Annotated in this window: 92 protein-coding genes and 8 pseudogenes (2 of these 100 cut by a window edge); 37 read left to right on the top strand and 63 right to left on the bottom strand. The window is 67.8% G+C overall.

Annotated elements, in window-relative coordinates:
• On the bottom strand, positions 1-1,072 hold the 5' portion of the coding sequence (locus R3F55_01335) for a choline dehydrogenase (GenBank protein ID MEZ5666084.1). The gene continues 584 nt to the left of window position 1, outside the view; the window shows 1,072 of its 1,656 coding nt (coding positions 1-1,072); its start codon is at positions 1,070-1,072; the stop codon falls past the left edge of the window.
• Positions 1,073-1,076: 4 nt separating this feature from the next.
• Positions 1,077-1,904 (bottom strand): uracil-DNA glycosylase, encoded by an 828-nt coding sequence (locus R3F55_01340; protein ID MEZ5666085.1) that lies wholly within the window; start codon positions 1,902-1,904, stop codon positions 1,077-1,079.
• A 164-nt stretch (positions 1,905-2,068) separates the two neighbouring features.
• Between R3F55_01340 and R3F55_01345 the strand changes: the two genes are divergently transcribed.
• Positions 2,069-2,752, top strand: coding sequence for a TetR family transcriptional regulator C-terminal domain-containing protein (locus tag R3F55_01345; protein ID MEZ5666086.1), 684 nt, complete (start codon positions 2,069-2,071; stop codon positions 2,750-2,752).
• 541 nt (positions 2,753-3,293) lie between these two features.
• Positions 3,294-4,424 carry a Gfo/Idh/MocA family oxidoreductase gene (locus R3F55_01350; GenBank protein ID MEZ5666087.1) on the top strand — a complete coding sequence of 377 codons (1,131 nt, stop codon included), beginning with the start codon at positions 3,294-3,296 and terminating at the stop codon, positions 4,422-4,424.
• Positions 4,425-4,462: 38 nt separating this feature from the next.
• On the opposite strand, the gene ugpC is transcribed toward R3F55_01350, so the two are convergent.
• From ugpC to R3F55_01415, 13 genes and pseudogenes are all read right to left on the bottom strand, one after another.
• A complete protein-coding gene (gene ugpC, locus R3F55_01355) occupies positions 4,463-5,551 on the bottom strand; it encodes a sn-glycerol-3-phosphate ABC transporter ATP-binding protein UgpC (protein ID MEZ5666088.1) in 1,089 nt (362 codons plus the stop codon).
• Positions 5,552-5,563: 12 nt separating this feature from the next.
• Complete coding sequence (locus R3F55_01360; protein MEZ5666089.1) at positions 5,564-6,415, bottom strand: carbohydrate ABC transporter permease; 852 nt, start codon at positions 6,413-6,415, stop codon at positions 5,564-5,566.
• A 4-nt stretch (positions 6,416-6,419) separates the two neighbouring features.
• A complete protein-coding gene (locus R3F55_01365) occupies positions 6,420-7,322 on the bottom strand; it encodes a sugar ABC transporter permease (GenBank protein ID MEZ5666090.1) in 903 nt (300 codons plus the stop codon).
• Between the two features lie 93 nt (positions 7,323-7,415).
• Complete coding sequence (locus tag R3F55_01370; protein ID MEZ5666091.1) at positions 7,416-8,888, bottom strand: extracellular solute-binding protein; 1,473 nt, start codon at positions 8,886-8,888, stop codon at positions 7,416-7,418.
• A gap of 324 nt (positions 8,889-9,212) precedes the next feature.
• Positions 9,213-10,292, bottom strand: a complete 1,080-nt coding sequence (locus tag R3F55_01375) for a C45 family peptidase (protein MEZ5666092.1) — start codon at positions 10,290-10,292, stop codon at positions 9,213-9,215.
• A gap of 11 nt (positions 10,293-10,303) precedes the next feature.
• Positions 10,304-12,649, bottom strand: a complete 2,346-nt coding sequence (locus R3F55_01380) for a penicillin acylase family protein (protein MEZ5666093.1) — start codon at positions 12,647-12,649, stop codon at positions 10,304-10,306.
• Positions 12,650-12,683: 34 nt separating this feature from the next.
• Positions 12,684-13,772, bottom strand: a complete 1,089-nt coding sequence (locus R3F55_01385) for a GTP-binding protein (GenBank protein MEZ5666094.1) — start codon at positions 13,770-13,772, stop codon at positions 12,684-12,686.
• Positions 13,744-14,028: a hypothetical protein gene (locus tag R3F55_01390; GenBank protein MEZ5666095.1), complete on the bottom strand. Its 285-nt coding sequence runs from the start codon at positions 14,026-14,028 to the stop codon at positions 13,744-13,746. Before R3F55_01390 ends, R3F55_01385 begins: the two co-directional genes overlap by 29 nt.
• Positions 14,029-14,078: 50 nt before the next feature.
• Positions 14,079-14,993, bottom strand: a complete 915-nt coding sequence (locus R3F55_01395; GenBank protein ID MEZ5666096.1) for a polysaccharide deacetylase — start codon at positions 14,991-14,993, stop codon at positions 14,079-14,081.
• Positions 14,994-15,009: 16 nt separating this feature from the next.
• Entirely contained in the window at positions 15,010-17,019 is a 2,010-nt protein-coding gene (locus R3F55_01400; protein MEZ5666097.1) for an ABC transporter permease, read from the bottom strand.
• A 28-nt stretch (positions 17,020-17,047) separates the two neighbouring features.
• Positions 17,048-18,373: a sugar ABC transporter ATP-binding protein gene (locus R3F55_01405; protein MEZ5666098.1), complete on the bottom strand. Its 1,326-nt coding sequence runs from the start codon at positions 18,371-18,373 to the stop codon at positions 17,048-17,050.
• Between the two features lie 73 nt (positions 18,374-18,446).
• Positions 18,447-18,623 (bottom strand): annotated as a pseudogene (locus tag R3F55_01410) (ATP-binding cassette domain-containing protein).
• A gap of 78 nt (positions 18,624-18,701) precedes the next feature.
• Positions 18,702-19,820 (bottom strand): substrate-binding domain-containing protein, encoded by a 1,119-nt coding sequence (locus tag R3F55_01415; protein ID MEZ5666099.1) that lies wholly within the window; start codon positions 19,818-19,820, stop codon positions 18,702-18,704.
• A 279-nt stretch (positions 19,821-20,099) separates the two neighbouring features.
• Here R3F55_01415 and R3F55_01420 point away from each other — a divergent pair, with 279 nt between their 5' ends.
• The gene (locus tag R3F55_01420; GenBank protein ID MEZ5666100.1) at positions 20,100-20,852 is read left to right on the top strand and encodes an FCD domain-containing protein; all 753 of its coding nucleotides are present in this window, start codon (positions 20,100-20,102) and stop codon (positions 20,850-20,852) included.
• Positions 20,853-21,018: 166 nt separating this feature from the next.
• Positions 21,019-22,121: pseudogene (locus tag R3F55_01425) on the top strand (IS3 family transposase).
• A 213-nt stretch (positions 22,122-22,334) separates the two neighbouring features.
• Here the strand turns inward: R3F55_01425 and R3F55_01430 are convergent.
• The 4 genes from R3F55_01430 to R3F55_01445 are packed head-to-tail and all read right to left on the bottom strand — an operon-like array spanning position 22,335 to position 26,588.
• The gene (locus R3F55_01430; GenBank protein MEZ5666101.1) at positions 22,335-23,357 is read right to left on the bottom strand and encodes an alcohol dehydrogenase catalytic domain-containing protein; all 1,023 of its coding nucleotides are present in this window, start codon (positions 23,355-23,357) and stop codon (positions 22,335-22,337) included.
• A 33-nt stretch (positions 23,358-23,390) separates the two neighbouring features.
• Entirely contained in the window at positions 23,391-24,833 is a 1,443-nt protein-coding gene (locus R3F55_01435) for a hypothetical protein (GenBank protein MEZ5666102.1), read from the bottom strand.
• A gap of 52 nt (positions 24,834-24,885) precedes the next feature.
• Positions 24,886-25,707, bottom strand: a complete 822-nt coding sequence (locus R3F55_01440; protein ID MEZ5666103.1) for a carbohydrate ABC transporter permease — start codon at positions 25,705-25,707, stop codon at positions 24,886-24,888.
• Complete coding sequence (locus R3F55_01445) at positions 25,707-26,588, bottom strand: sugar ABC transporter permease (protein ID MEZ5666104.1); 882 nt, start codon at positions 26,586-26,588, stop codon at positions 25,707-25,709. Before R3F55_01445 ends, R3F55_01440 begins: the two co-directional genes overlap by 1 nt.
• Positions 26,589-26,765: 177 nt before the next feature.
• Between R3F55_01445 and R3F55_01450 the strand changes: the two genes are divergently transcribed.
• A complete protein-coding gene (locus tag R3F55_01450; protein ID MEZ5666105.1) occupies positions 26,766-26,918 on the top strand; it encodes a hypothetical protein in 153 nt (50 codons plus the stop codon).
• 419 nt (positions 26,919-27,337) lie between these two features.
• On the opposite strand, the gene R3F55_01455 is transcribed toward R3F55_01450, so the two are convergent.
• From R3F55_01455 to R3F55_01470, 4 genes are all read right to left on the bottom strand, one after another.
• Entirely contained in the window at positions 27,338-27,814 is a 477-nt protein-coding gene (locus R3F55_01455; GenBank protein MEZ5666106.1) for an ABC transporter substrate-binding protein, read from the bottom strand.
• Positions 27,815-28,372: 558 nt separating this feature from the next.
• On the bottom strand, positions 28,373-28,735 hold the full coding sequence (locus R3F55_01460; GenBank protein ID MEZ5666107.1) for a hypothetical protein: 363 nt from the start codon (positions 28,733-28,735) through the stop codon (positions 28,373-28,375).
• A 431-nt stretch (positions 28,736-29,166) separates the two neighbouring features.
• The gene (locus tag R3F55_01465) at positions 29,167-29,502 is read right to left on the bottom strand and encodes a hypothetical protein (GenBank protein ID MEZ5666108.1); all 336 of its coding nucleotides are present in this window, start codon (positions 29,500-29,502) and stop codon (positions 29,167-29,169) included.
• A 140-nt stretch (positions 29,503-29,642) separates the two neighbouring features.
• The gene (locus R3F55_01470; protein MEZ5666109.1) at positions 29,643-29,801 is read right to left on the bottom strand and encodes a hypothetical protein; all 159 of its coding nucleotides are present in this window, start codon (positions 29,799-29,801) and stop codon (positions 29,643-29,645) included.
• Positions 29,802-30,124: 323 nt separating this feature from the next.
• Between R3F55_01470 and R3F55_01475 the strand changes: the two are divergent.
• Positions 30,125-31,696: pseudogene (locus R3F55_01475) on the top strand (ISL3 family transposase).
• A gap of 1,135 nt (positions 31,697-32,831) precedes the next feature.
• Here R3F55_01475 and R3F55_01480 read toward each other — a convergent pair.
• The 11 genes and pseudogenes from R3F55_01480 to R3F55_01530 form a co-directional block, all read right to left on the bottom strand.
• A pseudogene (locus R3F55_01480) lies at positions 32,832-33,804 on the bottom strand (ABC transporter permease).
• Positions 33,797-35,329, bottom strand: a complete 1,533-nt coding sequence (locus tag R3F55_01485; GenBank protein ID MEZ5666110.1) for a sugar ABC transporter ATP-binding protein — start codon at positions 35,327-35,329, stop codon at positions 33,797-33,799. The pseudogene R3F55_01480 and the gene R3F55_01485 overlap by 8 nt, the downstream one beginning before the upstream one ends.
• 74 nt (positions 35,330-35,403) lie before the next feature.
• Positions 35,404-36,570, bottom strand: coding sequence for a Gfo/Idh/MocA family oxidoreductase (locus R3F55_01490; protein MEZ5666111.1), 1,167 nt, complete (start codon positions 36,568-36,570; stop codon positions 35,404-35,406).
• A 95-nt stretch (positions 36,571-36,665) separates the two neighbouring features.
• Positions 36,666-37,802, bottom strand: a complete 1,137-nt coding sequence (locus tag R3F55_01495) for a substrate-binding domain-containing protein (GenBank protein ID MEZ5666112.1) — start codon at positions 37,800-37,802, stop codon at positions 36,666-36,668.
• Positions 37,803-37,871: 69 nt separating this feature from the next.
• The gene (locus R3F55_01500) at positions 37,872-38,720 is read right to left on the bottom strand and encodes a sugar phosphate isomerase/epimerase (GenBank protein MEZ5666113.1); all 849 of its coding nucleotides are present in this window, start codon (positions 38,718-38,720) and stop codon (positions 37,872-37,874) included.
• Positions 38,721-38,749: 29 nt separating this feature from the next.
• Positions 38,750-39,910 carry an agarase gene (locus tag R3F55_01505; GenBank protein MEZ5666114.1) on the bottom strand — a complete coding sequence of 387 codons (1,161 nt, stop codon included), beginning with the start codon at positions 39,908-39,910 and terminating at the stop codon, positions 38,750-38,752.
• Between the two features lie 85 nt (positions 39,911-39,995).
• Positions 39,996-41,144: a substrate-binding domain-containing protein gene (locus R3F55_01510; GenBank protein ID MEZ5666115.1), complete on the bottom strand. Its 1,149-nt coding sequence runs from the start codon at positions 41,142-41,144 to the stop codon at positions 39,996-39,998.
• Between the two features lie 64 nt (positions 41,145-41,208).
• On the bottom strand, positions 41,209-42,141 hold the full coding sequence (locus R3F55_01515) for an ABC transporter permease (protein MEZ5666116.1): 933 nt from the start codon (positions 42,139-42,141) through the stop codon (positions 41,209-41,211).
• 50 nt (positions 42,142-42,191) lie between these two features.
• The gene (locus R3F55_01520; GenBank protein ID MEZ5666117.1) at positions 42,192-43,778 is read right to left on the bottom strand and encodes a sugar ABC transporter ATP-binding protein; all 1,587 of its coding nucleotides are present in this window, start codon (positions 43,776-43,778) and stop codon (positions 42,192-42,194) included.
• Between the two features lie 125 nt (positions 43,779-43,903).
• Positions 43,904-44,787 (bottom strand): annotated as a pseudogene (locus R3F55_01525) (alpha/beta hydrolase).
• Complete coding sequence (locus tag R3F55_01530; GenBank protein ID MEZ5666118.1) at positions 44,780-45,970, bottom strand: substrate-binding domain-containing protein; 1,191 nt, start codon at positions 45,968-45,970, stop codon at positions 44,780-44,782. Before R3F55_01530 ends, R3F55_01525 begins: the two are co-directional and overlap by 8 nt.
• 467 nt (positions 45,971-46,437) lie before the next feature.
• Between R3F55_01530 and R3F55_01535 the strand changes: the two genes are divergently transcribed.
• The 7 genes and pseudogenes from R3F55_01535 (at position 46,438) to R3F55_01565 (ending at position 53,928) form a co-directional block, all read left to right on the top strand.
• Positions 46,438-47,742 carry an ROK family protein gene (locus R3F55_01535; protein MEZ5666119.1) on the top strand — a complete coding sequence of 435 codons (1,305 nt, stop codon included), beginning with the start codon at positions 46,438-46,440 and terminating at the stop codon, positions 47,740-47,742.
• Positions 47,743-47,952: 210 nt separating this feature from the next.
• Positions 47,953-48,951, top strand: coding sequence for a substrate-binding domain-containing protein (locus R3F55_01540; GenBank protein ID MEZ5666120.1), 999 nt, complete (start codon positions 47,953-47,955; stop codon positions 48,949-48,951).
• 516 nt (positions 48,952-49,467) lie between these two features.
• A pseudogene (locus tag R3F55_01545) lies at positions 49,468-50,462 on the top strand (ISL3 family transposase).
• 67 nt (positions 50,463-50,529) lie between these two features.
• A pseudogene (locus R3F55_01550) lies at positions 50,530-51,738 on the top strand (IS256 family transposase).
• Between the two features lie 535 nt (positions 51,739-52,273).
• A pseudogene (locus R3F55_01555) lies at positions 52,274-52,551 on the top strand (transposase).
• A gap of 400 nt (positions 52,552-52,951) precedes the next feature.
• Entirely contained in the window at positions 52,952-53,098 is a 147-nt protein-coding gene (locus R3F55_01560) for a hypothetical protein (protein ID MEZ5666121.1), read from the top strand.
• A complete protein-coding gene (locus R3F55_01565; GenBank protein ID MEZ5666122.1) occupies positions 53,095-53,928 on the top strand; it encodes a zinc-binding dehydrogenase in 834 nt (277 codons plus the stop codon). Before R3F55_01560 ends, R3F55_01565 begins: the two co-directional genes overlap by 4 nt.
• A 108-nt stretch (positions 53,929-54,036) precedes the next feature.
• Here R3F55_01565 and R3F55_01570 read toward each other — a convergent pair whose 3' ends face one another.
• From R3F55_01570 to R3F55_01615, 10 genes are read right to left on the bottom strand one after another with little or no spacing between them, the layout of a single operon-like run.
• Positions 54,037-54,627, bottom strand: a complete 591-nt coding sequence (locus R3F55_01570; protein MEZ5666123.1) for a hypothetical protein — start codon at positions 54,625-54,627, stop codon at positions 54,037-54,039.
• A 29-nt stretch (positions 54,628-54,656) separates the two neighbouring features.
• Positions 54,657-55,847, bottom strand: a complete 1,191-nt coding sequence (locus tag R3F55_01575; GenBank protein ID MEZ5666124.1) for a glycosyltransferase — start codon at positions 55,845-55,847, stop codon at positions 54,657-54,659.
• Positions 55,844-57,640 (bottom strand): ABC transporter ATP-binding protein, encoded by a 1,797-nt coding sequence (locus tag R3F55_01580; GenBank protein ID MEZ5666125.1) that lies wholly within the window; start codon positions 57,638-57,640, stop codon positions 55,844-55,846. The genes R3F55_01575 and R3F55_01580 overlap by 4 nt, the downstream gene beginning before the upstream one ends.
• The gene (locus R3F55_01585; GenBank protein MEZ5666126.1) at positions 57,637-58,308 is read right to left on the bottom strand and encodes a histidine phosphatase family protein; all 672 of its coding nucleotides are present in this window, start codon (positions 58,306-58,308) and stop codon (positions 57,637-57,639) included. Before R3F55_01585 ends, R3F55_01580 begins: the two co-directional genes overlap by 4 nt.
• Positions 58,305-59,717, bottom strand: coding sequence for a phosphotransferase (locus R3F55_01590; protein MEZ5666127.1), 1,413 nt, complete (start codon positions 59,715-59,717; stop codon positions 58,305-58,307). The genes R3F55_01585 and R3F55_01590 overlap by 4 nt, the downstream gene beginning before the upstream one ends.
• On the bottom strand, positions 59,702-61,108 hold the full coding sequence (locus tag R3F55_01595) for an aminoglycoside phosphotransferase family protein (protein MEZ5666128.1): 1,407 nt from the start codon (positions 61,106-61,108) through the stop codon (positions 59,702-59,704). Before R3F55_01595 ends, R3F55_01590 begins: the two co-directional genes overlap by 16 nt.
• A complete protein-coding gene (locus R3F55_01600; GenBank protein MEZ5666129.1) occupies positions 61,105-63,204 on the bottom strand; it encodes an alginate lyase family protein in 2,100 nt (699 codons plus the stop codon). The genes R3F55_01595 and R3F55_01600 overlap by 4 nt, the downstream gene beginning before the upstream one ends.
• Positions 63,201-65,273, bottom strand: coding sequence for an alginate lyase family protein (locus R3F55_01605; GenBank protein MEZ5666130.1), 2,073 nt, complete (start codon positions 65,271-65,273; stop codon positions 63,201-63,203). Before R3F55_01605 ends, R3F55_01600 begins: the two co-directional genes overlap by 4 nt.
• Positions 65,270-67,900: a glycosyltransferase gene (locus tag R3F55_01610; GenBank protein MEZ5666131.1), complete on the bottom strand. Its 2,631-nt coding sequence runs from the start codon at positions 67,898-67,900 to the stop codon at positions 65,270-65,272. The genes R3F55_01605 and R3F55_01610 overlap by 4 nt, the downstream gene beginning before the upstream one ends.
• Positions 67,893-69,494 (bottom strand): response regulator, encoded by a 1,602-nt coding sequence (locus tag R3F55_01615; protein MEZ5666132.1) that lies wholly within the window; start codon positions 69,492-69,494, stop codon positions 67,893-67,895. The genes R3F55_01610 and R3F55_01615 overlap by 8 nt, the downstream gene beginning before the upstream one ends.
• Before the next feature lie 275 nt (positions 69,495-69,769).
• Between R3F55_01615 and R3F55_01620 the strand changes: the two genes are divergently transcribed.
• From R3F55_01620 to R3F55_01630, 3 genes are all read left to right on the top strand, one after another.
• The gene (locus tag R3F55_01620; protein ID MEZ5666133.1) at positions 69,770-71,173 is read left to right on the top strand and encodes an ATP-binding protein; all 1,404 of its coding nucleotides are present in this window, start codon (positions 69,770-69,772) and stop codon (positions 71,171-71,173) included.
• Positions 71,174-71,182: 9 nt separating this feature from the next.
• Entirely contained in the window at positions 71,183-72,538 is a 1,356-nt protein-coding gene (locus R3F55_01625; GenBank protein MEZ5666134.1) for a sigma-54 dependent transcriptional regulator, read from the top strand.
• 169 nt (positions 72,539-72,707) lie between these two features.
• Positions 72,708-73,656 (top strand): IS630 family transposase gene (locus R3F55_01630; GenBank protein MEZ5666135.1). Its coding sequence is split into 2 segments (ribosomal slippage): positions 72,708-73,051 and positions 73,050-73,656, totalling 951 coding nucleotides; the frame shifts between segments, so codons are not numbered across the junction.
• Positions 73,657-73,669: 13 nt separating this feature from the next.
• Here the strand turns inward: R3F55_01630 and R3F55_01635 are convergent.
• Entirely contained in the window at positions 73,670-74,140 is a 471-nt protein-coding gene (locus R3F55_01635) for a hypothetical protein (protein MEZ5666136.1), read from the bottom strand.
• A gap of 243 nt (positions 74,141-74,383) precedes the next feature.
• Between R3F55_01635 and R3F55_01640 the strand changes: the two genes are divergently transcribed.
• A complete protein-coding gene (locus R3F55_01640; protein MEZ5666137.1) occupies positions 74,384-74,755 on the top strand; it encodes a nuclear transport factor 2 family protein in 372 nt (123 codons plus the stop codon).
• An 18-nt stretch (positions 74,756-74,773) separates the two neighbouring features.
• Here the strand turns inward: R3F55_01640 and R3F55_01645 are convergent, their stop codons facing one another.
• The 3 genes from R3F55_01645 to R3F55_01655 form a co-directional block, all read right to left on the bottom strand.
• Positions 74,774-75,628, bottom strand: coding sequence for a carbohydrate ABC transporter permease (locus R3F55_01645; GenBank protein ID MEZ5666138.1), 855 nt, complete (start codon positions 75,626-75,628; stop codon positions 74,774-74,776).
• Entirely contained in the window at positions 75,625-76,614 is a 990-nt protein-coding gene (locus tag R3F55_01650) for a sugar ABC transporter permease (GenBank protein MEZ5666139.1), read from the bottom strand. Before R3F55_01650 ends, R3F55_01645 begins: the two co-directional genes overlap by 4 nt.
• Before the next feature lie 111 nt (positions 76,615-76,725).
• Positions 76,726-78,063, bottom strand: coding sequence for an extracellular solute-binding protein (locus tag R3F55_01655; GenBank protein MEZ5666140.1), 1,338 nt, complete (start codon positions 78,061-78,063; stop codon positions 76,726-76,728).
• Positions 78,064-78,374: 311 nt separating this feature from the next.
• On the opposite strand from R3F55_01655, the gene R3F55_01660 reads away from it, so the two are divergent.
• The 5 genes from R3F55_01660 to R3F55_01680 all read left to right on the top strand — a co-directional run bounded on the left by R3F55_01660 (position 78,375) and on the right by R3F55_01680 (position 83,872).
• Positions 78,375-79,157, top strand: coding sequence for a FadR/GntR family transcriptional regulator (locus R3F55_01660; GenBank protein MEZ5666141.1), 783 nt, complete (start codon positions 78,375-78,377; stop codon positions 79,155-79,157).
• An 81-nt stretch (positions 79,158-79,238) separates the two neighbouring features.
• On the top strand, positions 79,239-80,057 hold the full coding sequence (locus R3F55_01665; GenBank protein MEZ5666142.1) for an ATP-binding cassette domain-containing protein: 819 nt from the start codon (positions 79,239-79,241) through the stop codon (positions 80,055-80,057).
• A gap of 23 nt (positions 80,058-80,080) precedes the next feature.
• Positions 80,081-81,199 (top strand): ABC transporter permease, encoded by a 1,119-nt coding sequence (locus R3F55_01670; protein MEZ5666143.1) that lies wholly within the window; start codon positions 80,081-80,083, stop codon positions 81,197-81,199.
• A gap of 146 nt (positions 81,200-81,345) precedes the next feature.
• Positions 81,346-82,329, top strand: coding sequence for a substrate-binding domain-containing protein (locus tag R3F55_01675; protein MEZ5666144.1), 984 nt, complete (start codon positions 81,346-81,348; stop codon positions 82,327-82,329).
• A gap of 310 nt (positions 82,330-82,639) precedes the next feature.
• Positions 82,640-83,872 (top strand): SGNH/GDSL hydrolase family protein, encoded by a 1,233-nt coding sequence (locus R3F55_01680; GenBank protein ID MEZ5666145.1) that lies wholly within the window; start codon positions 82,640-82,642, stop codon positions 83,870-83,872.
• Positions 83,873-84,029: 157 nt separating this feature from the next.
• Here R3F55_01680 and R3F55_01685 read toward each other — a convergent pair whose 3' ends face one another.
• Together R3F55_01685 and R3F55_01690 are read right to left on the bottom strand one after the other, a co-directional pair.
• The gene (locus tag R3F55_01685) at positions 84,030-85,205 is read right to left on the bottom strand and encodes an acetyl-CoA C-acetyltransferase (protein ID MEZ5666146.1); all 1,176 of its coding nucleotides are present in this window, start codon (positions 85,203-85,205) and stop codon (positions 84,030-84,032) included.
• Positions 85,206-85,324: 119 nt separating this feature from the next.
• On the bottom strand, positions 85,325-86,578 hold the full coding sequence (locus R3F55_01690; GenBank protein ID MEZ5666147.1) for an alpha/beta fold hydrolase: 1,254 nt from the start codon (positions 86,576-86,578) through the stop codon (positions 85,325-85,327).
• A 317-nt stretch (positions 86,579-86,895) separates the two neighbouring features.
• On the opposite strand from R3F55_01690, the gene phaR reads away from it, so the two are divergent.
• The 4 genes from phaR to R3F55_01710 all read left to right on the top strand — a co-directional run bounded on the left by phaR (position 86,896) and on the right by R3F55_01710 (position 90,705).
• Complete coding sequence (gene phaR / locus R3F55_01695) at positions 86,896-87,549, top strand: polyhydroxyalkanoate synthesis repressor PhaR (GenBank protein ID MEZ5666148.1); 654 nt, start codon at positions 86,896-86,898, stop codon at positions 87,547-87,549.
• 195 nt (positions 87,550-87,744) lie between these two features.
• Entirely contained in the window at positions 87,745-88,092 is a 348-nt protein-coding gene (locus tag R3F55_01700) for a hypothetical protein (GenBank protein ID MEZ5666149.1), read from the top strand.
• A gap of 112 nt (positions 88,093-88,204) precedes the next feature.
• The gene (locus tag R3F55_01705) at positions 88,205-89,734 is read left to right on the top strand and encodes an acyl--CoA ligase (GenBank protein ID MEZ5666150.1); all 1,530 of its coding nucleotides are present in this window, start codon (positions 88,205-88,207) and stop codon (positions 89,732-89,734) included.
• Positions 89,731-90,705 (top strand): 2-dehydropantoate 2-reductase, encoded by a 975-nt coding sequence (locus R3F55_01710; GenBank protein MEZ5666151.1) that lies wholly within the window; start codon positions 89,731-89,733, stop codon positions 90,703-90,705. The genes R3F55_01705 and R3F55_01710 overlap by 4 nt, the downstream gene beginning before the upstream one ends.
• Before the next feature lies 1 nt (position 90,706).
• On the opposite strand, the gene R3F55_01715 is transcribed toward R3F55_01710, so the two are convergent.
• The 3 genes from R3F55_01715 to R3F55_01725 all read right to left on the bottom strand — a co-directional run bounded on the left by R3F55_01715 (position 90,707) and on the right by R3F55_01725 (position 95,171).
• Positions 90,707-91,843, bottom strand: coding sequence for an AAA family ATPase (locus R3F55_01715; GenBank protein MEZ5666152.1), 1,137 nt, complete (start codon positions 91,841-91,843; stop codon positions 90,707-90,709).
• Positions 91,844-91,866: 23 nt separating this feature from the next.
• A complete protein-coding gene (locus tag R3F55_01720) occupies positions 91,867-92,736 on the bottom strand; it encodes a lysozyme inhibitor LprI family protein (GenBank protein ID MEZ5666153.1) in 870 nt (289 codons plus the stop codon).
• A gap of 134 nt (positions 92,737-92,870) precedes the next feature.
• Positions 92,871-95,171, bottom strand: coding sequence for a bifunctional salicylyl-CoA 5-hydroxylase/oxidoreductase (locus R3F55_01725; GenBank protein MEZ5666154.1), 2,301 nt, complete (start codon positions 95,169-95,171; stop codon positions 92,871-92,873).
• 173 nt (positions 95,172-95,344) lie between these two features.
• On the opposite strand from R3F55_01725, the gene R3F55_01730 reads away from it, so the two are divergent.
• The gene (locus tag R3F55_01730; GenBank protein ID MEZ5666155.1) at positions 95,345-95,560 is read left to right on the top strand and encodes a hypothetical protein; all 216 of its coding nucleotides are present in this window, start codon (positions 95,345-95,347) and stop codon (positions 95,558-95,560) included.
• Between the two features lie 15 nt (positions 95,561-95,575).
• On the opposite strand, the gene R3F55_01735 is transcribed toward R3F55_01730, so the two are convergent.
• Positions 95,576-96,718, bottom strand: coding sequence for a hypothetical protein (locus R3F55_01735; protein ID MEZ5666156.1), 1,143 nt, complete (start codon positions 96,716-96,718; stop codon positions 95,576-95,578).
• A gap of 98 nt (positions 96,719-96,816) precedes the next feature.
• Here R3F55_01735 and R3F55_01740 point away from each other — a divergent pair, with 98 nt between their 5' ends.
• A complete protein-coding gene (locus R3F55_01740) occupies positions 96,817-97,377 on the top strand; it encodes a GNAT family N-acetyltransferase (protein ID MEZ5666157.1) in 561 nt (186 codons plus the stop codon).
• Positions 97,378-97,395: 18 nt separating this feature from the next.
• Here the strand turns inward: R3F55_01740 and R3F55_01745 are convergent, their stop codons facing one another.
• Positions 97,396-98,601, bottom strand: coding sequence for a crosslink repair DNA glycosylase YcaQ family protein (locus tag R3F55_01745; protein MEZ5666158.1), 1,206 nt, complete (start codon positions 98,599-98,601; stop codon positions 97,396-97,398).
• Positions 98,602-98,869: 268 nt separating this feature from the next.
• On the opposite strand from R3F55_01745, the gene pnuC reads away from it, so the two are divergent.
• Positions 98,870-99,445: a nicotinamide riboside transporter PnuC gene (gene pnuC, locus R3F55_01750; GenBank protein ID MEZ5666159.1), complete on the top strand. Its 576-nt coding sequence runs from the start codon at positions 98,870-98,872 to the stop codon at positions 99,443-99,445.
• Complete coding sequence (locus R3F55_01755; GenBank protein ID MEZ5666160.1) at positions 99,442-100,413, top strand: AAA family ATPase; 972 nt, start codon at positions 99,442-99,444, stop codon at positions 100,411-100,413. The genes pnuC and R3F55_01755 overlap by 4 nt, the downstream gene beginning before the upstream one ends.
• 8 nt (positions 100,414-100,421) lie before the next feature.
• Here the strand turns inward: R3F55_01755 and R3F55_01760 are convergent, their stop codons facing one another.
• From R3F55_01760 to R3F55_01770, 3 genes are all read right to left on the bottom strand, one after another.
• Entirely contained in the window at positions 100,422-101,600 is a 1,179-nt protein-coding gene (locus tag R3F55_01760) for a cupin domain-containing protein (protein ID MEZ5666161.1), read from the bottom strand.
• Between the two features lie 37 nt (positions 101,601-101,637).
• Positions 101,638-102,339, bottom strand: coding sequence for a hypothetical protein (locus R3F55_01765; GenBank protein MEZ5666162.1), 702 nt, complete (start codon positions 102,337-102,339; stop codon positions 101,638-101,640).
• A 120-nt stretch (positions 102,340-102,459) separates the two neighbouring features.
• Positions 102,460-103,419, bottom strand: coding sequence for a ribonucleotide-diphosphate reductase subunit beta (locus tag R3F55_01770; GenBank protein MEZ5666163.1), 960 nt, complete (start codon positions 103,417-103,419; stop codon positions 102,460-102,462).
• A 235-nt stretch (positions 103,420-103,654) separates the two neighbouring features.
• Here R3F55_01770 and modA point away from each other — a divergent pair, with 235 nt between their 5' ends.
• Entirely contained in the window at positions 103,655-104,425 is a 771-nt protein-coding gene (gene modA, locus R3F55_01775; protein MEZ5666164.1) for a molybdate ABC transporter substrate-binding protein, read from the top strand.
• A gap of 19 nt (positions 104,426-104,444) precedes the next feature.
• Positions 104,445-104,798 (top strand): LysR family transcriptional regulator, encoded by a 354-nt coding sequence (locus tag R3F55_01780; protein ID MEZ5666165.1) that lies wholly within the window; start codon positions 104,445-104,447, stop codon positions 104,796-104,798.
• A 120-nt stretch (positions 104,799-104,918) separates the two neighbouring features.
• Here the strand turns inward: R3F55_01780 and R3F55_01785 are convergent, their stop codons facing one another.
• Together R3F55_01785 and rmuC are read right to left on the bottom strand one after the other, a co-directional pair.
• Entirely contained in the window at positions 104,919-106,772 is a 1,854-nt protein-coding gene (locus R3F55_01785; protein MEZ5666166.1) for a ribonucleoside-diphosphate reductase subunit alpha, read from the bottom strand.
• A 557-nt stretch (positions 106,773-107,329) separates the two neighbouring features.
• A complete protein-coding gene (rmuC, locus tag R3F55_01790) occupies positions 107,330-108,535 on the bottom strand; it encodes a DNA recombination protein RmuC (protein MEZ5666167.1) in 1,206 nt (401 codons plus the stop codon).
• Positions 108,536-108,700: 165 nt separating this feature from the next.
• On the opposite strand from rmuC, the gene R3F55_01795 reads away from it, so the two are divergent.
• The 5 genes from R3F55_01795 (at position 108,701) to R3F55_01815 (ending at position 113,036) form a co-directional block, all read left to right on the top strand.
• On the top strand, positions 108,701-109,321 hold the full coding sequence (locus R3F55_01795; protein ID MEZ5666168.1) for a LysE family translocator: 621 nt from the start codon (positions 108,701-108,703) through the stop codon (positions 109,319-109,321).
• A gap of 52 nt (positions 109,322-109,373) precedes the next feature.
• Positions 109,374-109,931 carry a peptide deformylase gene (gene def / locus R3F55_01800; protein MEZ5666169.1) on the top strand — a complete coding sequence of 186 codons (558 nt, stop codon included), beginning with the start codon at positions 109,374-109,376 and terminating at the stop codon, positions 109,929-109,931.
• A gap of 31 nt (positions 109,932-109,962) precedes the next feature.
• Positions 109,963-110,904 carry a methionyl-tRNA formyltransferase gene (fmt, locus tag R3F55_01805; GenBank protein MEZ5666170.1) on the top strand — a complete coding sequence of 314 codons (942 nt, stop codon included), beginning with the start codon at positions 109,963-109,965 and terminating at the stop codon, positions 110,902-110,904.
• Complete coding sequence (gene truA, locus R3F55_01810) at positions 110,886-111,644, top strand: tRNA pseudouridine(38-40) synthase TruA (GenBank protein MEZ5666171.1); 759 nt, start codon at positions 110,886-110,888, stop codon at positions 111,642-111,644. The genes fmt and truA overlap by 19 nt, the downstream gene beginning before the upstream one ends.
• Positions 111,645-111,803: 159 nt before the next feature.
• The gene (locus tag R3F55_01815) at positions 111,804-113,036 is read left to right on the top strand and encodes a Bcr/CflA family efflux MFS transporter (protein ID MEZ5666172.1); all 1,233 of its coding nucleotides are present in this window, start codon (positions 111,804-111,806) and stop codon (positions 113,034-113,036) included.
• A 6-nt stretch (positions 113,037-113,042) separates the two neighbouring features.
• Here the strand turns inward: R3F55_01815 and R3F55_01820 are convergent, their stop codons facing one another.
• The 3 genes in view from R3F55_01820 to dapD are tightly spaced (at most 7 nt apart) and all read right to left on the bottom strand, a layout consistent with a single transcriptional unit that may run on beyond the window.
• Entirely contained in the window at positions 113,043-113,618 is a 576-nt protein-coding gene (locus R3F55_01820; protein MEZ5666173.1) for a hypothetical protein, read from the bottom strand.
• The gene (dapE, locus tag R3F55_01825) at positions 113,615-114,787 is read right to left on the bottom strand and encodes a succinyl-diaminopimelate desuccinylase (protein ID MEZ5666174.1); all 1,173 of its coding nucleotides are present in this window, start codon (positions 114,785-114,787) and stop codon (positions 113,615-113,617) included. The genes R3F55_01820 and dapE overlap by 4 nt, the downstream gene beginning before the upstream one ends.
• A gap of 7 nt (positions 114,788-114,794) precedes the next feature.
• Positions 114,795-115,343 carry the 3' portion of a 2,3,4,5-tetrahydropyridine-2,6-dicarboxylate N-succinyltransferase gene (gene dapD, locus R3F55_01830; GenBank protein ID MEZ5666175.1) on the bottom strand. It continues 297 nt past the right edge of the window, so 549 of the gene's 846 nt are visible here — the last part of the coding sequence; its start codon lies off the right edge, out of view — the gene reads right to left on this strand; it ends in the stop codon at positions 114,795-114,797.

Raw genomic sequence — 115,343 nt, forward strand, 5'->3', positions numbered from 1 at the left:
GCTCCGGCCGCGTGCGGATGAAGGCGCCCGACTCGTAGGGGAAGGTCGTGGCGACGCCGGTGCCGAACAGCATGCCCTGCACCAGGGACCAGGCCAACCGGTCCGCCCGCAGATCGCGATAGAGCGTCACCGGCGCGGTGCATTCCCACACCATGACGCAGTCGACGTGGTCCTGCAGGTTGCGGCCGACCCCGGGCAGTTCGTGGACCGTGTCGATGCCGTGCGCGCGCAACGCATCGGGCGCGCCGATGCCCGACAGCATCAGCAGTTGCGGCGACTTCACCGTGCCGGCGCACAGCACCACCTCGCCCTCCGCCCGGGCGATGCGGCGGCTGCCGCCATGCCGGTAGGCGACGCCGACCGCGCGCCCGTTCTCGACCAGGATCCGCTCGCTGAGGGCGTCTGTGCGGACGGTCAGGTTGCGCCGGTCGCGGATCGGACGCAGGAAGGCGTGCGACGTCGACCAGCGCTTGCCGTCGCGGATGGTGAAGTCGTAGCGGCCGAAGCCCTCCTGCTCCTCGCCGTTGAAATCGTCGTTGACCGGATGACCGGCCTCGGCGCCGGCCGCGACGAACGCGTCGTGCAGCGGGTTGCGGCTGCGCGCGCGGCACACGGTGAGCTCGCCGTCGCGGCCGTGATAGGCGCCGTCGCGCTGGACGTGCCCCTCCGAGCGGCGGAAGGCAGGCAGCACCGCATCGTAGGACCAGCCCGCCAGACCGAGTTGCGCCCATCGGTCGTAGTCGTGGCGGTTGCCGCGCACGTAGAGCATGCCGTTGATCGTCGAGCAGCCGCCGAGCACCTTGCCGCGCGGCCAGTACAGCGAGCGGCCGTTCAGATGCGGTTCCGGCTCGGTATGGTTGTGCCAGTTGTAGATCCCGCTCTGGAACAGCTTGCCCATCAGCATCGGCAGCCGGAACAGCGGGTTGCGGTCCCGGCCGCCCGCCTCCAGCAGCAACACGCGGGTGCCGGGATCGGCCGACAGCCGGTTGGCGACCACGCAGCCGGCCGAACCGGCGCCGACGACGACATAGTCGTAGCCCTCGGTGGCCGCGCTGTCGGGCTCGGCGGTCACGGCGTCACCATGCGATCGGCGCCGCACCCATCGCCTCCAGGCGACGGTTGCAGATCTCGAACGGATTGTCCCGGCCCAGCACCTGCTCGGCGAAGGCCGGATGCGCGCGCAGGACGCATGCGCATGGCGCGGCGGCATCCTCGCCGAGCCCGGCGGCCCGCAGCGTCGCCGCGGCCGCGTCGCCGAAGCCGAGGAACACCACCGGCGTGCCGCGGTCGCGCAGATAGGCGATGACACGCTGCATCAGGGGGCGCCACAACGGCAGATGCCCGCGGGCCTGGTGCGGATCGACCGCGACAGCGAAGCGCGACAGCGTCAGCGAGGTGTTGAGCAGCAGCACGCCCTGGCCGACCCAGCGCTGCGCCAGCGCATCCGGCGGCTCCAGCTCGACCAGGCCGCTTTCGACCGCCGTCAGCGTCGTGTGCCAAGCCGCGAACGAGTCCGCATACCGGCTGTCGCCGCTGCGTGCGGCCACGACGAGCTGCAGGAACGCGCGGACGCTCTTCGAGAACATCTTGTCGAGCTCGCGCCACGCCGCGACATTGCCGGCCTCGAACGCGCGGCCGGTGGCGAAGCCCGGCTCTGGATAGGGGTCCTGGCCCAGCACGACGCAGCGGACGGCGTCCGGCGCGATGCCGTCGAATGCGCGCAGCATGTGGGCGCCGGCGGGCGCGCCGGGGAAGCGCTTGCCGCGCCGCGCAGGGAACACCGGCTCCCACGGCTCCAGTTCCAGATCCCGGCCGATCGCATCGAAGTCGAGGTCCACGTCGGCTAGGACGGCGGTCCAGGCCGGCTCCAGGTCCGCAGACCATCCGGCCAGGATTTCCCGCATCGCCTGTTCGAGCCGCATCGGCATGCGCCGCCTTCCCCCTCGGCCCCGATGCGGGAATGAGGTCAAATCCTGACCGCAGTGTCAACTATTCCAATCGCTGTTCCTGACCGAAACGTCAGATTTCGCGCAAGCCGACGACGATGCTATAGAGCCCAGGACGTCGCGTGGCGCGCACCGCCGGCCACCGAGCACTGGAGCGCTGGATGACCGTTTCGGCCCGACGCAGGGGCAAACCGCCCGAGGAGAGGATCCGCGCGCGCAACATCGCGCGCATTCTGCGCGCGGCGGTCGATGTCTTCGGCCGCAAGGGCTTCGACGGCGCGCGCATTGCCGAGATCGCGTCGGCCTGCGAACTGCCGAAGGCCAATGTCTATTACTATTTCCCCACCAAGCAGGACATCTACGCTTCGCTGATCGAGAGCGTGCTGGCCGGCTGGGACCGCGCGCTCGAAGAGATCGACGCCGGACGCGAGCCTGAGGCGGCGATCCGCGCCTATGTCCGGGCCAAGCTCGACTACTCGCGCCGGCATGCGGCGGAGTCCCGCTTCTTCGCCAACGAAATGCTGCGCGGCGGCGAGTTCGTCACCCGCCGGCAGCGCCGGCACATGCGCGCCGTCACGGCCGACCGGGCCGCGATCGTCGAGCGCTGGGTCGCCGAGGGCCGACTGGCACCGATCGACCCCCGCCACTTCTTCATTCTCCTTTGGTCGGCGACCCAGTTCTATGGCGACTTCGAGAAACTGGCCGCCGACGCGCTGGACGTCCCGCGTCTGCGCCGCGCGGACTTCGACGCGGCCGCGGAGGCGATCGCCGCGGTCGTGCTGCGCGGCTGCCTGCCCACGCCCTGACCGGTGGGACGGCGCCCACCGGCTCCGCCGCTGCGACGCCGGCCCACCCCGGTCCACCCGCACGGACGCCGAAGCGGCCACGCGGACACCCGAGGCGAAAGGCGAGGTGTCCCAGCCGGTGCCGAGGACCCGCTGCCCCCTCCCGACGACCCCTGGGATGCGGACCGGATCGTCGCGGCGAGCGCGGAGGCGGTCGACGCGGTCGCCGCGGCCGGTTAGGCCCGGGCGTGCGGCGGGGTTGCGGCGGGGTTCCGGAATCAGCGGCTTAGTCTGCGGTTGGGCTAGGCCGTTATGTTTTTGGTTGTGAGGGGCGCAATCGGCACTGTTAGCTCTTCGCACTCCTCGGGCTTCGGGCCGATCGGCGAACCTCAATGTGGGAGCCAGCGACCACCATGAGCTGGTTCTGCCCGTGGTCGCGATTTGACCTTCCGGCAGCAATGCGCGGCAAATGCCAGATTCACCCAGCGCAGCAGCGGCACATTCCTTCCCGTCGCTCCATAGATAATCTGGATGGAGCAAAGGGGAGGACAGTTCATGGCAGTTGGAATCGGGATGCTGGGCGCGGGCTTCATCGGGCAGATGCCATTCGCTCGCGTTCTCCACGGTCCATATCGCGCGCATTTCGCCATCGGTCGATGCAAAGCTCGTCGCGTTGGTCGACAACGACCATGCCCTGGCCGAGGAGGTGCGTCAGCGCTACCGGTGGGAGAGCGTGGCCCCGGACTGGCACACGATCGTCGCAGATCCGAAGGTCGACCTGTTCATCAACTCCGGGCCAAACGACGCGCATGCCGAGCCGACCATCGCGGCCGCGCGCAACGGCAAGGCCGTGTTCTCGGAGAAGCCCCTGGGCCGAACCGCCGGCGAGGCCTACGCCATATGGGAAGGGGTCGAGAAGGCCGGTGTCAGGCACATGTGCGCATACGTCCACCGCTTCGTGCCAGCCTTACGCCTGTTCCGCGACATGGTGGCCGCCGGCGAATTGGGCCGAATCCGCCACTTCCGCTCAAACTTCCTGCTCGACATGCAGCACCCGGACGGGCACCTGTCGTGGCGCTACAGCCTGGGTGCGGCCGGTGGCGGCGCCACCGGCGACCTCGGCTCGCATCACATCGACCAGGCGAGGTTCCTGCTCGACACCGAGGTGCGACGCGTGTTCGCGATGTCCAAGAGCTGGAGCAAGGACAGCAAGGGCGCGGTCACCGACGTCAACGACGACTGGTTCATGGCCGGCGCCGACCTCGACAATGGCGCGACTGCGAATTTCGAGTGCTCGCGGGTCACCGAGGGGCATGCGCTGACCGGGCGGATCGAGGCCGACGGCACCAAGGGCACGCTGCGTTGGGACATGGAACGGGTCAGCGAGCTGACGCTCACCGAGCCGCGCAAGGGATCCCGGCTGATCAAGGCCGTACTGCCGGAGCATCCCTACAGCGACTTCTGGCTTCCGGTCGGCATCCAGGGCGCCTTCGCGGTGGGTTGGCGCGACGCGTTCTGCCACCAGGCGCATCATATGCTTGCGGCCATGGACCAGGACCAGCCGATCGGGCCGATCGGCGCCACATTCGAGGACGGATACAAGGTGGCCGAGATCGTCGACACGATTCTCAGGTCGGCCGAGAGCGGCCGTGCGGAGGACGTGGCATTCCGGCCCGCGCCGGCGCGCGGATAGGCTTTGCCCTCCGGTCCCGGGCTCCCGACAGCCCGGACTCAGCGCAGCGCGCGCTGGGTCTCGGCGTCGAACAGGTGGAGCTGCGACAGGTCGATCGCCATCGTCGCGCGGTCGCCGGTGCGGGCGCCATGCCGATGGTGCAGCTTGGCCAGCACCTCATGACCCGCGAGATCGAGCCCGAGTATCGCCTCGCCCCCCAGAGGCTCGACGAAGCTGATGCCGACCTCAACCTGATGTGGCCGCTCAAACTGGGGATCGTCGATCTGGCCGACATGCTCCGGCCGCACGCCGAGGATGACCGGCAGTCCAGGCTCCAGGCCCGCCGGCGCGCCGGGCAGCGGTAGCGTGGCATCGCCGCTGAGAAAGGCGATGCCACCAGGGGTCGCGGCAATCACGCCCGTCAACATGTTCATCGCCGGGCTGCCGATGAAGCGTGCAACGAACGTGTTGTTCGGCCGGTCATAGAGCTCCTCGGCGCCGCCGACCTGCTCCCAGATGCCGGCCCGCATCACGGCGATGCGCGTCCCCATGTTCAGCGCCTCGACCTGATCGTGAGTAACATAGACAAATGTGGTGCGCAGGCGCTGGTGCAGCTTGACCAGCTCGGAGCGCATGGTGACCCGCAGCTGTGCGTCGAGGTTGGACAGCGGCTCGTCCATCAGGAACACCGCCGGCTCCCGCACGATCGCGCGGCCCAGCGCGACCCGCTGGCGCTGGCCGCCCGACAGATGCCGTGGACGCCGGCCAAGCAACTCCCCGATCTCGAGGATCCGCGACGCGTCCATCACGCGGCGCTCCACCTCGCGCCTGGGCACGCCGCGATTTCGCAGCGCGAATGCCATGTTGTCGTAGACAGTCATGTGCGGGTAGAGCGCGTAGGACTGAAACACCATGGCGATGTCGCGTTCGCGCGGCGGTAGGTCGTTGACCACGCGCTCGCCGATCCTGATCTCGCCGCCGGTCAATTCCTCCAGGCCGGCCAGCATGCGCAACGTGGTCGACTTGCCGCACCCCGACGGGCCGACCAGGACCAGGAACTCGCCGTGGCCGATGTCGAGGTCGATCTCGTTGACGACCGTGGTATCGCCGAAGGCCTTGGATACCCGGGTGAACGTCACGCTGGCCATGGCAGCGGCCTCCTATCCCTTGATGCCGCCGGCCGACAGGCCGCGCACGATCCAGCGCTGAGCGATGATGCCGATGGTGATGATCGGGATCACCGCGATCATCGCCAGCGTCGACATGATCCACCAGTAGGACCCGGCCTCGTTGGCCTGGCTCGCGATCAGCACCGGCAGGGTCTGCGCCTTGCGGAAGGTGAGAATCAGCGCGAACAGAAATTCGTTCCAGGCAAAGATCAGGCAGATGATGAAGCTCGCCACCAGCCCCGGCGCGGCGAGCGGCAGAGCGATGCGGAAGAACGCCGTGATCCTGGTGCAGCCGTCGACCAGGCTGCTCTCCTCGATCTCAAGCGGTACGTTGCGGAAGGCGTCCCGCAGCACCCACACCGCAAGCGGCAGGTTGAACAAGGTGTAGGCCAACGCAAGACCATAGGGATCGTCGAGCAGGCCGACGAAGCGGTACATCAGCAGGAACGGGAAGACGATGACCACCGGCGGCATCATCCGCTGCGAGATGAAGAAGAACGCGATGTCGTCGTTCTTGATGAAGCCCCAGCGGTCGCGGAAGCGGGCGAGGCCGTAGGCCGCCAGCGCCCCGAGGAACGTCGCGGCGGCGGCGCTGACCAACGACGCGATCAGGGAATTGGTCAGCGCGTTGAGCACCTGGGAGCCGTAGTCGTTGATCACCGTCTCGAAGGCGGCGAGGGTCGGCTCGAAGTCGATCCACGGGATGTATCTCGGCACCGGGAAGATCGCCGACTGCGACTTGAATGCCGTGCTGACCATCCAGAGCAGCGGGAAGATGATCACCGCGCTCCAGATTGCGAGCACCACGTAGAACAGGATGTTGCGCCGGGTCTTGGCCTTCATTGCATCACTCCACCGCCCGCAGCACCAGCTTGCGCAACACGCCGAGGAACAGCATCGCTGCGACCACGGTGACGATCAGCAGCGTAAACGCCAGCGTCGAGGCGTAGCCCAGGTCGAAGTTCCGGATGCCGACGCGATAGGCGTAGATGGTGAGGGATTCCGTCGCGATCCCGGGCCCACCGTTGGTAAGCACGACGATGACGTCGACGATCTTCAGCATCTCCACGCTGCGGATGAGCAGCGCAGTCACCGTCCAGGGCAGCAGCAAGGGGAAGGTTACGCGCCAGAAGGCCTGCCAGTCGGATCGGGTGTCGATGCGGCCGGCCTCGACCACCTCCTCGCTCACCGACTGCAGACCGGCGAGCAGGATCAGCATCATGAACGGCGTCCACTGCCAGGTGTCGACGATCAGCACCGTCACGAAGGCGAGGACGCTGTCGCTGAGCCACGCCACGGGCGCGATGCCGGAACGGATCAGCAGGTCGTTCACCGGGCCTGCCGCCTCGTTGAACATGACGCGTCCGACCACGAACGAGATCGCGATCGGGCTCAGCATCATCGGCAGCAGGAACAGTACGCGGAAGAAATTCCGCGCCTTGATCTCGGCGTTCAGGACGACGGCCAGCAGCAGGCCGAGCCCATACTGGATCGGCACGCCGACGATCACGTAGAGCACGGTGTTCAGCGCAACGCCGTGGAAGTGCGTATCCTCGAACAGACGCGCCCAGTGGTCGACGCCCGCGAACGCGATGCCGGCGTCCGGGTTCGATAGGTTCCAGTGGACGAAGGACAGGCCCAGGGACATGACGAGCGGGAAGATCGCCATGACTATGACCAGCGCCAGCGGAGGCGCTATGAACACCCCCGCCGCACGCCGGTCGCCCAGCCGCGCTAACAGACGCCACATGGTTCCGGACTCTCGGTCGCCGCGCGCCCGTGCAACACGGAACGCGCACACCGGCGGCCGGCGCTCGTCACCGCGCCGGCCGCCGGCCAGCGGCTATTCGCCGACCGAGGCGACGTAGAGTTCGCGCTGGCGATCCCGGCCGAGACGGTCGGTCGTCATCTCCCAGCCGTCGGACGCGTTCTTCATCGCCTGCTCGGCGCTGATCTCGCCGGCCATGAAGCGCGACGCCTCGACGTCGAGCAGGTTGTAGTACTCGCCGCCACCGGGAATGCGCAGGTCGAGGACCGAGTTCGGATGGCTGATCGCCTTGCCGATCGAGCCGAGATACTCCTCGGCATCGACCGGATCCATCCCTGCATCGACCAGATAGCTGGCCCCCTCGATATTGCTGGTCCGCGACGGCTGGATGCCGGAATCCGGATAGGCGACCAGGATGGGGCTCGACACCGGGTTGCACAAGAAGGCCGCGAGATCCCAGGCGGCCTCCTTGTTCTCGGCCGTCTTCGGTACGCCGAACAGCCACGCGGTGGCGGCAAGGAAGGGTGCGAAATTCGCCTCGCCCGGTACGTCCTGCCATGCCTGGGCTGCCCGGCTGAACACCTGCCTGCCCCCGGGAACCAGGCTGGTCCCGCACTTGCCGCGGATCTGCGATTCGGTTGAATAGGACAAGGTCCTGATATCGCCCCAGTCGGTGACGATCGCCGCCTGTCCGCTGACAAACGTCGGCCGGGTCTCCGAAAAACCGTACTGCGACAGCCCCGGAGGCCCGTTCTCCGAATCGCGCCGCCAATCCTCGAGAGCCTGAATCCACCCGCCTTCGGTCAGGCGCGGAGACATCGACTCCGGGTTGAAGAAGACGTGCGGATCGCCCTCCTGCTTGGAGTAGCTGATGCCACGCCCTATCAGGAAGTAGACGCCGCCTGTCCCACGGCCCATCGGCTCGAGGATGCCATAGGAGCGGCCGGTGCCCGACCAGTCGAAGCTGTTGAAGAACTTGCCGACGTCGGCGAACTGTTCCCAGTTTTTCGGCACAGCGAGTTCGTATCCATATTCGTCGGCGAAGCGGGCCTGATGGTCAGCATTCCCGAACAGATCGCGGCGATAGAACATGTTGTGGCAGTTGCCGTCATAGACGATGCCCAGCATGTCGTCGCCCCAGTTCATCGCATCGCGATAGGTGGGGTAGTAGTCGTCCATCCCGATCAGGCCCTGGACGTCCTCGGGAACCGTCTCCAGGAAGCCGCCGCCCATGAAGTCGCCGGCCCAGCCGCTGAGGAAGTTGAACAGATCGCTGGTATAGATTCCGGTAGCGAGTTCGGTGCGCAACTTCTCGAACATCTCACCAAAGGAATAGGTGACAAGCTCGATGGTCGCGCCGGTCGCCTCCTCCCAGATCGGGCCGAATTTCTGGATCGGTCCGCTGATCACGGGTCCGGACTGTGAAGCGACGATAACGGTCTGGCCGTCGAAACGCTTGTCCGACACGATCGGCAAGGTCACGTCGTCGCTCTGGGCCGCGACCCGCCGGCCGATGCCGGCAAGGACCGCCGCGCCAGCCGAAGCCATAAGGAACTCGCGCCGATTGGCGCCGCGAGGCACATGCATAACGAATCCTCCCCAATTCGTTCTATTTTCGGCGTCTGGAAATCCTGGCGCCGGCACCTCACCGCGACGCGGTACCCCACCTCTCGGCTTCGGTACAATTCTGATGCTATCCTGGCGCTCCCGTCTTGCATAGGGGCCCCGGCCAGTCTCAATCATGCTTGGTCGACCCAAGCCGCGCCCCGACAAAGACCACCTGGACAGGACCTGCCCCTGCAGGCTCTTCGCCTTTTTCCTGGCGCCGAATGCTTGGCAAACACCGACCAGCCAGGTCGCACCGTTTCGAGCTCAGGAGCGAGGCAGCAGGATGTAGTCCGATCCGTCGGGCGGGCCGTCCGTGATGTGTGCGCTGCCTTCACTGAGGTTCATGATCACCGAGAATACCGTTTGCAGGCGCTTGCCCTCGGCATCCTTCGGATCCTCGCGCCGGCTGATCGCATCCGGCCCGTTGGCGCGGTCGCGCAGGACGTCCATGGCCGCCTCGACGCTGACGCTGCCCCGTCGCTCCTCCAGCAGCCGGCGCACGCGCGCCAGACGCGGATAGCTGTCGGGCAGCACGTGCTTGCCGAGGTCGCGGACCTCGATGAGGCGCGGACTGCAGATGTGATTCGTGTGGCACAGCATGTCGCGATCCGGCAGCAGCACGTCGAAGTCGCTGGGGATGGCCTCGATGTCGAGGGCTTCGGCCCCGGCCTGCGCAACCAGATAATTGGCAGCGGACGCGACCGGCCCGGTCGCAACAGCCTCGATGGCGTCTCCCAGGTTCTTCGATTCCAGGATCCGCCGCAGGACGATGTGCAGAGGCACCCCGTCCTCGCGCAGCTGGTCGGTGACGAGGGCGTTGAGGCAGACACCAAGCCCCGCCGAATTGAAACCGATCTTGCCGACGATACCGCCCTCGGTCAGCATGGTGATCGAGGGGCCATCATCGCGCTCGACCACCACGACCGTGAAGGCGTCGCGCTGCGATGCCCGCCAATCCCAGTTCTGGCACAAGAGCACCTCGCCGGCCGCAGTGGCCGATCCGAAGGCCGCAAAGGCGGTACAGCCGTCGACCAGGCGCGCCGATAGCGCGATCTCCGACCGTGCGTTCAGCGCCAGGATGTCTTCCAGGGCAAAGCCACTGCCCTCGGCCAGTCCTCGCATTTCCTCGAGAAGGTCGGGCGCATAGCGCTCGATCGCGGGCGCGTAACCGGCACCCATCTTTCGCGCTTGATCCCAGTCGAGGCCGACGAAGTCGGTGAAGAGGCGTTGATATGTTCGCACCGAGGCGGCCACCTGGGCCTGGGCGGCGCGCCCGTACTCCAGCCCGCGTGAGCGCGGATCACCGCCGACGCGAACGATCGGGAATGGGAAGTTGCCTCGCATCGCCCGCTCCTTCAGGTGTTCTGCGGAACCAGTCGGATGACCCGTTCGGCCGCCGCATCGACCGCCGCGCGACTGTAGAGCATCGGCACGTAGTCGCCCTGCGACCAAAGCCCGGCAAGGTCCGCATAGTGCGGTGAGCGCGGGTCGCCTGACTGGCCAGGTGAATTGATCCATCGGCTGTTGTCCCAACCGCCGACATCGATGACCATGCGCACGGTGGCGCCAAGCACGGCGCGGAAGTCGGTGGCGCGGTACATCATGTTCATCGGTGTGGACTCGGTACCGCCGACGGGCAACGGACCCACATCCCACACCTCAGCGCCCACCGATCCACGCAGCGGAGTCAAGTCGTGCGGGAAATAGCCGTGGTGCAGCCGGCCCCATGCCCAGCCTCCGGTGTCTTCGCCCATCAGGGCCCGGCAGTCACGCAACGCCTCTCCGAGCGTCTTCAGCAGCAACCCGTCACGGGCTTCCGCGCCCCCCTCGAACAATGCGCCCGGATGTTCCAGCACATACGCGATCCCATCGGGATCGCCCGGTGCCATCAGCGAGCGAACCGCCTCGTCCGGCATCGCCCGCGCAATGACGGCCGGGCGCAGAAACCGGGTCCACCAGACCTCGAACAAAGCCGCCTCCGGACTGTCCGGACCGGTGCTGCAGTCCCAGTTGGTCAGCAGGGCAAGGGCTGTGACGAGTCCTGCGTCGTCGGATTGCAGACCGTGCAGCAACGCCGTAATTCGCCGCGCCGGGATCGACAAATCATCCGTCTGCAAGGCGCACGATGAAGCCACGCTGACCCGCGGTGTTGCCGCAAAAGCCTCGGCAATCCGCGTGGCACGCGAGCGGTCGAACCACTCGAACCCGATCTGCTTCTCGTGGTGCGGCCAGTCGGCCGGCACATTCATCTCGTTTGCGGTGGCAAAATAGCCTGCCTTGGGGTTGAGGACATTGGGTAGGTCGTCGGCATTGAAGAACCCCTCCCATTCGAACCGGCCGTCGCCGGGCACCGGCAGCAGTCCGTCCCAGTTGCGGCGGATCGGCGACCGGCCGACGGCCGACCAGGAGATGTCTCCCTTACGATCGGCGAAGACCATGTTGACCGCAGGCACCGCCCACCGCCGCATCTCGCGACGGAAGGCCGTGTGATCGCGCGCCCGCATCGATGCGATACTGGCCATGTAGGGCGCGGAACCGGGCTCGAACCAGGTTGAGCGGATCGCGAAGGCCCGGTTCGCAGCGGCGTCCGCCTTCACCACCGGGCCGTGGCGCGTGAAGGTGAGCGTGACCTCCTGGTCCGGTGCGCCACGGACAGCGATCGTCTCCCGGATCGTCGTCATCTCCTCCCAGCCGTCGCCGTAGCGATAGCGGCGCGGACGGCCGGGTTCGGTCTCGTAGACGTAGACGTCCTCGGAATCGACGCCGAAGAACAACGTCAGGCCGAATGCGATCTCGCCGTTGTGCCCCATCATGATGCCGGGGATCACCGGTTCGCCGGCACCGATACCGTCGAATTCCGGCGACGACAGATGCACCAGGTAACGCAGGGCGGGAACGGCGTGGGCGCGATGCGGATCGTTGGCGAGGATCGGCCGGCCGGTGTCGGTGCGTTGCGGGGAAACGGTCCAGTTGTTGGAGCCTTCACTGGCTGCAGTCCGCTCCACGGCACCGCCGGCCGCAACCGTCGCCCACTGTTCAATCTCGTCGACGCCCGCGTCCAGCCGTTCGCGGCTGAACGTGACAGGAGCCATCGCCAGCTTGAACACGTTCAGCATGTCGTCCGGCAGGCTCGCCAGGTCGAGGCCCTCCGCGGGCGTCGGGACGCGCGGTGGGTCGAGGTTCTGGCGCAGAAGGTCGACGCCAGCGTCCGCCTTCGCCATCACCCTGGCACGCGCTGCCTCCGAGAGCGCGTTGCGCATCCAAGAATGGACCCGGATGCGGACCACATCCTCGGGTCGCCAACGCGCCGGTCGAGTCCCGAGCTCGACGAATTCGGGCGGCAGCCAGTCCGGATGGTCGTCCAGCAGTTCGATGTAGCTGTTGATCCCGCGCACGAAGGCGGTGCAGATCGCTTCGGCGTCGTCGCCATATGACGCCCACTCGGCGGCCATGTCGCCGCGGTACAGAAACAGGCGTGAGGCACGGTCCTGCGCCGCATAGCCAGGGCCGAAGTCGTGCGCCAGCAAGCCCAGGCCCCGCTTGCGCCAGAGGTCGATCTGCCACAGGCGGTCGCGGGCGGCGTTGAACCCTTGGGCGAAGAACAGGTCGTCGATGTTATGGGCGCGGATGTGCGGCACCCCCCACCGATCGATCACGATCTCGACGGGGTCGGTGAGGCCGGTCGCTTTGATCGTCGTCATCTGCATTGCGAAGGCCGCCCAAGCTCCTATCAGATCAGGCCAGGACCCGCTGCACCGAACGCGGTTCCGAAGCCGCAACGGCCGCATCAGCCAGGAAACGGACCAGCGCACGCTCGATGCGGCGGGTGTCCAGGTCCTGGACGATGAAGACGATGCGGGAGGAATGGTCCCTGTCGGGCCAGCACTCGAGATGCACGGGGTGATGGATCACGTTGCGCACGACATCGAGGACAATCGGGCCTGGCGCCTCCGGCACGTCGAGAAGCCCCTTGATGCGCAGAATCCGGTCGCCGTAGCGATACGCGAAGGCGCTGAGCCAAACGCCGAAGACCGTCCAATCGATGCGCCTGTGCGCACGCAACACGAAGCTGGAGACGCCGGCGTGAGCCGATCCGGCGTCAACCCCGTGCCCGCGGGGCTCCCCGTCGTGGTGCAGGCCGGCAATGCGTCCGAGCCAATCTTGATCCCCGCTGTCGGCTCCGGGTTGCGGGCCGGTTAGCACGCGCAGCGGATCGAAGCACGGCGCGTTGGCATCGCTGACGTCCGCCAGCGGGTTCAGCCGGGCGAGAAAGGACCGCCCGGCGTCGGCGGACATTGCGCCGTCCATGTCCGTCTTGGTCAGAACCAGCTCGTCCGCGATCGCCAGCTGTCGCAGTACCTCCGGCTGGTCGAGAACCTGGCCGCGCACGTGCAGGCAGTCCACGGTGCACACGACGTTGGCCAGTCGCATTTGGTTGCGGAGCATCGGATCGGCGATCAGCGTCTGGACGATGGGGGCCGGATCCGCCAACCCCGTCGTCTCCAGGACGACTCGGTCGAATGGCTCGATTGCCCCGGAAGCCCGACCGTCGATCAGCTCGCGGAAGCTCGCTCGCAGGTCGGAGCGGATGGTGCAGCAGACGCAGCCGTTCTGCAGGACCACCGCATTGTCGGTCACGTTGCGCACGAGCAGATGGTCGAGACCGACCTCGCCGAACTCGTTGATCACGACCGCGATCCGCTCAGCCGCATCGGAGGCGATCAGCTTGCGCAGCAGCGTGGTTTTCCCGCTGCCGAGCGCGCCAGTCAGAACCGTGACAGGCGTTGGTCGGCCGCTATCGGTCCGCATGCGCATCGCCCCCATCGTCCTCTCCATCGGTCACGGCGAGCGGGTCGACGCGCCCCCGGCCGATTTTGTCCGCGGCGGCCCAGACATGCGTCAGGTCCGGCACGAACAGCGAGCGGCCGGTTGCGCTGCGCACGACATACACACGTCCTTGTGCAGACAGCTTGACGCCGCTGTCGGCGAGGAGCCGGTTGACCAGCGCGATCCGCCGTTGGCGCTCAGCCACCGGATTGCGTCCGCCAGCCTGCTCGATCCACTCGGGCCCGCCGCTCAACAATCCGCATGCGCCGCACATGACGACAGCCCCGCTTCAGTACCTGCCACTCACAGGCCGCTCGGGCCGCCGACCTCGGTGCCGCTGCCGAAGGGCGCGCGCTTGCGGAAATCCGCCACCATGTCCGCAAAGGTCATCATGCGCACGCCGGAATGCGCCAGCATGTGGTCGACCAGCCGCTCGAGCAGCATCAGCACATGCGGCTTGCCGGCGCTGTCCGGATGGATCGTGATCGGGAAGATCGCATAGTCGTGGTGGCGATAGACCCAGTCGAACTGGTCCTTCCAGATCTGCTCCAGGTCCTGGCCGGTGATCCAGCCGTGGCTGTTGGGGAAGGCCTTGACGAACATGGTCGGCGGGGCGTCGTCCAGGTGCCAGCTTGCGGGCAGTTCGACAAGGTCGATCTCCTTGCCGGCCTTCCACGGCTTCATCCAGTCGGATGCCGGCTTGGCGTAGTCGATCTTGGTCCAGCTGTCGCCCACGCGCAGATAGTAGGGATGATAGTCGTCCTCCATCATGCTGCTGTCGTAGAGCATGCCGCGGTCGAGCAGCAGCTCAACGGTATTGGGGCTGAGCTCCCACCATGGCGCCATGTAGCCGACGGGCTTCTTACCGCTCATCCGCTCGACGACCTCGATCGTGCGGTCCAGTACGTCGGCCTCCTGCTCGCGGCTCATGGCCAGCGGGTTCTCGTGGGTGTAGCCGTGCACCCCGATCTCGTGGCCGGCATCGATGATCATTTCGGCCGCACGCGGGAAGCTCTCCATCGAGTGGCCGGTGACCCCCCAGGTCGTGGTGATCCCGTAGCGCTTGAAGAAATCGAGCAGCCGCGGCACTCCGCGCTTGGCGCCGAAGACGCCCCGCGAGATGTCGCAGGGCGAGTCCTCGCCACCGAACGAACCGATCCACAGCGCCACCGCATCGAAATGCGGGTTGATGCACACCTGAATGTCCTTGGCGGTCATGCTCGTGCCTCCTGGGTCATGATTGTTCGCGCTCGCGCAGCATGATGACGGCGCCCATCAGAACGAGGCCGTAGATGATGCTGCGCATGGCCTCGGGCAGCGCGGTGCTGGCCAGCATGCTGCTCAGCGCCGTGAACAGCAGCGCGCCGCCCAAGATTCCGAGATAGTGCCCTCGCCCGCCGGTGATGCTGGTGCCACCCAGGACCACGACGGCGATCGACGACAGCAGATAAGGCTTGCCCATGTCGTAGTAGGCCTGGGCCGTGAAGCCCGCCAGAAGCAGCCCGACCAGCGCCGCGCACAGCCCGCTCAGGACATAGGCGGTGATGATGACGGCGCCGGTGCGGACCCCCGACAGCTTCGCCACCCAGGCGTTCATGCCGACCGCGTGCAGCCGGCGGCCGAAGGCGCTGCGGTCGAGCAGAAGCGTCGCCACGACGACGAACACGACCAGGAAGTAAACGACCGGCGGCAAACCGAGGAGCCGCCCGTTGACGAACCAGGCCAGCATCGGCGGCGCCGCCCCGGTGGGGGCGCCGTCGCTGAACACCAGGGCGATGCCCTCCAGTACGCTCGCGGTCGCCAGCGTGGCGATGATCGGTGACAGACGCGCTCCGACCACGAGGATGCCGTTGACCAGACCGATGAGAGCGCCGATCGCCAGTGCCAGCGGCATCGCCCAGACGGCATCCGCATCGGATCCATTCGCGTAGGTCGTCACCACGATCGCGGGAAACGTGATCGCCCAGGCGATCGAGAGGTCGAGGCCGCCGGCGAGGACCACCGCCCCCTGGCCGACGCCCAGCACCGCCAGGAAGCTGGTGAACACCAGCAACGTCACCAGGTAGCTGCCGAGCGAAAAGTCGCTGCCGTTGATAACCGCCGTCGCGATCATCGCGATCAGCAGCAGCAGCCACGCCGGCAGCACGAAACGAAGCGTCGCCGCGTTGCGAAGCAGCCATGAAGGCATTGCCGCGGACAACGGCGCGGGCGTGAGCACCGACGACGGCGCCGGCGTGACCCGCGAGCGGCGACGTGGCGCGCGGCTCTGCACCAGCTGGCGAAGCGCAGCCACCGCCGGCAGGCCGCGGCCGGCCTCGAAGCCGAGTACCGCCAGGACCAGCACGAGACCCTCGACGATCGGCACATAGTAGGTGCGGATGCCGGCAACCAGGAACAGGTTGACGATGATCGTCAGCGTCAGCGCGCCGAACACGGTGCCGACCGCGCCGCCGCGACCGCCGCCGATAAGGGTCCCGCCGAGCACGACCGCAGCGAACACCTTCAGCAGCATCGTGGCGCCGATCAGCGGATCCCCGGCGCCGCTGTTGGCGGTCACGAACACGCCCGCGGCGCCGTAGAACGCACCCGCAGCAGTGAATGTCCGGAACCGCGTGGCGGCGACGTTGACTCTGTTGGTCGCAGCCGCGGAGGCGTCGCTGCCCACCGCATAGATCGCAGTCCCGAGCCGGGTGGCACGCAGCACCAGCCAGGCAACCAGCGCGACGGCGAGGACCAGGATCGGGGCCGGTAGAAGGCCCGGCACGGCATCGCCGACCAGCACCATCGAGAAGTCGTAATCGAACTCGCCGCCCGGATATTGCAGGATCAGCAGCGCGGCTCCCTGGGCCACGAACATCGTCGCCAGCGTGACGATGATCGGCTGCAGGCGCAGGTAGCCGACGAAGAACCCGTTGACCGCGCCGATCGCGCCGCCCAGGCCGATCCCGATCCCCGTCGCCGCCAACCCGTAAAGAACCGGATGCATCTGCGCGGCGCCAAGCTGCGTGACCAGAACCACATTGACCAGAGAGACGACGGCGCCGGCCGAAAGGTCGAGGCCGCCGGACAGGACCACGATGGTCTCGCCCATCGCGGCAAGGGCCAGCGTGGTGGCGCTCGCACTGATGGTGCTGATGTCGAAATAGCCGAGGGGCGCAGGGTTCACCGCCACCAGCGCAAGGATCGAGACAACAAGCACCGTCAGGGAGATCAACGTGCCGCGGCGACCGCTCAGCCATTCCATGGCTGTCGGTCGGCTGATCATCGCTAGGTCAGTGGACACGGACCGCCGCCTGTGCCGCGGTCTCAGCCGGGGCGCCGCCCAGGGCGGCACGCATGATCTGCGTCTCGGTGACCGCGCTTCCATTGAGCCTCTCTGCGACACGGCCCCGGTAGAGCACGAGAACGTCGTTGCAGAGGTTGACCAGCTCGCCGACTTCGCTGGAATAGAGGAGGATGCATCCCCCCTTGCCGGCGAAGTCGTGCATGATCCGGTATATCTCCGCCTTGGTGCCGATATCGACACCGCGCGTGGGATCATAGAGCAGCAGGACACGGCTGCCGGTCAGCAGCCACTTGGCTATCACGATCTTCTGCTGATTGCCTCCGCTGAACTGCCTGGCCTGCAGATAGAGCGCCCGCGGCGGCACCTGGACCTGCTCCAACACGTCGAGCGCGGCCGACGACTCGTCCCGGCGCCGCACGAGGCCACCGGAAACGAACCGGCCCAGCGACGGGAGGCTGACATTCTGCCGACCATCGAACTCGAGAAACAACCCCTCGGTCTTGCGATCCTCCGGCACCAGGCTGATTCCAATATCCGCGCCTATTGCATCGGCCGGCGAATGCAGCGAAACCGGCTCCCCATGCACGCGGATTTCACCGGCGTCGAGCGGCAATGCGCCAAACAGTGCAAGAAACAACTCGCGCTGGCCCATGCCCTCCAGCCCCCCCACGCCCAGAATCTGGCCCGGGTGAAGGTCGAGGCTGATCCCGTCCATTTGCCGACCGGCCTTAAGTCCCGCCGCCGACAGCGCCGGCGCGCGGTCGGCCCCTGCGGTAGGCGGGCCTTTGGCCGGGAACACCACATCCAGCGAGCGGCCGATCATGGTTTCGATGACCTGCTCGTCGGCGATGTCGTCCGCCTCGAAGGTGCCGACCGCCTTGCCGTTGCGGAGGATAGTCAGGACATCGCAGAACTCCCTCACCTCCTGCATGCGGTGCGAGATGAACACCGTCGTGCTGCCCGTCTCGCGACGACGCGCAATGATTTCCGCGAGCCACGCGACATCGCGTCCCGACAGTGACGCCGTGGGCTCGTCGAGCAGCAGCAGCTTCGGTTCGCGGCTGGCGCTGCGCGCGATCTCGATTTTCTGGCGCAGCGGAAGGTCGAGCGTGGCAACCTTGGTCCGGGGACTTATACGGTCAAGCCCGAACCCTGCGAGCGCCGCACCGACCATCTCCTCGGCCCTGCGCCGGACGACGAGCCCGAGGCGGCTCAGCGGCTCCTCCATCAGCAGGAAGTTCTGCGCGACCGTCAGGTCCGGAACCAGCGAGATCTCCTGAAACGCCGTTCGAATGCCGAGTTGGTGCGCCACGGCGCGGCCGCGCGATCGCGACGGGGCGACCGAACAGCGCGACGCTGCCGGCGTCCGGGCGCGTCAGCCCGCTCAGCACCTTCACCAGGGTCGACTTGCCGGCGCCGTTCTCGCCCAACAGCGCGTGGACCGTCCCGGAGCGGATCGAGAAGGACACATCATCCAGTGCGACGGTGGACCCGTAGCGTTTGATCAGTCCGGTGATTGTGACGGCGGTCGCGCCGACGGAATCATCCGGCGTCGTGCTCATCTTGAACGGCCCCGCACAGAATATCCCCGGCGGGCCCGATCTGGCGCATCGGGCCCGCCGGGGCTCCTCCCCTTCGATCTACTGGCCTTCGGGAACGGTGCCGTTCAGAGCGGAATACAGGTCCAACTCCGGTACCTCTTTGCTCCATACATCGATGAAGTAGTTGGCCGGTGCCACGCTGAGAGGCACAGCATTGCAGGACCAGTCCATCGCGACGAGCTCGTCCCGGTCGGCGGACTCGCAAAGCACCGTATCCTCGCTCTTGACCAACGGCATCGGTATCTCGGTGTACTTCTGCACTTCCCCGCCGTCGATCATCTCCATGGCAAGTTTGAAGGCATACGGAGCCGCCCAGGGCGGCGAGCCCATCGAGACGCCCGGGACGGCGAGCGCCCCCTCGGTGGCGCCTTCCGGCAACTGCGAAACGCGCTCGCCGTTCGAGCCGTTGCCCGCACATGGCAGCAACGTATCGCGTCCCGCCTCGATCTGCAGCTGGGCGAACTCGTAGCAACCGGTCTGGGTCCACAGCCCGTCGATGCTGTCCCAGCCCCGCGCCGCGACAATCTCCGCTAGCTTCTGCCGGGCGGTCGCGTTGTTCCACATGCTCGGCGTGTCGGCGACAATCTCGATGCCGGGATATTCAGCGAACACGGCCTTGGCAGCTTCGTTGCGACGGGTGTCGACCATCGTGCCCGGAATCCCGCCCATGAAGATGATGTCGCCTTCGCCATCAAGCTCTTGCGCCAGCCACTCGGCCGGACCGGCGCCGGCCCAGTCCTGGTTGATTCCGACGTAGTACGCGCATGGTTCGGTCACCTGCGCGTCCCAGGTAATGAAGATGACGCCTTGGCTGCAGGCGTTGCGCACCGATCGATTGAGTGCCGTGGGCGAAATCGGCCAGGCGACAATGATGTCGGCGCCCGCCTGCACCATGGCATTGATCTGCTGCTGCTGGACCTGGGCGTCGCCACGCGCCGACTGAACCTCCAGTTCTACGCGATCCTTGTACGCGCTGGTCTGGGAGATCGCGCGCAGCAGGTTCATCGAGGCATCCATCCAGGTGTTGCCGTCGAAGCCGGCGCTGACATAGACCTTCAAGGTTTCCTGCGCGCTCGCCGCCCCCGGCACCGCCAACACGGCCAAAGCCGCGCCGGCCAGTCCGGTACGGATCGTGCGCGAGACATCATGGCTTTTCATGCATACCCCCTCTTGCTCGAATGCCCGCCTTCCGTCGCCGCCGCTTCGTCTGGCGCGACCCCTACTGGCCAGACCGGTTGGACCGCAATGCGCAAACTGCTGGTTGGCCCTGTCGACGGAAATCAGCTAACATTCACCCTGAGTTTGCCACTCTAATTGGGCACAAGGGGCTGTCAACGTCGAATCGGCGTACCTGGCCTTGATATGAGCGGTACGCGAAGAGCAAGACGCGGTCCGTCCGGTCTGACCGGCACCACGAGCAACGGAAGCGACCTGGGCGTGGACAAATCCTACTGGGCACCGGTGTCCAAGACCGTGGCGCGGCAGATCGAGAAAATGATCTCGGAAGGCGCGATCGACGACGACGGTCGCCTTCCGTCGCAGCGAGAGCTATCGACGCAGCTCGGCGTCAGTCGAACCTCGGTGCGCGAGGCGCTGTCCCAGTTGGAGGCGTCGGGCATGCTGCGGACCGAGCCTGGCCGTGGCACCTTCTGGCTCGCCGGGCAGCGCGGCGCCACCCAGCGCTCGGAGAGCGGCAGTGCCCGGAGCGAACTTGCCGACATCATGCGCGGGATGGACGTCATCTCGCATGATGCGACCTATCCGAAGCTGGAGATCTCGCGGTTCCGCTACCTGATCGAAAGCCAGTCGGCGAGGCTTGCCGCCATGCGCATATCCGACGATCAGATCCAGCTCCTGGAGCGCAACCTGAGCGCCTTCAAGAGCCAGACGCGGGCGGCAGACCTGGAGGCAAGCGCAGCGACAGACTTCGAGTTCCACCACATGATCGTCCGGTTCGCCGAGGTCCGGCTCTTTGCCGATATGCACCGGGCGTTCCGACCCCTTGTCATGCATGCGGTCAGGATGTACGAGACCCAATACAATCGTGCATGGGAACCGGTTGTCGAGCACGAGAGAATACTGGAAGCATTGCGTCGCCGGGACCCCGACGAGGCGCGTTACTACATGCAATCGCACATCATACGAAGTGCCGAACGCCTGGGAATTACCGACGCTAGTGAAATATTGTAGAAATTGTGGACGACCGTTCCGCAAACGGTAACTGGTTAGACTTGCTGAGGTGATTGCTGGGCAGTCACCCCATGGTTCATCAACTGATGTGCTTCCCGGAAACGCCCTCGATTCTGTTTAGAGTTTTCCGTGTCGATTTTCCTGGCTGGGAGGAGGAGCGGAACGGATGAAGGCATCGCGGTTCACGGATGCGCAGAGGGCGTTCATCATCAAGCAGGGTGAATAGGGCACGTCTGTGGCCGAGATCTGCCGGAAGGCAGGGATCAGCCAGGCGACCTATTTCAATTGAAAGAAGAAGTACGCCGGGATGATACCGTCGGAGATGCGGCGCCTGCGAGAGCTGGAGCAGGGGAACGCGCAACTGAGGAAGATCGTCGCCGACCTGTCGCTTGATAAGGCCATGCTGCAGGACGTGATCGAGCGAAAGCTCTGAGGCCTGGCCGGAAGAGAACGCTGGTCGACGTGATGCGATCGGACTGGGCGATTTCGATCCGCCGTGCGTGCGCGGTGATCCTGCTCGACCCGAAGACCTATCGGTACAAATCCCGTCGACCCGGTCAGGCCGCTGTGGAACAGCGGATCAAGGAGATTTGCCAGACTCGCGTGCGCTTCGGGTACCGGCGGGTGCATGTCCTGCTGCGGCGGGAGGGATGGTCGATCAATCAGAAGAAGACCTGCCGGATCTACACGGAGTTGGGCATGCAGTTGCGCAACAAGACGCCGAAGCGGCGGGTCAAGGCCAAGCTGCGCGCGGATCGAGCGGAGGCTGTTGGGCCGAACGATGTCTGGGCCATGGACTTCGTTCACGACCAGCTGACGACAGGGCGCAAGATCCGCGTGATGACGGTGGTCGACACCTACTCGCTTCATGTGCCGGTGCTCGACCCGCGGTTCAGCTATCGTGGCGCGGATGTGGTTGCGACGCTCGAGCGGGTTTGTTGCAGGATTGGCTATCCGAAGACGATCCGGGTGGATCAGGGCTCGGAGTTCATCTCCCGGGACCTCGACTTGTGGGCCTACCAGCGCGACGTGACCCTCGACTTCTCTCGGCCGGGCAAGCCCACCGACAACGCCTTCATAGAGGCCTTCAATGGCCGACTGCGGTCCGAATGCCTGAACACTCACTGGTTCCTGAGCCTTGCGGATGCCGCGGAAAAGTTGGAGGCTTGGCGTCGAGACTACAACGAGCAACGGCCACATGGCGTGATCGGGCACAACGTCCCGGCAGCGCTGATGAAATCAGCATACGCAGCCAGCCCGTATTGCTGACCAAGGCCGGAAAACTCTAACGCCCACCGAGGGTGCGTTGGGGAGCGCTTCACAAAGCAGAAAACTCTAACTCACAACGAGGGCGTTTCCGGGAAGCACATCACAAAATTGCCATCGGCGTTGGCTTCAATTGGAACCGACGCGACCAGCCTGCGCACTTTGCCCACATTGGCCTCGACTTGATGTCATTCTCAAAGATGCGCCGTCATTTCCCTACAGCGTGAAAACGGCTTTCTCGGTTTCCCTGTTGTCGAACTTGCGGAACGCGATCTCCGCATCGTCGAGCGCGAACCGGTGGGTCGCCAGCACCGCGAGGTCGATGTCCTTTTCCTGGATGGTGCGCAGGATGTCGTCGTACTCGTGCGTGCTGAAGTACCACGACCCGAACAGCGTGAGCTGCTTGCGCAAGAGCTGCTCGCTGGGCCGGATCGTGGTTCGCGCCGCTTCACCGATGAATGCCACCTTGCCGAATGGCATAGTCGCGTCGAGCGCCATGTTCTGGGCCGCTTCGTTGCCGGAGCAGTCGATGGCGGCGGCCAGACCGGCGCCGCCGGTCAGCTCTGTCAGCTCCTCCAGCGCCTGCGGTACGGTCGGATCGACTGCCGCGTCGGCGCCCAGCCCGATTGCGAACGACCGGCGCTCGGCAATCGGATCGAGGGCGATGACGCGTGCGCCGCGTGCTTTCGCCGCCAGCACGCCGGCCGACCCCATCGGGCCAAGGCCCCAGATGCCGATCGTGCCGCCGCCCGAAGCGCCGAGTTTGCGGCAGGCGCTGAACAGGGTGCCGAACGCATCGGTGGAGATGGCCGCGGAAACGAACGACATCGTCTCAGGCACCCGCAAGCAGTTGCGCTCCGGCACCACGAGATATTCCGCGTTGCCGCCGTCAGCCGTGAAGCCCAGGCATTTCCACCGGCCGCACAGGTGCATGTTGCCTGCGCGGCACCATGCGCATGCGCCGCATCCGAGCGCCAGGTACACCGCCACCCTGTCGCCCACCTTGAATTGCGTCACGCCCTTGCCGACCGCCTCGATGATTCCCGCCGGCTCGTGGCCGGTGACGCATTTTCCCGCCGCCGCACCACCGACCACCGCATTGCCGTAGTAGAGGCTGAGGTCGCTGCGGCAGATGCAGGAAGCCTTCACCGCCACCAGCACATCGTTCACCCCCGGCGCCGGATCCGGGACCGAGCGCACCTCGACGCGGCGATCGCCGGGCAGAAACACGGCCTTCATGAGCTTTCTCCCGTTGTCGGCTGTTGCCTGCGCCTATGGCGAGACATCGTAGCACCGCTCCAGCGGCCGCACGCTGACCGCGAGCGGTGTTTCCATCCTGTCCGCCACCGCCTCCCAGTCGTCGAAGCGATCATAAGCAGCCCAGATGGTCGAGCCCGACGGCAGCTCGGGATACTCGTTTTCGCCGTTGGTGCCCCAGTTCACCCAGCCGCTGTCGTGGCGCTGTACGATCTGCATGCGCGGCGAAACCCGGTTCATGTAGCGCACGAACGCATAGCCGGTGCGTGGGCTGTATTCGCAGGTTTTCTGCGCGTCCAGCGCGAATATGGTCTGCTGCGGCACCTTGTTCACCTCCACTGCATCGTCGGTGTAGTGGACAAGGGTGTGGTCCCGATCGCTCCACACGATCTGGTTCGCCGAGCGCCAGATCTTCTCAACCTCCGCGGCGAGCACCGCCTGCGGCAGCGCCTGTTCCACCGCGCAGAACAGGCGCCAGTAATTGTCCCAGTGCCAGGTGGACGGGTCCTGCGTCGGGTCGATGCCGAGCCGGTCCATCGCCTGGGATAGCGCTTGCGGCTCCCGGTCCTGCAGGTCGCGAAGGCGCGCCAGCAGGATCTCGGCGTAGAGGTCGCCCTCGCGATAGGCGGTGCCGCCCTTATGACGGTACGTCGACAGCAGCAGGTTCGACTTGCCGCTCTCGATCTCGTCGCCGACGGTAATGCGGTTGGCGCAACGGCGGCCATCGATCTCGGTGTCGAAGTCGTCGACAAAGTAGGTGCGGGTGAACAGCGGCGTTCCGTGGTAGAAGCGCCAGATCACCTCGATCGACTTGCCATGCAGTTCCGGGCGCAGCCCGTCCGGCACGTCGACCTTCATTCGATATTGGCAGGTGACCGGCCCTTCGCAGATGATGTCGAAACGTGCCACGGCGTGAGCCGGGGGGTTGATCAGACCGTTTTCGGGCGTGAAGAACGGGCCGTAGACGCCACCGAAGGCATTCGCGTTGCCGGCGATCAGGTTGATCCGTTGGCTGGTCTGCTCGAAATGGCGGATGCCCCACTTGCTTGCACCATCGCCACGGGCAGTTCCGGTGCACAGTTCCAGTTCATAGCAGCCGGTATTGAGACGGCGGTATCCGTCCGCAAGTTGCGGGTCGAGAATGCGGATGCCGTCATGTGCTCCGTCCTGCGGAGTCTCGGACAGCCAAACCACGTATCTCTGCCGCACCTCACCGCGCGCCATGGAGACCGGCAGGCACAGTGTGGCCGACGCCTGCGCACCATCGGCTCCGACATGCCACGCGGTGATCTGTACCGGCATCCGCCGTCCGTTGCCATCGGTGACCACGAGCCCGCGCTCGTTCGGGCGGATGCGGTCGAACGCAAGGCAGAACTCCACCGGTTCGGCCACCCTGCCGAGGCCGAGGGGATCGACGATATCGATCGGAATGCAGTGTTGCGCCAATGGCTCGGTCATGCCGTTCCCTTTCCGACATATGTGCTGGCAGGAAATTGCGCGGGCAGGCCGGTCACTTGATCGCCCCCATGGTCACGCCGCGCCGGAAGCTGCGCTGGGTAACGATGTAAAGCAGCAGTATCGGCACGAACATGATCACGCAGGTCGTCGCGACCAACTCGTAGTTGAAGGTGAAACGGCCCATGAAATCGATCACCGAGACGCTGAGCGGCATCAGGTCCTGACGGGTCGCGATGACCAGCGGCAGGAAGAAGCTGTTCCAGGCCCATAGGAATTCGATCACGGCCAGCGCGCCGATACCCGGCAGACTGACAGGCACGATGATCCGGATCAGGATTTGCAGGTCGTTACATCCGTCCAGGCGGGCGGCGTCGAGCAGGTCGCGCGGCACCTCGCGCATGAACGTCGTCATCAGGAAGATGCCGAATGAAAGCCCCAGCGCGATCAGCGGCAGGATCATGCCGACATAGCTGTTCAGGAGGCCCCAGTCCTTCAGCAGGTTGTAGACCGGGATCAGGATCGAGACCTCGGAGACCATCAGCCCGACCAGCACCAGGACAAACAGCACCTGCTTGCCGGCAAAGTCGTAGACCGCAAAGGCGAACGCGGCCGTCGCAGACAGGATGATGGTCAGCCCGGTGACCGCGCCAGACACCAGCAGACTGTTGAGAACGGCCTGGTAATAGCCACGATCGACCAGCACCAGCCCGTAATTGTGCCAGCGTGGGTCCTCTGGCAGGGCGAAAACGCTCGCGATCAGCTCGCCCTGCGACTTCAGGGAGGTGACGAACAATAGATAGACCGGCGCGATCGAGATGATCGTGAACAGGACCAGGACAGCGTTGGCGCCCAGAGCGTTGAGCAGCCGGTTCATCAGGAGGCCATCCGTGCCGCGCGGGACCGCGCGTTCCACAGCAGCAGCACGCTGAGAGCCAGGATGATGGCGGTCAGCACCGTGCTCATGGCCGCGGCGTAGTGCACCTGGCCCTGACGGATGAACAGGTCGAACATGTAGACGGCGACGATCTGGGTGGCGTTGTCCGGGCCGCCCTTGGTGGCGACGTAGATGATGTCGAAGAACTTCATCGAGCCGATGACGGTGTAGACCAGCACGAAGACGATGGTCGGCCGCAGCAGCGGGATGGTGATGCGCCAGAACTGTTGCAGCGGCCCCGCGCCGTCGATGCGCGCGGCATCGTAAATCTCGGGGTCGATCCCCTGCAGGCCGGCGAGGAAAATCAAAGTGCAGAAGCCGTAGTAGCCCCAACTTCCGATCATGTTCACGGCGACCAGCGCGGACCCAGCGTCGCCGAGCCAGGGCCGCGCCAGGCTGCTCAGTCCGATCAGATCGAGGCCCTGATTCAGCGCGCCGAATGTCGGGTTGTAGACCCAGCCCCAGATGATTGCCGCCATGATCGGCGCAACGGTCGCGGGCAGGAAAAAGACGGTCGCGTAGAACAGTCGTGCCCGGCGATGCACCAGCAGGACCGCCAGCACCAGGCCGATCGCCACCGGCACGACGATCGAAAGCGCGACCCAGATCAGATTGTGCGACAGCGCACGAAGGAACAGGTCGTCGGAGATCAGACGCTCGTAGTTGCCGAGGCCGACGAAATGGACCGCCGATTCCCGGCCCGCCTCGGGCGCCAATGTGCTGAGCACGGCATTCTGTGCGATGGGATAGAAAATCCATAGCGCCAGGTAGAGAAGGGCCGGCGCCAGGAACACATATGGCGCGCGCTTCTTGTTCGGCATGACCGCCTTCGGATCTGCGGGAGGCGCGGCCGCGAAGCTGCGGCCCGCCGTCGGGATCTCATTGCGGGCTTACGGCTCCCACACTTCGCCGGCGTCGGTCGCCGACTGCATCTGCTCGTCCAGTTTGGCGAGGTGCCGGCGTCGTGTCTCCGGTCGGCGCCCTGGATGTCGTTATACATGACAAACGTCACCCGCGGCGGCGCCGTGGTGTGGAACGCATCGACGTTGCGATCCTGCATCGCCGCGCCGGTGGCGAAGGCGTCGGCAACCACGCCGGCGATGCCGTATGCCGCGAAGTCGATCGGCGTCTTCTGGATCGGGATGGTGTAGCCTTCGGTGACCCAGGTTTCCAGCCAGCGCGGATCGGACACGAAGTCGATGCTTTCCGGCCACGCGAGTCCAGGCACCTTCGTCGGACCAGATGTACCAGGCCGAGCCTCGGACATGTGTGTGGCCTGCGGCACCCCTTCCTTGAACTGCGGCATGTAGAAGATGTCGAGCTTGTCCTCCGGCATGTTCTCTATGACCGTATGGATCACCCAGGTGCCGGTCCAGATTGCGGTCGCCTGTCCGGAATAGAACTGCAACAGGGCATCGTTGTGGGACGTGCCGTTGAAGCCTGGGCTGAAGCAGCTGTGCTCAACCATCTGCAAGATCAGTTGTAGCGCTTCGAGCGGCTCTGCCGAAGTTCCACGGCTGCCGGCCTTGCAGCAGGGCGAGGCCCACCTCCCGGCCTCCAGCCAGCGCCGTCACGTCCGTCCACATGTTCTGGCCGGCCAGAGATCCTGGTTGCCGAGCGAAATCAGGATCAGGCCCGCCGCGCTGGCCGTGTCGCGCAAGCCAACACGTCCTCGAACGACTGCGGTGGCTGCAAGGCCCAGCTCGGCGAAAATCTCGGTGTTGTAGTAAACGTATTCCAGGTCCTGCTCCCACGGATACGCATAGAGAGCTTGCTGGAACGAGTTGCGCTCGATGGCCCATTGCGGCAGCCGGTCAGACCAACCGTACTGCTCCGCATACGGGGTCAGGTCGGTCAGATAATAGCCGGCGTTGGCATAGGCGGTCAGCCCGGCGCCGGACGGCCAGCTGTAGAACACGTCCGGAGCCTCGCCCGACGTCAGGGCCAACTCGACCGCGTTGCGGATCCGGGAAACCGCCACCGAACACCGAGCGCGAAACACAACGCACGGATGCTCGGCCTGGAACTCCTGGTGGATCTTCTCCACCGCAGGTCTTCCCGCGAAGCGGTCATGCCATAGTATTCGAACTGGTCCCATACGGTCAGGATCTGCCGGTCCTCGTCCGCGCATTCCTGGGCCGATGCGGCAGCGGCGAGACCGCTCGAAAACGCCATCGCCGCGGCAAATGTCGTCCAACGCTTCATTCGCGTTCCTCCCGGTTATCCGGTCGGTTCGGCGCTCGCGCAGCAGCGGCAGCACGACGCCACGCCCGCTCGCATCCATCCGACGGTGCCGACAGGTTAGGAAGTCGCCCCCAGTCGGGGAAACAACGAAGACGCGCGGATTGGATCGAAAAAATCCAAAGTGGATATCTAACGCGATATCAATGATTAAACAGCATCGCGACTCGCGACTGGATGCGCGCCAGCACCGCGCGCGGCGGGTGCCCGTGCAGCAACATGTCGTGGATCTCCTCCACGCCGAGGATCTCGATCAGCATGGAGATGCCGGGTACCGGTGGTCGCGGCCACATCCGCATGTAGCCGCGGGCATGAAACTGTCGATGGCGTCCATCATCGGCGGAATTTCGCGCGCACCTCGGCTTCACGGCTGACGCTGAGCCTGGCGCGAGCAAGGTTTCCGTTCATGCTGAAGAGCTTCATCACTTCGGGCGACGTCAGCGAGCGGATCGCCGACCACGCTGCGTCGACCCGCGACGGCTCGATGTTGGCAGGGATCGCCAGCGCACATAGCCGCCGAGCGGGTGATCGGCCATCCCCGCGGACCGGCAGGATGCGGCAGGTAACCGGTGCGGCCGTAAGCGGCGCAGTTTTCGTTCAGCTCAGACCGGCGCGAGCAGCAATGGGAATAGGCGAAAACGGCCTCGCCGCGGGCATAGGTCGTTGCCCGGTCGTACCAGGCCATGCCGAGGATATTCGGCGGCGAGCAGTCCATCAGCGCGCGCATGAACTCGGCCGTTTCCAGGGCCTCGTCAGAGAGAAACTGCGGCTCAGGCCGCCAATCCCGACCCACCTGTGCGTCGAAGCCCCGTCGGTTCCTCCGGCAGCCTGAGCACGCTCCGCCCAAGCAGCCATCATCATCATGAAGCTGGCCGAGGGGCGTGCCGCGCGGCGTTCCACGACACGCCCCACATCCGCTCTCGCGGCCGGTTGACAAGCGGGAGCGCCCGGATCAGGTCCGCCGCCGTGCGTGGGGGCGCCAGATCCAGCGCCTCCAGAATGTCCGAGCGATAGACCAGCATTTCCGCCGTGGTGACGATGGGATGCCATAACAGCGACCGAGGTAGGAGGAACTGGCGATCGCATCGGGGTAGAAGTCGGCCAAGTCGGTTCCGGCCCGCTTCGATCCCAGGTCATCCAGCGGGCGCAGGACGCCCTTCAGCGAAGAATCGCCGAACCACGGCAAATCGCAGGCCAGGATGTCGTAGCGCGAGCTTGCCAGTCTCGCATTCTCCAGTATCTGCAGGCGCAGCCGGTCGATGACAGCGCGCGGCTGCTGATGGGCGTCCCCAGGATCAGCTCGACCTGCCGCTTCAACGTGTTCATCGCCGTAAACGTCGGGTCGGCGTGCAGCAACAGCCGCAGGCCCAGACCTACGTCCAGGCGACGGTCGAGAACCACCGGCGGTCCGATGATGCGCCCGTCCGTGGCGGCGAAGCCGCCGCGGGTCGGCTGGGGCGCTCTCGGCAACAGCTCGTCCAGATGCTCCTGCAACTGACGTGAGCCGGACTCCAGCGCCGCAGCAGCTCATCGGCCGGATGCAACGAGAACGAGCCCGCTGCGGGTGCGCCGGTCGGATCATGACCAGGTCAGGCCGCGGCCGGTCGACCGGGCCATGGCAGGAGCCACGTAGCTCATGCCCGATGCGGCGACGCAGAAGAGGTTGTCGCGACCTGGCCCAGAAAGTGGCTGCGCAACAGGTACAGAATCATCTTCGAGGCCCTGCGGAAGCCGCTCTTGAGGCCGAGGGTATCAGAGATCTCCATGTCGAGCTGTTCGACTAGGTCCAGCACGCGCAGCTGTTCCGGGGCTGCCCGGCAGATGCGCAGCGAATATGGCTCTCCACGCTCGTAAGGGCCTTCGGAGCTCGCGGACGACTTTGCATGGTCCGCTTCATGGGTCTACGCTAACTCGGGCCGTCGCTTGGGACACCGTTCCGTCCGCTTAGAATGCGTTTGAGAAAGGGCTTCCCCGACGCGGCGCGCTGGGATTACCCCTATGCATGTGGACAGCAGCGACGCGAGGTGTGGATCGGCGTGGAATAAGGGCTCTGACTCCGATTTCGGTGCAGGATGCCTGTATATTGTGGCGCAGCTATATAGAACGCGCTCAATATGTGGGAGAGCCTGGCCATGCGCCAAGTTGTCACGTTCAATCACTGCTGCCGTCAGGCCTGAGGGTCGAACATGTCGCGGTGATGGCGGCGAGATTGTCGCCGTTGCGCGGAGATCGCGATCGGCATCCGAGTGTCCTGCGTGTGGTCGCGCCTCGAGGCGAGTCCGCTGGCCGATACTTGCGGTGCCTGGCCGACCTGCCGGCGCATGGTCGTCGGACCGGATCCGCCTGGAGACCAGACGGTTCCGATGCGGCGGTGCCGGTTGCCGGAGGAAGATCTTCGCCGAGCGGTTTGACGGCGGAATCACGCAACCCTTTGCGCGGCGGACCTCACGGCTGCAGGGCATTGTCCGTCATCTCGGCCTCGCCCTCGGCGGCCGCCCAGGTCAAAGTCTCGCGCGGCAGCTCTTGTTCCCGTCAGCAAGGACACGCTGCTTCGGGCAGTACGGTCCCCAACCATTGCGCAGCCGACGGATGTTGGGCATCGATGATTGGGCATGGCCGCGGGCACCGTTGTGGAACGATCGTCTGCGATCTTGAGCGGCGGCGCATCGTCGACGTGCTGCCTGACCGTGAGGCCGCGACGGTCGAGGCCGCAGCTCCGCGGCGCGGCCTGCCAGCCGCGTCGTGTCGCGAGATCGCGGCGGCGCCTATGGACCAAACCTCAGCCGGGCATTGCCCGAAGCGCGGCAGGTCGCCGATCGTTGGCATCTGATGGAGAATGCGAGGCAGCGCGTTCCTCGACGCGGTACGCAGATCGATGCGATCGATCCGTCAGGCGCTCGGCGCGACCGAGATCAACCCCGCGCTTTTGACCTGCGCCGAGCGCATCCAGTACGAAGGCTTTCTCCGCCGCGAGGAGACCAATCGGACCATTCTCGTCCTCTTCGACGCAGGAACGCCGATCAAGGCGATCGTGCGCCGCACCGGCCTGGTCGGCAGGTGGTTCGCCGGGTGGTGCGGCGAAAGAGATGACGTATTCCGCATTCGCAAGAGCTCGTTGGAGCCATGGCTCGTCAGGCTGAACGAGGAGTGGGCTGCCGGCTGCCGAAATGGTGCCGAACTCTGGCGCCGCCTGAAGCGCGCTGGCTTCAAGGGCGGCTGCGTGTCATTTCCGTCACGGAATGGGCAACACGGCGTCGACGGGCTGAAACAGCGCCAACCTGCGGACCGCTGAAATGTCCATCATCACGCCAGATCGCGCGTGATGACCGTCGCCCGCGATGATCTTTCCAAAGCCGACGCGGTGACGATCGCCACAATCGAAACCGCTGTTCCGGCGCTCCGCCGGCGCCGCGCCACTTGTTCGATCGCTTCCAGGCGATGATCCGACAGCGCAAGAGCGAGGACCTGCAGCGCTGGCTTCCAGGACGCCGCCACCTGGCCTGCTCGCGTCCTTCGCAGGGGGGCTGAAGGCCGACGGAATGCGCGGTCGCCGCCGCGCTGTCCAGGCCTTGGTCAAACGGACAGACGGAAGGCCAGATCCACCAAGCTGAAGCTCGTCAAGCGGCAGATGTGGCCGTGCCAATCTCGATCTTCTTCGCGCCTTCGATTGATCGGAGCCGAACGATGAACCCTCGGTGTGCACCGAGATTGGGTCAGAGCCGGAAGATAAGGACCCCGACACCGGTCGGCGCGTCTCACCGCGGCTGAACCCGCCCCGAGCGGTGGTGGTCCGCGACGAGCCGGACCTCAGGATCGTGCCGCAGCCGCTGTGCGGGACGCGGTCGAACGCCAGGAGGCGGTCGCCCTGGGCCCTCAGACAGCAGTCCGCAACGCCGAGCGGCCGCCGTGGGAGCGGCGCCAGCCGCGCCCGCTCTCCGGGCTGGTGAAGTGCGGGAGTCTGCGGCGGCGGCTACGTCCAGATCAGCAAGAGCCTGCTCGGCTGCGCCAGCGCCCGCAACAAGGGCACCTGCGCCAACCGCCTCAGCATCCGCCGCGACACGCTGGAGGCGACCATCCTCGACCGTTTTTCCAGGGCCGGCCTGGTGAACCCCGAGCTGTTCGAGGCCGGTGCCCGTCCAGCCCGAGTTCCGCTGACTCAACCGGCTGCGCGGCAACGCCGACGCCGAGCAGGAAAGCGATGCGCAGCGAGATCGCCCGCATCGACCGGCGGCTGGAGCGGCTGGTCGACGCGGTACTCGCCGGCGGCGACGCCCGCGTGCTCAACGCCCGCATGCGCGACCTGGAGGGCGCCAGCAGGCCCTCAAGACCAAACTCGATCAAGCCAGGACGCCACTGCCCCGGCTGCATCCCAACCTGGCCGAGGTCTACCGGCAGAAGGTGGCCACGTTGCACGAGGCGCTGGCCGATCCTGCGCAGGGCCATCAGGCGATGGAGCAGGTCCGCGCGCTGGTGGAGAAGATGGGCTGAAGCCGGAGGGCGGCGAGCTTCGGATCGACCTCTACGGCGCGCTCGCGGGGATCCTGGCGCTGTGCGGCGACGGCAAACAGCACAAGCCCGGTCGAGGTCAGGCTTTGTGTGAGCAATTAGAGGTGGTTGCGGGGGCGCACAACCGCCTTCACTATTTGCTCTTCGCGCTTTCTCCGGGCTTCGGCCTCAGCGAAAGCGCGCTGCGGACCGAGCCACAGTGGACGCAACGACCCGTGATCACTTGAGCCACACGGTGAACCCGCGTAAATGAGGGCCCAATTCTCGGAGAGCCAACAAACCTACGGTCTGCGCGCCCGACACAGGCTGTTTTGTGGCTAGCTCCGTTTGCGGCCTAGTCCCACAGCCAGGATGATGATTCCGCGTGCGGTCAGCTGCTGGCTGAAGTCGAGGCCCATGAGGATCGGCCGTTGTTGATCAGGCTGATCATCAGGGCGCCGATGATCGAAACTCAACCACGGTCCCGAAGCCGCCGAACAGACTGGTGCCGCCGAGGACGCAGGCCGCGATCACCGAGAGCTCGTCGCCCTCGCCGAACTGGAAGCGACCGGTGTGGAGGCGTCCGGCATAGAGCATGCCGGCCAGCGCCGCGGTCACCGAGGAGATCAGCAGCACGTAGAACTTCATCCGCCCGGTCGCCACGCCGCTGAACCGGGCCGCGGTTTCGTTTCCGCCCGTCGCCAGCACCTGACGGCCATAGCGGGTCTTGCGCAGCGCGACGTGGCCCACCACCCCGACGACCAGCGTCCAGACCAGGAGAATGGGAATGGGCCCGAGATCGCCGGCGCCGAACACGAAGGTGTAGGTCTCGTTCAGGATCGGGATCGCGGCCGTATCGCTGATCCACATCGCCGCCCCGCGGGCGATACCGAGCATTGCCAGCGAGACCAGGAACGAGGGAATGCCGATGCGGGTGGTCAGCGTGCCGTTTATCGTGCCGACCGCGAAGCCGGTCGCAAGACCGGCCGCGACGCCGGCGACGAATCCCCACTCCGCGATCGCCATGGCGGCCACGACCGACGCAAGCCCGGCAACGGCGCCGACCGACAGGTCGATCTCGCCGGCGGAGAGCACGAATGTGACGGCGACCGCCATCACCGCGATCATCGCGCTCTGGCGCACGATGTTGAGCAGGTTGCTGGTGCTGAGAAAACCCTTGTCGAACAGGGTCACGGCAAAGAAGACGAAGACGACGGCGAAGCCGATGTAGATGATGTACTGCCGCCAGTCTAGCTGGGACAGCTGGCCGGACTGTTCCCGGGTCGCGCTCGAAACGTCGCTGTCAGCCATGATCTGCCGCCTGTTGCATTGCCAGTTGGAGAGCGTGCTCCGAGGCCGCGATCCGCGCCTCGGGCTCGGCGATGTCTGCGCTCCATCCGTCGATCTCGTCGTGGTCGATCTCGCGCAGCAAACGGCCGTCGCCGAGGATCAGGATGCGGTCGCTGACCGCCAGCAGTTCGGGCAGCTCCGACGAAATGAAGATGATGCCCTTGCCTTCGTCGGCCATCAGCCGGATCAACTCGACGATCTCGACCTTGCTGCCGATGTCGACGCCTGCCGTCGGCTCGTCGAGCACCAGGATGTCCGGCGTGGCGGCCAGCCACTTGGCCAACACGACCTTCTGCTGATTGCCGCCGGAAAGATTGCCGACGCGCGTGTCCTGTGACTTCGCCTTGACCCTGAGCTTGCCCATCAGGTCGTCGACCAGCGAACGCCCCCGGCGATCATCGACGAAGCCCGTCCGCGTGATGTGGTCGAGAACGGTCAGGCGGACATTCGCGCCGATGTCGTGCTGCAGGATCAGCCCCTGGCGGACGCGATCCTCGGGGATCAGGGCGATGCCCTGGGCAATCGCCCGGCGCGGGGTGTCGACCGCGATCTCCCGGCCCCGCAGCCTCACCCGCCCGGCACGGATGGGATCGATGCCGCACAGCGCGCGCGCGAGCTCACTGCGCCCGCTGCCGAGCAGCCCGCCGATGCCGAGGATCTCGCCGGCGTGCAGCGCGAAGCCGACGCCGTTCGGCTTGACCGCTCCGCTGAGGCCCTCGACCTCCAGCAGCGGCACACCGCCGCGGTCGACGGCATGATCGCGCCTGGCGAACGCGCCGACGCGACGGCCGACGATGTGCTGGACCATCTGATCCATGGTCAGGTCGGCGATCCTGGCGGTGATTACATGGCGGCCGTCGCGCAGCACAGTGGTGCGGTCCGCGATCGCGAACACCTCTTCCATCCGGTGCGAGACATAGATCACGCATACGCCTTCGCTGCGGATCCGGCGCAGGAACGCGAACAGCACCCTTGTCTCCGCGGCGCTCAGCGCCGAGGTCGGCTCGTCGAGCACCAGCACGCGCGCCTCCTGGGAAAGCGCCTTGGCGATCTCGGTCAACTGGCGCTGACCGGTACTCAGCCGGCCGAGCTCCGTGCCCGGGTCGATGTCGACGCCGAGCTGGTCGAACAGCGCGCGGGTGCGCCGCTGCGCGTCGACATCGTCGATCAGGCCAAGACCGGTCAGCTTCTCCCGCGCCAGAAACACGTTCTGCGCCACGGTCAGCGACGGGATCAGGCTCATCTCCTGGAAGATCATCGCCACCCCGAGGCGCCGCGCCGCATCCGGCGTGTGTTCCGCCAGCGGGCGCCCGTCGACGGCGATCGTGCCGGCGTCGGGCGCGTACACTCCGCGCAGGATCTTCAGGATCGTCGACTTGCCGGCGCCGTTCTCGCCCATCAGGGCGTGAATCTCGCCGAAATCGGCTGAGAACGTGACCTCGCGCAGTGCCTGCACGCCACCGAACGCCTTTGAGATCGACTGCATGTCCACGGCCGGGCCAGCAGGCACGGCGCGCTTTCCTGCGCCGTGCGGCAACCGGTTGTTCGTCTCGGCCGTTGTCACGACACGTCCAGCCAGGCCTGCTGCTCGGCAGAGGCGAGGATTCCATCGGCGATCACGGCGATCCGCCAGCCGTCCTCGAAGTTCGGCGAGGGCTGATCGCCGTCGACGATCGCCTTCACGAAATCGTGGCACTCGATGATCTTGGTCTCGCCGTAGCCGATGCCCAGCGCCGGGATCGGCCACAGGGCCTCGCCATAGGCATGCGCCGGCCCGGTGAAGATGGTGCGGAAGCCCTTGCGGTCTCCGGGGTCGTCGGCGAAGCAGACCTGAAGCTCGTCGCGCCGCTCATAATCGAACAGGATCGACCCCTTCGTGCCGTGCACCTCGAACGCCAGGAAGTTGTTGCGGCCATAGGCGTTGCGCGTGGCCTCGATGCTGCCGGTGGCCCCGTTGGCGAAGCGGACCAGCGTCAGGATCTCGTCATCGACGTCGACCTCCCCTCGGGGTACGTCGCCGCCGCCCTTCTCGGCCGCGCCGAGCTTGTCGAGGCCCCCGGCCTGGACGGGGCGGGTCGGCACATAGGTCTTGGCGATGGCATTTACCGCGACGATCTCGCCGACCAAGAAGCGCGCCATGTCGATGACGTGGGTGCCTATGTCGCCGTTGGCGCCGGAACCGGCGATCGACCTCTGGAAACGCCAGGACAGCGGTGCATCCGGATCGGCAGACCAGTCCTGAAGGTAGGTACCCCGGAAACTGAGCACGTCACCGATCTCGCCATCGGCGATCATCCGGGCCGCCGTCGTCACCGCCGGCGTGCGGCGATAGTTGAAGGCGACCATGTGGGTGACCCCGGCCTTCTTGACCGCGTCGAACATGCGGCGGCTCTCGGCGGCGTTCCGCGCCAGCGGCTTCTCGCACAGGATGTGCTTGCCGGCCCTCGCCGCCGCAACCGCGATCTCCTCATGGCTGTCGTTCGGGGTCGCGATGTCGATCGCGTCGATCGTGTCGTCCTCGACGATCTGCCGCCAGTCCCCTGTGTGTCGCTCGAACCCGAAGCGCGCGGCCGCGTCCTTGGCCAGGTCCTCGGTCACGTCCGCCACGACCTTGCGCACGGGCATCGCCGGGGCGGGCCAGAAGAACATGGGCATGGCCGCATAGGCGAGCGAGTGCGCCTTGCCCATGAACCCCCCGCCGATCATGCCGATGTTGATGGTCTTCATTGTCGTCGTCTCCATGTCCGGGTGGGTCGAGGCGGCGGCACTGGGCCGCCGGCCCCTTCCTCACCCCAGTTCGTTCGGCCCTTCGCTTCCGCCCACTATTCCATCAAGCCCTGGACGGTATCCGGCGCCGGCGCGTGGTAGACGGTCTGCCACGCATCGAGCAGGTTCTCGCGGCTGACCGGCAGAGCCGGCAGCGCCACGTAGTCGGGCGCCGGCTTGCCGAGCAGCGCATAGGCGGCGAGGTTGGCCTCGGTGACGCCCTGGTCGTATGGCCGCTGCGCGCCGAGCCCGTAGACAAAGCTGTCCTGCGCGATGCTGATAGCGACGTTCTCGCCCAGGTCGATCGTGGTGATGACCAAGTCGTCCCGGCCGGCCGCCCGCGCGGCGGCGATCACGCCCTCGGCCGGCACGTCCCAGACCGCCCAAACGCCGTCCAGGTTCGGGTTTGCGGTCAGCATGGCCGACGCCACCCGCTCGGCCTCGCCGGCGAAGTCCGGTCCGCCGATGCCCTGCTCCACAGCCAGCTCGATGCCGGGGTAGTCCTCGGCAATGGTCGCCGTGAACGCGTCGTAGCGTTGGCGGGTCACGAAGAAGTCGGCAGCGTGATAGACGACGCCGATGCTGCCGGAGCCGTCCAACGCCTCGGCCATCAAGTGGGCGGATGCAACGCCGTTGCCGTAATTGTCGGCGGATACGACGGAGACATAGTCGTCGCCCACCTTCAGGCCGGCGGGCACGTTGTCCATGAACACGAGGTGGACGCCGGCATCGGCGGCGCGCTTGTATGCGTCGGCAGTCGCCACCGGATCGACCGGAATCGACACGATGATGTCCGGCTCCTGCGCCAGCACGGTCTCGATGTCGGACACCTGCTTGTCGGGCTTGAAGCCGGCATCGGTGACCGCCACGATCTCGATCCCCAGCTCGCCGAAGCGTGCGGTCAGGCCGTCGATCTGCGCCTGCGACCAGTCGTTGCCCCCATAGTGGAACACCAGGGCTGCCGTGGCGCCCATGCTCTGAACCTGCGCGACCTCCTCACCGCTGAGCACGACGTCGGCCGCCGAAACCGGCTGTTCGCCACCCGGACCGGTGCTGAGCACCGTCTGTTGGAGCGCGTCCAGCGCTGCACGCGGATCCGCCTGTGCCGAGGCGACCTGCGCGCTGGTAGACAGACCGACAAGACATGCAGCCGATATGGATGCGCTGACCCATCCAGCTCCAATATTCAGCATTGCTCTTCCTCCTTTTGCTACTTATTCGGGTAGTTTGCCGCGCACGATGGCCCTGTGCCGCCGTGCGTCTTAGCCGACGGTTTCCATGCCGTGTTGGCGCATTGCCGCTTCGAGGAAGCGACGGCTGGCCAGCGCCGCGGCCTTCGGATCGGGATGGGAGTCGAGCTCGACCGTAACCCAGCCCGAATAACCCAGATCGGCCAGCGTCCCGACGATTCCGGTCATGTCGAGTTCGCCCTCGCCCAGCGGCAAGAAGGCGAACGGATCGCGCCGGAGATCCTTGAGGTGCACGTAACTGATCCGGTCGAAGTACTTTCGGATCATCGCGGCCGGATCACCGCCGCCGGCGGCGAGATGGGCGGTGTCGGGACAGAAGTTGATCCGAGACATCGAGAACACCTCGTCGATCTCGTCGGGAGCCTCCGCGATCGTGGTCAGGTGCGGATGGAAATGGGCGGTCAATCCGTGGCGCTCCGCGATGTGGCAGACCCGATCAAGCGCGCGGGCGAGCCTCTCGTGGTCGCCGTCATGCAGACCGTTCGACCGCTTCGCGCCACCGCCCACGACCAGGTGCTCCGCGCCCGCGGCCGCGGCCACTTGCGCCGCACGCTCAACCCGCCACAGTTCGTCTTCCAGGATGTCCGGGTAGATGTAGTTGCCGCCGGAATAGACGCCGATCAGCGAGACGCCGGCCTTGTCGAGCAACGACCGGAAACCGGCAATGTCGTCCGCGAAGTCGACCAGGCTGCCGTCGAACAGCTCGACGCCCTGGAAGCCTGCCTCGCCGATATCGGCGAGCGCGTTCCCCATGTCGGCGAAGGTCCGGTAGAACAGGTCCTTGATCGAGGTGACCCCGACGCCGTCGCCGCCGAGCGCACCCCAGCAGTTGGTCTCATAGCCCAGCTTCCAGCCACTCATGTGAAATCTCTCCTCTTGCGCGGACCCGATCAGCCCGCGAGCTCATAGACCCGCTTGTTGAAGGCGGCGACCGGCCCGATGAAGTCCTGATAGGGCTCGTCCCACGGGTCCTTGATGCCCCAGCCCCGCGCCGTGTTCTCGACGTAGGAGCACCAGTGCCAGCCGACGAACCACGGCGCCTTCAGCAACTCGGTGATCGATTCCACATAGTTGCTGCCGCGCTCGGCCTGGGATCCGAGTCCGGTCGAGCGGTTGGGATTGAGCTTGGTCGCACACCAGTTGCCGAGGTCGGCGTTGAGCACCGGCTTGCCGCAGATCTCCTGCCATCCGGCGAAGGCATCGCGCATGGCGACGTGGTCTTCGATGTTCGGGCCGGAGAAATACTGAATGGACAGAACATCGACAAAGGGCTTCATCGCCTCCAACACCGGGGTCGGGATGCCCTTGTTGCCGTTGTAGCGGTCGCCGAGGATCAAGTGGTTCCGGTCGTAGCGCCGGATATGCTTGACCATCGTCTCGTAGTACTTGCTGGCGACGTCGTAGAGCTTGGTGTCGTACGCCTTACCCGAAAGCCCCTCAAATCCCGGGAAGAAGCGGCCGCTGGCATGCGGAAGCCAGGACGGGATGTCGACCAGGAAGTATCCGATCAGGTTCCTGGAGTCCGCATTGTCGAAGCAGACGTTGCGCGCCAGGTATTCGCAGTAGACGTCGAAGTCGGGGTCGAACACGTCGGGGAAAGCCGGCTGGCCCTTCCAGTCCTCGATCTCGGCTACCCGGATCTGCAGGATGTAGGGCATGTCGGCGAGCGCGAAGTCGGGCGCCGGCCACGGCGTACTGGAGTGGCCCAGATCGATGACATCGGTGTGCCAGTCGAGTGCCACGCCCCAGTCACCGCTGATGTACTCCTGGGTCCAGCCGATAGTATTGAAGCCCCAGTCCTTCAGGTCCCGGACAAGGCCGTCGCGGATCCAGCGCTCGCGTGACCCGTACTTGCGTTTCCATATCTCCAAGTTGTGCGGGTACTTCAAATTGGACTCGTCGGCATGATTGAGACCGATCGAAATGAAGCCGTTGCCGGCCGGGTCGACCAGCCACCAGCGTTCGCTGGTCTGCTCGAGGCGGACGAAGTCTGTGGCGTCGAACGTGCGCTCCGGCGTGCCGCCGAATGCATCTAGATTGGGTGCGTTCATCGGGTCATGTTCCGTGCATGCGGGTTCGTTGGATGGACCACAGTGGCCCCGGCGCCCATAAGCCCGCGCCGGGGCCGGTTGCCGGTCAACAGCCGCCGGATGCCTTGCAGGTCTCGACCAATGCGTCGGGCGGCGGCGCGTGGAAGACCGCCTCGTAGGACTCGAGCAGGTTGCTCGGCACCACCGGCACCGCCTGCAGCACGATCCACGGCGGCGGCTGATTTCCCAACAGCACCTGCAATGCCGCCTCGGCCTCAGCGACGCCCTGGTCGTATGGCAGCTGCGCCGCGATACCCTTGATGTAGCCGCAGCGCGCCATCTCGATCGCCGCCTCGACGCCGACATCGATCGTCGTGACCGGAATATCGAGCGCCTGAGCCCGGAGCGCGGAGACGACTTGCATCGCCGGTGCGTCCCAGACCACGAACATGCCGTTCACGTCCGGGTTGGCGGTCAGGAAGTTGGCGGCGACGTCGCCCGCCTTGGTCGTGTCGATGAAGTCGACCTGGCGCAACTCGACATCCGGCCGGTTGTCCTCGAACCAGGCATGAACCTGTCGCGTGCGCTCGTTGGTGGTGAAGAAGTCGACGCCGAAATCGACGATGCCGACCACGCCTCCGTCCGGGATGTGCGACGCCAGCATCTCAGCGGCAACCTGTCCGTTGCCACGGTTGTCCGGCGAGATCACGGCCTGGTAGTCGCGCGGGTACTCGAGACCCGCCGGAACCTGGTGCATCAGGATCAGCTTGATGCCGGCGTCGGCGATCGTCTTGTACGCCTGCGCCGTCGCCGTGTTGTCGACCGGGATGCTGATGATCGCGTCCGGCTGCAGTTGAATCATATCGCCGATCTGCGCCACCTGGCGGTCGACCTGAAAGCCGGGATCGGTGACACCGACCAACTCGGCGCCGTACTTCTCCAGCGTATCGCTGATGCCGGCGACCACCAGCTGCGACCAGTCGATGTCCATGGTTTGCATCACCACGCCGACCCTGAAACCGGCGGCGCGGGCGGCTTCGCCCTGCTCTTCGGTCAGTTGGACGGATGCGATGGTCGATGGCTCCTCGCCGAACGGGCCGGCGCCGACGATCCCCGCCGGAACCAGCGCGGCCGGATCGAGTCCGTTGGCAATCGCGCAGCCCCCGGCATCCTGAGCCTGGGCCGCGGCCGCTCCGATGACGATCGTCGAGGCCGTAGCGGCCAACAGCGCGCGCCAGTTCTTCGGTTGGGTCATTCTCTCCTCCCCCTCTTGCTTGGTGATCCGGCCCGCCTCGGCACGCCATCACACCGGTTGCGGATCAGCGGCCGCTGAGCGCCACCGCGATCCAGATGATCAGGCCCTTGACCGCGAGCTGGACCGATGCGTCGACCCCGAGCAGGACCAGACCGTTGTTCAGAATTCCGATGATCAGGCTGCCGACGATGGCGCCGATGATCGTGCCGCGGCCACCCGACAATGCGGCCCCGCCCAGGATCACGGCGGTGATCACGTCGAGTTCCAGCCCGGCCCCGACATCCGGCCGCGCGGCGTGCGAGCGTGCGCTCAGCACCAGCGCAGCCAGGCCGGCCAGCGCACCGGCCAACACCAGGCTCAGGGTCTTGATCCGTGCGGTCGCGATGCCGGAGTAGCGCGCGGCCGTCGCGTTGCCGCCGGTCGCATAGACCTTGCGACCGAAGGTGCTGAAGTGCAGCAGCACGATGCCGGCAGCTATCACGACCAGCGTCCAGACGATCGGCACCGGCAGGCCGATCAGATGACCCTCGCCGAACAGCAGGAAATAGGGGTCGTTGGTGATGATGACCGGCCGCGTTCCCGTGGCAAGCAGCGCCAGGCCGCGCGCGATGCTGAGCGAACCGAGCGTCACCAGGAAGGAAGGGATGCGGAACAGCGTGGTGATCAGTCCGTTGACCAACCCGATCAGCGCGCCGCAGCCGATCGCCGCGATCGCGCCGACCACCCAGTGGTTGCCGACATACTGCATGGCCATGGCGGCGATTACACCGCAGAGCGCCATGACGGAGCCGACCGACAGATCGAATTCGCCCGAAACGATGACGAAGGTCATGCCGACGGCAATGATCGAGACCAGCGCCGTCTGGCGGCCGATATTCTCGATGTTGCCCATGGTCAGGAACACGGGCGAGGAGACGGCGAAGATCACGATCAGGATCAGGAACGCGACGTAGAGCATGCCTTCGCCCGACAGCAGCCGACGCTGCACGTCGCTCATCAGCCGCGATACGCCGCCAGCCTCGAGCCCACCGCGGACCAAGGTTTCGGTCATTGCTGTTGCTCCTGGACGAGTTGGTGGAGGTGCTCCTCGTTGCGCAGATCCGCCCGTGCGTGGACGGAAACGATGTTGCCGTCGACGACCACGGCGATGCGGTCGCAGAGCAGCAGCAGTTCGGCGAGGTCGGACGAGACCACCAGAGCGGCCGCGCGCTCTCCGACCACATGGCGGACCACGTCGTAGATCTGCTCGCGTGCACCGACATCGACGCCGACCGTCGGTTCGTCGAGGAGAAGCAGCCGCATACCGGGCTCTTGCCAGCGGCCGAAGACCACCTTCTGCTGATTGCCTCCGGAAAGGTTCCGCACCCGCGTGCTGGGCGAAGGCGCCTTGACGGACAGGGCCGCCATGGTCTGCTGCGTGCGCTTTCGCGCCGCTGCCGAGCGGAACAGCCCGAAGCGTCGCAACTTGTTCAGCCAGGGGAGCACCGTATTGCGCTCGATCGTATGTTCGAGCACGAGCCCCTGAACGTGGCGGTCCTCCGGAACCAAGCCAATGCCATGGCGGATCGCGTCCACGGGCCCGCGCACGCGCGTTGGTTCGCCGTCGATGAGGAGCTGACCGGCATTGAGCCGCCGCAGGCCGAAGATCGTTTCCAGGATCTCTGTGCGGCCGCTGCCGATCATCCCGGCAAGGCCAACGATCTCGCCCGGCCGAACCGCGAGGTTCACCCCGCGCAAGCGATCGTTGACGGCATCTCGCAGCTCGACCAGGGGTATGTCTTCGACCGGCGCTCGTGTCGGGTCAGCGGCAGCGTCCTTGGCGGAGACTGGCGACGCCGCTTCGTCTGCCGCCGCGGTTTCCGTTCCGACAATAGCGGCGACCAGCGTCGCCATGTCTGTATCGCTTGTGGCGAACGTGCCCGCGTTGGCGCCGTCGCGCAGCACCGTGACCCGGTCCGACAGCCGGAAGACCTCGCTGAGCCGATGGGTGATGTAGATGACGCCGACGCCGCGCTTGGTCACCTCTTCCACCGCGTCGAACAGGATGTCCTCCTCGCCCTTCGACAGCGACGACGTCGGTTCGTCGAGGATGAGGATGCGGACGTTGCCGCTCAGCGCCTTGGCGATCTCGGTCAGCTGCCGGTAGGCGAACGGAAGCTGGTGCACCGGCGTAGCCGGATCGAGGTCGAGGCCGTGCCCGGCGATGAACTGACGCGCCTCGCGCAGCATGCGCCGTCTCTGCACCAGCCCGAACGTGCTCGGCTCGCGCGCCAGATAGAGATTGTCGGCGATCGACATCTGCGGCACCAGGCTCAGTTCCTGGTAGACCACGCCGATGCCCGCAGCGCGCGCGGCCGCCGAGCTGCGGAACTCGGTGTCGACGCCGTCGATCCTGATCTGGCCCTGGTCGCGCGGCGTCACGCCGGCCAGGATCTTGATCAGGGTCGACTTGCCGGCGCCGTTCTGGCCGAGCAGCGCGTGGACCTCGCCCGGCCGAAGGTCGAAATGCACGCCGCGCAGAGCGCGCACGCCGCCGAAACTCTTGTTGACACCGTCGAGTTCGATCAGCGGCGCCACATCCGCACGCGGTACGGCGGGTACGGCATCTCGGTCGGTGGCAAGTTCCGCGATCATGGCGGGCGCAATCCTTCGGCGCGAGCGCAGGTGTGGCGTGGTGCGAAGAAAGCGGGCAGGCGGCTGGCCGCCCGCCCAAATGCCAAGCGCGGGGGAGGTATGCCGGCGCCTGACGATGTTCCGGGCTAGCTGCCGAAGAACTTGATGTATTCGTCAGCTAGCGCTTGCGGACATTCCTCGGCGAGCTGGTGGCCGCGCGGCAGGATGACGCCCCGCACGTCCTCGGCGACCTCATGCATCTGACGCTCGTTGTCGTCGGCGATGAAGTACTGACTGCCGACGGCGAGCACCGGCATCTTCAGCTTTGTCTTTGCCGACTCTCGGTTCTGCCGGCCGCTCTCCAGCGTTGCGCGATAGATCTCGAAACAGCAGCGCAGGCCGCCCGGCGACGAGTAACAGCGGATGTATTCGTTGAGGTTGTCCCGCTGATCGCGGTCGGATCGTGGCACTCCGTGCTTGATGAAGTAAGTGAAGTACTCGCGCTCGCGCCCGGTTATCAGCAGCTCCGGGAAGTCGGGCACGTTGTAGAAATTGATATGCCAGAGCCAGACGTAGGTGCTGACATTCTCGTGGGTCAGGAAGGAATAGTCCTCCAGGCCGTAGCCGGGCAGGATCATTTCCTGGTAGCAGAGCTTCTTGACTCGGTCCGGATGATTGGCGGCGAGCTGATAGGCGGTGGACGCCCCCAGTCCTCGCCGGCGATCATGAACTTCTCGAAGCCGAGATGGGTCGCCAGTTCGGCGATGTCCTCGCCCATGTTCTTCATGTCGTAGCCGACGACCGGATGCTCTGAATCGCCCAGACCGCGCAGGTCCGGTGCGATGATGGTGAAGTGTGGCGTCAGCAGCGGGATGACGTGACGCCAGTGGTAGTGCGTCTTCGGCACGCCATGCAGCAGGAACAGGGGCTCGCCGCTGCCGGCTGCGACATAGTGCAGGCGCACGCCGTTGACCTTGGCGCGGCCGTGCTCGACCGGCCTGCCGGTATGATCGCGGATCGGTTCAGGCATTGGAAATCACTCCAGAACGTGTGCGGCAGCCAGCGCTACTTGCCGCAGATCGGGTTGCTGTCGCAGGCCGAGACAAGATCGTCTGGCGGCGGCAGGTGGAACACCGTGTCCCAGGCTTCGAGCACGTTGTTCTGGATGACAGGCACCGCGGCATAGGCCAGGAACGGCGGCAGTTCCTGTCCCAGCAGGCTCTTGATCGCCGCGTTCGCCTCGGTGACGCCCTGGTCGTAGGGGACCGCGACGCTAGGCCGACAATCATGCTGCCCTTCGCCAGCTCGATCGCGACGTCGCCCTCGAGATTGATCGTGACGCTGGAATCTGCTTCCCCCTGGGCGCGTGCCGCCGAGGCTGCCGCGAGGCCGGGGCCGGACCACTCGGTGAACAGGCCCTGGATGTTGGGGTTTGCGATCAGGAAACTGTCCGCGATGCTGCCGGCGTCGTTCGGATTCAGGAAGTACTCCTCCTCGATCGTCACATCGGGCCGGTTCGCGGCCATCCAGTCCTTGAAACCGCGCGTCCGCTCGTTGGTGACGTAGAAGCTGATCCCGAAACTGATCACGCCGACCGTAGCGTCCTCGGGCAGGTACTCGGACAGGATGGCGGCCGAAACGGCGCCGAGTCCCTGGCTGTCCGACGACACCACCGTCTGGTAGTCGGCTGGGTGCTGTAGCCCGGCCGGCACGTTGTCCATCATGATCAGCTTGATGCCGGCTTCCTGCACCTTGGCGTAGCTGGTCGCCGTCGCCACGTCGTCGACCGGGATGCTGATGATCGCATCCGGCTGCAGCAGAATCATGTCGTCGATCTGGCCGATCTGCTTCTCGACAGTGAAATCGGGGTTGGTCACGCCGATGACCGTCGCGCCGCAGCGTGCCAGCCCGTCGGTAATGCCACGCACCTGCTCGGTCGACCACTCGATGTTCATCGTCTGCATGACGATGCCGATCTCGAATGCTTCGGCCTGCGCCTGTTCGCATTCCTCTTCTGTCAGCCAGGCAAGGGCCGGGTCCGAGGCTTCGTCCCCCGCCTGACTGAGGCCAACGATGCCAGGCGGCACCAGGCTTGCGGGATCAAGGTCGGCGGTCGGGTCCGCGTGAGCGGGAAACCCGCCGGCGACGACGGCCGTCGTGGCGGCAAGCGCCGTGCCGACGAGAAGGCTCTGTCGAGGTTGTAGTCGAGGCATTCTTCCCCCCTATCGTTATGTTGCTTCCCGTCTTTCTTATGCAGGTTTTAGACATAAAACAACCATTTTCGGACATTTGATGGCTTGAGTTATGATTTTTTTCGACATACGCTCGGTTTTATGATTGATATGAAGGGCTTAGTTGCGGAGGCTCGGTGCGCGCCGTCCAGCGGCAGAGAAACCGGCGAATGTGATGCGCCGTCGCGGGCGGGCGGGAGACCGACGCGCATGGGCACATCGCTCGCCTGGTTCCGTTGCACATTCAGCCCTTGGCGCAGGACTGGTAATAAGTTGACGGGCGCACCATGGGTGGAGTGGACGAGTCGTGGGTCGGCAACGTGGCAACTGATCGCCAAGCCAAGAAGCGCCGGCGCAAGGTAGAGTCGGCGCCGGTGCAGCGCTCACTCAGGGAACCGAGAGCGAAACCACGTCGGGTTGAAGCAACGCGTCAAAGCCTTGCAGGCCTGTTGACCTTGGTCTTGTCCGGGCAAGCGGCCACGCGCCAGGAGATCGAGATCGAGTCCGGGCTTGGCCGCGCCATGGTGGCCGACCGGCTGACCACACTCATCAACCTGGGCCTGCTCGACGAGAGCACCCTCGGGCAGGCACGGGGCGGCCGCGCGCCGCGCCTGCTCAGGTTCTGCGCAGAGGCTGGGGTGTATCTGGTTGCCTTCATCGACAAGACCATGCTCAGCGTCGGCGTCGCCGACCTCACGGGGAAACTGCTGGTCGAGCACCATGAGGAGATCGACCTGTCGCTGGGCCCGGAAGCGGTCCTACAACGGCTGTGCACTCTCTTTGACTGGGCGCTGGAGCAGCATCAGACCGATCGCACGGTGTGGGGAATCGGTATCGCCGTCCCCGGTCCGGTGGAGCTGACCCAGGACGAGCCCTTCGGGTCGCCTGCCTTCCATTTCATGCCGATGTGGCAGTCCTACCCGTTCGTCGAGCAACTCATCGCGCGGCACCGCACGCCGGTCTGGGTGCGCAGTGCCGTCGAGTGTATGGCGCTGGGCGAGCGCAAGGCCGGCAGCGGACAGGGGACCGACAACCTGCTCTTCGTCAAGCTCGGGCGCGGAATCAGCGCCGGCGTGATCGCCGACGGCCAACTGCTACGCGGCGACGTTGGCGGCGGCGGCCTGCTTGGCCATGTCGTCGTCGACGAATCCAGCACCGAGGTCTGCTCCTGCGGCAACGTCGGCTGCCTGGAAGTTCGGGCCGGCGGTGATGCGATTGCGCGTGAGGGCATCCGCGCGGCCAAGGACGGGCGCAGTCCGCAACTGGCGGGGATCCTGGGCTCCAACGGCGTCATCACCGCCAACGATGTCGGCATTGCGGCGCAACTCGGCGATAGTTTCAGCACGGAATTGCTCGTACGTAGCGGCAGGCTGATCGGCGATGCACTCGCCGCAGCGACCAACATGCTCAATCCCTCCGTCATCGTTTTGGGTGGCGAGGTCACCCAGACCGGAGATCTGCTGTTGTCGGCAGTGCGCCAGGCACTGTATCGGCGGGCGCACCCGCTGACCACGCGCGATCTGCACATCGTCAAATCCCAGATGGGCAGTTCCGCCGGACTGCTCGGCGCCGCACTGGTCGTGTTCGATACACTCTTCACCGGCAACACCCTCGAAAACTGGGTCGCCTACGGCTCCCCCCTTCGTTGCCCGAGTTTTGCGGAACGGCTGGAGGTCGATCGGACACCACCCCCCCGGAAGGATCGGCCGGCGCCACCGCCTGGCCCGACCGTGCAGCGGTCGGTACGGAAATGACACGCCCAGCCACACCGACGGACGCCGCTGCAAGGTGTATCGAATTGCCGACCAGCATGGACAACGCCGTCATTCTCACCGCAATCTTGTGGAAGCGAGCCTTGGACTGCGGACATGCCATCGTGTATGGCGCGCTGACGGTTCGCGTGGCGGGAGGCGTGCTTCGGTCCATTGGCGGCCATAGCAGGATCGCGTTGCGGAGCTGAAAACATGCCCATTGCCGGCCTTGGACCGCACGGCGAGCGTGCGGTGCCGTTTGACCGCATCATTCTGAGCGACGCGGACTCCCGTGCCGCGCGCCAGGGACGCTTTTCTGTTGCCGTCGTGCTTCATACCACGGACAGCGACTGGTCTCGCCAGCAGCTTGCCGGCATCGTCACCACGCTCGGGCACTATTCCGCCGCCGTCGTCGACGTGATCGGCTGTGACTTCCAGGCCGAGCGGCAGGTTGAGGCTCTGGGGCGTTTGATCGACGAAAGGCCCGATGCGATCATCAGCATCCCGATCGGCAACACCCAGGTTGCGGAGGCTCATCACCGCGTTTCGCAGGCGGGCATCCGTCTTGTCCTGATCGACAACGCGCCGACCGGCCTGTTGCCCGGCTCCGACTACGCCAGCGTGATCTCGGCGGATAACTTCGGCCTCGGTCAGGTCGCCGCCGAGTTGCTGTCGGGCCATGTCCCCGAGCGCGCGGCCGTCGGAATGCTGACCTACGGCGTCGACTTCTTCGTCACCAACGAACGCGAGATCGCCTTCCGCAGGTGGATGGCGGCCGAACGCCCCGACATCATCCTCAGGCAAGCGCGATTCTCCGATGTCGACGACGCCGATCGTGCGGCTCGGGATCTCCTCGCCGCCAACCCGGGCCTGGGTGGTCTGTTCGTGGTGTGGGACGAACCGGCGATGAAGGCGGTCGCCGTTCTGCACGAGATGGGGACAGAGATCCCGGTGACGACGATCGACCTCGGCAACGAGGCGGCGCTCGAGCTGGCGCAAGACGGGCTGATCAAGGGCATCGGCGCGCAACAGCCATACGACCAGGGCTCCGCGGCCGCGACCGCGGCATTGCCTCGCTCGTCGGCCGGCAACCGCCGCCTTGGGATTGCCCTGCCGGGTCTCGCCGTGATGGCAAGCAACGTGCTGGAATCGTATCAGGTTGCCTGGCACGCCCCGGCCCCAGCGGACCTGGTCAAGGCATGGCGATCCTGACCTTGCCGTGACTATGCATCTCAGACACCTTTCCAATTGAGGTAAGGAGGAGCCGCGATCGCTCGCCCGGCAGGGACTGCATGACGTCATCCGCAATCCGGACGCCTCGATGTGGCAGGCTGCTACAGGAGTGAGCGCATAGAAGCAGCCCCAACTCCTTGCGGCAGACCGACTACGTGGAGGTCAACCGCCAAATCGGCTCGGCCGACGCCGAACAGGAGGCGATGCGCAGCGAAGCTGGCCGCCTCGAGCGCCAGCTGGACCGCCTAATCGAGTTGGATCGGCGTGCAATCAAGGCTCTGACTCAATTTCGGTGCAGGATGCCCCGTATATTGTGGCGCAGCTATATGGTGCGCTCAATATGTGGGAGAGCCTGGCCATGCGCCAAGTTTGTCACGTTCAATCACTGCTGCCGTCGGGCCTGAGGGTCGAACATGTCGCGATTGATGGCGGCGAGATTGTCGCCGTTGCGCGGTCGCGATCGGCGGCATCCGATGTCCTGCGTGTGGTCGCGCTTCGAGGCGGGTCCATAGCCGATACTTGCGGTGCCTGGCCGACCTGCCGGCGCATGTCGTCGGGTCCGGATCCGCCTGGAGACCAGACGGTTCCGATGCGGCGGTGCCGGTTGCCGGAGGAAGATCTTCGCCGAGCGGTTTGACGGCGGAATCACGCAACCCTTGCGCGGCGGACCTCACGGCTGCAGGGCATTGTCCGTCATCTCGGCCTCGCCCTCGGCGGCCGCCCAGGTCAAAGTCTCGCGCGGCGGCTCTTGTTCCCCGTCAGCAAGGACACGCTGCTTCGGGCAGTACGGTCCCCAACCATTGCGCAGCCGGCGACACCCCCGGATCGTGGGCATCGATGATTGGGCATGGAAGCGCGGGCACCGTTATGGAACGATCGTCTGCGATCTTGAGCGGCGGCGCATCATCGACGTGCTGCCTGACCGTGAGGCCGCGACGGTCGAGGCCTGGCTCACGGCGCGGCCTGCCATCCGCGTCGTCGCGAGATCGCGGCGGCGCCTAGGACCGGCCGTCAGCCGGGCATTGCCTGAAGCGCGGCAGGTCGCCGATCGTTGGCATCTGATGGAGAATGCGAGCAGCGCGTTCCTCGACGCGGTACGCAGATCGATGCGATCGATCCGTCAGGCGCTCGGCGCGACCGAGATCAACCCCGCGCTTTTGACCCGCGCCGAGCGCATCCAGTACGAAGGCTTTCTCCGCCGCGAGGAGACCAATCGGACCATTCTCGTCCTCTTCGACGCAGGAACGCCGATCAAGGCGATCGTGCGCCGCACCGGCTGCAGTCGGCGGGTGGTTCGCCGGGTGGTGCGCGGCGAAAGAGATGACGTATTCCGCATTCGCAAGAGCTCGTTGGAGCCATGGCTCGTCAGGCTGAACGAGGAGTGGGCTGCCGGCTGCCGAAATGGTGCCGAACTCTGGCGCCGCCTGAAGCGCGCTGGCTTCAAGGGCAGCTTGCGTGTCGTCACGGAATGGGCAACACGGCGTCGACGGAGAGTGTCCGGTATCTTGTGTAAATGAGTGCTGCGGGCCCAAGATGTAGTGGTTTGGAGGGCCTGCGATGACGACACTGCGACCGGAGCTTCTGGACGAGCTGCTGGCCGGCTACGAGAAGCCGGATGACCTGCTTGGCGAGGAGGGTTGTTCCGGCAGTTGAAGAAGGCGCTGCTGAGCGAGCGCTCGGCGCCGAGCTGGCGGAGCATCTGGGCTACGACAAGGGGGACCCGGCCGGGCTGCGGCACGGGCAACAGCCGCAACGGCTACTCGGCGAAGGCGGTTCTGACGGACGACGGCAAGGGACCTTGCGGTGCCGCGCGACCGCAACGGCACTTTGAGCCGCTGATCGTGCCGAAGGGCGAGCGGCGGCTGGACGGCTTCGACGACCGGATCGTCGCTCTATGCCCGTGGCATGACGGTGCGTGAGATCCAGGGCCATCTGCAGGAGCTCTACGGCCTCGCAGTGTCGCCGGACCTGATCAGCCGGGTGACCGACGCCGTGCTCGAGGAGGTGCGGAGTGGCAAAGCCGGCCGCTCGACCCGCTCTGCATCCGGTGGTGTTCTTCGACGCGCTCAGGGTGAAGATCCGCGACGAGGGCCTGGTCAGGAACAAGGCGGTCTACGTCGCGCTGGCGATCACGGCCGACGGCGACAAGGAGGTGCTCGGGCTGTGGATCGAGCAGACGGAAGGCGCCAAGTTCTGGCTGAAGGTGATGAACGAGCTGAAGACCTGCGGCGTCGCCGACATCCTCATCGCCGTGGTCGACGGCTTGGCCGGCTTCCGGAGGCGATCTGGCGCCGTCTTCCCACGGACGACGGTGCAGACCTGCATCGTCCACCTGATCCGCAACTCGCTAAGCTTCGTGTCGTGGAAGGACCGCCGTTCGGTGATGCCCGATATCCGGGCGATCTACCGCCGAGACGGCCGAGGCGGCGGCGGCCAGGCTGGATGAGTTCGAGGCCCGGTGGGGCGCGCGCTACCCGGCGATCGGCCGACCTGGCGGCGGGCCTGGGAGCACGTCGTGCCGATGTTCGCCTTCCCGCCGGCAATCCGCAAGATGATCTACACCACCAACGCGCTGGAGAGCTGCACCGCAGCCGCAAGATCATCAAGACCCGCGGCAGCTTCCCGAGCGACGAGGCGGCGGCCAAGCTGCTGTTCCTGGCGATCCGCAACGCCGGCATCCATTGGAAGCGTCCGATTGAATGGACCGCCGCGATGGGGCAGTTTGCCATTCTGTTTGCCGACCGATTTTCGGTCTCAGCGCGCTGAGACCGAAAATCGAAAATGCCCGCTGCAATGCTTACACAGACTGTCGGACAGACCCGTCGACGGGCTGAAGCAGCGCCAACCTGCGGACCGCTGAAATGTCCATCATCACGCCAGATCGCGCGCATGATGACCGTCGCCCGCGATGATCTTTCCAAAGCCGACGCGGTGACGATCGCCACAATCGAAACCGCTGTTCGGCGCTCCGCACAGCGCGCCACTTGTTCGATCGCTTCCAGGCGATGATCCGACAGCGCAAGAGCGAGGACCTGCAGCGCTGGCTTCAGGACGCCGCCTCTGGCTCGCGTCCTTCGCAGGGGGCTGAAGGCCGACGAATGCGCGGTCGCCGCCGCGCTGTCCGAGCCTTGGTCAAACTGGACAGACGGAAGGCCAGATCACCAAGCTGAAGCTCGTCAAGCGGCAGATGTATGGCCGTGCCAATCTCGATCTTCTTCGCGCCCGATTGATCGGAGCCGAACGATGAACCCTCAGTGTGCACCGAGATTGGGTCAGAGCCCCGATCCAACGCCGATTGACACCGAAGCTCGCCGCGCTCCTCGACGACGCCGAGACCGACGTGCTCGCCTAAGCTATGACCTTCCCGCCCAACATCGGGCCCAGCTGTAATCGACCAACCCCCTCGAGCGGCTGAACGGCGAGATCAAGCGGCGCACCGAGGTGGTCGGAATCTTCCCCAATGAGGCCGCCATCCGCCGCCTCGTCGGCGCCATCCTCTTGGAGCAGAACGACGAATGGGCGGTCCAGCGCGCCCGCTACATGACGCTGGAAACCATCGCCCTACTCAGCGATGATCCCCTGTCAGCCTGCCCGCCGTGGCCGCCTGACACCCCGGCCCAACCCACCGGGACACCGCGCTACCCCCGCGCGCTCCTACACCACCACCGGGGACACGATCCTGCCAAGCTACGCACGGATGCTGCCTAGCATGTCGCCTGACGCCAACACAGACGCATGGCCCACCGGGCGCTGCGCATTATAATTTCAAGTAATTGCGTTGGTGCGCGTGAGCTATGCTGCGCGCGGCTGCAGACCAGTGATCCAAGCTGGCAATCATTTCGCGGGGCATGCACGAAGTGCCTTTCCCCCGGGGGCCACGGGAGCCTGGACATGCGCGGTGTCGTTCACGGGGAATAGAACGCTCGAGGTCACAACCTTCCCTGACCCCGCCCCCGGGCCGGGCCAGGCCGTCATCCGGATGAAGGCTTCGGGCATATGCGGCAGCGACCTTCATTTCTACCGCGCGGAGGATCGACGCCCAGCTCGCCGCGCAGGGGTTCAAGCTCTCCCGGGACCGCGCCATGGACACGGCGGATCATCGCCGGGCATGAGCCCTGTGGCGTGATCGAGGAGGTGGGACCGGACGTCGACCCGTCGCGGTTCCGCATGGGCGACCGCGTCATGGTCTTTCACTATGAAGGCTGCGGCGTCTGTGACCATTGCCGCAGCGGTTGGACGCAGATGTGCGATGACGGCGCCGCCCCGCACGGTGCCGTGCTGCATGGCGGTCACGCCGACTTCATGCGTGTCCCGGTCTCGACGCTGGTCAAGCTCCCGGATGAGATTTCCTTCGTCGGTGGCGCGGCGATTGCCTGCGGAACCGGAACCGCCTACGGCGCCATCTGCCGGCTGGGCGTGAGTGCGCGCGACACGCTGGCGGTCTTCGGACTCGGGCCCGTCGGGCTCTCGGTCGTCCAGCTCGCCTCTGCCATGGGTGTGCCCGTGATCGGCATCGACATCGATGCTAGCCGGGTCGAGGCCGCACGGCGCTTCGGAGCGGCTCACGTCGTCAATGGCATGACCGATGATCCGGTCGCGGAGGTCCGCAAGCTCACCAAGGGAAAGGGCGCATCCTGCGCTCTGGATTGCGCCGGTGGCGAGACCGCACGGGCCCAGGCCGTTCGCAGCACGGCACCATGGGGCCGCATCGCCCTGGTCGCCGTGGGCGGCAGTTTCAACGTGATCGGCTGGAACGACATCATCAAGAGCCAGCGCACGATCATCGGCTCGTACACGTTCTCGATCATGGGAATGCGGCAGTGCGCCGAGTTCATCACCGATCATGGCGTCGACATCGATCGGATTTTCAGCGACCGCTGGCCACTCACCGAGGCGGCACAGGCCTATGAGAGGTTCGACAGCCAGGCCAGTGGAAAAGGCGTTTTCATGCTTTGAAGGCGACCTGTTAGAGGTTGTCCATTCGACACCGGTCGGGAAAAGAAAGTTGGGCCGGTAGTCTCGCTGGCAACCCGCACAACTACTGTGATCGCCAGAGTGGCAACTTCAGCTTTCGAGATAGGCAGAGAGCACCGCCGCCGTTCCCTTGGCATGGAGATGGGTCAGCCAGCGATCGAAAGCGTTGGCAAATGTTGGCGAGGCGACCAAGTCGCCATAGATTTGTGCCATACTGAGCCAAGCACGCGGCGCCTGTTTTGCTTCTGCCGCGCGTGCCGTCAGCGCCGCCCAATGCGGGTCGTTCGGTTGAATCGTCGCGCCGTCCTCTGTTTCGCCGAAGCAGTAGCGCGCCCAAAGCGCCTCGACCAGCGCAAGGCCCACCACAGAACCGCCGGACGCCAGTCTCTCACGGACCAATGGCAGGATGAACCCGGGATGCCGGCTTGAGCCATCGAACGCTACTCGCCGGGTCGTATCGCCGATTATCGGGTTTGAAAATCGCCGCAGGATCAGATCGAGGTACTCGGCCGGTGACACACCGGGCACCGCGGCGACGTGCGGCAAGATCTCTTCGGATTCAACCTTGCGCAGCAACCCCAGGACCAGCCGGTTGTCCATGCAGCCTGAGATCGTCTCGATTCCCAGGAGCGCACCCGCATTGGCGATGACCTGGTGGCCGCCGTTCAAGATGCGGACCATGCGGGTCACCTTGAAGTCGACAACGAAGCTCAGGCTCTTGCAGGCCTCCTCGGCAGGTGGCCGCAGCGGTTTGTGACAAGCCGCTCGATCAGCGTGGTCGCGTTGGCCGCGCCGGCTAGGTCCAGCGCCGTCGGCGAAGGGCGAAAGCGCAAGAGCTCCGGGATTGCCCGGGCCAGCGCATCCGCCGACAGCAGCCGCGGTTCGAGCAGCATCAACGCGCGCAACTCTGCCAAGCGCTTGGCCCTGTCGAGTTGCTCATCCTCGGATTCCTGGTGAAAGGGCACCACCAGCGCCGAGACCCCGGAATACAGGATGTCCATGGCGGTGTTGTAGCCACACTGGCTGATAGAGGCTGTCGCCGCGGCCAGTTCGGCGCCGACATCGGGCACCGAGCGGACGATCTCGACTCCTTCCCGATCGGTTGCGTGTTGCTGCAGCGCGGACCACTCGTCGTCGGGTAGGAACGGCCCGGCGATCATCCGCATCGGCGGTCGGTGGGCATCATCGAGCCGGCGATGCGCATCCAATGCCGCGCGCAGCAGAGCCCCGCCGACAACGCCGCCGCCGACGGAGACGACGATCCGTCGCTCGCGCGTTCCGGGCGCAACGGTTCGGGTGGGCAGCACGAATCCGGAATAGTGTATGGGCACCGCAAGCGGCTGATCTGGCTGGAATGACTCTTCCAGGCGCGCAAAGCGCGGATCGGAGTGTGCGATCACGACATCGAAGTAGCGGTTCAACTGATCGCACGCCCAACGGTCGTGGGCTTCCTTCTTGCGACGGCTCTTGACCAGGATATCGCGCAGGCTGCAGCAGACGAGCGGCCTGTCGGCGCCCATGGCGTGCGCGGCGTCGAGCAGTCGTGTCAGCTCGTCGGCGAACTTGCGCCGCCCGAATGGAAACAGCTCGATCACCAGCACCTGCGGTCGACGCTTGCCCAGCAATGTGAGCATCGTCTCAGAACGCCCCGCCTTCGCGCGGTCGACGGTGAAGCGTGGATCGGGGCTGTATAGCTTCTTGTCTTCGCCCATTGCCAGGGGCGGCAGGGAGACGATCTCGACCTTCTCGGGCAAACGCAGGCCCGACGGCAGTTGGCCGCCATTGAGCAGGGTTACCCGGAACCGTCTCGCCAAGGCCTCGGCCAGCGCAAAGGAGCGCACGAGGTGGCCCATGCCGAGCGAGTGCTGGCAGTAGAACAGCAGTTCCGGCGGTGCGTTCATCCGGCCACCCTGAGTTTCGCCCGATGCTCTTCGACCGACACCGACCGTACGCGAGCATTCTCGATCTCGATCACATGGTCCGCCAGCCGGGTCAGCGCAGGCTGGTGCGTGACGGCGACGCAGGTGCGCCGCCCACGCAGGCCGGCCAGCGCGTCGACGATGGCGTCCTGCGAGTAGGGATCGACGTTGGCCAGCGGCTCATCGAGCAGCAGGATCGGGGCCTCGGTCAGCAACGCCCGCGCCAACGACAGGCGCGCGCGCTGCCCACCGGAGAGGTTGATTCCGTTCTCGGCCAGGCTTGCGTCGAGCCCGCCGGGCGTCGCCGCGACGAACTCGGCCATACGGACCTTTTCCAGCGCAGACCAGATCTCGTCGTCGTCGGCGTCGCGCAGCGCAGGCAGCAGTGCCTCACGGATGGTGCCGGAGAATAGGTGGGTCTCCTGCAGCATGGGCGCGAACTGGGCCCGGAGATCGCGGACCCGGATGCGGTGGATGGGTATGCCGTCGAGCAGGATCTCGCCCTGGGTGGGGTCGTAGAATCGCAGCAGCAGGTGCAGCAGCGTGCTCTTGCCGGCACCGCTGGGGCCGACGGCGACGACGAACTCACCGGGGGCGACGCTGAGCGACACGTCCTGCAGCACGGCCGTCGGCGGCGCATCCGAGTTCGCGGCACGATATCCGAAGCCCACGCCGCGGAACTCGATATGGCCGCGCGCGCGATCCAGGCCCAAGGCGTCGGACGCATCGACGATCTCCGGCGTGCGATCGAGCAGGGCCGCAAGCTGCTCGCCTCGGGCCAGGCCGCGCGAGATCGACGAGGCCATCTCGTTCACCTTGGCCATCGGTCGCATCAGGTTGGCCAGGTAGGCGATGCCGACTGTGAGGTCGCCAACCGTCATCTGCCCACGCAGCACCAGCAATGCGCCGCCGCACAGGATAAGTGCGCCGCCGATCGCCTTGACGATCTCGAGCGTGCGCTCCATCGACACCGCCCGCCGGGCTTCCTGAACGCCGGCCTCGAGACTCAGCGTGTTCGCCTCGACAAAGCGCTGGCGAATCTTCTGCTCGGCGCTCAGCGCCATCGCGCTCGGCAGGCCGCGGACGATCTCCTGCGCAATGCCGGCAACGGCGCCCTCGCACCTGCGCTTCACCTTCGATGCCCGTTGCAGCGGCCGCGCGAACCGGCGGGTGAGCACACTGATGATGACGATGATGATGAGGCCGAGCAGCCCGAACAGCGGCTGCAACCACAGGAGCGCGGCAAGCGCGGCGACCGCCGTCATCAGCTGGCGGATCGCCGTCGGGGCGCTCTTGCACAGCAGGCGGACGAACTGGGCGACGTCATCGACCAGGCGCAGTCCGATCTCGCCGCTCTGGTCCGACGTGCGATAGGCCAGCGGCAGTCGCTGGACGTGGCGCAGCAGGCGGTCGCGGATCTCGAGCGTCAGCCGCTCCACGTTGCGGGCGTTCACATATTGCTCGAGGCCCGCGAACACGGTGCCGATCACGCCGATTGCCAACAGCGCGCCGGATAGCGCGATGACGATCATGGTGTCGGTCGTGCCCGCCGCCATGGCCTGCAGCCACGCCGGCGCGGGCGCCGTGCCCAGCACGTTGTCAATGATCAGCTTCAGGGGCCATGGCGCGGCCAGGGTGGCCAGAATCGCCATCAGGCCGCACCCATAGGCGGCGACCATGCGCCAGCGATGGCGCCACAAGTCGGGCCAGAAGCGCTTGAGCACCTTGCCGGCGGCAACGTGCTCGTCCGCTCGTGCGCGGGATCCTGCGGTCATCTGCTCTGCCTCCGACGCCCCTGTTCGGGCTGCCCGCGCGTCCCAAGCAGGTCCGCGTGCGGGGTGGGGTGCAGCGTCACCCTGCAGGCGCTGCCGTTGGGCATGCGCAGGCCGCGCAGCCCCTCGACAGGACTGTCGAGCAGCAGGCCGAGGAGCGCCTGGTTGACTCGCTTGTGGGCGACGATCAGCACGATGCCCGCCGAAATGTCGGCGCAGATCCGCGCCAGCCCGCAACGCACGCGCGCCCGCAGATCCGTGGCCGATTCGCCGCCTGGGAACCGGAACTGCGGGTCGTCATGGCGGCGCGAGGCGCTCAGCGTTGAGGAAACCGGATCGGCCCCGCTGCGCGATCGGCCTTGCAGGGCACCGAGGTGTTGTTCCATCAGCTCGTCGAGAATCTGCACGGGCAGCCCATGCCGCACCGCCGTCGGACATGCGGTCTGGACGCTGCGGATCAGCGGGCTCGCGTAGATGGCGGTGAGCGGGAACGTCGCCAGCAGCGCGCACAACGCTTCCGCTTGCGCGCGCCCATGATCGGTCAGAGCCGGGTCCAATTGTCCGGTGACGCGGTTTTCGCGGTTGAACGTCGTCTCGCCGTGGCGGACGACGATCAGCTCGCGCAGCGCGGAGGCGCTGGCTGCGGCTTGTCCATCGCCTTGCCACATCATGCCGCCCTGCCCCTGGTATAGCCGAGCGGCGACAGGCGGCCGGCCGCTAGCGCCTCCGCTAGTTCGAGGGCGTGCTCGACCTGCCCATCCAGCGGCTGCATCAGCGTGACCGCGCGGAAGATCTTCTCGGTGACGAGCCTCAGCGATGCGTGCCAGGCGACTTCCGCCAACCGCAACGGTGCGGCCGTCGCGTAGCCCTCGAGGAACGCCGCGAACGCGCGACTGGTCGTCGCCTCGTCCGCGCTGCGCAGTAGGCCATCCCACAGCACATAGGCGGCGAAGCGCCCGAGGTCACGCGCCACCGGCCCGACCGTCGCCTCATCGACGTCGATGATCGACACCCGATCCTCGTCGACCAGGATGTTGCCGGCGTGAAGGTCGCCGTGCACGCACCCGATGCGCGGCGCGGCAGGCGCGGTCCGGTGCAGGCGCTCGCGGATGGCGTGCAGTCGCGCTGCAAGCCACGGCCATCCCTGCACAAGACAGGCGGCGCGCTCGTCGAGCCGGGCCAGGTCGTCCGCCTGGGTGCTTGCCTCGAGACCGGGGATGGTCGCGCCGTGCAGTGCGGCGACGGACGCCGCGACCTGTCGCAGAGTCGTTTCCGCCGCCGCAAACGGATCGAGGGACTGCCCGGGCGCCGCCTCCTGCCACGCGATGCGCGGGTCGGGGAACGTGCCGAGCGGCCTCGGCGTTACGAACCGGCCGAGGCGGCGCGCCTCCGCTTCCCAGAAGGCGGTCGCCGCGGCTTCGGTACGCGCGGTGCTCCCGGCGCCGCTCGTCTTTCCGAACACGATCAGCTGGCGTTTTGCGCCGGAAGCGATGTGATCGAGGTGCAGCAGCAGCCGCACGCAGCAGCGGCGCTCATGCACGTAGCTGGCGATGATCGGCTCGCACGCAGTGATGCGATAGCCGCCACCGAGCGCGCGCTGCAGCATTTCGGGCGCAGCAGTCCCGGCAAGCCATGGCAGGTTGGCCAACAGCGGCAGCGCCGGCAGATGACGGTCATTGGGAAAGCTCCACAGGACCATCTCCCGGTCCTCCAACAGCATCAGGGGCGGGCCGAAGATGGGGCGGGCGACGAAGTCCTGCCGATAGCGCTCATAGCGGCCGCGTGCTGCACCGGTCTCGAACAGTCGTGCGCTGAGCCTCAGCGCGTGCCGTTCCCCATGCGCCGTTGCCGCGACAACCCGATAGCCGATGCTGCAGCGCTGTCCCGGTGCGTATTTCACGCGCTCGACGACGCATTCGAGCACGCGTGCCGGGAATGCCGCTTCAACCAGCGCCCGCTCCAGTCGCGTCGCCATTGCACCGCCGTCGACGGCGAACGCGAGCCCCCGTGGGACGTCGCCTACGGGCAGCCGGCGATCGTCCGGTGCCGCCGGTCTTGGCTGGGTCATCGCCTCGGCCATGATTCCTCCAGCGCCATCGCGTCGCGCAACAGCACCGCCTGTGCCAGATCCGCCAGCTCGTCCACCAGCCGCACCTGGCCCGGCTTGAGGCGGGTGAAGCAGCTGTAGATGCGGTCCACGAGCAGCGCTGCCGCGGTATGCCAGACGATCTGGTCGTTCGAGACCCGCCACAGCACGTGCCGCCGATAGCAGGCAAGGAACCTGGCGATGGCCCGCATCGCATCGCCCAACGCGACGCCCGCCGAAAGCGACCGGTGCAGAAGCACCGCGCAGAATCCGCCGACATCGAAGAGCGGTGCGCCTCGCGCCAGATCGTCGAGGTCTATGATGGAGACCCGGGCGCCGTCGACGAGCAGGTTCTTCGGATGGAGATCGCCGTGCAGGCAGGCGAGCGGTTCGTCGTCGACGTCCCCAGCGCGCAGTGTCAGTTCGTCAACGACGGCGCCGACCCGCGCTGCGCATGATGGCCGCAACTGCGCCGTCAGTTCGCGCAGCTTCTCCAGTTGCCGCAACGTCTCGCCCACCGTCGGGCCGGGCGGACAGTCGATGTCGGCCCCGTGCAACGCCGCCACGGCCAGGGCTGCTGGCTCGATGAGCGTTGCCGGTACGCCGACGCCGCTGTCGTCGGAGAGCATGGGCCGGCCGCTTAGGCCCTCTTGCCAGAGCAACTGATGCCGCTTCTCGATCGCGAGCGGTTCCGCGATATGCAGGCGGCCGCTCTGCCGGCTGTCGCTGTGCCACAGCCGCTGTGAGGTCGCGTGAACCCGCTCGGCGGCGCCGTCGCGGTAGGTCTTGCCGAACACGGTCGCCACTCTGCGCCGGCCGCATCCATTCTCCAGTCGGACGTCGACGCGCGCGCAGCCGGTGTATTCGGGCGCGAGGTGCATGATCCGCGGGGTCGCCTCGACAATGCGCCACGAGGCGTCCCCGCGTGTCACGATCCGCGGCAGCGCCTCGGTGGCCAGTCGCTCGGCATCCAGAAGTGCGGCGAGCCCATCGAGCTTGCGGTCGTTCGGCACCGCCCAGGCCACGGTGGATTGCGCCTCCAGGTGCAGGACCGGCGGCCCAAAGGGCGGCGCCTCGAGCGGCCGTGCCATCGCCTTGGCGTATTGCGCCGGCGACTGTCCCGGATGGAATACGCGGGTCGAGTAGAGCAGCTCCCGTGGCCCATGTCCGGGTGGGCGCACCCGCAGTCCGTACAGAATACGGCAGGCTTTGCCCGGCTTGTACTTGACCCGGCGGATATCACAGGTCTCGACCTTGGTTTCGGCCGATGCCGTCCTGGACAGCTCCGCCTCGAAGATGGCGGCCATCGACCGCTCGTTCAGCGTGATCGCCATCTGCGGCAGGCTTGGATCGTTCGGCGCGCGCGCGTTTGCGCTCGGGCTCATGACGCTGTCTCCGCTCCGCGCGCGCATGCGAACCGGGTGCCCGCGGTGTGGTGGGCGTCACGCAGGCCGCCATGGCCGTCCAGTCGAAGCGCAAGCCATGACCCGTCGCAGCACCAGTCACCGAAGCGCCGCCACGCGCCGTCGTCGGGGCCGATGAAGACGATGTCGCGGTTTTCGCGACCGGCGTCGCGTCGCACGATCTCCAACGCCGCCGCGCCCGCGGCATCGCCATGGGCGCTTTCGCACCGCACCGGCAGCGTGCGGACGAAGAGGCGCGGTGCAGTGCCGGCGTATGGATGCAGCACGGTCAACAGGCTCGTCGTGTCGGCGCGGCAGTCGAAGCTGACGATCGGCGCCGGTTGCTTTTCCCCGTACTCTCGCGAGACAAAGCCCTGCTCCAGCCGTGCCGCGACATCTGCCCGCGCAGGCTGTGCGAGCAGCAGGCCGGGGGCGCGCACCATGACGGTGCCGTCGACGTGCTCGACCGACGTCGCGTCCTGCGCCTCGGCAGCGAGGTGGAAGAGCTGCCGGTAGTCGTGCGCCTCGGCCGCCAGCAACCGGTCGCAGACGACCCAGTAGGCGCCCCCGAGGAAGAACACGCGCCGTTCGTGCACGACCTCGTACTCGTGACTTCGCGCGACGCCGTGCAGGTAGTCGAAGCCGTCGAGGCTGACGAAGTCTCGCAGTTCGAAGTCTGGCGCCGGGCCTTGAATGCTATGCCTGTCGGGTCGCCCCGGCCTTTTCGGACGCGGTGCGTAGCGGGTCTGGTTGCGGCCGTCGATCAGTACGGTGTTGTGATACGAGGTGCCTCGGAACAGCACCCGCCAGTTCCGCTCGGCCGCCTCGCTGCCCGCCTCGCTGTATGTATAGCGCCCGGGATCGACGATCAGGGATCGGCCATAGGCCGCCATCTCGATCGACAGCACATCCAGGTGGCCGTGGTTGCCTTCCCCCAGCGGGCCGCAATCGAAGACGAGATAGCGCTCGTCCTTGAACGCATCCGTCTCGCCCCATCCGCTGCGCAGCACGACATAGCCGGCGTCCGCGAACAGCGCCGATCGCTGCCGCGGCGGGCGCCCCTGCTTGCCCGCGGTTGCACCATAGAGCCAGGACGGGTCGTCGAAGAGCTCGTGGCCCTGGCGCAGCAGCGCGCGATAGTCACCGACATCGCCGTCGCTGAGGGACGGAATGGTTCCGTCGGGCTTATGGACGTGGAGCGAGAAGTGCAGGGCGCAACGAAGCCGCTCGTCGACGTCGCGGGGTGCCGTGATGCCGTTCATGCGCGCCAACCGCAGCACGCTCAGATAGTTGCGCAGCACCAGGTGGTGATAGTCGGTCGAGAGCTCGCACTGGACCCCGTCGGGCAGCAGGTCGTCGCGAATGTTGTCCCACAGGGCATCGGAGGAGAATTCGAGCCAGCGCCGCGCTCCCTCCAACTCGGGAAAGGTCACGGATGCGAGGAAGATCGCCGCAAGCTCGATCGTCCGGTGATTGCGCGCCGGGGAAACGGTCTGGATCAGCTGCTCGGTCTGTGCCTGGACCGAGCCCAGGAAACGCCTGTGAAACCCGTCGGCGAATAGAACCGGCGCCGGGGCGTGAACGAAGTAGGTGTACGCGTAGATCCAGTTCTGCAGCCGCCGGCCCGTGACCGCCACGAACAGCTCGCTGTTCAGCAGCGACCTGCCGGCGAGCAGGTCGGGCTGAACCCGATCCATCCACGACGTCGTCAACTCGATCCACTTGTCGAGATAGCCGCGCTCGCCGGTGCGCCCATAGGCCGAGCCGAGGCCGACCGAGAAATAGAACTTGTGCAGCAGGATCTGCCATTCCAGGTCGGCGCTCGGGTTGGCCAGCCAGTCGATCGGCCCCTGGAAGGCGTGCGTCTCGCCGACAAGGTCGAAACGGTTCTCCATGACACCGGCCAGCTTGTCGGCGGTGGTCTGGGAGTGATCCTCGATCGGAAAGCAGCGCTCCCGCGTGACCCGCGCGAAGTGGCCGATCAGCCCTTCGTCGTGCATTTGCGCATAGGGCGACCGCAGCGCTGCTGCCTGGTCCCAGCCGCCGTGGCCGGCGTATCTTGCGACAAGACCGGTCACGCACCACCTCCCGGTGCGAGGCGCGTCAGCCTGGTGTCGGCGTCCGCGTGGATGGCCGATGGCTCGCCGTGCTCGTCGAGTCGCAGCGTGAGCCAGGAGCCCTCGAAGCGCCACCAGCCGATCGCGCAGGGCTCGGACGACCCGGGACCGAACCGCCAGCCGGTATCCGCCACCGGAGCGATCAGGCTGACATCGGTGAAGCGCCGGCCGCCCGCTGTCGTCACCTCCACCGAGATCGCCTGGGCCTCAAACGGCGCCGGGGAGCCGTCGTCCCGCATCACTGCCAGCGGCCGTACGCGCAGCGTCGGTGCTGCGTCGCGATAGGGGAACAGCACCGTGTGAAAGACCGCGCTCTCGGCGGTCTCGGTGAACTGCAGCACGGGCGCCGGCCGTCTCTCGCCGTAGAGCCGCGACACGAAGCCTGGCTCGACCGCGACCGCGACCCCGGGCGCTTCGGCGCGCGCGATCAGGATGCCGGGCGCCGCGGCCACCACGGAACCGTCGTGCGCTGAAACGTCGACCTTGTCGTCGGCCTCGTCGGACAGGTGAAAGCGCTGCTGGTAAGTGTGGCGCGTTCGGCCGCGCAGGACATCCCACAGGACCCAATACTGCCCGCCAACGAAGCTCACCCGCCGCTCGTGCACGGCGTCGTACTCATGGCTGCGGGCGCTGCCATGCACATAGTCGTGGCCCGGCTCGGTCTCGAACGCGATCAGCGCATGGTCGGGTGGCGGTCCCTGGACGGTGCGCTTGACATTGGGACCCGGGGCATAGCGGGTCTGGTTGAGGCCATCGATCAGCACGGTGTTGTGGCAAGCCGTGCCCCGGAAGACGGCGCGCCAGTTGATGTCGCCGGTCTCCTGATAGGTGAAGCGGCCTGGATCGACGATCAATGAGCGGCCATAGGCGGCCAGCTCGAAGCTCAACAGGTCGAAGTGGCCATGATCGCCTTCGCCCAGCGGACCGCAGTCCAGCGCGAGGTAGCGCGCGTCCCGGTAGTGCTCGTCCCCGCTCCACCCGCTGCGCATGAACACGTACCCGCTGTCGCGGAAGGCGATTGAACGCTGCGGCGGCGGCGTGCCCTCGGCACCTTCGCTTGCCGCATGCAGCAGCGCTTCATCGCCATACAGCGCGTGACCGAGCCTCAGCAGCTGCCGGAATGCACCCACATCGCCGTCGCTGAACGCCGGCACCTCGCCGTCGGGCTTGTGCGCGTGGAGCGAGAACGTCAGCGCGCCGCGGATGATCTGGTCCATCTCGGGCGGCGTTTCGATCCGGTTGCGTCGCGCCAGGCGCCGGATGTGCAGATAATTCTTGAGCACCGTGTGGTGGTAGTAGGTCGACAGTTCGCACTGCACGCCGTCGGCCAGCATGTCGCTGCGCATGTTGGCGGCCAGCTCCGCAAGCGCGAAATCGCGCCAGTCCTCGGCGCCCTCAAACTCCGGAAATGCGACCGAGGCCAGGAAGATGGCCGCCAGCTCGAGCGTGCGATGGTTGCGCGCCGGATCGAGCCGGCGGCACAGCGCGTCCACCTGCTGGTGCAACGAGGCGAGCATCCGGCGCAGGAAGCCCGGCGGCAGCGGGGCCGGGGGATCCATCAGCACGAAATAGTGCAGCGCGTAGATCCAGTTCTGAATCCGCCGTCCGGCGACCTGGCTGTTGACGAACAGCGGATCGGCCTGGTCGATCCAGCTGTCGATGAGCCGCACCCACGCGTCGCGGTAGCGCGCGTCGCCGGTGTCGCGATATCGCATGCCGAGGCCGACGGCGTAGTAGAACTTGTGCAGCGCTATCAGCCATTGCCGATCGCTGCTCGGGTTCTCGGTCCATCGCGGTGGATCCTGCAGGACATGCGTTTCCCCGATCAGGTCGAACCGATTGTCGAGAAGCATGTCGATGCGGTCCGGACGCGTTTCCTCCGCGCTCGGCACCGCCTCGAAGCGGTTGCGCGCGTTGCGGGCCAGATGGTCGCGCAGGGCGACGTCGCCGAGACCGTCCCAGGTCGGTTTCAGGAATGGCGCGGTTGCCGGCTTCCGCCGATCGGCCGTTGCTGTTGCCAGCGCGCTCATGGTGCGCGCACCGCCAAGGCGATCTGCTGCACGAATAGCGCCTTCAGGGCCTGTGTCGTCTCGCGCGAGTCGAAGCAGTCGCAGATTTTGTCACGCGAGGCCACGCCGAGGGCAGAGCCGAGCGCCGGCTGGTCGAGCACGCGGCCGATCGCCTCCGCCAGCGCCCCAGGGTCGCGCTCCGGCACCAGCAGTCCGTCGACCCCGTCATCGACGATCTCGGGAATGCCGGAGATCCTGGTCGACACCACCGGCACGCCCATCGCCATGGCCTCGGCCAGGACATTGGGGATGCCGTCGCGGTCGCCGTCCTCGGCGACGCGACAGGGCAGCACGAACACTGCGGCGTGGCGGTATACCTCCTTCAATTCGTCCTGCGTGACCGCATCGGTCAGATCGACGACGTCGGTCAGGCCGAGACGGCGCACCTGGTCGGCGATCCGGTCCTTGCAGTCGTCGCGTGCGTCGCCGCGCTCGCCGACGATGCGGCAGCGGAACGGGGTGCCGCGGCGGCGCAGTTCGGCGCAAGCATCGATCAGGTCGTCGAAGCCCTTCTTGTCGACGAAGCGGCCGACCGCCAGGATCAACGGCTCGCCAATGCAAGATGCCCGATCGCGCGGCGCGAAATAGTCGATGTCGAGACCGTGATATATGGTGTGCACCTTCTCCGGCTCGTCGGTGAGCCCGCGCAGGTACTCCGCATTTGCCGCCGTGCAGGTGGCAACGAAGCGGGTGGCCTTGAGCTTGCGTTGCAGCAGGTCGCCGGGGTTCTGGTCGCCGCGGTAGATGTCCTTGGCGTGCGCCGTGAAGCTGAACGGCAGGCCGGTCATGCGGCTGGCGAACCAGGCGATGGTGGTGACCCCGTGGCAGAAGTGGCCGTGAAGGTGCCGGATGCCGCCCGCCGCCATGACCTCGTCGGCGATCCATCCGGCTTGGAAGAACTCCTTGAGGAAGACCTTCTTGAGCCTGAGGAAGCCGGGTGGCCGATACCGCCAGCTCATCGCCACCGCCATGCCCAGCGCGCCGACATAGGCGCGCGGCGCGCGGCGCAGGATGCGCCAGTGCGACCCGGCGTAGCGGGGCAGGTTCTGCCACAGCCAGCGCGTCAGCGGCGTTTGCGAAACCGATGTGGTCCTGGGCAGGTAGGAGGGCTCGGCCCTGATCCTCTCGATCACGCCATTGACGCGTTCGTCCTCGCCGCGCTTCACCGAGAACAGCCTGATGTCCAGGCCCAGGCTCTCCAGGAGGTGGATCTCGTTGGAGATGAACGTCTCGGACAGCCTGGGATAGCCCATCAGGATGTAGGCGACGCGCATGCCGTCGTTGGGGACCGCCGGTGCCCCATCGGCTGCGAACAGCCGCAGCAGCGGCTCGAGGTTGCGCGTGCCGTCAAACTGCGCGCACACGGAGCGCCGCGCGGCGGCGCCGAGCCGGCGGCGTTCCTGTGGATCGGCGAGCAGACTGTGGATTGCCGCGGCAAGCGCGGCGGCATCATCGGCCGCGACCAGCACGCCGGTCTCGCCGTCACGCACCGCCTCCGGCACGCCCGAGACGTCGGAGCAGACGACGGGCAATTCCATCGCCATCGCCTCCAGGATCGTGTTGGGCACGCCGTCGCGATCGCCGTCGGCGGTAATGCGACAGGGCAACACGAACACGGAGGCCCGCCGATACTCCTCGATGATCGTCTGGTGGGTCTGCCGGCCGACCAGCGCCACGCACCCACCCAGCGCCGCTGCGGCGATCTGCGCCTGCAGGCGTTCCTGCTCGGGGCCGTAGCCGACGATGCGGCAGCGGAAATCGACTCCCTGGTCGCGCAGCAACCGACAGGCCTCGATCAGGACGCTAAAGCCCTTCTTTTCGCGCAGGCGGCCGACGGCCAGCAGGACCGGCGGGTCTTCGCAGCGTCCGGCGTCGACGGCATGCGGCCGAAACTGGTCGACGTTGATGCCGTGATAGATGCGCTCGATCCGGGCCTCGCCACCGGCGAGTGCGTGCAGATGCTGCCGATTGTGCTCGGTGCAGGTGACCGTGAACTCGGCTGCGCGGATGCGGCGGCGCACGGCACGGTCCGCGGACAGGTAGATGTCCTTGGCATGCGCCGAGATGTTGAAGGGAACGCCGCACAGGTGCGCGGCCAGGGCCGCGACGTCGGCGGTGCGATCGATGAAATGGGCATGCAGCCGCCGCACCCGTTGGCGCCGCATCAGCGCAGCGAGCTGCACGGCTTCGGCAAAGCAGCCCGAGCCGGCAGGCCCCTTCCACCACAGCGCGCGGGCAAGCCCCGTGACGAAGCGACCCGGTGCGGCGGTGAAGCAGCGCAGCCAGGCGCCGAGAGCGCGGTGTGCACGGATATGGAAGATCGGCGCCCGCACCCGCGCCGCTGCCGCGTGGGCCTCCTCTTCCCTCCGTTCGCTGAGCACGAAGATTCGCAGCGCCAGACCGCGGTCTTCGAGGTCGAGGACCTCGTTGAGAATGAATGTCTCCGACAGCTTGGGGAACACCTTCACCAGCACGCCGATGGGGTGCTGTTCCGCGGGGTCGTCGCAATGCAGCCGCAGCTGTTGCGGTGTGACGACCGGCGCACGGAGCTCGGCTGGTGCGACGGTGAATCGCTGGACGTCATGCATGTGCCGCGACCCTTTGGTCGATCAGAGGTGTTTGCGGATGGCGCTCCTGAAGCGCGCGTGTGATCAGCGCTGCCGCGTCGGCGGCGCCGCTGATCCGCAAGCGCGGCGGCGGCCGTTGCGCGCGCGGCTTGATGGCCGCGAACAGCTCCGCCAGCCGCTGGGGCGACGCGTCCTCGGCGCTGAGCGTTTGCACGAAGCCACGGGCCGCGAACATGTCGGCACGCATTTGCTGCTCGCGGCTGGGGCCGACCCTGGGAATGACCAGGGTCGGGCAACCGACGGCCAGCGCCTCGATCATGGAGTTGTAGCCGCCCATGGTCACGAAGTGGTCGGCATCGCGCAGTCGCAGCGGGAAGTCGTTCTCGGACACGCGTACCGTGACGCCGATACGGTCGGCGCGCATGGCCAGGTCTTCCCGCAGCTCCTGGTCCATCAGCGGGCCGGTGACGATGAGCGCCTCCGGACGGTTCTCCGGTGCCATCCACTCCAGCGCCGCCATGCAGGCATGCATCATGGGGAAGGCGTCGCGCCCGCCGCCGCCGGCAACCAGGAGGCGCGGCCTGTCATCGAGCCGCGTTCGTGGCGATCGCGGCTCGGCCGCCGCCGAGGTGACGTAGCCGCAATAGTGGACGCGGTCCGGCGCCAGGGTCTCCAGGCCATAGCGCTCGCTGCTGGGGTAGATCAGCGGATCGCCATAGACCAGGATGTGGTCGTAGCAGGACCGCACGACCCCATCGATCGCGCGCGCGGCCCACGACTCCCGTGTTCGCTCTGGTTCATCCAGGATGTCGCGAAGGCCCAGCATAACGCGGGTGCCGGCGCCGGCCGCGCGCAGGCGCTCCAGCACCGGAACCAGCTCGTCCCACACGCCGGCCGGCTCGTGGTCGACCAGAAGCACATCGGGCCGGAATGTCTCGACCGCCCGGTCGATCAGCCCGCAGCGCAACTCGCGCGTCGCGTCGGCGGTGATGCGCAGCCCACCCGGCCTCCAGACATCGCGCGATACCTTGACGAGGGCAGGCAGCTTGATGAAGTCCACGCCCTGCGGCAGGTCGAAGACGACGCCGGCGGGACAGCCGACCAACATCAAGACGCTGGCCTCGGGCATGGTGGCGACAACCTGCGCTGCGATGGCGGCGTTGCGGCGCAGGTGGCCCATTCCGATGGTGTCGTGCGAGTACATCATCACGAGCGGCCCGGCGGCGGTACGCTCCGCATCGCCGCCGCCAGCGCGCTCGCTCAGCAACGAAACCACCAGGTCCTGGAACCGCGACAATGCGAACGGCTTGGCCAGGAAGGCCGAGGCGTGGATGCTCTCGGCACGTGACCGGTTGGACTGACTGTCGCGACCGCTCATCACGACGACCGGCACACTTGGCTGGGTCGCGCGCATCCGGGTCATGAACTCGAGCCCGTCTCCGTCTTCCAGCTGTATGTCGAGGCAGATCAGGTCGCAGGGCTGCTGAGTCAGCACCCGATGCGCCGCCGCGACGGAGGGCGCGGTGCTGGCACGCAGGCCGGCGCGTTCCAGCGCACTGGCGAGATTGCGCCGGACGATAGGCTCATCTTCGACGATCAGGACGTGCTTCGACATTATGACCTCCGGTTGACGGACGCAGAGCAAGCGTCAGGCCACAACGTGCGGGCACCGACGAACCCATCTCAATGTCTTGATTTCAAAAGAAAAACGATTTCGTGCGCCGATCTGGCGCCTTCATGTGCGGCGGCAGGTGGGTGATATCCCCCAATGCGGTGGGGGATATCGCATATCCCATGTCGCAAATTTTAGAACAGCCAGCTTCAGCCGGTGTGCGCCAGCGGCCTATGCTCGCGGGAACCGACGAGGTAGGTAACGGGAGCGGACCCCCCATGAACAAGATCGGCGCTCGTCAAGCGTCATCGTTGATCCGTGGCGGCGGAAATTCGAAACGCGCTTTCCCGATGGTTCGCTGGATCATGCTGGCCAGCTTCGTGGTGATCGGGCTCATCAGCGTGACGGCGGCGACGCTGCTGTCGGGGTTCCTGACTCGCCACATGCTGGACCGCGACGCCCAGGTCCTGACGCAGATGGTCAATGCAATCGTGCGCGTACAGGGTGCCCACGAGTATTTCGTGGGTGACGCTGGAGCCGTCTCTGCCAATGAAATGGAGGCGTTCTTCCGCCAGATGGCGCAACTGCCGGATGTCATTCGCGCAAACGTGTATGGCGATGACCGTCGCATCCTGTGGTCCAGCGACCGGGATCTGATCGGACGCAGCTTCGCCGACAACGAGGACCTGGAGCTCGCCTTCCAGGGTCAATCCACGCCAGAGGTCGAGGTTGTCCGGGTCGGAGACAAGGCCGAACATATCGAATTCCCCGAGGACGTTACCCAATTCGTCGAAAACTACGTGCCGATATGGTCGGCGGATCGCAGCCGCGTGCTCGGCGCCGTCGAATTCTATACGTCGCCGACAGAGCTCCTGGCCGTCATCGATCAGGGGCGCAACCTAGTCTGGATCGGTGCCGCGGTGGCGGCGCTCGCGCTCTACGTCGCGCTGTTCCTGGTGGTGAGCCACGCCAGCCAGAACATTCGCCAGCAGGAGGAGCGGCTGATTGAGAGCGAACGAATGGCGGTCGTTGGCGAGATGGCCTCCGCGGTCGCGCACGGCCTGCGCAATCCGCTTGCAGCCATCCGTTCGAGTGCCGAACTGCTGCTTCTCGACGATCTGCCGCCGTCGTGGCGTCAGTCGATTTCCGACATCGTCTCGCAATCCGATCGGCTCGAAACCTGGATTCGGGCGATGTTGACGCGCGCAAGAGAGAACCCTTCGGAAGCGGCCCGGCTTGCGCAGCTGGACCAAGTCATCCGCGACGGGCTGGAGACCTATGCTGCGCAAATGAGGGCGCGCGGCATCGGCGCTCAGTTCGACTGCGAAGGACACTCACCCCTGATAGCGGGCTCGCCATCCGAGCTGCGGCAGGTGCTCAACTCAATTTTTGCTAATGCGATCGAAGCGATGGATGGGGGCGGGGAGTTGCGTGTTGTCAGAACAGTGAAGGCTGAAGGCTGGGTCCGGATTTCCGTCACCGACACCGGCAAGGGGATACCGGACACTATGAAGAAGCGGGTGTTCGAGCCATTCGCGACAGATAAGTCATCTGGCCTGGGGGTTGGTCTGCCACTTGCGCGCCGGATCGTCGAACGTCTCGGCGGCAGCATCGATATCGCTGACGCGCAGCCATGCGGCACGGAGGTCGTGTTGCATCTGCCGGGACAAGGTAGCCCGTAAGGAGCCCCCATGACACAAGTGCTGGTTGTCGAGGATGAGGTAGTCCTCGGACGGAACATTTGCTCCTATCTGCGCAAGCGCGGCTTCACGGCCGAATTCGTGACAACGGCCGAGCAAGGCGTCGATGCGTTCCGCAGGTTTCGGCCGGCGCTTACACTGCTTGACTATCGACTTGGTGATCAGGACGGCATCGAGGCCTTGCGGCGCATTCGCGACCTCGATCCGACGGCGCAGGTGGTCATCATTACCGGCCACGGCGAGATCGGCGTCGCCGTTCGCGCCATGAAGGCGGGCGCGCTGGACTTCTTGCCAAAGCCGCTGACGCTGGCGAACGTCGCCCAGATCGCCGCCGACGTGTTTCGCACCGCCGAGAGCACGCAGATCGAGGTCAACAGCGGCCTGCGGCGCATCGAGGGCCGGTCCGGCGCCCTGCAGGAGTTGCGGGCAAGCATTCAACGCATACTGGATACAGTGGGCTTCAGCGCCGCCACCCCGCCGTCGGTGTTGATCGCGGGTGAGACCGGGACCGGCAAGGAGCTAGTCGCACGGGCGATCCACGAGGATGGCCCCCGGCGCGACGGACCGTTCATATCGGTGAATTGTGCCGCGCTGCCCGCCGACCTGGTCGAATCAGAGCTGTTCGGCAGCGAGCGTGGCGCATTCACCGACGCGAAGTCGTCGCGTCCGGGACTGTTCGAGGCGGCCGACGGCGGCATTCTGTTCCTCGACGAGATCGGCGAGATGTCGCTGGGGGCTCAGGCCAAGCTGTTGCGTGTGCTCGAGGACCGGTGCGTGCGACGCGTCGGCTCGACGACCGAAAGGCCGGTAAATGTGTGGGTGATCGCCGCCACGAACCAGCAATTGTCCCAGCTCGCCCAGGTCGGCGCCTTCCGCAAGGATCTCATGTTCCGCCTGCAGGTGTTGTGGGTGCAGACGCCGCCGTTGCGCGAGTGCGACGCGGATATTCTGCCGATGGCCAGGTCGCATGCAGCTGCTGTCTGTCAGCGCTATGGGTTGCCGCTGCGTGATTTCTCGTCGGGGGCACGGGCCCGGCTGGTCGGTCACAGCTGGCCCGGCAATATTCGCGAGTTGCGCAATGTCGTGGAGCGCGCATGCCTGACGACAAGGGGCGACGTCGTCGCCGAGGATTGTATTCGGTTCGACGCCCACGTCGACAAGGCGGTCGTCGCCGAGTACATCCCGTCCAGCTTGCACGACCTGGAAACCACCGCGCTGCGCAACGCGCTGGCGGCGTCCGACGGCAACGTCACCCGTGCCGCCGCTATGCTTGGGATATCGCGCGATACGATGCGTTACCGGATGGACAAGTTCGGTCTGGAGCGCACGAGCCACACCGCGGGCTGATCGTGCAGCGGCCGGCGCGCGGAGGTCAGCAAACCGACCTGCTCTGCCGGCTCGACACCCTGCTTCTCTCGTCTTCTAGAGCACATTCTCATCTGACGGAATCGCGGGGGATTCCCAGAGAGGTCGATTTCTGATTCAAGATGCAGGCTGGTGAAGGAGGCCAGCCTGCATGACTCGACCTCTTTCGATGGATATCCGCACCCGGCTGGTCTCGGCGGTGGCGGACGGAATGACGCGGCGCGCGGCGGCGAAGCGCTTCGGTGTCGCAGCCTCGACGGCGATCAAGCTGATGGATCAATGGGAGCGCACGGGCGAGCTCGAGGCTCGGCCGCAGGGCGGGGACCAGCGCTCGCATCGGCTGGAGGCGCACGCCGCGGAGATCCTGGGTCTGATCGAGGCGCGACGCGACATCACGCTTGCGGAGATCGTCGCGCACCTGGAGCGCGTGCATGGTCTGAAGGCGGCGCAGAGCAGCGTGTGGCGGCTGCTCGACCGTCACGGCATGAGCTTCAAAAAAAACCGCGCACGCCAGCGAGCAGCAGCGTCCTGACGTCCTGAGGCGCCGGCGCGCCTGGTTCGCGCTTCAGCCTGAGCTGGAGCCGGATCGGCTGGTGTTCATCGACGAGACCGGAACCTCGACCAAGATGGCCCGCCGCTGCGGCCGCTCCCGGCGCGGCGAGCGGTGCCGGGCGCCAGTGCCGCACGGGCATTGGAAGACCACCACCTTCGTCGGCGCGCTGCGCACCGGCGGCATGACCGCGCCGATGGTGCTCGACGGCGCCATGCACGGACGCGCCTTCCTGGCCTATGTCGAGCAGGTGCTGGTGCCGACGCTTGAGCCCGGCGATATCGTCGTCATGGACAACCTGCCTGCCCACAAGCCGGCCGCCGTGCGCCAGGCTATCGAGGAGGCCGGCGCCGAGCTGCGCTTCCTGCCGGCCTACAGCCCCGACTTCAACCCGATCGAGATGGCCTTCGCCAAGCTCAAGGCCTTCCTCAAGAAGCACGCGCCCAGAACCGTCGACGACCTCTGGAACGCCATCGCCAGAGGCATCGACACCTTCACCCGAACCGAGTGCCTCAACTACTTCGCTGCTGCCGGATATGACCGTGACTGATTGGAAAAATGCTCTAGTCAGCGGCCAGGCCGGCCTCGACCCATGCCGGCATGTAGACCGGCGCTTGGCGCGGATAGAGGCGGTCGAACCCGCCGTCGCCGTCGGTATCCACGATGGCGACGACGTTGTCGTCGGTGGCCAGCAGGTAACCCCAGACCGCCCCGGCCGAGGCGAAGCTGGAGATCCGGTAGTCCCGGCTCCAGTTGCAGGCGGTGGACAGCGTGTCGTTGCCGGGGATGTTGATCGACTGGTCGCCGTCGGTCTGGATGCCGCGGCACGGCCGGGCGAGGTCGTCCGGCAGCAGATGGTCGAAGTCGCCGTCCAGCACGCCGGTCGGGTTGGCGAAGCCGTTGACCGCCCCGATCAGCCGGCTCTCGTCGGACGAGCCGAGCGCCAGCGCCGCAACCGCGCTCACTGCCATCGCCGCAGCGGCCAGCAGCAGCCAGCTGCGCGGCGCCGCGTCCGTGTCGATCGCAACCGTCATGTCGTCCTCCCACCCTGCGCGCGCCATGCAACGGTGTGCGGCGCCGACCGTCTCCGGGTCAGTCGCACGGCAGGCCGGCAAGGTTCACGAGGACGCCAGGCGGCCGGAAGCAGGTCACGCCGTCCTGATTTGACCGTGTGCCGGCAGCCCGCAATCGTGCGCCTGCCCGGCGCGGCTCGGGCCGGTCGCCCCATGCGGCGCGGCAGCGGCCCGGCCAGCGCGTGCAAATGAAGGGAGGCCGGCATGAGCACGATGGATATAGCGCGCAAGATGGTGGACCTGTGCCGTGAAGGCAGGAACGAGGAGGCGCTGGACACCCTGTTCGCCGACGACATGGTCAGCGTCGAGGCGGCGTCGATGCCCGGCATGGACCGCGAGATGAAGGGCCGGTCGGCGGTGAAGGCCAAGGGCAAGTGGTGGGTCGACAACCACGAGATCCATGCGGCGGAGATCACCGGGCCGTGGCCGAACGGCGACCGCTTCGTCGTCGGCTTCCGCTACGACGTCACCAACAAGCCGTCCGGCCAGCGCTTCCGGATGGACGAGGTCGGCCTCTACACCGTCAAGGACGGCAAGATCGTGCGCGAGGAGTTCTTCTACGACATGGGCGGCTGAGCGGCGGCGGGCGGCGGCTCACTTCACCCCGCCGCTGGTCAGCCCGCGGATCAGCCAGCGCTGGAAGAAGGTGGCCAGCACGTAGACCGGGGCGATGCCGGCCAGCGAGGCCACGGCCATCTGGCCGTAGCGCAGTTGGCGGTCGCCCTGGTAGAGCGCGAGCCCGGTCGGCAGCGTCTTGGCGGCGTCGGGCTTGTTGAGGAAGGCGCCGAGCAGGAACTCGTTGTAGCTGAGGATCAGGCAGATGATGCCGGTGCTGACGATGCCCGGCAGCATCAGCGGCAGCGCCACCCGCCGCAGCACGCCGAAGTAGCTGGCACCGTCGATATAGGCGGCTTCCTCCAGCTCCAGCGGCAGCCGGCGCACGAAGCTGGACAGCAGCCAGAAGGCGACGGGCAGGTTCATCACCCCGTAGACGAGGCCGAGCCCGATGATCGAGTTGTTCAGCCCGATCGTCTTCAGCAGGAAGAACAGCGGGAACAGGGCGACGATCGGCGGCGCCACATAGGTGCCGAGCACGAAGGCCGGCAGGAACTTGCCGCCGACCCGGAAGCGGATCATCGCGTGGGTCGCCGGCGCGGCCACCATCAGGGTTACCGTCGCGCCGATGATGGCGGCCAGCGCCGAGTTGCGCAGATAAAGGTCGACCGCGACCGAGCCGAAGGCGTCCGGATAGTTCTGCCAGAACAGCTGCTCCGGGAAGAAGCCGCCGGTGGCGATGTCCGACTGGGTCTTCAGCGAGACCATGACCATGAACAGCACCGGGAACACGAAGAAGGCGACCACCAGCGCGGTCGCGATCCAGCGCGCCGGCGTCCAGCCGGAGAAGCCGCCGGCGGCGCGCATCGGCCGGTCCATCTCGCGCAGGCTCATGACAGCCTCCGCTCGGCGACGTCGTGGGCGATGGTGAACGGCACGGTGATCAGCCCGACCATCACCGCGAACAGCAGCGTCTGGGCCGCGGCGGCGCCCATGTCGAACTGCTGGATCGCCTCCTGGTAGATGTGGAACGTGGTCAGCCGCGTCTCCTGGCCCGGCCCGCCTGCGGTCAGCACGAACACCAGGTCGAACACCTTGAACCCGATCACCAGCTTGAGCACGGCGATGGCCAGCAGCGCCGGCGCCAGCATCGGCAGCGTGATCGAGCGGAAGATACGGACGCCGGATGCCCCGTCCAGCCGAGCCGCCTCGTAGATGTCGGTCGGCTGCGTCTGCAACGCGGCATAGGTCATCAGGGCGACGAAGGGCGACCACTGCCAGACGTCGGCGAGGCAGAGAAGCGGCAGCGCAAGCTGCGAGGAGCCGAGGAACGAGACCGGCTGGCTGAGGATCGACAGGTCCATCAGGAACCCGTTGAGCCAGCCGCCGGCCGGCATCAGCAGCAGCTGCCACATCACCGCCACCGTCACCGGCGGCGTCATCAGCGGCAGCAGGATCAGCGTGCGCAGGATGCTGCGGCCGCGCACGGCGCGGTCGACCAGCACAGCCACCGCGACGCCGAGCAGCAGCGCGCCGGCCGTGGTCGCGAAGGCGTAGACCACCGATCGCCACAGCGAGTCGGTGTATTTCGGCTCGCCAAGAGCGTCGCCGAAGTTGTCCAGGCCGATGAAGTTCTTGGCGATGAAGCCGACGGACTCGTCCGACAGGTCGAGGAAGAAGGGCGCGGCCAGGTTGGCCTTCAGCAGCGACAGCACCACCAGATAGATGAACGGATAGATCGCGAACACGATCAGCCCGACCAGCATTGGCGTCACCACCGCCCAGGCCATCAGGCGCCGGCCGCCGATCCCGGCATTGCCGCGGCCGGATCGCGCACGGCGCGGCGCCGCGACCGCGGGTAGCTGTTCGCTCAGGCTCATGGCACGCCGTTCCGGATCAGGGCTGCATCAGACGGCCGGCGGGCGTCCGCGCCCGTCCCCCGGCGAGGGACGGGCCGGGCACCCGCCGACCCCTGTGCGCTCCGCGGCCGGTCAGCCGAGGATCTCTTCCCACTTCGCCTGGGCGTCGGTCATCGCCTGCTCGGCGGTCTTGTCGCCGGCCAGCATCAAGCCGAGCTCGTCGGTCAGCACCTGCATCAGCTCCGGCGATTCCGGCTTGGTCGGCCACGGGAATGCATGCTCGATGGCCTCCTGCACCGCATCGGCCTGCTTGGGCGCGAAGCCGCGATAGGCCTCCATCGCCGAATAGCGGGTCGGGTCGACGCCGGTCTTGTTGTTGGTCAGCACGGAGATGTGGGTCTCCTTGCTGGCCGTCATGCGCACGAAATCCCAGGCCATGTCGGTGTTGTGGCTGCCGGTCGACACGCCGAACGACCAGCCGGCGTTCATCGCCGGACGGTTGACCGTGTTGCTGCCGCCCACCGGCATCGGCACCACGCCCCATTGGCCGACGATGGCGCTCTGCTCCGGATCCTCGGCCCAGGTGCCGAGGTCGGTCCAGAACTCGATCATGCCGGCCTGGCCGCCGAGGAACACCGGGATCGAGTTGCCGAACTCGGTCTCCAGCGGCGTCGGGGTCGCATAGGGCGCGGCATCCAGCATGGCCTGCGCGGCCGCGATGCTGGCGTCCGACGCCAGCGCCGGCGCGCCGTTGGCGTCGAGGAAGTCGCCGCCGAAGCCGCCGAGGCGGTTGGCGTAGGTCGAGCAGATGATGATCGGGAACTGCTTGCACATCATCAGCGCGCCGTAGGTGCCGCTGCCGCCCTCGGCGTCGGTCACGGTCTTGATGACGTTGAGGTGGTCGTCCCAGGTCTTCGGCGCGGCCAGCCGTTTCCGCTCCAGGATGGCGGTGTTGTAGAACAGCACGTGGGTGTCGCCGTCATAGGGCAGCCCGTAGCGCCCGCCGTCGACCAGCGTGTAGGTGTCGTACAGCGCGCCGAGGAAGTCGGCCGGGTCGATGTCGGGATCGGCGTCGATGCGGTCGGCGACGTTCAGCAGCACGTTGTCGCGGACCAGCGCCTCCTTGTCGACATACCAGTACTGGAACACGTCCATCTCGTTGGCGCCGGAGACCACGTCCAGCGTCGCCTGGGCGGTGGCCTGGTCGTAGGGCACCGTCACCGCCTCGACCGTCGCGCCGGTGAGCTCGGAGAAGGCGGCCGACAGCGGCTCGATCGAGCCGGCATGCGGGTTGATGATCATGAAGCGCAGCGTTTCGCCGGCATAGTCCGCAGCCGCGGCAAGACGCATCAAGGCCGGGTTCGCCAGCAGCGGACCGGCCATGGCCGCGGAGGCTGCGCCGCGCACGAAACGGCGGCGCGTGACCGGCGCATTCAGTCGGTTCGAAAGCCTGGCATCGATCTCGTACATCTTGTCTCCTCCCGTTTCGTTCTGGTTCGCGCGGCCGGTCGCGCACGCCGGGCGCCACGTCCACCGCTTGCGCCAGGCTGGCCGCTTCATCGTCGCGCTGCAACCCGGGCGCGGCTCACACTGCTGTATTTGCAAATCGCCTGCAACAGGGTGCACGCATGCGCGGTCGGCCGGTTCCGCCCGGTCGGCCGGCAGTGGTTCAGGCCGCCCGGCCTTGCGGGAGCGAATCGGGTTGACGGGCCGGCGGCGATTGATTCTGGTATGATGAATTGGGCGCGGCCGTCGCGCCAGGGGCGCGGGAGTAGCAGGATTTGGTCGACAGCAGGACCGGCGCGGCCGCCCGGCCGAAACGCAACACCCTGCACCAGCGCGTTGTCGACACGCTCGGCGCGCAGATCGTCGCCGGCCAGACCGCGGTCGACGAGGTGCTGCCGAACGAGCAGGGGCTGTGCGCCCTGCTCAACGTCAGCCGCACCGTCCTGCGCGAAGGCATCAAGACGCTGGCGGCCAAGGGCCTGGTCGAGACCCGGACCAAGGTCGGCACCCGCGTGCGGCCGCGCACCGACTGGAACATGCTGGACCCCGACGTGATGAGCTGGCGGCTGCTGCATGCCGACCGGCAGCAGGCGGCCTCCGAGTTGTTCGACATGCGCATGATCTTCGAGCCGGTCGCGGCCCGCAAGGCGGCGGAACGCGCGGTCGAGACCGACCACGACGCCATCGCCGCGGCCCATCGCGAAATGCGCGAGCGGGCCAGCAACGGCGAGGACTACATCGAGCCGGACATCGCCTTCCATTGCGCCATCCTCAATGCGACCGGCAACCAGTTCCTGGCCGGACTCGGCAAACTGATCGCGGCCGGCCTGCGGCTCAGCTTCCGGCAAAGCTGGGCGCGTTCCGAGACACTGAACCGGGCGATGCTGGAGCATGAGGCGGTGCTGAACTTTATCCGCTCGGGCGACGGCCAGCGCGCCGAGGAGGGCATGCGCAAGCTGCTGCAGAACGCACGCTCCGACTGGCGGCGGGTCGAGGCCAGCCGCGCGAGCGCGGCGCCAGCGCCGGACGCGATGGCGCTCGACCGCCAGCCCGGTTGACTGCATATTTCACATGCGGCACCGTTTGATTTCGTAATACGAATTAGCGGGAGCACGGGCCGCCAGGCTGGAACGTTCGCGATGACCGACCGGCAGCAGCACGTAGGGAGCGATGGCACGGCCGGCGCGCCGGTACCGCGCCCGGTGGTCGAGATTCGCGGCCTGCACAAGCGCTACGGCAACGTGGTGGCGCTCGACGAGATCAACCTGGAGATCGGCGCCAACGAAATCCTCGGACTGATCGGCGACAACGGCGCCGGCAAGTCGACGCTGATCAAGATACTGACCGGCGTCGAGACGCCGACGGCCGGCGAAATTCTGGTCCGCGGCGTGCCGATCGACTTCGCGCGCTACAACGTGCGCGCCGCCCATCGGCTGGGCATCGAGACGGTCTATCAGGAAAAGTCGCTCGGCGATAAGCAGCCGCTGTGGCGCAACTTCTTCGTCGGCCGCAACGTCGCCAACCGCTTCGGTTTCATCAAGGTGCGCGAGCAGAAGGCGCTGGCCGAGCAGGTGCTGATGGGCGCGATCGGCTTCCGCGGCGTCGGCATCAACGTGGATGCCACCGCCGGCAACCTGTCCGGCGGCGAGCGCCAGGGCATCTGCATCGGCCGCGCGATGTTCTTCGACGCCGATCTGATCGTGCTCGACGAGCCGACGGTCGCGCTGGCGGTGAAGGAGGTCCGCAAGGTGCTGAACTTCATCGCCGACATCAAGAAATCGAACCGGGCCTGTCTCTATGTGGAGCACAACCTCGCCCACGTGCACGAGATGGCCGACCGCATGGTGATCGTCGACCGCGGCCGCATCGCCGGCGAGGTGCGGCGCGGCGAGATGACGGTGGCGCAGCTGACCGACTTCATGCTGTCGCTGCAGGCCGAGCGGGAGGCGCAGCCTTGACCGACGTCGGCGCAGGGCGACGCGTGGGGCGCGCACAGCCGCGGCGCCCGCTCGTCGCCCGGCTGTTCGCGGTCGAGGGGGTGCCGATCTTTTCGGTGTTCCTGCTGGTGCTGGTGTTGCTGATGGTCCTGGCGCCAAACGCCTTTCTCGGCTGGCGCACCTACATCTCGATCCTGGTCAACTACCAGCACTACATCATCTGCGCGCTGGGGCTGACCCTGGTCATCGCCGCCGGCGAGATCGACCTCAGCTTCCCGTCGGTCATCACCTTCTCCAGCATCGTCTTCGCCTCGTTCTACCGTTTCGACCTGGTGCCGTGGATCGCCTGGGTCGGCGACGGCGTCGCGCCGGAGGAGATCCCGGCGATGCAGGCGCAACTGGCCTGGGTCGGGCTGGTCGCCGCGGTGCTGGCCGGCGCCGTCGCCGGCTACGTCAACGGCGTGCTGGTGGCGCGGTTCGGCATCCCCTCGATCATCGCCACGCTGGCGATGAGTTTCGTCTGGCGCGGCATGGCGGTGTTCCTGGCGGCCGGCCGGCAGTATTCGCTGCGCGACTTCAACGATACCCTGCAGTGGGACCTGACCACGGGCCGCGTCCTGACCGGGCTGTTCGTCGAGGAGGGCGTGGTGCTGCGCAAGCCGGACGGCATTCCGCTGCAGGCGCTGATCGTGATCGCGGTCGCGGTGCTGCTGTGGTTCGTGCTCAACCGCCACCGCTTCGGCGAGGCGCTGCTGTTCATCGGCGACAACGCCAACGTCGCGCGCGTGATGGGCATCGACGTGCGCCGCACCCGCACCCGCCTGTTCACGCTGATGGGGGCGATCGCCGGCCTGGCCGGGGTGTTCCTGACCTCGGAGACCGAGAACTTCACCACCACCCAGGGCCAGAGCACCCTGCTGATCGTGATGGCGGCGGTGTTCATCGGCGGCACGTCGATCTTCGGCGGCTCCGGCTCCATCGTCGGCAGCTATATCGGGCTGCTCATCGTCGTCACCCTGCAGGTCGGCATGGTCGCGGTCGGGCTGGGCGGCGAGATCGCCGACATGACAATCGGCGCGATCTTCATCGGCGCGGTGCTGGTGCACATGGTGGTCGAGAAGCCGGACCGGCTGCAGGGTCTGGGGCTCAGGCGCCTGCGATGAGTGCGCGCAGCCCGGGTTCCGCGCATCATCCGAACGGCGAACCGGGCCGCGAGCGGCGGGAAGTGGGGCAAGAACGCGACCGGGCGCAACCCGGCGGGAGCGGGAAACCGAGGAAGCGGCCTCGTGCCGCAAGGGAGGGACGTAGCATGAGAACCGTATTGCGCAGCCTTGTCGTCGCCACCGTGGCCAGCAGCGCACTGGCGGCGATCGCCGGCGCCCAGGGCATCGGCGAGGGCGTCATCATCTACATGCAGATGGGCGGCCAGCCCGGCCAGCCGCCGGTGCTGCCGCGCACCAACGGCGCCGTCGCCGCGGCCGAGGCGCTGGGCGCCACGCTGTTCGAGCAGTATTCGAGCTGGAATCCGGAAACCATGCTGGCCCAGTTCGACGAGGCGATGGCGGCCGATCCCGACTGCATCGTGATCATGGGCCATCCGGGCAACGACGCCTTCGCCGACCGGGTTGCCGACGCCTTCGCCCGCGGCATCGTCGTCACCTCGAACAACGCGCCGCTGAGCGAGCTGCTGCCGAAGTACCAGGACCAGGGCTTCGGCTATGCCGGCGTCGACCTGTACGAGGGCGGCGCGATCACGGCGCGGGCGATGCTGAACGCCGGGCTGGCGCCGGGCGACCATGCCCTGGTCTACGAGCTGTTCAGCTCCGGCGACCGCGGGCTCTCCGGCAAGGGCATGGCCGACACGCTGGAAGCGGCCGGCGTGGTGGTCGACCGGGTGGAGATGAGCGCGGAGGTCGACGGCAATCCGCCTGCGGTGGTGCCGATCCTGGTCGCCTATCTGCAGGAGCACCCCGACACCAAGGCGATCGGCACCCAGCACGGCGGCGTCACGCCGCAGCTGCAGGCGGTGATGGAGCAGGCCGGCCGCACGCCGGACAACCTGATCCTGGCCGGCATCGACACCGACCCGGTGACCGTGCAGGCGATCGGCGAGGGCTACATGGCCGCGTCGCTGGACCAGCAGCTGTATCTGCAGGGCTTCCTGCCGGTGCTGCAGTGCGTGCTCAGCGTCAAGTACCACATGGGCGGGATGACCACGAACACTGCCGCAGGTACCCTGTCGCCGAAGAATGTCGAGATGCTGATGCCGCTGATCGAGCAGGGCATCCGCTGACCGCCGAGCCGTTCCGGATGCGAAGGGCCGGCCGCCGGGACGGCCCTTCCGTGCCGCCGCGCGAAAGACTTGCCAAATAATCGGCGCGGTGGGAGCATCGCCGGACCGGTATTCGCGTCGCGACCGCCGGTCGCGCCGGGCTCCCGGCACCTGTCCCTCAAACACCAGGACTGAATGCCGAAATTGTATGCACTGGCCTCGGGGCTGCCCCGGGGCCGGTCGGCAACAACGGCGTCGGAACAATGGAGGAAATGTCATGACATTCCGTAATGAAGACTTGCGACCGGTTCGCCGGTGGCCGCCCCTCGCCTTGGCCGGTGCGCTGGCCCTTGGCCTCGCTTTGCCGGCGGGCCCGAGCCGTGCCGCCGGCGGCGACTGGATCGACACCTGGGGTGCCGCGCCGCAGCCGATCTGGGCAGCCGACTTCCTGGCGCCGCTGACCTTCCCGCGCAACCTGTGGGGTCAGACGATTCGGCAGGTCGCCCGGGTCTCGCTCGGCGGCGAGCAGGTCCGCATCGCGATCTCTAACGAATATGGCGCCATGCCGATGACCGTCGACGCGGCGCACGTCGCGCTGTCCGACGGCGGGGCCAGGATTCAGGCCGGCACCGACCGGGCGCTGACCTTCGGCGGCGCGGCCTCGATCACGATTCCGGCGGGCGCGTCGGCGGTCAGCGACGCGGTCGACCTGAGCGTGCCGGCGCTGGGCAGCGTCGCGGTCAGCCTGTTCTTCGCCGATGTGACGCCGACAACGACCATGCACTGGGATGGCCGCCAGACCGCCTACATCGTCGGCGGCGACAAGACCGCCGATGCCGACATCGCGCCGGACGCCACCACGGAATCGCGGCTGTTCCTCAGCCGTATTATCGTTAATGCGCCGGACAACCCCCGCACCATCGTCACCTTCGGCGATTCCATCACTGACGGCGACGGCTCCTCCACCGACCAGAACAACCGCTGGCCCGACGTGCTGGCCGAGCGGCTGAACGCCGCCGGCGACACCCGGACCTCGGTGGTCAACGAAGGCATTTCGGGCGAACGCGTGCTGTCCGACCGCATGGGCATCAACGCGCTGGCGCGGTTCGAGGAGGCGGTGCTGACCCACCCGCATGTCGAGACGGTAGTGTTCATGATGGGCATCAACGACATCGGCTGGCCGGACATGGTGCTGGACCCGACCGCCGCCGAGCCGACCGCCGCCGACGTCATCGCCGGCTACCGGCAGCTCATCGCCCGCGCGCACGACCACGGCATCCGCATCGTCGGCGCCACGCTGACGCCGTTCAACAACGCCTTCGGCGGCGGGCCGCTCGAGGGCTACTACAACGCCGACAAGGAGGCGATCCGGCTCGAGGTCAACGACTGGATCCGCAACGGCGGCGGCTTCGACGGCGTGATCGACTTCGACGCGGTGGTGCAGAATCCGGCGGATCCCAACCGGATTCTGCCGGAGTTCAACAAGGGCGACGATCTGCATCCGAACGACGCCGGCTATGAGGCGATGGGCAACGCCGTCGACTTGGCGCTGGTGGCGCCGTAAGGCGGGCGGTTCGCGCCTGCGCGAAACGGAAGGGCCTGCGTTCGCGCCGGCCCTTTTCTTTCGTCATCATGCGATGCCCGGCCCACCGGGCCGAGGCAAGCGGCCAGGCAGTTGGCCCGGGGACGACGGTCCTCTCAGGCTTGCGGCGGTCTGCGCCTCAGCCGCGCTCGACGCACATGGCGATGCCCATGCCGCCGCCGATGCACAGCGTCGCCAGACCCTTCCGGGCGTCGCGCTTCTGCATCTCGTGCAGCAGGGTGACCAGCACGCGGGCGCCGGACGCGCCGATCGGGTGGCCCAGTGCGATGGCGCCGCCGTTGACGTTGACCTTGTCGGTGTCCCAGCCGAGGTCCTTGTTCACCGCGCAGGCCTGGGCGGCGAAGGCCTCGTTGGCCTCGATCAGGTCGAGGTCGCCGATCGACCAGCCGGCCTTCTCCAGCGCGCGCCGGCTGGCCGGAATCGGGCCGGAGCCCATCACCGCCGGGTCGACGCCGGCGGTCGCCCACGCGGCGATGCGGGCCAGCGGCGTCAGCCCGCGCTGCGCCGCGGTCGCCGCCGACATCACCACCAGCGCCGCCGCACCGTCGTTCAGGCCCGAGGCGTTGCCTGCGGTCACGGTGCCGTCCTTGGCAAAGGCGGGCCGGAGTCCGGCCAGCGTGTCGACCGTGGTGCCGTGGCGCGGATATTCGTCGGCGTCGACCACCGTCTCGCCCTTGCGTTGCTTCACCGTCACCGGCGCGATCTCGTCCTTGAACCGGCCCGCCTTCTGCGCCGCCTCGGCCTTCTGCTGCGACGCGGCGGCGAAAGCGTCCTGCTGCTCGCGGGTGATCTGCCACTTCTGGGCGACGTTCTCGGCGGTGGTGCCCATGTGATAGCCGTTGAAGGCGTCCCACAGCCCGTCCTTGATCATGGTGTCGACCAGGCTGAGGTCGCCGAATTTCTGGCCGGAGCGCAGGTGGGCGGCGTGCTGGGCCAGGCTCATGCTCTCCTGGCCGCCGGCGACGACGATGGCGCTGTCGCCCGCCTGGACCGCCTGGCTGGCCAACGCCACCGCGCGCAGGCCCGAGCCGCAGACCTGGTTGATGCAATAGGCGGTGCGTTCCTGCGGGATGCCGGCGGCGATCGCGGCCTGTCGCGCCGTGTTCTGGCCTTGGCCGGCGGTCAGCACATGGCCCAGGATCGCCTCGTCGACGTCGCCCGGCTCGATCCCGGCGCGCGTCATTGCCGCGTTGATCGCGACGGTGCCGAGCTGGGCCGCGGTCAGGCTGCTCAGGCTGCCGTTGAACGAACCGATCGGCGTGCGCGCGGCGCTGACGATCACCACATCCGACATCGTAAGTCCTCCCGTTGCTGACGGTGCGGCCGGGGCCCGAATGGGCGGGTGCGTCGGCGCGTCTCTCGGGGCCGCGTTTGCGCCTGCTCCCGCCAGATATGACCGCGGGTCCGGCAGCGTCAACCCGGATTGCCGGTCCTGCGCTCGAATGTCCGCAGCCATTGGGCGAACGGCTGCCAGACCGCCTGGCGGGCACGGCCGCCGACGATCATGCCGACATGGCCGAGCGCCGGCTCGATCACGGTGGCGCCGGCGATGCGCCGGGCCAGCGTGGCCGACGACGCCGGCGGCACGATGCGGTCGCGCTGCGGGCAGGCGACGAAGGCCGGCATGGCGAGCGCGGACGGGCGCACCGGCACGCCGCCGACCTGCCAGCGGTCGCGGCCCGGCAGGTTGTCGCCGTACCAGCCGACGAAGCATTCCCGCGCCACGCGTGCCGGCAGCGCGACGCCGTCGTTGATCCAGTCCTCCAGCGCGACGAAGCGCCGGGCCGCCTCGCCCTGCTGGTCCAGGCCGGCGAAATCGGCGAACTTGCGCAGCACCAGCAGCGGGTCCATGGCGAAGAACAGGCATTGCAGCACGTCGACCGGCACGGCGCCGCTGGCCTCGAACAGGGGCGCCAGATGCGGCCACAGCGCGCCGAGCAGCCGGGCGTGTGCGCCGCCGTCGGCGTGGAAATCCCACGGGGTGGCGAGCAGGGCGAGGCCGGCGACGCGGTCGGGGTTGCGCTGCGCGGCGGCGAGCGCCAGCAGGCCGCCCATGCAATAGCCGGCGAGGACGACGGGGCGGCCCTCGCGTTCGGCAACGGCGGCCAGCGCCGGCTCCAGCCGGTCTGCGATGAAGCCGTCGAGACCCAGGTCGCGCTCGGTCTCGGCCGGTTCGCCCCAGTCGAGCAGCAGCGGCCGCATGCCGCCCTCGGCGGCCAGCCACCGCATCAGGCTGCGGCCCCGCGCGAGGTCCAGCACCGTGGCCCGGTTGATCAGCGACGGCACGAACAGCACAGGCGCGCCGCGCCGGTCGCCGTCGCCGGCGAAGTCGAGCAGGCGCGTGCCGCCCCTCGCCCAGGCGACCGGCGGGTCGGCGAGGGCGCGGCGATAGGGGTGGCGCCGATAGGCCTCGACGCCGTCCAGGAAGGTCGCCAGCCGGCGCGCCGCGGCGCGCCCCACCGCTCGGCGGAAAGCATCGCTGCCGCCGAGCGCGTCGGCCAGCCGCCGTGCCCGTTCAGCGTCCGGCGGGCTTGCCGCCTGCGGATCGGTCCATGCCGGCGGAACGGCTCCGCAGGCTCCGGCCGCCCCCAGCCACACCGTCGCCGCCATCGCCAGGTGCAGCGGCAGCGGGCGCGGGCCGGGACGCTTGACTCGGCGCGTGGTCATGCTCACTTCGGTCCTGCGGCGGTGACGGTTGCGCGGCGCCGAAGCCGCCTAGAGCGGCCAGCAGGGTTGCGAACTGGCGGGCGATCTCGGGATCCTGCGCCGTCTGCTGCCAGGCGTCTTCCCATAGCCGCAGATAGCGCTCGGCAAGGTCGTCGATCGTGCGGTCGTCCATCGGGCCTCGCCGGCTCCGTCGCGGTGTGGCGGCGTCGCGGCGGCCCTGGCGACGGCATGGCGCCATGTTGCGCCGCAACCTTCCACTTTGCAATGCAACATCGGCTCTCTAATATGAGATGCCCTGGGCAGGAGAGTTCATCGCGATGGCCGAATCGACCGACGACACCAAACCTCAGGCCAAGCCTGTCGTCATCAAGAAATACGCCAACCGCAGGCTCTACAACACCGCGGCCAGCAGCTACGTGACGCTGGACAACCTTGCCGAGATGGTGCGGGACGGGGTCGAGTTCACCGTCTTCGACGCGAAGACCGGCGAGGACATCACCCGCCCGGTGCTGACCCAGATCATCGTCGACGCCGAGGCCAAGGGGAACAACCTGCTGCCGACCAGCTTCCTGCGCCAGCTGATCGGTTTCTACGGCGACAGCCTGCAGGGCCTTGTGCCGCGCTATCTCGACTATTCCATGCGGATGTTCCAGAACAACCAGGACCGCTATCGCCAGTATTTCAACGGCGCGCTGGAAGGCATGTTCCCGATGACGGCGTTCGAGGAGATCAGCCGCCAGAACATGGCGATCTTCGAGCGGGCGATGCAGATGTTCAACCCACTGGCGGGCGATGGTGGCGGCAATGACGAAGCCGCCAAGGTCGATGCCGCGCGGCCGCGCGCGGAACCGGCGGCCAAGCGCCGCGACGCAGCCACCGACAAGGGCGACATCGACGAGCTTAAGAAGCAGCTGCGCGCGATGCAGCAGCAGCTGGACCGGCTTTCGAAGGACCGCGACGACGACGCCTGATCGCGTGTCGTTTACACTTCGTGAACGATAACGCGTTGATAAGACGATGCCGACAACTTAGCTTGAATTCGAAACAACCGCGCCGACACCGGATCCGGAGCCAGGAAGGACCTTCGCCAGGTGGCAGCCGTTCAAGCCGTACCCCTCGCACTGCCGGCGCCTCAGGCGGTCCCGACACCCGGGTTGCGCGCCTCTTTGCGCAGTGCCGCGGCGATCCCCGTCGAGGCCGTCGATGCGACCCGTGCAGCCCGCGACGCCATGTTCGGCGAGGCGGTCCGCCAGGTCCGCCCGCGGGCCGGCGGCAGCCAGGAGTCCGGCGACGGCTTCGAGGAGGCGGGCTTCGGCGCCGCCGCCGACTGGCACGAATTCCGTCTGATCTCGCTTCCGTCCGGGCCGTTCCTGGCCCAGCAGCTCGGCCAGCATGCCCGGCTGGTCACGCCGACCCTGGTCGCCAATGCCGAGGTCGGCGCCTATGCCGAGGCGCAGGCGCGGGCGCAGCGCGCGGCCACCGCAACGGAATCCCTGCTGGACATCCGCGCCTGATCGTTCCGCCGTTGCGCTGGTGCTGATTCCGCCGCCGGCAGCAGTTGCGCCCGGCCCCGCAAGGGGCTATCCGACAGGTCCGTTCGACGATCTCCAGCGATAAGGACCGACGGTGGCAGGCGCACAGACCCTGATCGACGCGATCGCACGACACGATGCCGGCACCATTGCCATCGCGGCGCCGGAGCGCGCGCCGCAGAGCTATGGCGCCCTCGCGGATTTCACTGCCCAGGTTCGCGCACGCCTGCGCGCGCTCGGCGTCGGCCGGGCTGACCGGGTCGCGATCGTGCTGCCGAACGGGCCGGAGATGGCCTGCGCGTTCGTCGCCGTCGCCGGCGCCGCCACCACGGCGCCCCTGAACCCGGCCTACCGGCAGGACGAGTTCGCCTTCTACCTGGAGGACCTGCGCGCCAAGGCGGTGTTGGTCGCCGCCGACGAGGCCGGCCCGATCGTCGCGGCGGCGGCGCAGGCCGGCACCGCGGTGCTGCGCGCCCGGGTCGATCCCGCCATGCCTGCCGGCCAGTTCGCCATCGACGGCGAGGCGGTCGGGCCGGCGTCGGCCGACGGGCCGCCGGCCGGCGACGACGTGGCGCTGATCCTGCATACCTCCGGCACCACCTCGCGGCCGAAGATCGTGCCGCTCAGCCACGCCAACGTCGCCGCCTCCGCCCGCCACATCGCCGCGACACTGGCGCTGACGCCGGCGGACCGGGTGCTGAACATCATGCCGCTGTTCCACATCCACGGGCTGATCGCGGCGGTGTCGTCGTCGCTGCACGCCGGTGGCTCGATCTGGGCCAGCCCGGGCTTCAACGCGCTCAAGGTGTTCGGCTGGCTCGACGAGGCGCGCGCCACGTGGGTCACCGCAGTGCCGACCATGTACCAGGCGATCCTGGGCCGTGCCGGCCGCAATGCCGAGGCGATCGCGCGCAACCCGCTGCGCTTCCTGCGCTCGTCCTCCGCCTCGCTGCCGCCGCAGGTGATGCAGGCGCTGGAAGAGACGTTCGGTTGCCCGGTGATCGAGGCCTACGGCATGACCGAGGCGACCCACCAGATGGCCAGCAACCCGCTGCCGCCGGCGCCGCGCAAGCCGGGCACGGTCGGCATCGCGGCCGGGCCGGAGATCGCGATCCTCGACGAGACCGGCAACCGGGTCGCCCAGGGCGGCACCGGCGAGATCTGCATCAAGGGGCCCAACGTCACCGCCGGCTACGAGAACAACCCGGAGGCGAATGCGTCCGGCTTCACCAACGGCTGGTTCCGCACCGGCGACCAGGGCGTGCTCGACGCCGAGGGCTATCTCAGCATCACCGGCCGGCTGAAGGAGATGATCAACCGCGGCGGCGAGAAGATCGCGCCGCGCGAGGTCGACGAGGTGCTGATGGACCACCCGGCCGTCGCGCAGGCGGTGACCTTCGCCGTGCCGCACGACAAGCTGGGCGAGGAGGTGGCGGCGGCCGTGGTGCTGAAGGCGGATGCGGCCGATGCGCCGGATGCGCAGGCGCTGCGCGCGTTCGTGGCGCAACGGCTGGCCGATTTCAAGGTGCCGCGCACCGTGCTGATCGTCGACGAGATCCCGAAGGGCCCGACCGGCAAGCTGCAGCGCATCGGGCTGGCCAAGGTGCTGGGGCTCGCCCCATGAGGATCTGCATCTACGGGGCGGGCGCCATCGGCGGTTTCCTCGGCGCCAAGCTGGCCCAGTCCGGCGCCGACGTGACGCTGATCGCGCGCGGTCCCCACCTCGCGGCGATGCGTGCGAACGGACTGCGGCTGATCGGCGAGGGCGAGGAGTTCGTCACCCGGCCGGCCGCGACCGACAGCCCGACCGATGCCGGCCCGCAGGATGCGGTGATCGTCACGGTCAAGGCCTGCGGCGTCGCCGCCATCGCCGAGGCGATGCAGCCGCTGATCGGCCCGGAGACGGTGATCGTCACCGCCATGAACGGCATCCCGCACTGGTATTTCCACGCCTTCGGCGGCGAACACGACGGGGCGCGCGTCGCCGCCGTCGATCCCGACGGCTTGCTCTGGGCGAAGCTGCCGCCGGAGCGCTGCATCGGCTGCGTGGTCTATCCGGCCGGCGAGATCGTCAGTCCCGGCGTGGTCCAGGTCACCCACGGCAACCGGTTCATGCTGGGCGAGCCGGACGGCAGCCGCTCGCCGCGGGTCGGCGCGCTGTCGAAGGCGCTGACCGACGCCGGATTCAAGGCGCCGGTGCGCACCCGCATCCGCGACGACATCTGGGTCAAGCTGTGGGGCAACCTGTCGTTCAACCCGGTCAGCGCGCTGACCCATGCGACGCTCGAGGATATCGCCGGCGACCCGGCGGTGCGCGCGGTGATCCGCGCGATGATGGTCGAAGGCCAGGCGGTGGCCGAGGCGCTGGGCGTCAAGTTCCCGGTCGACGTCGACACGCGCATCGGCTGGGCCGCCGACGTCGGCGCCCATCGCACCTCGATGCTGCAGGACCTGACCAACGGCAAGCCGATGGAGATCGACGCCCTGGTCACCGCGGTGCAGGAGCTCGGCCGCAGGATCGCGGTGCCGACGCCGACGCTCGACATGGTGCTGGCCCTGGTCCAGCAGCGCGCCCGCGTCGCCGGCTGCTACTGACCTATTGCTCGTCAGCAAACGAGCCCAGCAGGCTCAATCCTTCGATCCAGGTCTCGCCCTCGCGCTTGGTCACCACCAGCGGCGGGTTGCCGGTGAGGTCGGCCAGCGCGTCGCCGAGAGTCTCGCTGTGGGTGACGACCCAGAGCCGCGCCACTTCGCTGCGGCTGGCGATGAGCCGCGCCAGCGGGGCGATCAGATCGGGGTGCAGGCTCGATTCCGGTTCGTTCAGCGCGACGAATCCGGGCATGCGATAGCCGCAGAGCGCGCCGACCAGGCACAGATACTTCAATGTGCCGTCCGACAGCTCATGCGCGCCGAAGATGCGCGACGGCTCCGGTGGCGGCCGCTGCATTTCGGGGAACAGCATGGTGAGGCGGCGATGGTTGCCGCCTTCGCCTTCGACCCCCAGGCGCACGCCGGGAAACGCATCGTCGACCGCGCTCATGAATGCGGCGGCGTCGCCGCCGATCTCGACCAGCGTTGCCAGCACCGCCGCCAGGTCGTGGCCGTCGGCGGCCAGGGACGGCGTCGCGATCGCCAGGCAGGGACGGCGGACCGGTGCGGCGGTGTCGGTGCGGAACTCGTGATACAGCCGCCAGTCCTGCATCGCATGGCGCACCGCGCCCAGTTCGGGCAGCAGGGCGGTCTCGCGGAAGGCGGCAAGCGCGGTCTCCGAGGCGAGCAGGGCGTCCTCGAACGTGCGGCGCCTGCCGGTCGCGTCGCGCAGCCAGACCGCGGGCCCCTTGCGTTCCATCAGCGTGACCGGGCGACCGCCGTCGACGCGCGCGGCCAGCCGCTCGGCCTTGACCAGCGGCTCGCCGTCCAGGGCGGGAAACATCGGCGCGGGGAAGCCGACCTCGATCGCATATTCGAGCGCGTCGAATTCGGCCGCCAGCACCAGCCGGGCCGGGTCGCCCTTGCGGCGCTTGCCGGCCCACAGCACCGAGGCCATGCCGCCTTCCTCGGCGAGCTCGCGGGTGATGCTGCCGTTGGCGGCAGCGTGCAGCAGGGCGAGCCCGCGATAGAGGTTGGTCTTGCCGACGCCGTTGCGGCCGACGAAGACGGTCAGCGGACCGACGGGAAAGCGGATGCGGCGGACCGAGCGGTAGCCCTGGATCGAGACCGCGGTCAGCCGCATGCCCGGTACCCGGCGCCGGCCGCCTATTCGGTCGCGATCAGCGCCTCGAAGCCGCCGAGCACCAGGATCTCCTCGGTCGCGCCGCCGTCGGCGACGTGCAGCACGGTGCAGGCCCGGTGCAGTGCCAGCGAACCGGTCGCGACGATGCCGTCGACGTTGGCCCGGCAGACGCCGATCATGTCGTCCTCACTGCTCCAGGCGACGACGGAGGAAGAGGGGACCGCATTGACGCTGGTGATCCACGCCCATGTGAACACCGGGCTGTCGATCAGCACGGAGAAGGCCGGCTCCACCGCCGCCGCGCCGTTTCGCGCGATGCGGCAGCCGCTGCCGTCGTCGGCGACCACGCCGACCTCGGCCGAATCGGGCAGACCGACGGCGCAGACCGCGTGGCCGTCGTCGCCGACGAAGGCGCCGGCCGGAATCTCGCCGGGCCGCGCCGCGCGCCAGGTCCAGCCGCCGGCCGTCACCACGTCGCCGCCGCTGACCAGGGGCGCGCCGGTCAGTTCGGCGTGCAGCACGTTGAGCTCGCCCAGCCGGGTGCGCATCAGTTCGGCGATGCAGGCGTCGAGCGCCTCGTCCTGGTTGCCGGCGGCGCAGGCGTTGGTCTCGCGCAGATAGGCGCGCTGCTGGTGGCGGATCTGGGCGGCCAGCGTGGGCCGCGCACCCTCCAGCAGCGCGAAATAGACGTCGGCGATCTGCTGGTCGAGCTTGGCCAGCACCGGCGAGGCGCAGATGGCCAGCTCGGTCGGAGTCGTCGCCCGGCTGCAGTCGAAGCTGGGGTCGGCTGCGGCCGGGTCGGGCCACGCGCCGGCGGCGGTGCCGGCCGCGAGGCAGGCGGCCACGAGCGTTGCGTTGGTGCGGATGCTGCGAGCGGCCGCGTCTGTTCTCATCGGCTTATCCCTGCGCTGACTGCCGTAACGAAGCGGGCCGCCGGGCCCACCTGCATCATAACGTCCAGCGTGGCGAAATCGAGGCGCAAGGACTGCAAGCGCAGCCGACCCGAATGCGGGGCGGCGCGGCCGCGCTACGTCCGCTTCACCCCGCCCTCGCTGCCGCGAGGCGACCACTCCATCCGCGGAGTGTAGCGGTCGAGCGTGCGGTATTGCGGCGGCCAGGCCAGCGGCCAGCCCTGCTCAAAGGCGGCGTGGCGAGTCCAATAGGGGTCGTACAGGTGGGCGCGGGCCAGCACCACCAGGTCGGCGCGGCCGGCTGCAACGATCGAGTTGACGTCGCCATAGGAGGAGATGTTGCCGACCGTCATGGTCGGCATGTCGGCCTCCTGCCGCACCTTGTCGGAGAACGGGGTCTGGAAGCAGCGGCCGTAGACCGGCGCGTCGTCGTCGACGGTCTGGCCGGCGGAGACGTCGACGATGTCGCAACCCAGCGCCTTCAGCGCGCGGGCGACGAACACGGCGTCGTCCGGGTTGAAGCCGCCCTGCTTCCAGTCGGTAGCCGAGATGCGGGCCGACACCGGCTTGTGTTGGGGCCAGAGGTCGCGCACCGCGGCGAACACCTCCAGCGGGAAGGTCATGCGGTTCTCCAGGCTGCCGCCGAACTCGTCGGTGCGCACGTTGGTCAGCGGCGACAGGAAGCTGCCGAGCAGATAGCCGTGAGCCAGGTGCACCTCGACCATGTCGAAGCCGGCCTCGTCGGCCATCCGAGTCGCCCGCTCGAAGTCCATGATGACCTGCTCCATGTCGAAGCGGTTCATCTGCTGCGGCACCTGGCTGCCGGGTTTGTAGGGGATCGGCGACGGCGCGATCAGCGGCCAGTTGCCGTCGTCCAGCGGCTCGTCCATGCCTTCCCACAGCCGCTTGGTCGAGCCCTTGCGGCCGGCATGGGCCAACTGCACGCAGATCTTCGCCGCGCTGTTGGCGTGGACGAAGTCGACCACGCGCTTCCAGGCACGCCCGTGCGCGTCCTCGTACATGCCGGCGCAGCCGGGCGAGATGCGGCCGTCGGCGGAGACGTCGGTCATCTCCGTGATGACCAGCCCGGCGCCGCCCAGCGCGCGGCTGCCCAGATGGACCAGGTGCCAGTCGTTGGGCGTGCCGTCGACGGCGGAATACATGCACATCGGCGAGACCACGACCCGATTGGCCAGCACCAGGTCGCGCAGGCGATAGGGGGTGAACATCGGCGGCGGCGTGCCGTCCGGTCCGCCGCGGGGCAGGGCGACCCCGGCCTGGTGTGCGGCCCGCTCTGCCACCCAGGCGTCGACCCTTTCGACCAGCGCCGGGTCGCGCTCTTTCAGGTTGCTGTGGGTGATGCGCATCGAGCGCGTCAGCAGGCCGAAGGCGAACTGCAGCGGCGCGACGTCGCCGTAGCGCTCGGTGTGCTCGAACCATTCCAGGCTGGTCTGGGCGGCACGCTGGGTGCTTTCCACCTGCGGCTGGCGCTCGGCCTGATAGGCGTCGAGGGCGGCGCCGAGCCCGGCGTGGCCGGCGTTCAGGGCGCCGGCCAGCGCGATCGCGTCCTCCATGGCCAACTTGGTGCCGGAGCCGATGGAGAAATGGGCGGTGTGCACCGCGTCGCCCAGCAACACCACGTTGCGATGGTGCCAGCGGGCGCAGCGGATCGTCGGGACCTGGCGCCAGATCGAGCGGTTGGCGAGCAGGCGGTGGCCGTCGAGCTCGTCGGCGAACAGCGCCTCGCAGAACGCCAGCGTCTCGGCCTCGTCGGCCCGGTCCATGCCGGCGGCCCGCCAGGTGTCCTCGCGGCATTCCACGATGAAGGTGCTTTCGCCCGCGCTGTAGCGATAGGCGTGCACCCGCCACAGCCCGTGTTCCGACATCTTGAAATGGAAGGTGAACGCCCCGTAGGGCACTGTGGTGCCCAGCCAGACGAAGCGGTTGGGGCGCAGGTCCACCGTCGGGCCGAAGGCGTCGCCATAACGCTCGCGCACCGCGCTGTTGACGCCGTCGGCGGCGACGACCAGGTCGGCGTCCAGCGTCGCCGGGTCGTCGACCGCGCTGTTGAAACGCAGCGCGACGCCCAGTTCGCCGGCGCGCGCCTGCAGGATGTTCAGCAGCGTCTTGCGCGACATGCCGGAAAAGCCGTGGCCGGTCGACACGAAGGTCTCGCCGGCAACGTTGACATGGATGTCGGTCCAGTGGGCGAAGGCGTCGGCGATGGCGGCGAACGTGGCCGGGTCGGCGGCACGGATGTTGTCCATGGTCTCGTCGGAGAAGACGACGCCGAAGCCGAACGTGTCGTCGGGCCCGTTGCGCTCGTGGACGACGATGTCGTGGGCCGCGTCGGCCAGCTTCATCAGGATGGCGAGATAGAGCCCGCCGGGCCCGCCGCCGATGATCGCGATCTTCATGGCTTCAATCCGTTCTTCCTGCGCGCGTCCGACGTTAGCGCGACCCTGGCGGCCACCGCTGCGGCATTGTGACCGCGAGCACAGCCGCCGCGGAGTTGCCCCATTCCGGTCCCGCGAGGGTCACAACGGCCCGCCACCTCTGCAGCATCGACAGGCACACGGTGGAGGGAACCATGTACAGCCTCGAGCGCAGCAAGGCCTTCGACAGCTTCGAAGACGCGATCCTTGACCAGGATTTCGACGATTGGCAGGCGGACCTTGCGATCGACGACATCGACCTGGACAGCGACTTTGCCGACCTTGACGAAGGCGGCTTCGACACCATCGCCCGCGACAGCCATTTCCGTCTCAGCGAGCTCGACTTCTCGGCCGAGCGCGGCGCCCGCTAGGCGGCCGGCCCGGCCTCAGGCCAGGCGGGCCGGGGCCAGCTCCGGCCGCGCCGGCAAAGGCGCCGCAGCGTCGCTCAGCGCGCCGCCGCTCGCGGCCGCATCCGCAATGCGGCGCAGCACGCGCAGCTTGTCGGCGGCGGTCTCGATCGTGGTGGCGAGGTCCAGCGGTACCCGCGCCAGATCAACGGGGGCGGCAGTCAGCGGCATCGACGGCGCGACCTGAACCCGGTCGCCGCCCAGCGCATCGGCGGCGTCGCGCAGCAGGCCCAGGGCGCGGGCCTGGTTGGTGGGCGCCGGACTGGCCGCGTCGACCACGCCGACCGACAGCACCCGATCCCCCGTCCAACCGCGCGCCACCCGCATCAGCTGGTCGGGCGCGGCCACCAGGTCGACATGCAACCCGTCGATCCCCGCCGCGACCAGCACGTCCAGCGCCGCGGCCGCCCCGCCGCCATAGGTGGCGACCATCAGCTTCGGCCGCGGGCCGGTTCCGTTCAGCTGGGCATAGGCGCGGGCGAATTCCTGCAGCACCGAATCGTCGACGTCGCCGGCCAGTGCCGGCTCGTCCATCTGCACCCAGGCGGCGCCGTGGATGGCGTGCTGCGCCAGCATCTCGCGATAGGCCGGCAGCACCCGGTCGAGATAGGCCAGCGGCGGCCTGCCGTCCGCCGTGCGGCAGTGCATCAGGAAGCTGATCGGCCCGATCAGGACCGGGCGCGAGACGATGCCGAAGCTGCGCGCTTCCAGCTGCTCGGCCACCGGGCGGGCCGCGTTCAGCCGCCAGCGGTCGTCGTCGCGCAGCACCGGCGTCACATAGCGAAGGTGGGTTCCCGCCCACGCGGCCGTCGCCGGCGTCTCGCCGGCAGTGCCGTTGGCGAGCGCCAGCCGCACTTCCAGCGCGGCGCGGCCGATGTCCGGGCCGAAGCGAGCGGGCACCGCGCCGACCATCGCCGCCGTCTCCGCCATCGGGTCGCCATAGCCGAGTTCGCCGGACGGGATCATGTCGATGCCGGCCGCCTTTTGTGCCGCCCAGCCGCCGCGCCGCGCCGCCTGGGCCATCCGCTCGAGGCCCCAGTCGTCAAGTGCGCCGTTCCGCCACTGCGCCACCGCTTCGCGCACGCCGCCGGACGGATAGCCGAGGCTGGCAACTTGGTGCATGGTCGTTTCCCCCGAAGGTCTTTTTCCGGCGCGATCGCCGCCCGTTCGCCGGGATGATAGCGGCCGGCCGGCCGTCCATGCAAAGGCACACATCGGCAATGGACCAGAACCTGCTCGAAACGCCGCGGCTCGCCCTGCGGCCGTTGACCTTTGAAGCAATCGCCGGCTGCGTCGAGATCGATGCCGACCCGGTGGTGATGCGCTTCGTCGGCGGGCCGGCCAGCCGCTGGACCCGGCCGCACTGGCTGGCGCAGCGGCTCGCCGAGGGCTGGCCGCGACGGGGCGGCTTCTGGCTTGTGCACGGCCGGACGGGCGGACGTCTGCTCGGCTGGTGCGGCCTCTTCCCGCTGCCGCTACGCTCGCCGCACGCCCCGCCGCTGTTCGAGATCGGCTATCGCTATTTCGCCCACGCCTGGGGCCGCGGCGTCGCCACCGAGGCCGGCCGGCGCGTGATCGCGCACGGCTTCGCGCACCTCGGCCACGACCAGATCGCCGGGGTCACCCATCCGGAAAACCACGCCTCGCAGCGGGTGTTGACCAAGCTCGGACTGCGCCGCGAGGGCGAGTGCGACGTCTATGGCCTGACCCTGCCGTTCTTCCGGTTGGGGCGGCGAGCGTGGGCGGCGCAGGCGGCGGCAGGGGCGCCGGCCGACCTGTAAGCGGTCTGGCCGGCGGCGTCAGCCGGCCGGCCGCAGCCAGCCGTCGGCGTGGCGCACCGTGCCCAGCCCGACGAATCGGCGCTGGCGGTCCAGTTCGGCATCCAGCCGGCCCAGCCGCGCCTTGCTCGGCCGCACGCCGGGCTCCAGCCACAACGCCTTGACCGCCAGGGCATCGCCGTCGCGGTCCGCCGCCATGTCGATGCGGCCGACGAACCGGTCGCCCTCCAGCAGCGGAAACACATAGTAGCCGTAGCGCCGCTTCGGCGCCGGCACGAACACCTCGATCCGGAAGTCGAAGCCGAACAGCTGCTCCAGCCGCTTGCGGTCGCGCGCCACCGGATCGAACGGGCTCAGCGCGCGCAAGCGGTCCGGCGGATCGGTCGAACGGCCGAGCAGCTCTTCGATGTCCGGCCGGGCCAGCAGCGTCGCCTCGCGCGTACCGCCGTCCTGCTCAACGGTCACGCGGCGGGCCGCACCCGCCGCTTCCGCGGCGGTGCACCACGCCTTGGCCTCGTCGATCGAGACCAGGTCCCAGAACCGGGCGATGTCGCCCGGTGCGGCGAAGCCCAGCCGTGCGAGCGCGCCGGCGCAGGCCCAGTCGACGAACGCGGCCTCGTCGACGACATGGCGGTGCGCCTCCGGAATCACCCGCTCGGCGAGGTCGTAGACCTTCTGGAAGTTCTGCCGGGCCGGGATCGCCAGCCGGCCGCTGCGCCACAGGAACTCCAGCGCGATCTTGCCGTCGTGCCAGTTCCACCAGCCGCCGGCGCCGCCCGGCCGCGGCTGCGAGACGTCGCGCGCCATGATCGGGCCGTCGCCGGCAATCCGCTCGACGATGGCCGCGACCTCGCGGTCGAATTCCGGGCCATGCCAGCGCGCGAAGCGTTCGGCCGTCCGCTCCGTCTCGCGGGCGAAGCGGCGCTGCCAGTGCGGATAGAAGGCGACCGGGATCAGCGCGGCGTCATGGGTCCAATGTTCGAACAGCCGCCGCTCGCGCTCGTGCAGGCGATGCAGCAGCGCCGGGCGATAGCCGTCGCAGCGGGCGCGCAGGATCATGTGGTGGGCGCGCGCCACCGTCTGGATGCTGTCGAGCTGTACGAAGCCCAGCCGCTCGATCAGGTCGTGCAGCCGGTCGGTGTCCATAGCCCGGCGCGGCGGGTCGGCAAGGCCCTGCAGCGCGAGCACCAGGCGACGGGCATCGCGGTTGGCGATTCGCAAGGTCATGCCGCCAGTAGGCGGTGCGCCGCTGCGGCCGGCAAGCGGCTTGCGGCCCGGCCGGGACCGGGCCGACAGCCGCGCCGTCCGCGCGGCGCCGCACGCTGCCGGCGCGGCGGCACCGTTGGCGGCGGCGAGCCTTGCCGCAGCGGACGATTCGTGTAGGGTCTGCCTCCCCCCGAATAGCCCGGCCCGCCAGGCGGCGGTGGCCGGGCAGGGGAATGCCTCGGGCCGGCGGTTGTGCCCCTGCCGGCACTCATCACCGACGGAGCGGGACGTGAGCACACCGGAGATCATCGCGGTCCTGCTGGGCCTCGCCAATGTCGGGCTGATCATCCGGCGCAGCATCTGGAACTATCCGTTCGGCTTCGCCATGGTCGCGCTCTATGCGGTGATCTTCTACGACTATCGCCTGTACAGCGACGCGCTGCTGCAGGTGTTCTTCTTCGTCGCGCAGATCTTCGGCTTGTGGCACTGGCTCAACGGCCGGGCCGACGACGGCCGGATTCGCGTCGAGACGCTGACCTTGCACTGGCGCCTTGCCACGGTCGCGCTGACCGCGCTCGGCTGGCTCGCGCTCGGCTGGCTGATGGCCACCTATACCGATGCGGCCGTGCCCTACTGGGATGCCTCCGTCGCGGCGATGAGCGTGACCGCGCAGATCCTGCTGTCGATGCGGCGGATCGAGAACTGGCTGTTCTGGATCGTCACCGACATCGACGCGATCGTCCTGTTCTGGTTCAAGGACCTGCAGCTGACCGCCGGCCTCTATGCGGTCTTCCTGTGTCTCGCCGTCGTCGGCCTGGTTTCCTGGCTGGGCGCGCGGCGGGCGGTGCCGGTGCCGGTGCGGTGACGCGCGGTTTCCTGCTCGGCAAGTTCCTGCCGCCGCATCTCGGTCACGTCTTCCTCTGCGACTTCGCCGCCGCGCGGGTCGACCGGCTGACGGTGCTGCTGTGCAGCCTGCCCGGCGACCCGATCCCGGGCGATGTCCGGCTCGGCTGGATGCGCGCGCTGGTGCCCGGCGCGCGGGTCGTGCATCTCGACCGGCCCGACGTGCCGCAGCGGCCGGAGGACCATCCGGACTTCTGGGCGATCTGGCGCGACATCGTCGGCGCGTTCCACCCGGAGCCGGTCGACATGGTGTTCGCTTCGGAGTCCTACGGCCACCGGCTGGCTTCAGAAGTCGGCGCCCGCTTCGTGCCGGTCGATCCGCTGCGCCAGGCCGTGCCCGTCGCCGGCTCCGCCATCCTGGCCGACCCGTTCCGCCACTGGGCGTTCGTGCCGGCGCCGGTGCGGCCGTGGTTCGTGCGGCGGGTGGTGCTGTTCGGCCCGGAGAGCAGCGGCAAGACGACGCTCGCGCGCCTGCTGGCCGAGCGCTTGCAGACGACCTGGGTGCCGGAATACGCGCGCACCCATACCGACGCCTTCGGTACCGCCATCGACGAGCCTGCGCTTGCGGCCATCGTCGCCGGCCACAGCGCCGCCAGCGCCGCGGCACGGCGCAGCGCCAACCGCATCCTGGTCGAGGACACCGACCCGGTGCTGACCGCGGTCTGGGCGGAGATGCTGCTGGGCCGGCGGCCCGACTGGCTGACCGCGTTCGACGACCCGGCCGACCTGTACCTGCTCACCGGCATCGACGTCCCCTGGGACGACGACGGCACGCGCTATTTCGCCGATGCGGCGACCCGCGCGCGCTTTCACCGTCTATGCGAGGCCGAGCTGCAGCGGCGCGGGCTCGACTATGTGGCCCTGGAGGGCCCGGCGGATGACCGGCTGTCGGTCGCGCTGGCCGCCATCCGCGCCCGTTTCGGCGTGTAGGCCCCGCCCTACTGCACGACCGCCAGGCCCTCGCGCACCAGCCGTCGCACCAGCACGAGCCGGCCTTCGGCGTCGAGCGGGCCGGGCAGGTCGGCGATCCGGCACGGCGGCCCGTCCAGGATCGCCAGCAGCGCGTCTGCGGCATGGGCCGGCAGCGCGACGGCGTTGCCGTAGCAGTGCACGGTGACGTCGTCGTCGCGGCGCTCGATGCGGGTGACCAGGTCCGGCCGCGCGCTGACAACGTTGTCAACGGCCAGGTCGGCCAGGCGCCGCACCTGGTCGAGCTGGCCCCACAGCAGCGGCTGGCGGGTGCCGACGATCTCGTCGGCGAAGCGGTCGAGCGCGGCGTCGAAATCCATCGCCGCCCTGATCCGGTCGGCCAGGTCCGCGAAGGTCGCCCTGGCCGCGCCGCGATCGAAGCCGGCGCGGACGAAGCCGGGCGGCAGGCCGCGGCGCAGGGCCGGTTCCTGCAGGCTGACCGCGGCTAGCGCCTCGAAGAACAGGTCGTGCCACGTGCGCGGCAGCACGCCGAGCGTGATGTGCAGCGACGGCGCCCCGTCGGATTCGGCGTCGTGCATCAGCCCGCGCGGCACATAGGCGGTGTCGCCCGGCGCCAGCGTGAATGCCGCCGTGACCGGGCCCTCCGGATGCGCTTCGGGCTTGAAGCCCTGGCCCTGCATCGGCAGTTCCACCGGCGCGTCGTACAGCCGCCAGTGCTTGCGCCCGGCCACCTGCAGCACGAACACGTCGTGGTTGTCGTAGTGGCGCTTGAAGCCCTGGGCGTTGCCGGGCGTGAGATAGATGTTGGTCTGGAACCGCGCCCCGACCTCGCGCTCCAGCGCACGGCACAGGCCGGCCAGGCGCGGCAGCCGCTCGTGCAGCTGCGGCAGGATGATGGTGCTGCCGTCGGCATATTCCTGGAACAGCCGCACCGGGTCGACCACGCCGGAGGGGTAAAGATAGGCCTGCGGCGTCACCGCGCGCGCGGCGTTGGTCATCTGCAGGTCGTCGCCGCGCAGCCGACCGCCGGTCAGCACGCCGTCGATGTCGTCCATCGTCAACAGGCCGGCGAAGCGGTCGGGCTGGTTGCGCGCCACGCTCATCGCGTTGCGTTCCCAGTGGTCGCGCAGGAACGCGTCCACCGGAACCGGCGCCACGAGCCAGCCCAGCCCGCGGTCTTCCGTCATTCCGTTTGGCAGCCGGTCGGCCGGGGATGCGCGGCTGTCACCAGCCCCGGCGGCCGTAGCCGGAGGGGTCCTGATAGGCGCCGCTGTCGCTGTCGTTGAGCCCGGTATAGCCGCCACCGCCGCCGCCATGGCCATAGCCCGCCGCGTCGCCATAGGCGCCGCTGTCGTTGTCGCTGAGGCCGGTGTAGACGCCGCTGCTGCCGCCGCTGCGGCCGTAACCCGCCGCATCGGCATAGGCGCCGGTGTCGTTGTCGTTGAGGCCGGTGTAGGCGCCACCGCTGCTGCTGCCGCCGCGGCCGTAACCCGCCGCGTCGGCATAGGCGCCGGTGTCGTTGTCGTTGAGGCCGGTATAGGCGCCACCGCTGCTGCTGCCGCCGCGGCCATAGCCGGCCTGGTCGGCGAACTGCCCGGCATCCGCGTCCGAGTAGCCGGTATAGGTGCCGAAGCCGCCGCCGCCGTGGCGGCCGTAGCCGGCCGGATCGCTGTATTTGCCGGCATCGCCGTCGCTGTAGCCGGTGTAGACGGCGGTGGGCGAGGGGTTGTTCACCGGCGTCGGCGCCGGCGAGATGAACCCGCCGCCTCCGCCGCCCGCCGGCACGCACGATGCCACGCCGGCGCCGGTCGCGCCGGCGACGAGGCCGAGCAGGCCACGGCGGCTCAGCGACGGCTGGGTCTTGATCTCGTCATCGCGCAGCGTGGTCGGGCTGCCGCCCTTCGGCTTCGCACCGGTGTCGTCCATTCTGTTCTCCGCGGCGGGGCCCCGGATGGGGTGGGGATGGGGCCGAGCTTGCCGAATGGCAATACTCTATCACGATTTGGCCGGCCGTGTGGCGATGTGGGGCCGCGGCGCGGAACCGCACTACTCGAAGGCTTCCTCCCACGAGCCGGTGGTCGCGGCCTTGGTGTATTCGGTCGCCCGGTTCTCGAAGAAGTTGGTGTGCTCGACGCCATTCAGCATCTCGTCCATCCACGGCAGCGGATTCTTCTCGATGCGATAGATCGGCTGCAGCTGCAGCTGGCCCAGCCGCCGGTCGGCGATGTAGCGGATGTAGCGCTTGACCTCGTCGGCGCTCAGCCCGTCGACGGCGCCCATCTCGAAGGCGAGATCGATGAACGCGTCCTCGTGGGTGACGATGGTCTCGCAGGCCCGGTAGAGGTCGTGGCGCAGGTCGTCGTCCCACACCGCGCGGTTCTCCTCGATGAAGGTGCGGAACAGGCGGATGATCGAGGTGGTGTGCAGCGTCTCGTCGCGCGCCGACCAGGTCACGATCTGGCCCATGCCCTTCATCTTGTTGAAGCGCGGGAAGTTCATCAGGATCGCGAAGCTGGCGAACAGCTGCAGGCCCTCGGTGAACGCGCCGAATACGGCCAGCGTCTTGGCGATGTCGCGCGGCGTGTCCACGCCCCACTGCTGCATGTAGTCGTACTTGTCCTTCATCTCCTTGTAGTGGAGGAAGGCCTGGTACTCGACCTCGGGCATGCCGATGGTGTCGAGCAGGTGCGAGTAGGCCGCGATGTGGATCGTCTCCATGTTGGAGAAGGCGGCCAGCATCATCTGCACTTCGGTCGGCTGGAACACGCGGGAATAGTGCCGCATGTAGCAGTTGTTCACCTCGACGTCGGCCTGGGTGAAGAAGCGGAAGATCTGGGTCAGCAGGTTGCGTTCGCCGTCGTTCAGGGTCCTGTGCCAGTCCTTCACGTCGTCGGCCAGCGGCACCTCCTCCGGCAGCCAGTGGATGCGCTGTTGCATCAGCCAGGCGTCATAGGCCCACGGATAGGAGAAGGGCTTGTACATCGGGCGTGAGTCCAGGAGCGACATGCATTCTCCTCCAGCGGGGGGCGGGCCGTCACGTCCGGGAACGATGGTCCGGGCCGGCGCCGCGGTCAACAGATTGTTGTGGTCGGGCGGCCATATATAGCCGTTCAAACGCTCGTATGCCCCACATATTGGGTCTGCGCGGCCATGGGTCGCGCGCTCGCGACGCCAGCGATTGCCCGGCAGCGATATATATGACTGAATATAGCGTCTAGCGGCCGGAACAGGAAATGCCGTCATGCGTGTCCGATCCCTGCATGTCGCGCTGGCGGCCTGGCTGGCCGCACAGCCGGTCTCGGCCGAGCCGGTGACGGTGTTCGCCGCCGCCAGCCTGACCGACGCGATGGAACAGGTCGCTGCCGGCTGGGCGGAGGCCGGCAACGAGCCATGGCGGCTGTCGCTGGGCGGCTCGTCGACGCTGGCCCGGCAGATCGTCGCCGGCGCGCCGGCCGACATCTTCCTGTCCGCCAATGTCGAATGGATGGATGCCGTCGAAGCCGCCGGCCTGCTGGTGCCGGACAGCCGGATCGACCTGCTGGCCAACAGCCTGGTGCTGGTCGCGCCCGCGGACGCGTTGCCGGCGGCGCCGGTCGCGATCGGGCCGGACCTGGATCTCGCCGCCCTGCTCGGACCGGACGGCCGGCTCGCGATGGCCGACCCGACAAGCGTGCCGGCCGGCATCTACGGCCGGCAGTCGCTGGTGTCGCTCGGGCTGTGGGACGGCATCGCCGCGCGCGTGGTGGCGACCGGCGACGTGCGCGGCACGCTGGCGCTGGTCGCACGCGACGAGGTGCCGCTCGGCATCGTCTACGCGACCGATGCGGCGATCAGCGCCGACGTGGCGGTGCTGGCGACGTTCCCGCCGGAGAGCCATGCGCCGATCACCTATCCGGCGGCGCGCATCGCCGGCGACGGACCGGACGAGGCGGCCGCCGCCTTCGCCTATCTGCTGTCGGCGGAGGCGCGCGCGGTGTTCGCGCGCCACGGCTTCGCCGTCGTCGCGCCCTGACCGCATCAGGATCCGGCCGATGGCTTCCGTCTCCCTGCGCATCGACCTCGATCCCGGCGGTCCCGACGGGCGGATCGGGCCGGGCAAGATCGCGCTGATGAAGGCGATCGGCCAGACCGGCTCGATCAGCGCGGCGGCGCGGCAGCTCGGCATGTCCTACCGGCGGGCGTGGCTGCTGGTCGATGCGCTGAACCGGCTGTTCGGCGGCGCGCTGGTGGAAACCCGCGAGGGCGGCAGCGGCGGCGGCGGCTGCGCGCTGACGCCGCTGGGCCGCGCGGTGGTCGACGGATACGACCGCGCCTGCGCCGCGACCGCAAAGGCCGCCGGCGCGGCGATTGCCGAGCTGCAGAGCCTGCGGGCCGGGCCGCGCTGACCAAAGCGGAGTGTCTCAGCGGCACCGGTACGCCGACCGTCCGCCCGCGAGCGGGGGCCCGAATGCAATCAGGCGGTCGCAATGACCGCCTGATCCGAACGGACGAGGGGCGGACGCCGCCTACTGGCAGGCGAGGCATTCCTCGTAGTTGCGCGGCTCGACCGGGTCGGCCTTCTCGACCCGCTTCAACCCGTTGTTGGACACGATGTCGGCCCGCTGCATCGACTTGGAGCGCAGGTAGTAGAGGCTCTTCACCCCGCGCTTCCAGGCCATCAGGTGGATCTGGTGCAGGTCGCGCTTGTGCACGTCCGCCGGCAGGAAGATGTTCAGCGACTGCGACTGGCAGATGAAGGGCTGGCGGTCGCCGGCATGTTCGATCAGCCAGCGCTGGTCCAGTTCGAACGCGGTCTTGAACACGTCCTTCTCGTCCTGGTCCAGGAAGTCGAGGTGCTGGACCGAGCCCTCGTTGACCGTGATCGAAGACCAGACGTCGTCGGTGTTCATGCCCTTGGCCGTCAGCACCTTCTCCAGGTGCTTGTTGCGCACGCTGTGCGAGCCCGACAGCGTCTTGTGGGTATAGGCGTTGGCCGCGATCGGCTCGATGCCCGGCGACGAGCCGCCGCAGATGATCGAGATCGACGCGGTCGGCGCGATCGCGATCTTGTTCGAGAAGCGCTCGTTGATGCCGTAGTCGGCGGCGTCGGGGCAGGGCCCGCGCTCGTCGGCCAGCAGCTGCGAGGCGGCGTCGGCCTGCTCGCGGATATGCTTGAAGATGCGCAGGTTCCACGCCTTCGCCATCGCCGATTCCAGCGGAATGCCGTTGGCCTGCAGGAACGAGTGGAAGCCCATCACGCCGAGGCCGACCGAGCGCTCGCGCATCGCCGAATAGCGCGCGCGGCGCATGCGGTCGTTGGGGGCGTTGTCGATGAAGTCCTTCAGCACGTTGTCGAGGAAGCGCATCACGTCCTCGATCATCGTCGGGTGGTCCTTCCACTCGCGATAGGTCTCGAGGTTCAGCGACGACAGGCAGCAGACCGCGGTCCGCTCCTCGCCATAGCGGTCGAGCCCGGTCGGCAGCGTGATCTCGCTGCACAGGTTCGACATCTTCACGTGCAGGCCGGCCAGCTTGTGATGCTCGGGAATCGCCCGGTTCACGGTGTCGCCGAAGATGATGTACGGCTCGCCGGTCTCGATCCGCGCCGTCAGCAGCCGGATCCAGATCGAGCGCGCCTTCAGCGTGCGGATGACGCTGCCGTCCTTCGGACTGATCAGCTTCCAGTCCTCGTCGTTCTCCACCGCGCGCATGAAGTCGTCGGAGATGATGACGCCGTTGTGCAGGTTCAGCGCCTTGCGGTTCGGGTCGCCGCCGGTCGGCCGGCGGATCTCGACGAACTCCTCGATCTCGGGGTGGGAGATCGGCAGGTAGACGGCAGCGGAGCCGCGCCGCAGCGAGCCCTGGCTGATCGCCAGCGTCAGCGAATCCATCACGCGGATGAACGGGACCACGCCGGAGGTCTTGCCGTTGCGGCCGACCTGCTCGCCGATCGAGCGCAGATTGCCCCAGTAGCTGCCGATGCCGCCGCCGCGCGCCGCCAGCCAGACATTCTCGTTCCACAGGTCGACGATGCCGTCCAGGCTGTCGGAGGCCTCGTTGAGGAAGCACGAGATCGGCAGGCCGCGGTTGGTGCCGCCGTTGGACAGCACCGGCGTCGCCGGCATGAACCAGAGGTTGGAGATGTAGTCGTAGATGCGCTGTGCGTGCGCGCTGTCGTCGGCGAAGTGCGTCGCCACCCGCGCGAACAGGTCCTGGAAGCTCTCGCCCGGCATCAGGTAGCGGTCGGTCAGGGTGGCCTTGCCGAACGCGGTCAGTTTGGCGTCGCGGCTGCGATCCATGCGCACGCGCACGCCGCGTTCGTTCTGGTAGACGTCCAGAACCGTGTGGTCGTGCCCGGCGCGGTGCGCCGCAAGGTCCATCAGCTCGCCGTCCATCGCGCTTTCGCGGTCCTTCCGTCTCGATGCCGGCTTTGAGGATGTGCTGTGGCCGGACACGGAATCAAGTCTGTCCGCATGCACGCGCTCCGATCCGGTCGCGGCGCCGGACGGCGAATCGGCACGCGCCGAATCATCCGCAGCTCCAACCGTCTGTCGAACCGCAACCGAGCCGTCCATGTTCTGCCTCCTGGTCCCCGGCGGTTGTTCGTGTCCCCCCGTGGCGACCCCCCAGATGTGGGGTTAACCATTGGTCAACCATACCAAATGTGGCAGGCGTGTGAATATCTCTGTGGCGGCCGGCACGCATTTTTCCTCCAAACCATAACATGAGACTCTTCCTACAAATGATTGATTTTGAAACATAAACTACGCAAGTCGACGGTACGGCAGCCGCGAATTTGTGGCGTCGTCGCCACATAGCAACAGCCGAATGCTGCCTTCGCGCGGTCGATCCGCCGCACCGAGCGGTAGTGCCGACCGGCCGGGCCGGCGAGTCCCGTCGGCGGCAGCGGCCGCCGGCTGCCGCGGCGACTCCGCTTTCAGCCTTCGTGGCTGCCGCCGGAGATCGACCGCAGCGGCGTGACCGAGGCAAGCGGGCCGTCCGAGTCCGCGCCCTCCGACCCGTCGAACTCCAGGTCGCGCAGCTTCTCGCCGCGGCGCGCCACCTTGTCGGCGGACACCCGCAGCTGGGCCACATCCTTCTGGGCCTGGTCGAAATGCCGCTCCAGGCTGCCGACGCGGTTGTCGATCCGGCCGACGTCGTCCAGCAGCTTCTGCAGCTCCGCCCGCAGCAGATGCGCATGCTCGCGCAGCCTGACGTCGCGCACCACCGCGCGCAGCGTGTTCAGCGTCGCCCACAGCGTGGTCGGCGAGGTCATGAACACCCGCCGGCGATAGGATTCCTGCACCACGTCGGGCAGGCTGGCGTGGATCTCGGCATAGACCGCTTCGCTGGGCACGAACATCAGCGCGGCGTCGGCGGTCTCGCCGGCGACGATGTACTTCTCCGCGATGTCGGCAAGGTGCTTGCGCACCGACTGGCGGAAGCCGGCGACCGCGGCCTTGCGCGCGGCATCGTCGCCGGCGTCGCGCAGCGCGTAATAGCCCTCCAGCGGGAACTTGGCGTCGATCGCCAGGTTGCCGGGCGGGTTGGGCAGCGTCAGCAGGCAGTCGGCGATTCGGCCGTCGCCGACCCGGGCCTGGAAGGCATAGGCGTCGGCCGGCAGCGCGCCGGCGATCAGGTCGCGCAACTGCACCTCGCCGAAGGCGCCGCGGGCCTGCTTGTTCGACAGGATGTCCTGCAGGCTGACCATCTGGGTCGACAGGTCGCTGATCTTCTGCTGCGCCGCATCGATCACCGCCAGCCGCTTCTGCAGGTCGGTCAGCGAGTCCGTGGTCCGCGTCGACGACTTGTCCAGCGTCTCGGCCATCCGCCGGCTCAGCTCGGCCAGCCGCTGTTCCACGGTGGTGGCCAGCGCGCGTTCCTGCGCCTGCAGCCGCGCCGCCAGCTGCGCCTGCGCGGTGGCGCCGTGGTCGGCCTGTTGCGCCACCCGCCCGGTCAGCGCCTGCTGGTTCTCGTCCAGCCGCCGGGTGGCGGCCACCAGCTGTGCCGACTGGTCCGCCAGCAGCCGCGACACCGCCGCCTGGCGCCGGAAGCCGACGACCACCATCAGCGCCAGCAGCACTGCCAGCGCCAGACCGCCGACGGCGAGCCAGGGGCCATGCTGGGCGATGAGCTGATCCATGGGGCGACTCCGCTATCCCGAGTCCGTCCATGCTAGAGCATCGGGCGCGACAGAGGAACATTTCGGGATCGCCCGCCGCGCGAATCGCGCTTGCCGCCGCTTCGGCGATCTGGCTTTGATCGCCGCCGGCGTGTGCATTGCCGCGCGGAGGCGAGGAGGTCGACGATGTCCTGGGAAAGCTGGATGGCCTTTGCGGCCGCGAGCATGGTGCTGCTGGCCATTCCCGGGCCGACCGTGATCCTGGTGGTCAGCTATGCCCTCGGCCACGGCCGCTCCAGCGGCTGGGCGACGGTGCCCGGCGTGACGCTGGGCGACTTCACGGCGATGACGGTGTCGCTGGCCGGCGCCGGCGCGGTACTCGCCGCCTCCGCCACGCTGTTCACCGCGCTGAAGCTGGTCGGCGCGGCCTATCTGATCTGGCTCGGCATCCAGCTGTGGCGGGCGCGGCCCGAGGGCGGGGTCGCGCTGCGCGGCATGCGCGCCGCCGACCGGCGCCGGATGTTCTGGCATTCCTTCGTCGTCACCGCGCTGAACCCGAAGGGCATCGTCTTTTTCGTCGCCTTCGTGCCCCAGTTCGTCGATCCGACCCGCCCGGTGCTCGGCCAGTTCGTCATCTTCGAGGTGACATTCCTGGCTCTGGCGGCGGCCAACGTCGCGCTGTGGGCGGTGATGGCCGGTCAGCTGCGGGCGCGCTTCCAGCGGCCGCAGGCGCTGCGGCTGATGAACCGGGTCGGCGGCAGCTTCCTGATCGGCGCCGGCCTGTTCACCGCGCTGGCCCGCCGTTGATGCCGGCGGCGCGGTTGACGCTTTCGCAACGACTCCCTACCTCTGATGCGCCATGGCCAAGAGACTGATCATTCCCGCCCCCGACATGCGGCTGAAGCAGAAATGCCGGCCGGTCGACGGCGTCGACGCCGACGTGCGTCAGCTGATGGCGGACATGCTGGAGACGATGTACGACGCCCCGGGCATCGGCCTGGCCGCGCCCCAGGTCGGCGTGCTGCGCCGGGTGATCGTGGTCGACGTCAGCAATTCCGCCGACGGCGAGGGACCGGGCCCGCTGAAGATGGCGAACCCGGAGCTGCTGTCCATGTCGGAGGAGCAGGCCTCCTATGACGAGGGCTGCCTGTCGCTGCCGAACCAGTTCGGCGTGGTCGAGCGACCGCGCCGGATCGTGGTGCGCTATCTGGACGAGACCGGGGCCGAGCGCGAGCTCGCTGCCGAAGGGCTGCTCGCCACCTGCATCCAGCACGAGATGGACCACCTCGACGGCGTGCTGTTCGTCGACCACCTGTCGTCGCTGAAGCGCGGCATCATCCTGCGCAAGCTGACCAAGGCCAAGCGGACCGGCGACCTGCCCGACTACGCCGAGGGCCACGCCCGCAAGGTCGCCTGACCGGCGGGCGTCGTCGCCCGCTGCACGCGCCATGGACCCCCGATTGCGCATTGCCTTCATGGGCACCCCCGATTTCGCGGTGCCGACGCTCGCCATGCTGTGCGACAGCGGCCACGACGTCGTCGCGGTCTACAGCCAGCCGCCGCGCCCGGCCGGCCGCGGCCAGGCGCTGCGGCCGTCGCCGGTGCACCTGTTCGCCGATCGGCACCGCATCCCGGTCCACACCCCGGTCAGCCTGAAGGGCGCCGTCGAGCAGCAGACGTTCGCGGCGCTCGGCCTGGACCTCGCCGTGGTGGTCGCCTACGGGCTGATCCTGCCGCCGGCGATCCTGGCCGCGCCGCGGCTGGGCTGCGTCAACGTCCATGCCTCGCTGCTGCCGCGCTGGCGCGGCGCCGCGCCGATCCAGCGGGCGATCCTGGCCGGCGACGCCGAGACCGGCGTCACCCTGATGCAGATGGACGCCGGGCTCGATACCGGTCCGATGCTGGCCCGCGGCGCGATCCCGATCGGGCCGCAGGCGACCGCAGCCAGCCTGCACGATGCGGTGGCCGTGCTCGGCGCCGACTGCCTGCGTGCGCTGCTGCCGGCGCTTGCCGCCGGTCGCGCCGTGGCGGAGCCGCAGCCGGCCGACGGCGTCACCTATGCCGCCAAGCTCAGCCGCGACGAGGGTGCCATCGACTGGCGCCGCCCGGCGGCCGAGCTCGACCGGATGGTGCGGGCGCTCAATCCCTGGCCGGGCACCCGGTTCCGCCTCGGCGACGAGGAGGTCAAGCTGGTCGCGGCACGGCCGGCCGACGGCGCGGGCGCGCCGGGCACGATCGTCGCCGCGCCGCTGGTGGTCGCATGCGGCAGCGGCGCGTTGAGCCTGGACCGGCTGCAGCGGCCCGGCCGGGCGCCGGTGGACGGCGCCGCCTTCGCCAACGGCACCCGGCTGCAGGTCGGCGACCGCCTGCCATGCCCCGCTTCAAGCTGACCCTCGCCTATGACGGCGGCCCGTTCATGGGCTGGCAGCGCCAGGACCACGGGCCCTCGGTGCAGCAGGCGCTGGAAGAGGCGCTGGCGCGCTACTGCGGCGCGGCGGTCGCCACCCAGGCCGCCGGCCGCACCGATTCCGGCGTCCACGCCGTCGGCCAGGTGGCGCATGCCGACATCCCGCGCGACGATCCGCCGGCCAAGGTGCGCGACGCGCTCAACGCGCTGTTGCGGCCGCACCCGGTCGCAGTGCTCGCGGCCGAGCGGGTCGACGACGGCTTCAGCGCCCGCTTCGACGCGATCGAGCGGGCCTATCGCTATCGCATCCTCAACCGGCGCGCGCCGCCGACGCTGGAACGCGGCCAGGTCTGGCACGTGGCCCGGCCGCTGGACGCCGCGGCGATGCACACGGCCGGCCAGCAGCTGGTGGGCATGCACGACTTCACCAGCTTTCGCGCACTGCACTGCCAGGCGAAGAGCCCGACCAAGACGCTGGACGCACTGGCGGTAGCCCGCGCCGGCGAGGAAATCCAGGTCGACGTGCGCGCGCGTTCGTTCCTGCATCACCAGGTGCGCAACATCGTCGGCACCCTGGTCGAGGTCGGGCTCGGCCGCTGGACCGCGGCCGATGTGCAGGCGGCGCTCGCCGCGCGCGACCGCGCGGCCGCCGGACCGACCGCGCCGGCCGAGGGGCTGTGCCTCATGGCGGTGCGCTATCCCACAGCGGCGGACGCGGACTGACCGCTAGCTTTCTGCGGTCGATCGGGGGATGGCAACGGCCGGCAAGCGCCACGAATCGCTGCACTTGGCCGCATGGTTCGTTCACCGAAATGAACCGGCCGCGCCTTGACGACGCCTAATTGTCGTGATTCCTTGACGCATCGTAATCAGGAGCAACACGTGAGCGATCGGCGAACCCCCGCCGGCAGCGCGACGGGCGCCGAGGACGGGCTGATCTCCTGCCTGCTGATCGCGGCCGTTGCCGTGACCATGCTGGCGACGGAGCTGACCGTGCCCAGCAACCCGTCGCTGCCCGCCTTCTTCGGCACCAGCGACCGCGCGGTCCAGATCAGCATGGCGCTGAATCTGCTCGGCTATGCGATCGCCCCGCCGCTGCTGGGCCCGCTGTCCGACCGGTTCGGCCGCCGCCCGGTGCTGCTGCTCGCGCTGCTCGGCTTTGCCGCCGCCAGCCTGGTCGCCGCGCTGGCGCCGACGGTGGAGCTGTTCACGCTCGGCCGCATGGCGCAGGGCCTGACCGGCGCCTCGGCGCCGGTGGTGGGCATGGCCATCGTCCGCGACCTGCACGACGAGGCGAAGTCGGTGCGCGTGATCGCGCTGATCAGCATGGCGATCGCCGTCGTGCCTGCGGCCGGCCCGGTGTTCGGCGGCTGGATCCACAACCTCGCCGGCTGGCAGGCGAATTACGCGCTGCTCAGCGGCGCCGGCCTGCTGGTCGTGCTGCTGCTGGCGGCGAAGCTGCCGGAGACGGTGCCGCAGCGCGACCCGCACGCGCTGGCGTTCGGCCAGTTCGCCACCCGCTATCGCCAGCTGCTGTGCTGCCGCAACTATGTCGGCTATGCCCTGCTGCCGACGCTCGGCTTCGCCGGCATGACCGCCTTCGTCACCGGCGGCCCGTTCTACATCATCGGTTCGGCCGGCGTGTCGGAGGTCGGCTACGGGCTGATCCAGGCGGCGCTGGTGGTCTGCTATATCGTCGGCGCCCTCGGCGCCAGCCTCGGCATCGACCGGCTCGGCTTCGACCGCGTCCACCTGTTCGGCATCTTCCTGTTCGCGCTCGGCGGGCTCGGCGAGCTGCTGCTGCTGACCGAGCCGACGCCCTCGGTGATGCTGTTCTGCCTGCCGTTCGGCGTGTTCCTGATCGGCCTCGGCGTCGTCTTCGCCACCGCGCCGGCACGCGCGCTCGCGCTCTATCCCGCGATGACCGGCAGCGCCTCGGCCATGCTGACCACGTTGGAGATGCTGGGCGGCGCCGTGGCCGCGATCACCGTCAGCCTGCTGCACGACGGCACCGCGGCGGCGACCGGCGCGGTGATCATGGTGTCGGCGATGACCGCGGTCGCGGTGCAGGTGGTGGTGGTGCCGAGCGGCAGGGCCGCCGGCCGCGAGGCCTGACCGCGCCTATCCCTGCATCACCATGTGTGCGGTGACGGCGCTCAGCAGCTGGTTGAGCAAAAAGGCGATGCCGAACGGACCGATCGCCACCAGCAGCGACGACTGCAGCGCCACCTTGGCGACATAGCAGCTGTAGGCGATCAGCAGGATCCACAGCATGAACGATACCAGATCGCCCAGCCCGCCGCCGCCGCCGACGGCCAGCAGCAACAGCTGCAGGCCGACCATCACCGCATAGGCCGGCACGTCGATCCAGTTCAGCGCGACCGCGGCGTGGAAGAACCGGTTCTCCTTGCCGACGACGCGGCAATAATAGAACAGTGCCAGCTGGAACGCCGCCCAGTGGGTGACATATGCGATCGCCTCGACCAGGACGATGCGGGAGTCCGAGGCTTCGGCCGGGACGATGAAATAGCCCAGCCAGGTCATGAACGCATAGCCGGGCAGGACGATCACCGCCGCGGCGACCGAGTTCCAGAACCCCTCCAGCGTGGCATTGAAATACTGCAGCCCGGACGGGTCGCCCTTGGCCAGCCGGATCGTGCCGTACAGCGACCGGCTGAGCTCCTGCGACGTGATCATCGCTGAGCGAAGAACCGGTCGAGCATGCGGCGATAGATGCGCGTCAGCGCCGCGACATCGGCCACCTCCACCCGCTCGTCGACCTTGTGCATGGTCTGGCCGACCATGCCAAACTCGATCACCGGGCAGAAGTCCTTGATGAAGCGCGCGTCCGAGGTGCCGCCGGTGGTGCTGAGCTGCGGCGTCGTGCCGAGTTCGGCCTCGATCGCGGCGACGGCCAGGTCGGTCAACGGTCCGGGCGGGGTGAGGAAGGATTCGCCGCTGATCGAGACGTCGACTTCGTGGCTTGCCTCCGGTGCCGCCTCGCGGCAGCGCGCGCGGATCCAGTCGGCGACCGCGGCGCCGCTGTGCAGGTCGTTGAAGCGGACGTTCAGCCGCGCCGTCGCCTTGGCCGGGATCACGTTGGTCGCCGGGTTGCCGACGTCGACCGAGGTGATCTGCAGGGTCGACGGCTGGAAGTGGGCACTGCCGGAGTCGAGCGGCGCGGCGGTCAGCGCGGCCAGCATGCGGACCAGATGGTGGATCGGGTTGTCGGCGAGGTGGGGATAGGCCGAGTGTCCCTGCACGCCGGTCACGGTGATCGTCGCATTCAGGCTGCCGCGGCGGCCGATCTTGATCATCTCGCCGAGCTGGCCGGGGTTGGTCGGCTCGCCGACCACGCAGGCGTCCAGCGCCTCGCCGCGGTCGGCCAGCCAGCGCAGCACCTTGGCGGTGCCGTTGACCGCCGGCCCCTCCTCGTCGCCGGTGATCAGCAGGCTGATGCTGCCGTGCCAGCGCGTGCCGGACTCGGCAAGAAACCCGGCTGCTGCGGCGACGAAGGCGGCGATCGCCGCCTTCATGTCGGCCGCGCCGCGGCCGTGCAGCAGGCCGTCGCGCACCGCGCCGGCGAACGGGTCGACCGCCCAGTCGGCGGGCGCGCCCGGCGGCACCACGTCGGTATGGCCGGCGAAGCAGAAGTTCGGCCGGCCTTCGCCGATCACCGCATAGAGGTTGTCGACGTCGGGCGTGCCGGCGGCGCTGAACGGCAGCCGGTGGCAGCGGAAGCCCAGGCCCTGCAGCGCCCGCTGCAGCACGTCCAGCGCGCCGGCGTCGGCCGGGGTCACGCTGGGGCAGCGGATCAGCGCGCTGGCCAGCGCGACCGGGTCGGGCATGGCGCTGGCGCCGTCCATCGGCCGGTCAGTCGCGCAACAGGTCGTTGATCGAGGTCTTCGACCGCGTCTGCTCGTCGACCCGCTTGACGATGACGGCGCAGTACAGGCCCGGGCCGGGCTGGCCGTCGGGCAGCGGCTTGCCGGGCAGGGTGCCCGGCACCACCACCGAGTAGGCCGGGATGCGGCCGCGGTGGACGATGCCGGTGTCGCGTTCGATGATCTTGGTCGAGGCGCCGATGAACACGCCCATCGACAGCACCGAGCCGCGCTCGACGATCACGCCCTCGACGACCTCCGAGCGGGCGCCGATGAAGCAGTCGTCCTCGATGATCACCGGCCCCGCCTGCAGCGGCTCCAGCACGCCGCCGATGCCGGCGCCGCCGGAGATGTGACAGTTGGCGCCGATCTGCGCGCAACTGCCGACCGTGGCCCAGGTGTCGACCATGGTGCCCTTGCCGACACGGGCGCCGATGTTGACGAAGCTCGGCATCAGGATCACGCCCGGCGCGATATAGGCGGAATGGCGCACCACGCAGTTGGGCACGGCGCGGAAGCCGGCCTCGCGGAAGCGGTT

The organism is Alphaproteobacteria bacterium, from assembly GCA_041396705.1.
Lineage (GTDB): Bacteria > Pseudomonadota > Alphaproteobacteria > CALKHQ01 > CALKHQ01 > CALKHQ01.

What these genes read in the sequence shown, in the direction of transcription:
- R3F55_01340 (MEZ5666085.1), bottom strand. Translation starts at nt 1,904, where the DNA reads ATGCGGGAAATCCTGGCCGGATGGTCTGCGGACCTGGAGCCGGCCTGG.
- ugpC (MEZ5666088.1), bottom strand. Translation starts at nt 5,551, where the DNA reads ATGGCCAGCGTGACGTTCACCCGGGTATCCAAGGCCTTCGGCGATACC.
- R3F55_01360 (MEZ5666089.1), bottom strand. Translation starts at nt 6,415, where the DNA reads ATGAAGGCCAAGACCCGGCGCAACATCCTGTTCTACGTGGTGCTCGCA.
- R3F55_01365 (MEZ5666090.1), bottom strand. Translation starts at nt 7,322, where the DNA reads ATGTGGCGTCTGTTAGCGCGGCTGGGCGACCGGCGTGCGGCGGGGGTG.
- R3F55_01370 (MEZ5666091.1), bottom strand. Translation starts at nt 8,888, where the DNA reads ATGGCTTCGGCTGGCGCGGCGGTCCTTGCCGGCATCGGCCGGCGGGTC.
- R3F55_01375 (MEZ5666092.1), bottom strand. Translation starts at nt 10,292, where the DNA reads ATGCGAGGCAACTTCCCATTCCCGATCGTTCGCGTCGGCGGTGATCCG.
- R3F55_01380 (MEZ5666093.1), bottom strand. Translation starts at nt 12,649, where the DNA reads ATGACGACGATCAAAGCGACCGGCCTCACCGACCCCGTCGAGATCGTG.
- R3F55_01385 (MEZ5666094.1), bottom strand. Translation starts at nt 13,772, where the DNA reads ATGGGGGCGATGCGCATGCGGACCGATAGCGGCCGACCAACGCCTGTC.
- R3F55_01395 (MEZ5666096.1), bottom strand. Translation starts at nt 14,993, where the DNA reads ATGACCGCCAAGGACATTCAGGTGTGCATCAACCCGCATTTCGATGCG.
- R3F55_01400 (MEZ5666097.1), bottom strand. Translation starts at nt 17,019, where the DNA reads ATGGAATGGCTGAGCGGTCGCCGCGGCACGTTGATCTCCCTGACGGTG.
- R3F55_01415 (MEZ5666099.1), bottom strand. Translation starts at nt 19,820, where the DNA reads ATGAAAAGCCATGATGTCTCGCGCACGATCCGTACCGGACTGGCCGGC.
- R3F55_01430 (MEZ5666101.1), bottom strand. Translation starts at nt 23,357, where the DNA reads ATGAAGGCCGTGTTTCTGCCCGGCGATCGCCGCGTCGAGGTGCGCTCG.
- R3F55_01435 (MEZ5666102.1), bottom strand. Translation starts at nt 24,833, where the DNA reads ATGACCGAGCCATTGGCGCAACACTGCATTCCGATCGATATCGTCGAT.
- R3F55_01440 (MEZ5666103.1), bottom strand. Translation starts at nt 25,707, where the DNA reads ATGAACCGGCTGCTCAACGCTCTGGGCGCCAACGCTGTCCTGGTCCTG.
- R3F55_01445 (MEZ5666104.1), bottom strand. Translation starts at nt 26,588, where the DNA reads ATGCCGAACAAGAAGCGCGCGCCATATGTGTTCCTGGCGCCGGCCCTT.
- R3F55_01450 (MEZ5666105.1), top strand. Translation starts at nt 26,766, where the DNA reads ATGACAAACGTCACCCGCGGCGGCGCCGTGGTGTGGAACGCATCGACG.
- R3F55_01460 (MEZ5666107.1), bottom strand. Translation starts at nt 28,735, where the DNA reads ATGCGCGCGCTGATGGACTGCTCGCCGCCGAATATCCTCGGCATGGCC.
- R3F55_01485 (MEZ5666110.1), bottom strand. Translation starts at nt 35,329, where the DNA reads ATGCAGTCGATCTCAAAGGCGTTCGGTGGCGTGCAGGCACTGCGCGAG.
- R3F55_01490 (MEZ5666111.1), bottom strand. Translation starts at nt 36,570, where the DNA reads ATGAAGACCATCAACATCGGCATGATCGGCGGGGGGTTCATGGGCAAG.
- R3F55_01495 (MEZ5666112.1), bottom strand. Translation starts at nt 37,802, where the DNA reads ATGCTGAATATTGGAGCTGGATGGGTCAGCGCATCCATATCGGCTGCA.
- R3F55_01500 (MEZ5666113.1), bottom strand. Translation starts at nt 38,720, where the DNA reads ATGAGTGGCTGGAAGCTGGGCTATGAGACCAACTGCTGGGGTGCGCTC.
- R3F55_01505 (MEZ5666114.1), bottom strand. Translation starts at nt 39,910, where the DNA reads ATGAACGCACCCAATCTAGATGCATTCGGCGGCACGCCGGAGCGCACG.
- R3F55_01510 (MEZ5666115.1), bottom strand. Translation starts at nt 41,144, where the DNA reads ATGACCCAACCGAAGAACTGGCGCGCGCTGTTGGCCGCTACGGCCTCG.
- R3F55_01515 (MEZ5666116.1), bottom strand. Translation starts at nt 42,141, where the DNA reads ATGAGCGACGTGCAGCGTCGGCTGCTGTCGGGCGAAGGCATGCTCTAC.
- R3F55_01520 (MEZ5666117.1), bottom strand. Translation starts at nt 43,778, where the DNA reads ATGATCGCGGAACTTGCCACCGACCGAGATGCCGTACCCGCCGTACCG.
- R3F55_01530 (MEZ5666118.1), bottom strand. Translation starts at nt 45,970, where the DNA reads ATGCCTCGACTACAACCTCGACAGAGCCTTCTCGTCGGCACGGCGCTT.
- R3F55_01540 (MEZ5666120.1), top strand. Translation starts at nt 47,953, where the DNA reads ATGCCCATTGCCGGCCTTGGACCGCACGGCGAGCGTGCGGTGCCGTTT.
- R3F55_01560 (MEZ5666121.1), top strand. Translation starts at nt 52,952, where the DNA reads ATGAAGGCTTCGGGCATATGCGGCAGCGACCTTCATTTCTACCGCGCG.
- R3F55_01570 (MEZ5666123.1), bottom strand. Translation starts at nt 54,627, where the DNA reads ATGGTCCGCATCTTGAACGGCGGCCACCAGGTCATCGCCAATGCGGGT.
- R3F55_01575 (MEZ5666124.1), bottom strand. Translation starts at nt 55,847, where the DNA reads ATGAACGCACCGCCGGAACTGCTGTTCTACTGCCAGCACTCGCTCGGC.
- R3F55_01580 (MEZ5666125.1), bottom strand. Translation starts at nt 57,640, where the DNA reads ATGACCGCAGGATCCCGCGCACGAGCGGACGAGCACGTTGCCGCCGGC.
- R3F55_01585 (MEZ5666126.1), bottom strand. Translation starts at nt 58,308, where the DNA reads ATGATGTGGCAAGGCGATGGACAAGCCGCAGCCAGCGCCTCCGCGCTG.
- R3F55_01590 (MEZ5666127.1), bottom strand. Translation starts at nt 59,717, where the DNA reads ATGGCCGAGGCGATGACCCAGCCAAGACCGGCGGCACCGGACGATCGC.
- R3F55_01595 (MEZ5666128.1), bottom strand. Translation starts at nt 61,108, where the DNA reads ATGAGCCCGAGCGCAAACGCGCGCGCGCCGAACGATCCAAGCCTGCCG.
- R3F55_01605 (MEZ5666130.1), bottom strand. Translation starts at nt 65,273, where the DNA reads ATGAGCGCGCTGGCAACAGCAACGGCCGATCGGCGGAAGCCGGCAACC.
- R3F55_01610 (MEZ5666131.1), bottom strand. Translation starts at nt 67,900, where the DNA reads ATGCATGACGTCCAGCGATTCACCGTCGCACCAGCCGAGCTCCGTGCG.
- R3F55_01615 (MEZ5666132.1), bottom strand. Translation starts at nt 69,494, where the DNA reads ATGTCGAAGCACGTCCTGATCGTCGAAGATGAGCCTATCGTCCGGCGC.
- R3F55_01620 (MEZ5666133.1), top strand. Translation starts at nt 69,770, where the DNA reads ATGAACAAGATCGGCGCTCGTCAAGCGTCATCGTTGATCCGTGGCGGC.
- R3F55_01625 (MEZ5666134.1), top strand. Translation starts at nt 71,183, where the DNA reads ATGACACAAGTGCTGGTTGTCGAGGATGAGGTAGTCCTCGGACGGAAC.
- R3F55_01635 (MEZ5666136.1), bottom strand. Translation starts at nt 74,140, where the DNA reads ATGACGGTTGCGATCGACACGGACGCGGCGCCGCGCAGCTGGCTGCTG.
- R3F55_01640 (MEZ5666137.1), top strand. Translation starts at nt 74,384, where the DNA reads ATGAGCACGATGGATATAGCGCGCAAGATGGTGGACCTGTGCCGTGAA.
- R3F55_01645 (MEZ5666138.1), bottom strand. Translation starts at nt 75,628, where the DNA reads ATGAGCCTGCGCGAGATGGACCGGCCGATGCGCGCCGCCGGCGGCTTC.
- R3F55_01650 (MEZ5666139.1), bottom strand. Translation starts at nt 76,614, where the DNA reads ATGAGCCTGAGCGAACAGCTACCCGCGGTCGCGGCGCCGCGCCGTGCG.
- R3F55_01655 (MEZ5666140.1), bottom strand. Translation starts at nt 78,063, where the DNA reads ATGTACGAGATCGATGCCAGGCTTTCGAACCGACTGAATGCGCCGGTC.
- R3F55_01665 (MEZ5666142.1), top strand. Translation starts at nt 79,239, where the DNA reads ATGACCGACCGGCAGCAGCACGTAGGGAGCGATGGCACGGCCGGCGCG.
- R3F55_01675 (MEZ5666144.1), top strand. Translation starts at nt 81,346, where the DNA reads ATGAGAACCGTATTGCGCAGCCTTGTCGTCGCCACCGTGGCCAGCAGC.
- R3F55_01685 (MEZ5666146.1), bottom strand. Translation starts at nt 85,205, where the DNA reads ATGTCGGATGTGGTGATCGTCAGCGCCGCGCGCACGCCGATCGGTTCG.
- R3F55_01690 (MEZ5666147.1), bottom strand. Translation starts at nt 86,578, where the DNA reads ATGACCACGCGCCGAGTCAAGCGTCCCGGCCCGCGCCCGCTGCCGCTG.
- phaR (MEZ5666148.1), top strand. Translation starts at nt 86,896, where the DNA reads ATGGCCGAATCGACCGACGACACCAAACCTCAGGCCAAGCCTGTCGTC.
- R3F55_01710 (MEZ5666151.1), top strand. Translation starts at nt 89,731, where the DNA reads ATGAGGATCTGCATCTACGGGGCGGGCGCCATCGGCGGTTTCCTCGGC.
- R3F55_01715 (MEZ5666152.1), bottom strand. Translation starts at nt 91,843, where the DNA reads ATGCGGCTGACCGCGGTCTCGATCCAGGGCTACCGCTCGGTCCGCCGC.
- R3F55_01720 (MEZ5666153.1), bottom strand. Translation starts at nt 92,736, where the DNA reads ATGAGAACAGACGCGGCCGCTCGCAGCATCCGCACCAACGCAACGCTC.
- R3F55_01725 (MEZ5666154.1), bottom strand. Translation starts at nt 95,171, where the DNA reads ATGAAGATCGCGATCATCGGCGGCGGGCCCGGCGGGCTCTATCTCGCC.
- R3F55_01730 (MEZ5666155.1), top strand. Translation starts at nt 95,345, where the DNA reads ATGTACAGCCTCGAGCGCAGCAAGGCCTTCGACAGCTTCGAAGACGCG.
- R3F55_01735 (MEZ5666156.1), bottom strand. Translation starts at nt 96,718, where the DNA reads ATGCACCAAGTTGCCAGCCTCGGCTATCCGTCCGGCGGCGTGCGCGAA.
- R3F55_01740 (MEZ5666157.1), top strand. Translation starts at nt 96,817, where the DNA reads ATGGACCAGAACCTGCTCGAAACGCCGCGGCTCGCCCTGCGGCCGTTG.
- R3F55_01745 (MEZ5666158.1), bottom strand. Translation starts at nt 98,601, where the DNA reads ATGACCTTGCGAATCGCCAACCGCGATGCCCGTCGCCTGGTGCTCGCG.
- R3F55_01760 (MEZ5666161.1), bottom strand. Translation starts at nt 101,600, where the DNA reads ATGACGGAAGACCGCGGGCTGGGCTGGCTCGTGGCGCCGGTTCCGGTG.
- R3F55_01765 (MEZ5666162.1), bottom strand. Translation starts at nt 102,339, where the DNA reads ATGGACGACACCGGTGCGAAGCCGAAGGGCGGCAGCCCGACCACGCTG.
- R3F55_01770 (MEZ5666163.1), bottom strand. Translation starts at nt 103,419, where the DNA reads ATGTCGCTCCTGGACTCACGCCCGATGTACAAGCCCTTCTCCTATCCG.
- modA (MEZ5666164.1), top strand. Translation starts at nt 103,655, where the DNA reads ATGCGTGTCCGATCCCTGCATGTCGCGCTGGCGGCCTGGCTGGCCGCA.
- R3F55_01780 (MEZ5666165.1), top strand. Translation starts at nt 104,445, where the DNA reads ATGGCTTCCGTCTCCCTGCGCATCGACCTCGATCCCGGCGGTCCCGAC.
- R3F55_01785 (MEZ5666166.1), bottom strand. Translation starts at nt 106,772, where the DNA reads ATGGACCTTGCGGCGCACCGCGCCGGGCACGACCACACGGTTCTGGAC.
- rmuC (MEZ5666167.1), bottom strand. Translation starts at nt 108,535, where the DNA reads ATGGATCAGCTCATCGCCCAGCATGGCCCCTGGCTCGCCGTCGGCGGT.
- R3F55_01795 (MEZ5666168.1), top strand. Translation starts at nt 108,701, where the DNA reads ATGTCCTGGGAAAGCTGGATGGCCTTTGCGGCCGCGAGCATGGTGCTG.
- def (MEZ5666169.1), top strand. Translation starts at nt 109,374, where the DNA reads ATGGCCAAGAGACTGATCATTCCCGCCCCCGACATGCGGCTGAAGCAG.
- fmt (MEZ5666170.1), top strand. Translation starts at nt 109,963, where the DNA reads ATGGACCCCCGATTGCGCATTGCCTTCATGGGCACCCCCGATTTCGCG.
- truA (MEZ5666171.1), top strand. Translation starts at nt 110,886, where the DNA reads ATGCCCCGCTTCAAGCTGACCCTCGCCTATGACGGCGGCCCGTTCATG.
- R3F55_01820 (MEZ5666173.1), bottom strand. Translation starts at nt 113,618, where the DNA reads ATGATCACGTCGCAGGAGCTCAGCCGGTCGCTGTACGGCACGATCCGG.
- dapE (MEZ5666174.1), bottom strand. Translation starts at nt 114,787, where the DNA reads ATGGACGGCGCCAGCGCCATGCCCGACCCGGTCGCGCTGGCCAGCGCG.